110 protein-coding genes and 1 tRNA gene (1 of these 111 cut by a window edge) are annotated in these 112,855 nt (G+C 64.0%); 40 read left to right on the forward strand and 71 right to left on the reverse strand.

Annotated elements, in window-relative coordinates; translation table 11 throughout:
- Positions 1-128 precede the first annotated feature (128 nt).
- Positions 129-1,412 (reverse strand): MFS transporter, encoded by a 1,284-nt coding sequence (locus NKH78_RS03795; RefSeq protein ID WP_352882017.1) that lies wholly within the window; start codon positions 1,410-1,412, stop codon positions 129-131.
- Between the two features lie 82 nt (positions 1,413-1,494).
- Here NKH78_RS03795 and NKH78_RS03800 point away from each other — a divergent pair, with 82 nt between their 5' ends.
- Complete coding sequence (locus NKH78_RS03800; RefSeq protein ID WP_352509069.1) at positions 1,495-2,100, forward strand: TetR/AcrR family transcriptional regulator; 606 nt, start codon at positions 1,495-1,497, stop codon at positions 2,098-2,100.
- A gap of 97 nt (positions 2,101-2,197) precedes the next feature.
- Positions 2,198-2,788, forward strand: a complete 591-nt coding sequence (locus NKH78_RS03805; protein WP_352509070.1) for a hypothetical protein — start codon at positions 2,198-2,200, stop codon at positions 2,786-2,788.
- Positions 2,789-2,805: 17 nt separating this feature from the next.
- Here the strand turns inward: NKH78_RS03805 and ppa are convergent, their stop codons facing one another.
- The 6 genes from ppa to NKH78_RS03835 form a co-directional block, all read right to left on the reverse strand.
- Complete coding sequence (gene ppa, locus NKH78_RS03810) at positions 2,806-3,336, reverse strand: inorganic diphosphatase (protein WP_023721304.1); 531 nt, start codon at positions 3,334-3,336, stop codon at positions 2,806-2,808.
- Positions 3,337-3,452: 116 nt separating this feature from the next.
- On the reverse strand, positions 3,453-3,959 hold the full coding sequence (locus NKH78_RS03815) for a GNAT family N-acetyltransferase (protein ID WP_254817749.1): 507 nt from the start codon (positions 3,957-3,959) through the stop codon (positions 3,453-3,455).
- A 117-nt stretch (positions 3,960-4,076) separates the two neighbouring features.
- Positions 4,077-4,715, reverse strand: coding sequence for a TPM domain-containing protein (locus tag NKH78_RS03820; protein ID WP_352740815.1), 639 nt, complete (start codon positions 4,713-4,715; stop codon positions 4,077-4,079).
- Positions 4,716-4,725: 10 nt separating this feature from the next.
- On the reverse strand, positions 4,726-5,616 hold the full coding sequence (locus NKH78_RS03825) for a TPM domain-containing protein (protein ID WP_502899777.1): 891 nt from the start codon (positions 5,614-5,616) through the stop codon (positions 4,726-4,728).
- Between the two features lie 4 nt (positions 5,617-5,620).
- Positions 5,621-6,430, reverse strand: coding sequence for a TPM domain-containing protein (locus NKH78_RS03830; protein WP_352740817.1), 810 nt, complete (start codon positions 6,428-6,430; stop codon positions 5,621-5,623).
- A gap of 85 nt (positions 6,431-6,515) precedes the next feature.
- Positions 6,516-7,160 (reverse strand): LemA family protein, encoded by a 645-nt coding sequence (locus tag NKH78_RS03835; RefSeq protein WP_352740819.1) that lies wholly within the window; start codon positions 7,158-7,160, stop codon positions 6,516-6,518.
- 163 nt (positions 7,161-7,323) lie between these two features.
- Between NKH78_RS03835 and NKH78_RS03840 the strand changes: the two genes are divergently transcribed.
- From NKH78_RS03840 to NKH78_RS03850, 3 genes are all read left to right on the forward strand, one after another.
- Positions 7,324-7,575 carry a hypothetical protein gene (locus tag NKH78_RS03840; RefSeq protein WP_254818056.1) on the forward strand — a complete coding sequence of 84 codons (252 nt, stop codon included), beginning with the start codon at positions 7,324-7,326 and terminating at the stop codon, positions 7,573-7,575.
- An 8-nt stretch (positions 7,576-7,583) separates the two neighbouring features.
- Complete coding sequence (gene pdxY, locus NKH78_RS03845; RefSeq protein WP_352740821.1) at positions 7,584-8,468, forward strand: pyridoxal kinase PdxY; 885 nt, start codon at positions 7,584-7,586, stop codon at positions 8,466-8,468.
- Between the two features lie 92 nt (positions 8,469-8,560).
- On the forward strand, positions 8,561-9,328 hold the full coding sequence (locus tag NKH78_RS03850; protein WP_352740837.1) for a DUF429 domain-containing protein: 768 nt from the start codon (positions 8,561-8,563) through the stop codon (positions 9,326-9,328).
- Between the two features lie 11 nt (positions 9,329-9,339).
- Here the strand turns inward: NKH78_RS03850 and NKH78_RS03855 are convergent, their stop codons facing one another.
- Positions 9,340-10,542 carry an aromatic ring-hydroxylating oxygenase subunit alpha gene (locus NKH78_RS03855; RefSeq protein WP_352740823.1) on the reverse strand — a complete coding sequence of 401 codons (1,203 nt, stop codon included), beginning with the start codon at positions 10,540-10,542 and terminating at the stop codon, positions 9,340-9,342.
- A gap of 411 nt (positions 10,543-10,953) precedes the next feature.
- Here NKH78_RS03855 and NKH78_RS03860 point away from each other — a divergent pair, with 411 nt between their 5' ends.
- On the forward strand, positions 10,954-11,358 hold the full coding sequence (locus NKH78_RS03860) for a hypothetical protein (RefSeq protein WP_352740825.1): 405 nt from the start codon (positions 10,954-10,956) through the stop codon (positions 11,356-11,358).
- A gap of 88 nt (positions 11,359-11,446) precedes the next feature.
- On the opposite strand, the gene NKH78_RS03865 is transcribed toward NKH78_RS03860, so the two are convergent.
- Together NKH78_RS03865 and NKH78_RS03870 are read right to left on the reverse strand one after the other, a co-directional pair.
- Positions 11,447-13,534, reverse strand: coding sequence for a PAS domain S-box protein (locus NKH78_RS03865; RefSeq protein ID WP_254817756.1), 2,088 nt, complete (start codon positions 13,532-13,534; stop codon positions 11,447-11,449).
- 38 nt (positions 13,535-13,572) lie between these two features.
- Complete coding sequence (locus NKH78_RS03870) at positions 13,573-14,352, reverse strand: response regulator (RefSeq protein ID WP_254817757.1); 780 nt, start codon at positions 14,350-14,352, stop codon at positions 13,573-13,575.
- A 46-nt stretch (positions 14,353-14,398) separates the two neighbouring features.
- On the opposite strand from NKH78_RS03870, the gene NKH78_RS03875 reads away from it, so the two are divergent.
- Positions 14,399-15,085, forward strand: a complete 687-nt coding sequence (locus NKH78_RS03875; RefSeq protein WP_292663715.1) for a response regulator transcription factor — start codon at positions 14,399-14,401, stop codon at positions 15,083-15,085.
- A gap of 75 nt (positions 15,086-15,160) precedes the next feature.
- On the opposite strand, the gene NKH78_RS03880 is transcribed toward NKH78_RS03875, so the two are convergent.
- A complete protein-coding gene (locus tag NKH78_RS03880; protein WP_254817759.1) occupies positions 15,161-15,328 on the reverse strand; it encodes a hypothetical protein in 168 nt (55 codons plus the stop codon).
- A 600-nt stretch (positions 15,329-15,928) separates the two neighbouring features.
- On the opposite strand from NKH78_RS03880, the gene NKH78_RS03885 reads away from it, so the two are divergent.
- Positions 15,929-16,393, forward strand: a complete 465-nt coding sequence (locus NKH78_RS03885; RefSeq protein WP_254817760.1) for a L,D-transpeptidase — start codon at positions 15,929-15,931, stop codon at positions 16,391-16,393.
- Between the two features lie 90 nt (positions 16,394-16,483).
- On the opposite strand, the gene NKH78_RS03890 is transcribed toward NKH78_RS03885, so the two are convergent.
- Positions 16,484-19,567: an efflux RND transporter permease subunit gene (locus NKH78_RS03890; RefSeq protein ID WP_352740827.1), complete on the reverse strand. Its 3,084-nt coding sequence runs from the start codon at positions 19,565-19,567 to the stop codon at positions 16,484-16,486.
- Entirely contained in the window at positions 19,564-20,841 is a 1,278-nt protein-coding gene (locus NKH78_RS03895; protein WP_502899778.1) for an efflux RND transporter periplasmic adaptor subunit, read from the reverse strand. The genes NKH78_RS03890 and NKH78_RS03895 overlap by 4 nt, the downstream gene beginning before the upstream one ends.
- A 150-nt stretch (positions 20,842-20,991) precedes the next feature.
- On the opposite strand from NKH78_RS03895, the gene NKH78_RS03900 reads away from it, so the two are divergent.
- From NKH78_RS03900 to NKH78_RS03915, 4 genes are all read left to right on the forward strand, one after another.
- Positions 20,992-21,528, forward strand: a complete 537-nt coding sequence (locus NKH78_RS03900) for a TetR/AcrR family transcriptional regulator (protein ID WP_352509081.1) — start codon at positions 20,992-20,994, stop codon at positions 21,526-21,528.
- 210 nt (positions 21,529-21,738) lie between these two features.
- Positions 21,739-22,383, forward strand: a complete 645-nt coding sequence (locus NKH78_RS03905; RefSeq protein WP_352882026.1) for a carbonic anhydrase — start codon at positions 21,739-21,741, stop codon at positions 22,381-22,383.
- Positions 22,384-22,396: 13 nt separating this feature from the next.
- On the forward strand, positions 22,397-22,804 hold the full coding sequence (locus NKH78_RS03910; protein WP_352740841.1) for a nuclear transport factor 2 family protein: 408 nt from the start codon (positions 22,397-22,399) through the stop codon (positions 22,802-22,804).
- A 90-nt stretch (positions 22,805-22,894) separates the two neighbouring features.
- Positions 22,895-24,949 (forward strand): M3 family metallopeptidase, encoded by a 2,055-nt coding sequence (locus tag NKH78_RS03915; protein ID WP_352740829.1) that lies wholly within the window; start codon positions 22,895-22,897, stop codon positions 24,947-24,949.
- A 297-nt stretch (positions 24,950-25,246) separates the two neighbouring features.
- Here the strand turns inward: NKH78_RS03915 and NKH78_RS03920 are convergent, their stop codons facing one another.
- The 4 genes from NKH78_RS03920 to NKH78_RS03935 form a co-directional block, all read right to left on the reverse strand.
- A complete protein-coding gene (locus NKH78_RS03920) occupies positions 25,247-26,584 on the reverse strand; it encodes an LGFP repeat-containing protein (RefSeq protein ID WP_352740831.1) in 1,338 nt (445 codons plus the stop codon).
- Positions 26,585-26,808: 224 nt separating this feature from the next.
- Positions 26,809-30,021: an AfsR/SARP family transcriptional regulator gene (locus NKH78_RS03925; protein ID WP_352778805.1), complete on the reverse strand. Its 3,213-nt coding sequence runs from the start codon at positions 30,019-30,021 to the stop codon at positions 26,809-26,811.
- 120 nt (positions 30,022-30,141) lie between these two features.
- On the reverse strand, positions 30,142-30,600 hold the full coding sequence (locus tag NKH78_RS03930) for a hypothetical protein (protein WP_352741049.1): 459 nt from the start codon (positions 30,598-30,600) through the stop codon (positions 30,142-30,144).
- Between the two features lie 242 nt (positions 30,601-30,842).
- Positions 30,843-30,918 (reverse strand) — tRNA-Ala (locus NKH78_RS03935).
- A 165-nt stretch (positions 30,919-31,083) separates the two neighbouring features.
- Between NKH78_RS03935 and NKH78_RS03940 the strand changes: the two genes are divergently transcribed.
- Entirely contained in the window at positions 31,084-31,374 is a 291-nt protein-coding gene (locus NKH78_RS03940) for a YggT family protein (protein WP_023678162.1), read from the forward strand.
- A gap of 13 nt (positions 31,375-31,387) precedes the next feature.
- The gene (locus NKH78_RS03945) at positions 31,388-31,708 is read left to right on the forward strand and encodes a DUF167 family protein (RefSeq protein WP_352741051.1); all 321 of its coding nucleotides are present in this window, start codon (positions 31,388-31,390) and stop codon (positions 31,706-31,708) included.
- A gap of 254 nt (positions 31,709-31,962) precedes the next feature.
- Here NKH78_RS03945 and NKH78_RS03950 read toward each other — a convergent pair whose 3' ends face one another.
- From NKH78_RS03950 to NKH78_RS03980, 7 genes are all read right to left on the reverse strand, one after another.
- A complete protein-coding gene (locus NKH78_RS03950) occupies positions 31,963-32,931 on the reverse strand; it encodes an ABC transporter ATP-binding protein (protein WP_352649422.1) in 969 nt (322 codons plus the stop codon).
- On the reverse strand, positions 32,931-33,941 hold the full coding sequence (locus NKH78_RS03955; protein WP_352741061.1) for an ABC transporter ATP-binding protein: 1,011 nt from the start codon (positions 33,939-33,941) through the stop codon (positions 32,931-32,933). The genes NKH78_RS03950 and NKH78_RS03955 overlap by 1 nt, the downstream gene beginning before the upstream one ends.
- Complete coding sequence (locus NKH78_RS03960) at positions 33,938-34,855, reverse strand: dihydrodipicolinate synthase family protein (protein WP_352741055.1); 918 nt, start codon at positions 34,853-34,855, stop codon at positions 33,938-33,940. Before NKH78_RS03960 ends, NKH78_RS03955 begins: the two co-directional genes overlap by 4 nt.
- Positions 34,856-34,873: 18 nt before the next feature.
- Positions 34,874-35,776 (reverse strand): ABC transporter permease, encoded by a 903-nt coding sequence (locus tag NKH78_RS03965; RefSeq protein WP_352701285.1) that lies wholly within the window; start codon positions 35,774-35,776, stop codon positions 34,874-34,876.
- Complete coding sequence (locus tag NKH78_RS03970) at positions 35,776-36,735, reverse strand: ABC transporter permease (protein WP_352701284.1); 960 nt, start codon at positions 36,733-36,735, stop codon at positions 35,776-35,778. Before NKH78_RS03970 ends, NKH78_RS03965 begins: the two co-directional genes overlap by 1 nt.
- 65 nt (positions 36,736-36,800) lie before the next feature.
- Positions 36,801-38,381: an ABC transporter substrate-binding protein gene (locus NKH78_RS03975; RefSeq protein ID WP_352755943.1), complete on the reverse strand. Its 1,581-nt coding sequence runs from the start codon at positions 38,379-38,381 to the stop codon at positions 36,801-36,803.
- A 20-nt stretch (positions 38,382-38,401) separates the two neighbouring features.
- Positions 38,402-39,115 carry a FadR/GntR family transcriptional regulator gene (locus NKH78_RS03980; protein WP_352509090.1) on the reverse strand — a complete coding sequence of 238 codons (714 nt, stop codon included), beginning with the start codon at positions 39,113-39,115 and terminating at the stop codon, positions 38,402-38,404.
- Between the two features lie 97 nt (positions 39,116-39,212).
- Here NKH78_RS03980 and NKH78_RS03985 point away from each other — a divergent pair, with 97 nt between their 5' ends.
- The 3 genes from NKH78_RS03985 to NKH78_RS03995 are packed head-to-tail and all read left to right on the forward strand — an operon-like array spanning position 39,213 to position 42,116.
- A complete protein-coding gene (locus NKH78_RS03985; RefSeq protein ID WP_352509091.1) occupies positions 39,213-40,184 on the forward strand; it encodes a Gfo/Idh/MocA family protein in 972 nt (323 codons plus the stop codon).
- Complete coding sequence (locus NKH78_RS03990) at positions 40,181-41,176, forward strand: Gfo/Idh/MocA family protein (RefSeq protein ID WP_352509092.1); 996 nt, start codon at positions 40,181-40,183, stop codon at positions 41,174-41,176. The genes NKH78_RS03985 and NKH78_RS03990 overlap by 4 nt, the downstream gene beginning before the upstream one ends.
- Positions 41,166-42,116 carry a dihydrodipicolinate synthase family protein gene (locus NKH78_RS03995; protein ID WP_352690278.1) on the forward strand — a complete coding sequence of 317 codons (951 nt, stop codon included), beginning with the start codon at positions 41,166-41,168 and terminating at the stop codon, positions 42,114-42,116. The genes NKH78_RS03990 and NKH78_RS03995 overlap by 11 nt, the downstream gene beginning before the upstream one ends.
- 34 nt (positions 42,117-42,150) lie before the next feature.
- Here the strand turns inward: NKH78_RS03995 and NKH78_RS04000 are convergent, their stop codons facing one another.
- Together NKH78_RS04000 and NKH78_RS04005 are read right to left on the reverse strand one after the other, a co-directional pair.
- Positions 42,151-43,098 (reverse strand): LLM class flavin-dependent oxidoreductase, encoded by a 948-nt coding sequence (locus NKH78_RS04000; RefSeq protein ID WP_352509100.1) that lies wholly within the window; start codon positions 43,096-43,098, stop codon positions 42,151-42,153.
- Between the two features lie 130 nt (positions 43,099-43,228).
- Entirely contained in the window at positions 43,229-43,384 is a 156-nt protein-coding gene (locus tag NKH78_RS04005) for a hypothetical protein (RefSeq protein ID WP_023678176.1), read from the reverse strand.
- A gap of 264 nt (positions 43,385-43,648) precedes the next feature.
- Between NKH78_RS04005 and NKH78_RS04010 the strand changes: the two genes are divergently transcribed.
- Positions 43,649-44,416, forward strand: coding sequence for an SDR family NAD(P)-dependent oxidoreductase (locus NKH78_RS04010; protein ID WP_352509101.1), 768 nt, complete (start codon positions 43,649-43,651; stop codon positions 44,414-44,416).
- Positions 44,417-44,432: 16 nt separating this feature from the next.
- On the opposite strand, the gene NKH78_RS04015 is transcribed toward NKH78_RS04010, so the two are convergent.
- From NKH78_RS04015 to NKH78_RS04060, 10 genes are all read right to left on the reverse strand, one after another.
- Complete coding sequence (locus tag NKH78_RS04015; RefSeq protein WP_352509102.1) at positions 44,433-45,377, reverse strand: ABC transporter permease; 945 nt, start codon at positions 45,375-45,377, stop codon at positions 44,433-44,435.
- Positions 45,374-46,429 (reverse strand): ABC transporter permease, encoded by a 1,056-nt coding sequence (locus tag NKH78_RS04020; protein WP_352509103.1) that lies wholly within the window; start codon positions 46,427-46,429, stop codon positions 45,374-45,376. Before NKH78_RS04020 ends, NKH78_RS04015 begins: the two co-directional genes overlap by 4 nt.
- Positions 46,429-47,913 (reverse strand): ABC transporter ATP-binding protein, encoded by a 1,485-nt coding sequence (locus NKH78_RS04025; protein WP_502896211.1) that lies wholly within the window; start codon positions 47,911-47,913, stop codon positions 46,429-46,431. Before NKH78_RS04025 ends, NKH78_RS04020 begins: the two co-directional genes overlap by 1 nt.
- A 209-nt stretch (positions 47,914-48,122) precedes the next feature.
- On the reverse strand, positions 48,123-49,154 hold the full coding sequence (locus NKH78_RS04030; RefSeq protein ID WP_352509104.1) for a BMP family protein: 1,032 nt from the start codon (positions 49,152-49,154) through the stop codon (positions 48,123-48,125).
- 169 nt (positions 49,155-49,323) lie between these two features.
- Positions 49,324-50,529: a 3-oxoadipyl-CoA thiolase gene (gene pcaF, locus NKH78_RS04035; RefSeq protein ID WP_352509105.1), complete on the reverse strand. Its 1,206-nt coding sequence runs from the start codon at positions 50,527-50,529 to the stop codon at positions 49,324-49,326.
- A 175-nt stretch (positions 50,530-50,704) separates the two neighbouring features.
- A complete protein-coding gene (locus tag NKH78_RS04040) occupies positions 50,705-52,768 on the reverse strand; it encodes a 3-hydroxyacyl-CoA dehydrogenase NAD-binding domain-containing protein (RefSeq protein WP_352882041.1) in 2,064 nt (687 codons plus the stop codon).
- 120 nt (positions 52,769-52,888) lie between these two features.
- A complete protein-coding gene (locus tag NKH78_RS04045) occupies positions 52,889-53,836 on the reverse strand; it encodes an ABC transporter permease (protein ID WP_023678189.1) in 948 nt (315 codons plus the stop codon).
- A gap of 2 nt (positions 53,837-53,838) precedes the next feature.
- Positions 53,839-54,813, reverse strand: coding sequence for an ABC transporter permease (locus NKH78_RS04050; protein WP_352701269.1), 975 nt, complete (start codon positions 54,811-54,813; stop codon positions 53,839-53,841).
- Between the two features lies 1 nt (position 54,814).
- The gene (locus NKH78_RS04055) at positions 54,815-56,308 is read right to left on the reverse strand and encodes a sugar ABC transporter ATP-binding protein (RefSeq protein WP_352701422.1); all 1,494 of its coding nucleotides are present in this window, start codon (positions 56,306-56,308) and stop codon (positions 54,815-54,817) included.
- A 74-nt stretch (positions 56,309-56,382) separates the two neighbouring features.
- Complete coding sequence (locus NKH78_RS04060; protein ID WP_352882044.1) at positions 56,383-57,396, reverse strand: substrate-binding domain-containing protein; 1,014 nt, start codon at positions 57,394-57,396, stop codon at positions 56,383-56,385.
- Positions 57,397-57,614: 218 nt separating this feature from the next.
- On the opposite strand from NKH78_RS04060, the gene NKH78_RS04065 reads away from it, so the two are divergent.
- The 6 genes from NKH78_RS04065 to NKH78_RS04090 all read left to right on the forward strand — a co-directional run bounded on the left by NKH78_RS04065 (position 57,615) and on the right by NKH78_RS04090 (position 65,616).
- The gene (locus NKH78_RS04065; RefSeq protein WP_352882047.1) at positions 57,615-60,041 is read left to right on the forward strand and encodes a glucan 1,4-alpha-glucosidase; all 2,427 of its coding nucleotides are present in this window, start codon (positions 57,615-57,617) and stop codon (positions 60,039-60,041) included.
- A 14-nt stretch (positions 60,042-60,055) separates the two neighbouring features.
- Complete coding sequence (gene gnd, locus NKH78_RS04070; RefSeq protein ID WP_352882050.1) at positions 60,056-61,072, forward strand: phosphogluconate dehydrogenase (NAD(+)-dependent, decarboxylating); 1,017 nt, start codon at positions 60,056-60,058, stop codon at positions 61,070-61,072.
- 22 nt (positions 61,073-61,094) lie between these two features.
- Complete coding sequence (gene zwf, locus NKH78_RS04075; RefSeq protein WP_352740582.1) at positions 61,095-62,471, forward strand: glucose-6-phosphate dehydrogenase; 1,377 nt, start codon at positions 61,095-61,097, stop codon at positions 62,469-62,471.
- A 19-nt stretch (positions 62,472-62,490) separates the two neighbouring features.
- Positions 62,491-63,195 (forward strand): ROK family protein, encoded by a 705-nt coding sequence (locus tag NKH78_RS04080; RefSeq protein WP_352740584.1) that lies wholly within the window; start codon positions 62,491-62,493, stop codon positions 63,193-63,195.
- A gap of 164 nt (positions 63,196-63,359) precedes the next feature.
- Positions 63,360-63,824: a Ros/MucR family transcriptional regulator gene (locus tag NKH78_RS04085; RefSeq protein ID WP_352479997.1), complete on the forward strand. Its 465-nt coding sequence runs from the start codon at positions 63,360-63,362 to the stop codon at positions 63,822-63,824.
- A 550-nt stretch (positions 63,825-64,374) separates the two neighbouring features.
- The gene (locus NKH78_RS04090) at positions 64,375-65,616 is read left to right on the forward strand and encodes an MFS transporter (protein WP_352690290.1); all 1,242 of its coding nucleotides are present in this window, start codon (positions 64,375-64,377) and stop codon (positions 65,614-65,616) included.
- Here NKH78_RS04090 and NKH78_RS04095 read toward each other — a convergent pair whose 3' ends face one another.
- From NKH78_RS04095 to hemC, 6 genes are all read right to left on the reverse strand, one after another.
- Positions 65,617-66,333 (reverse strand): glutamine amidotransferase, encoded by a 717-nt coding sequence (locus tag NKH78_RS04095; protein ID WP_352690292.1) that lies wholly within the window; start codon positions 66,331-66,333, stop codon positions 65,617-65,619.
- A gap of 18 nt (positions 66,334-66,351) precedes the next feature.
- The gene (locus NKH78_RS04100; protein ID WP_352509112.1) at positions 66,352-66,831 is read right to left on the reverse strand and encodes a tellurite resistance TerB family protein; all 480 of its coding nucleotides are present in this window, start codon (positions 66,829-66,831) and stop codon (positions 66,352-66,354) included.
- A 39-nt stretch (positions 66,832-66,870) separates the two neighbouring features.
- Positions 66,871-68,487 (reverse strand): heme biosynthesis protein HemY, encoded by a 1,617-nt coding sequence (locus tag NKH78_RS04105; protein ID WP_352740586.1) that lies wholly within the window; start codon positions 68,485-68,487, stop codon positions 66,871-66,873.
- Between the two features lie 8 nt (positions 68,488-68,495).
- Positions 68,496-70,016, reverse strand: coding sequence for a COG4223 family protein (locus tag NKH78_RS04110; RefSeq protein WP_352740588.1), 1,521 nt, complete (start codon positions 70,014-70,016; stop codon positions 68,496-68,498).
- 347 nt (positions 70,017-70,363) lie between these two features.
- Positions 70,364-71,080 (reverse strand): uroporphyrinogen-III synthase, encoded by a 717-nt coding sequence (locus tag NKH78_RS04115; RefSeq protein ID WP_352740590.1) that lies wholly within the window; start codon positions 71,078-71,080, stop codon positions 70,364-70,366.
- Between the two features lies 1 nt (position 71,081).
- Positions 71,082-72,008, reverse strand: a complete 927-nt coding sequence (hemC, locus tag NKH78_RS04120; protein ID WP_352740591.1) for a hydroxymethylbilane synthase — start codon at positions 72,006-72,008, stop codon at positions 71,082-71,084.
- Between the two features lie 105 nt (positions 72,009-72,113).
- On the opposite strand from hemC, the gene tsaD reads away from it, so the two are divergent.
- From tsaD to NKH78_RS04150, 6 genes are read left to right on the forward strand one after another with little or no spacing between them, the layout of a single operon-like run.
- Positions 72,114-73,199, forward strand: coding sequence for a tRNA (adenosine(37)-N6)-threonylcarbamoyltransferase complex transferase subunit TsaD (tsaD, locus tag NKH78_RS04125; RefSeq protein ID WP_352778813.1), 1,086 nt, complete (start codon positions 72,114-72,116; stop codon positions 73,197-73,199).
- Complete coding sequence (locus NKH78_RS04130) at positions 73,196-74,206, forward strand: NAD(P)H-dependent glycerol-3-phosphate dehydrogenase (protein WP_352740593.1); 1,011 nt, start codon at positions 73,196-73,198, stop codon at positions 74,204-74,206. The genes tsaD and NKH78_RS04130 overlap by 4 nt, the downstream gene beginning before the upstream one ends.
- 27 nt (positions 74,207-74,233) lie before the next feature.
- Positions 74,234-74,530 (forward strand): YciI-like protein, encoded by a 297-nt coding sequence (locus tag NKH78_RS04135; protein WP_292663798.1) that lies wholly within the window; start codon positions 74,234-74,236, stop codon positions 74,528-74,530.
- A gap of 30 nt (positions 74,531-74,560) precedes the next feature.
- Positions 74,561-74,986 carry an EVE domain-containing protein gene (locus NKH78_RS04140; protein ID WP_254817798.1) on the forward strand — a complete coding sequence of 142 codons (426 nt, stop codon included), beginning with the start codon at positions 74,561-74,563 and terminating at the stop codon, positions 74,984-74,986.
- Positions 74,983-75,639 carry a class I SAM-dependent methyltransferase gene (locus NKH78_RS04145; protein WP_352740604.1) on the forward strand — a complete coding sequence of 219 codons (657 nt, stop codon included), beginning with the start codon at positions 74,983-74,985 and terminating at the stop codon, positions 75,637-75,639. The genes NKH78_RS04140 and NKH78_RS04145 overlap by 4 nt, the downstream gene beginning before the upstream one ends.
- 48 nt (positions 75,640-75,687) lie before the next feature.
- Complete coding sequence (locus NKH78_RS04150) at positions 75,688-76,107, forward strand: DUF1761 domain-containing protein (protein ID WP_352740594.1); 420 nt, start codon at positions 75,688-75,690, stop codon at positions 76,105-76,107.
- A gap of 3 nt (positions 76,108-76,110) precedes the next feature.
- Here NKH78_RS04150 and gcvA read toward each other — a convergent pair whose 3' ends face one another.
- Entirely contained in the window at positions 76,111-77,031 is a 921-nt protein-coding gene (gcvA, locus tag NKH78_RS04155; protein ID WP_352740596.1) for a transcriptional regulator GcvA, read from the reverse strand.
- 162 nt (positions 77,032-77,193) lie between these two features.
- Here gcvA and NKH78_RS04160 point away from each other — a divergent pair, with 162 nt between their 5' ends.
- Positions 77,194-77,433 carry a hypothetical protein gene (locus NKH78_RS04160; RefSeq protein ID WP_254817801.1) on the forward strand — a complete coding sequence of 80 codons (240 nt, stop codon included), beginning with the start codon at positions 77,194-77,196 and terminating at the stop codon, positions 77,431-77,433.
- 76 nt (positions 77,434-77,509) lie between these two features.
- On the opposite strand, the gene NKH78_RS04165 is transcribed toward NKH78_RS04160, so the two are convergent.
- Positions 77,510-78,046, reverse strand: coding sequence for a L,D-transpeptidase family protein (locus NKH78_RS04165; protein WP_352740606.1), 537 nt, complete (start codon positions 78,044-78,046; stop codon positions 77,510-77,512).
- 144 nt (positions 78,047-78,190) lie between these two features.
- Here NKH78_RS04165 and NKH78_RS04170 point away from each other — a divergent pair, with 144 nt between their 5' ends.
- Complete coding sequence (locus NKH78_RS04170) at positions 78,191-78,874, forward strand: response regulator transcription factor (RefSeq protein ID WP_254817802.1); 684 nt, start codon at positions 78,191-78,193, stop codon at positions 78,872-78,874.
- Positions 78,875-78,999: 125 nt separating this feature from the next.
- Positions 79,000-79,455, forward strand: coding sequence for a cyclic nucleotide-binding domain-containing protein (locus NKH78_RS04175; RefSeq protein ID WP_352479987.1), 456 nt, complete (start codon positions 79,000-79,002; stop codon positions 79,453-79,455).
- Positions 79,456-79,500: 45 nt separating this feature from the next.
- On the opposite strand, the gene NKH78_RS04180 is transcribed toward NKH78_RS04175, so the two are convergent.
- The 6 genes from NKH78_RS04180 to NKH78_RS04205 form a co-directional block, all read right to left on the reverse strand.
- Positions 79,501-80,394 (reverse strand): sugar phosphate isomerase/epimerase family protein, encoded by an 894-nt coding sequence (locus NKH78_RS04180; protein ID WP_352740598.1) that lies wholly within the window; start codon positions 80,392-80,394, stop codon positions 79,501-79,503.
- A 115-nt stretch (positions 80,395-80,509) separates the two neighbouring features.
- Entirely contained in the window at positions 80,510-81,448 is a 939-nt protein-coding gene (locus NKH78_RS04185; protein ID WP_254817805.1) for an ABC transporter substrate-binding protein, read from the reverse strand.
- 86 nt (positions 81,449-81,534) lie between these two features.
- On the reverse strand, positions 81,535-82,512 hold the full coding sequence (locus NKH78_RS04190; protein ID WP_502899782.1) for an ABC transporter permease subunit: 978 nt from the start codon (positions 82,510-82,512) through the stop codon (positions 81,535-81,537).
- A 20-nt stretch (positions 82,513-82,532) separates the two neighbouring features.
- On the reverse strand, positions 82,533-84,077 hold the full coding sequence (locus tag NKH78_RS04195; RefSeq protein WP_352741042.1) for a sugar ABC transporter ATP-binding protein: 1,545 nt from the start codon (positions 84,075-84,077) through the stop codon (positions 82,533-82,535).
- Complete coding sequence (locus NKH78_RS04200) at positions 84,074-85,453, reverse strand: FGGY-family carbohydrate kinase (RefSeq protein ID WP_352741041.1); 1,380 nt, start codon at positions 85,451-85,453, stop codon at positions 84,074-84,076. The genes NKH78_RS04195 and NKH78_RS04200 overlap by 4 nt, the downstream gene beginning before the upstream one ends.
- Complete coding sequence (locus tag NKH78_RS04205) at positions 85,450-86,232, reverse strand: DeoR/GlpR family DNA-binding transcription regulator (RefSeq protein ID WP_254817809.1); 783 nt, start codon at positions 86,230-86,232, stop codon at positions 85,450-85,452. The genes NKH78_RS04200 and NKH78_RS04205 overlap by 4 nt, the downstream gene beginning before the upstream one ends.
- A 226-nt stretch (positions 86,233-86,458) precedes the next feature.
- Between NKH78_RS04205 and NKH78_RS04210 the strand changes: the two genes are divergently transcribed.
- Genes NKH78_RS04210 through NKH78_RS04220 form a run of 3 tightly spaced genes read left to right on the forward strand, consistent with a single transcriptional unit; the run spans position 86,459 to position 89,638 of the window.
- Positions 86,459-87,502: a class II aldolase/adducin family protein gene (locus NKH78_RS04210; RefSeq protein ID WP_352741039.1), complete on the forward strand. Its 1,044-nt coding sequence runs from the start codon at positions 86,459-86,461 to the stop codon at positions 87,500-87,502.
- Between the two features lies 1 nt (position 87,503).
- Positions 87,504-88,790, forward strand: coding sequence for an FGGY-family carbohydrate kinase (locus NKH78_RS04215; RefSeq protein ID WP_352741037.1), 1,287 nt, complete (start codon positions 87,504-87,506; stop codon positions 88,788-88,790).
- Positions 88,787-89,638 carry a TIGR01459 family HAD-type hydrolase gene (locus NKH78_RS04220; RefSeq protein WP_352508942.1) on the forward strand — a complete coding sequence of 284 codons (852 nt, stop codon included), beginning with the start codon at positions 88,787-88,789 and terminating at the stop codon, positions 89,636-89,638. Before NKH78_RS04215 ends, NKH78_RS04220 begins: the two co-directional genes overlap by 4 nt.
- A 4-nt stretch (positions 89,639-89,642) precedes the next feature.
- Here the strand turns inward: NKH78_RS04220 and NKH78_RS04225 are convergent, their stop codons facing one another.
- The 6 genes from NKH78_RS04225 to tesB all read right to left on the reverse strand — a co-directional run bounded on the left by NKH78_RS04225 (position 89,643) and on the right by tesB (position 97,245).
- The gene (locus NKH78_RS04225) at positions 89,643-90,464 is read right to left on the reverse strand and encodes an exodeoxyribonuclease III (RefSeq protein ID WP_352882068.1); all 822 of its coding nucleotides are present in this window, start codon (positions 90,462-90,464) and stop codon (positions 89,643-89,645) included.
- Between the two features lie 134 nt (positions 90,465-90,598).
- The gene (locus NKH78_RS04230) at positions 90,599-91,282 is read right to left on the reverse strand and encodes an outer membrane lipoprotein carrier protein LolA (RefSeq protein WP_254817814.1); all 684 of its coding nucleotides are present in this window, start codon (positions 91,280-91,282) and stop codon (positions 90,599-90,601) included.
- A gap of 133 nt (positions 91,283-91,415) precedes the next feature.
- A complete protein-coding gene (locus tag NKH78_RS04235) occupies positions 91,416-94,070 on the reverse strand; it encodes an FtsK/SpoIIIE family DNA translocase (protein ID WP_352882070.1) in 2,655 nt (884 codons plus the stop codon).
- 377 nt (positions 94,071-94,447) lie between these two features.
- Positions 94,448-95,761 carry an ammonium transporter gene (locus NKH78_RS04240; RefSeq protein ID WP_352738403.1) on the reverse strand — a complete coding sequence of 438 codons (1,314 nt, stop codon included), beginning with the start codon at positions 95,759-95,761 and terminating at the stop codon, positions 94,448-94,450.
- A gap of 49 nt (positions 95,762-95,810) precedes the next feature.
- Positions 95,811-96,149, reverse strand: coding sequence for a P-II family nitrogen regulator (locus NKH78_RS04245; RefSeq protein WP_254817816.1), 339 nt, complete (start codon positions 96,147-96,149; stop codon positions 95,811-95,813).
- Positions 96,150-96,369: 220 nt separating this feature from the next.
- The gene (gene tesB, locus NKH78_RS04250; RefSeq protein ID WP_031212697.1) at positions 96,370-97,245 is read right to left on the reverse strand and encodes an acyl-CoA thioesterase II; all 876 of its coding nucleotides are present in this window, start codon (positions 97,243-97,245) and stop codon (positions 96,370-96,372) included.
- A gap of 100 nt (positions 97,246-97,345) precedes the next feature.
- Here tesB and NKH78_RS04255 point away from each other — a divergent pair, with 100 nt between their 5' ends.
- Positions 97,346-98,590, forward strand: a complete 1,245-nt coding sequence (locus tag NKH78_RS04255; RefSeq protein ID WP_352701420.1) for a ubiquinone biosynthesis hydroxylase — start codon at positions 97,346-97,348, stop codon at positions 98,588-98,590.
- A 34-nt stretch (positions 98,591-98,624) separates the two neighbouring features.
- Here the strand turns inward: NKH78_RS04255 and NKH78_RS04260 are convergent, their stop codons facing one another.
- From NKH78_RS04260 to NKH78_RS04270, 3 genes are all read right to left on the reverse strand, one after another.
- Entirely contained in the window at positions 98,625-99,152 is a 528-nt protein-coding gene (locus NKH78_RS04260) for a hypothetical protein (protein WP_352738327.1), read from the reverse strand.
- 143 nt (positions 99,153-99,295) lie between these two features.
- Positions 99,296-99,652 carry a YciI family protein gene (locus tag NKH78_RS04265; RefSeq protein ID WP_352479974.1) on the reverse strand — a complete coding sequence of 119 codons (357 nt, stop codon included), beginning with the start codon at positions 99,650-99,652 and terminating at the stop codon, positions 99,296-99,298.
- Positions 99,653-99,654: 2 nt separating this feature from the next.
- On the reverse strand, positions 99,655-99,873 hold the full coding sequence (locus tag NKH78_RS04270; protein ID WP_352738329.1) for a hypothetical protein: 219 nt from the start codon (positions 99,871-99,873) through the stop codon (positions 99,655-99,657).
- Positions 99,874-100,095: 222 nt separating this feature from the next.
- Between NKH78_RS04270 and NKH78_RS04275 the strand changes: the two genes are divergently transcribed.
- Positions 100,096-100,521, forward strand: a complete 426-nt coding sequence (locus NKH78_RS04275) for an OsmC family protein (protein ID WP_352691679.1) — start codon at positions 100,096-100,098, stop codon at positions 100,519-100,521.
- 213 nt (positions 100,522-100,734) lie between these two features.
- Here NKH78_RS04275 and NKH78_RS04280 read toward each other — a convergent pair whose 3' ends face one another.
- From NKH78_RS04280 to NKH78_RS04310, 7 genes are all read right to left on the reverse strand, one after another.
- The gene (locus tag NKH78_RS04280; RefSeq protein ID WP_352738331.1) at positions 100,735-101,376 is read right to left on the reverse strand and encodes a YceH family protein; all 642 of its coding nucleotides are present in this window, start codon (positions 101,374-101,376) and stop codon (positions 100,735-100,737) included.
- Between the two features lie 243 nt (positions 101,377-101,619).
- Complete coding sequence (locus tag NKH78_RS04285; protein WP_352701261.1) at positions 101,620-102,399, reverse strand: succinate dehydrogenase iron-sulfur subunit; 780 nt, start codon at positions 102,397-102,399, stop codon at positions 101,620-101,622.
- Positions 102,399-102,836 carry a DUF3052 family protein gene (locus NKH78_RS04290; protein WP_352508972.1) on the reverse strand — a complete coding sequence of 146 codons (438 nt, stop codon included), beginning with the start codon at positions 102,834-102,836 and terminating at the stop codon, positions 102,399-102,401. The genes NKH78_RS04285 and NKH78_RS04290 overlap by 1 nt, the downstream gene beginning before the upstream one ends.
- 2 nt (positions 102,837-102,838) lie before the next feature.
- The gene (gene sdhA / locus NKH78_RS04295; RefSeq protein ID WP_352508951.1) at positions 102,839-104,677 is read right to left on the reverse strand and encodes a succinate dehydrogenase flavoprotein subunit; all 1,839 of its coding nucleotides are present in this window, start codon (positions 104,675-104,677) and stop codon (positions 102,839-102,841) included.
- 3 nt (positions 104,678-104,680) lie between these two features.
- The gene (gene sdhD / locus NKH78_RS04300; protein ID WP_352508952.1) at positions 104,681-105,076 is read right to left on the reverse strand and encodes a succinate dehydrogenase, hydrophobic membrane anchor protein; all 396 of its coding nucleotides are present in this window, start codon (positions 105,074-105,076) and stop codon (positions 104,681-104,683) included.
- 1 nt (position 105,077) lies between these two features.
- A complete protein-coding gene (gene sdhC, locus NKH78_RS04305; protein WP_352738333.1) occupies positions 105,078-105,497 on the reverse strand; it encodes a succinate dehydrogenase, cytochrome b556 subunit in 420 nt (139 codons plus the stop codon).
- A gap of 243 nt (positions 105,498-105,740) precedes the next feature.
- Complete coding sequence (locus NKH78_RS04310) at positions 105,741-106,121, reverse strand: hypothetical protein (RefSeq protein WP_254817827.1); 381 nt, start codon at positions 106,119-106,121, stop codon at positions 105,741-105,743.
- Between the two features lie 230 nt (positions 106,122-106,351).
- Between NKH78_RS04310 and NKH78_RS04315 the strand changes: the two genes are divergently transcribed.
- Positions 106,352-106,711 carry a hypothetical protein gene (locus tag NKH78_RS04315; protein WP_352649381.1) on the forward strand — a complete coding sequence of 120 codons (360 nt, stop codon included), beginning with the start codon at positions 106,352-106,354 and terminating at the stop codon, positions 106,709-106,711.
- Here the strand turns inward: NKH78_RS04315 and NKH78_RS04320 are convergent.
- On the reverse strand, positions 106,695-107,915 hold the full coding sequence (locus NKH78_RS04320) for a GGDEF domain-containing protein (protein WP_352738336.1): 1,221 nt from the start codon (positions 107,913-107,915) through the stop codon (positions 106,695-106,697). The two genes, NKH78_RS04315 and NKH78_RS04320, sit on opposite strands and share 17 nt — an antisense overlap.
- A gap of 76 nt (positions 107,916-107,991) precedes the next feature.
- Positions 107,992-109,188, reverse strand: coding sequence for a GGDEF domain-containing protein (locus tag NKH78_RS04325; protein WP_352508956.1), 1,197 nt, complete (start codon positions 109,186-109,188; stop codon positions 107,992-107,994).
- Positions 109,189-109,348: 160 nt separating this feature from the next.
- Between NKH78_RS04325 and NKH78_RS04330 the strand changes: the two genes are divergently transcribed.
- The gene (locus NKH78_RS04330) at positions 109,349-109,660 is read left to right on the forward strand and encodes a hypothetical protein (protein ID WP_352508957.1); all 312 of its coding nucleotides are present in this window, start codon (positions 109,349-109,351) and stop codon (positions 109,658-109,660) included.
- A gap of 60 nt (positions 109,661-109,720) precedes the next feature.
- On the opposite strand, the gene leuC is transcribed toward NKH78_RS04330, so the two are convergent.
- The 3 genes from leuC to NKH78_RS04345 all read right to left on the reverse strand — a co-directional run.
- Positions 109,721-111,130, reverse strand: a complete 1,410-nt coding sequence (gene leuC / locus NKH78_RS04335; protein ID WP_352508958.1) for a 3-isopropylmalate dehydratase large subunit — start codon at positions 111,128-111,130, stop codon at positions 109,721-109,723.
- A 248-nt stretch (positions 111,131-111,378) separates the two neighbouring features.
- Positions 111,379-112,014, reverse strand: coding sequence for a class I SAM-dependent DNA methyltransferase (locus tag NKH78_RS04340; protein WP_352508959.1), 636 nt, complete (start codon positions 112,012-112,014; stop codon positions 111,379-111,381).
- Between the two features lie 52 nt (positions 112,015-112,066).
- A protein-coding gene (locus NKH78_RS04345) for an amino acid ABC transporter permease (RefSeq protein ID WP_254817833.1) crosses the window boundary here: on the reverse strand, positions 112,067-112,855 show its 3' portion. The gene runs 27 nt beyond the window's last position; 789 of the gene's 816 nt are visible here — the last part of the coding sequence; its start codon lies beyond the right edge, outside the window; its stop codon occupies positions 112,067-112,069.

The raw sequence follows: 112,855 nt of genomic DNA on the forward strand, positions 1-112,855 counted from the left end.
CGTGTCCTCGAATGGCATCCCGAACCCCCCAGCGCAAAGCGCGCCAAACTGTTCGCGATGTCCTCGCACACCTGTTCGCGATGTCCCCGGTCCAAACAGGGGGAAGATTAGCGCTCAGCCGTTGCAACTCAAGCCGCCTGCGGTTCCGGCTCGAAGGCCGGGCGGCTGGTGTTGATCAGCAGCGAGATGCAGGCGGCGGCTATTGCCGTCATACCGGCGATCAGGAAGGCAAGCTCGTAATTGCCTTGCAGCTCGCGCATGGTGCCGCCGAAGAAGGCCGCTGTCGCGGCGCCAACCTGATGGCCGGCGACGATCCAACCGAAGACGATCGGTCCGCTGCGGTCGCCGAACGCCTCGTTGGAAAGCCTCAGCGTCGGCGGCACCGTGGCGATCCAGTCCAGTCCGTAAAACACGGCGAAGATGATCAGGCTGGTTGCCGAAAAGCCGGAATAGGGCAGATAGATCAACGACAGGCCGCGGATGCCGTAATAGACGCCGAGCAGCTTGCGCGGATCGAAACGGTCGGTGAGCCAGCCCGATAGCGTCGTGCCGATCAGGTCGAAAATGCCCATCATCGACAGCAGGCCGGCAGCTTGCACTTCGCCTATGCCCATGTCGCCGCAAAAGGCGATCAGGTGCGTGCCGACCAGCCCGTTGGTGGTGAAGCCGCAGACGAAGAAAGTGGCGAACAGGTACCAGAACACACGTGTACCGGCGGCGCGGCGCAGCGTGCTCAGCGTATGCGAAAGGAAATTGCCTTGCGCGGCCGGCGGCGCCGGCGGCACGTCGTTGGCATCGGCGCCATAGCGGACCATGCCGATCGAGGCCGGGCGCTCCGGCACCAGCATATAGACCAGCGGCACCAGGCAGGCGGTGGCCACGGCAATGGCGATGGCGACCGGCTTCCAGCCGCCTGACTGGGCGAGCGAGGCGAGCAACGGCAGGAAGACCAGCAGCCCGGTGGCGCTGGACGCCGACATCAGTCCCATCACCAGGCCGCGATTGGTCTTGAACCAGCGGTTGACGATGGTTGCGCCGAGCACGGTGGCGACGGCGCCCGAGCTGACGCCGGAAAACACGCCCCAGGTGAGGAGCAGATGCCACGGCTTGGTCATCAACAGGCTGAGCGCGGTCGATCCCGACATCAAAAGCAGCGCGGCAAGCAAGGTGCGGCGCAGCCCGATCCGCTCCATCAGCGCCGCGGCAAACGGCCCGGTCAGGCCATAGAGGAAGATGCCAGTGGCAGCGGCCAGTGAGACGACGTCGCGCCGCCAGCCGAAACTGTTCTCCACCGGCAGCATCATGACTGCCGGCGCCGAACGCAGGCCCGCTGCGATCAGCAGGCAAAGGAAGATGACGGCGACCACGACGAAAGCGTAGCGCTGGCCAAACGGGCGGGATTGAGCTATCATGTTACTGACCGGTACGTTGCAGGAGCGCGAAACATACGTACCGACCGGTAACATTGTCAACCAGCTAATCGGTACACCAGACATGAAAAGCATTGAACCAACGATCAAGGCGAATGACGCACCGCCGCCTCGCGCCGCCGAACGGATTCTCCAGGTGGCGCGCGACCTGTTTTACCGGCAAGGCATCAGGGCGATCGGCGTCGACGAGATCGTGCGGCGTGCCGGCGTCACCAAGCCGAGCCTCTACCGCAGCTTTCCGTCCAAGGATGAGTTGGCCGCATCCTATCTCCGGCACTATGACCTCGAATTTTGGGAGCGCTTCGACGAGGCGGTGAATGCCCATCCCGGCGATCCGCGCGCGCAGATCCTCGCCTTCCTGACGCGTGTCGGCAAGCGTACGCAAAGGCCCGATTATCGCGGCTGCGGCATGACCAATGCCGCGGTCGAATATCCCGAACATGGCCATCCAGCCCGCGTCGTGAGCGAAGCCAACAAGCGGGAATTGCGCCGGCGCCTGCGTGCCATGGCGGCAGAGATGGGCGCCGGCGACGCCGACACGCTAGGCGACGGGCTGCTGCTCCTGATCGAGGGCGCCTATATCAGCGGCCAGCTGTTCGGTGTCGGCGGGCCGGCGCAGTCGGTCGCCCGCAACGCCGACCTTCTGATCGAGGCAAGCTTGAAGAAATAGCGTTCCGTTTACCAGATCACTGTGAGCAGCCTGAGTTCGTCTAGGCTGCTGCTAGATTTGACGGTACGCTGCGGCAGCCCGAACGGAGTTGTCCGCCATGCGCGCTCTTTTGATCCCGCTTGCCTTCGCCGGCTTCTGCAACGCCGCCCGGGCTGGCGACATATCCAGCGTCTATACCGATCTCGTCTGGGAGAAGGACTGCGTGACTTATGCCCAGGCGGAGGAAGGCGACGGCGACTGGGCCGACCTCGCCTGTTCGGGTTATGGCGGCTACCCGGTGATGGTTTCCTACGACGACGCGCGGGAATCGCTGTTCTACGGCTTTCCACCCGGCGATATGACCACGGTCTGGGAAAGCTTTTCCGGCCTCAACTCGGCTGGACCTAAAGTCGAGTGGCGGATCGAAACCAACGGCAAAACTACCATTCCGTTCGCCGTCATTCATCGTCGCTCGATCAGCGATACCGAGGGCGAGAACAAGTCGACGGAAGTGTTGATCGTCGCCAAGGTTGCCCAGCCTGACGCCCACGAAGGCTGCACGATCGGCCTTGTGCTCGCCACCGGCAATCCCGCCGCCAACGATCAGGCGCGCAAGCTTGCCGACGAGAAGGCACGCACCTTCGCCTGCGGCAAGGACAAGCGCGTAGTGATCGGCGACGCGCCCGCTTTCGGCCGCGTCGACAACTGATTATTTGCGCCCGATAATTATTTGCGCTTGGCCCGCTCGATTGCCTCGACGATCATCTTCTTGGCATAGGCCGCATCGTACCAGCCTTCGATCTTAACCCATTTGCCGGGTTCGAGATCCTTGTAGTGCTCGAAGAAATGCTGCACTTGCTGGCGGGTAATGTCAGGCAATTGCGTGTATTCGTGGACGTCCTCGTAGCGTAAGGTCAGCTTGGGCGAAGGCACCGCGATGACCTTCTCGTCCTGGCCGGCATTGTCCTCCATCACCAGCACGCCGATCGGCCGCACATTGATGACGCAGCCTGGCACCAGCGCGCGCGTGTTGCAGACCAGCACGTCGATCGGGTCGCCGTCGCCCGATAGCGTGTGTGGTACGAAACCGTAATTGCCGGGATAGCGCATCGAAGTGTGAAGGAAGCGGTCGACGAACAGCGTGCCGGCCTCTTTGTCCATCTCGTATTTGATCGGCTCGCCGCCGATCGGCACCTCGATAATGACGTTGACGTCCTCGGGCGGGTTCTTTCCGCTGGCAATCGCTTCGATCCGCATCGCTTTATCCCTCTCTCGATTGAAGATCGATAGCGGCCGATGGCGAATGGTGCAATGCGGCGAATGGTACTGGGGGGATCGTCCGAACCGAAACCGGCCGGATCATGCGCTGGCCGTCATTCCCAGACGAAAGCGACCTTCTTCAGCGCCTTCTGCTCGAAGATCTCGACGCCCTCGGCCACATCGCGGCCGCCGGCGCCGGCATAGAAGGCAAGTGCGTTCTGATTGTCTTCCAGCGCCCAAACCACCATGCCTTTCAGGCCATGGTCGGCCAGCCGTGCCCGTGCGGCTGCGAACAGCCGGCTGCCGAGCCCGATGCCTTGATATTCGGGCCGCAGGTAAAGCTCGTAGATCTCGCCCTGCTGCCTGAGCTCACGTGCTCGGTTCTTGCCGATCGTCGCGTAGCCGGCAATTTTGCCGCCGATTTCGACGACCAGGACGGTGGCGGCGCGGCGAATGGCATTTGCCCACCAATCGGCACCGCGGCGGTTGATCATCGATGTCAGTGTACGGTGCGGGATGATGCCCGAATAGGCGCCGCGCCAGGCCTCGAGATGCACGTCGGCAATGGCGGCTGCATCGCGTGGTTCGGCTTTCCTGATGTCGATGCTCAGCGTATTCATGATTGGTTAACCATAAACCCGCCGCGCCCGATTGCAAGAGTCCGGTCGGCCGCCGCGATGCTTTCACACAGCCGAACAGTGCGTCCTTGAGACGCTGGAAAACCGCTTTTAGCGAGATCAAATCTCGACCAGATGGTCGTCCAGTTCGTTGCTGTCGCCGGTCGAGACCGGAAAATGCTCGGCCAGTACCGCACCGACCGCTTCGATCGCCTTGACGAACCCGTCGGCAAGCCGATCGTCGCCGGCATGCGCCGTAAGGTCGCGGACGACACCGTCCCAGACATGCTGGCCGACACGAGAATCGATGCCGCTGTCGGCGACCACCTCGGCATAGCGCTCGGCGATCGAGACGAACACCAGCACGCCCGTGCGCGCCGTGGTGCGGTGGACGTTGCGGGCGAGGAACTGCTTCATCGCATTGGCGTGGGCGGCTTGGTAGCGCAGACGCCTCGGCACCAAATGGATGCGCAATGCGGGCAATGCCCACAACAGGATGAGCTCACTGGCAAGCGCCAGAAGCTCGGCGATGACGAAATGCGGCAAGCGGATCGACAGCCACCAGGCTTCCAGCCCGTAACCGACGGCGAGGCTGACGACGAGCATGCCGAGCATCGCCATGAAAGCGGCCGGGAAGAAATAGCCGTCGCTGGCATGCGCCACGACGCAGTAGATCTCGCCGTCGGTCTTTGCTTCGGCAGCGCGGATCGCATCGGCGATCCGCTCATGATCTTCGGGGCTGATCGGTCGTGTTGCCATGATTGATGTCTCACCAGCTTCCTGAAGAACCGCCGCCGCCGGACGAACCGCCGCCACCTGAAAACCCACCGCCCGAACTTCCGGACGACCAACCGCTGCCGGAACTTCCAGACGACCAGCCACTGCCGGACGAGGTCCCCGACGTCCAGCCAGCGCCACCGGAGGATGACGAAGCTGGCCCACGGCCGTAGCGGAACGTCATCCCCAGCCACTTGTACACGCCCGGCGACAGCTTCGTGCCGAAGATCGGCGGCAGGAATGCCATTGCCAAGCCGCCGAAGAACATCGTCGCCCACAGGACGATGAACAGCACGAAGATGGGATCGACAGGATTGTCATTCGCCGGATTGCGCTTGCCGCGGGCTTCCAGCTCTTCGGGATTGCCTTCCAGCACCATGATCATGTCATCGACGGCCTTGCTGATGCCACCAGAGAAATCGCCGGCACGGAAGGCCGGCACCATGTCGTTTTCGATGATCAGCTTGGTGTGCAGGTCGGTCAGCGTGCCTTCCAGCCCATAGCCGACCTCGATGCGCATCTTGCGGTCGTTCGGCGCCACCAGAAGCAGGACGCCGTTGTTCTCCTTCGCCTGGCCCAGTTTCCAGGCGCGGAACAGCCGGTTGGCGTAAGGCTCGATCTCCTCACCGTCGAGGCTGGGGATGGTCGCGACGACGATCTGGTCCGAACCCTTGGTCTCGAAATCGGCAAGCTTCTGCGTCAGCGCCGCCTCGGTTGCGGCATCGATGATGCCGGCATTGTCGACGACCCGTCCGGTCAGCGCCGGCAATTCGGCGGCAATAGCCGCGAAGCCGACCAGCAGCACCGCCATGGCCATAAGCGCGGTGCCGATCGTTTTGATGAAACGGCTGAATTCCACCGGGCTGATGGCGTGTCTTGTCATCTCGTCACCAACTTCCCGAGGAGCCGCCGCCACCGGACGAACCGCCGCCGCCGGAAAACCCGCCACCGCTTGAACCCGACGACCATCCCCCGCCGGAACCTCCCGACCAGCCGCCGGACGACCGCCGGTTTGGCTCGAAGGTCATGCCCAACCAGCGATAGCGGCCCGGACCGATCTTCTTGCCGAAGATCGGCGGCAGGATGGAGGCTGCGAGGCCGCCGAAAAAGATGATTGCCCAGATGGCTATGAAGATCGTGAAGAACAGATCGTCGCTGTTGAACGGCGCCTGCTGGTTGCGCTTGCCGCGCGCTTCCAGCTCTTCGGGATTGCCTTCCAGCACCATGATCATGTCATCGACGGCCTTGCTGATGCCGCCAGAGAAATCGCCGGCCCGGAAGGCCGGCACCATGTCGTTTTCGATGATCAGCTTGGTGTGCAGGTCGGTCAGCGTGCCTTCCAGCCCATAGCCGACCTCGATGCGCATCTTGCGGTCGTTCGGCGCCACCAGAAGCAGGACGCCGTTGTTCTCCTTCGCCTGCCCCAGTTTCCAGGCGCGGAACAGCCGGTTGGCGTAAGGCTCGATTTCCTCGCCGTCGAGGCTGGGGATGGTCGCGACGACGATCTGGTCCGAACCTTTGGTCTCGAAATCGGCAAGCTTCTGCGTCAGCGCCGCCTCGGTCGCGGCATCGATGATGCCGGCATTGTCGACGACCCGTCCGGTCAGCGCCGGCAATTCGGCGGCGAGAACGATGAGAGGGAGCAGGAGAAAGGTTAGAACGAAGCCAAGAAAAATCAGGGCGGCGTTTCTTCCCACCCCTCTCTGTGGGGAGATGTCCGGCAGGACAGAGGGGGGCGCGAAGGAATACAAGGCCAACAGGCCCAGGCTCAACAGGCGCCGTTCACCCGCCTTGCGTGGTGTTGGTGCCGAAATCGACCTTCGGCGGCTGCATCTTATCCTCCTCGATGGTGAAATTCGCAAACGGCTGGTTGCCGCGAAACCACAAGGTCGCCCAGATCACCGACGGGAAGGTCCTCAGCGTCAGATTGTACTCTCTCACTGCCTGGATATAGTCGCGGCGGGCGACCGTGATGCGGTTCTCGGTGCCTTCGAGTTGTGCTTGCAGCGCCAGAAAGTTCTGGTTGGCCTTGAGATCGGGGTAGTTCTCCACCACCGCCAGCAGGCGCGACAGCGCGCTGGTCAAGCCGGCCTGACTGTCCTGGAATTTCTTGAAGGCTTCCGGATTGTTCAGCGTTTCCGGCGTCACGGTCACCTGCGTCGCCTTGGCGCGCGCTTCGACCACGGCGTCGAGCGTATCCTTCTCGTGCGCGGCGTATCCCTTGACCGTATTGACAAGATTGGGGATGAGATCGGCGCGGCGCTGGTATTGATTCAACACCTCGCTCCACGCTGCCTTCGCGTTTTCCTCAGCTGTCGGGATGGTGTTGTAGCCGCAGCCCGCAAGCAGCGGCAGCATGACGGCCATGACCAGGAACGCAGCTATATTACGGAAGATTGGCGGTGAAGAAAGGCGCTGGGCAAGCATGATAAGGTCCCCTCGATAGCATTGGCAGGCGAAGCATTAGCACAATCCTTGCGTAAGAAAATGACTTCGGCCGAGAAGTGTTACTGGTTTTCTACCATTCGCCGTCGGGCCCTGTGACAGACGAGGCGAACGGGTTAAGCTCGGCATAAAACGGGACGTCACCATGGCGAAACGCCACGACAGCGACGCGGAATCGCGCCGCATCATCGAACGGGTGGCGCGCGAGACCGACCCGGGCGGCACCTCGTTCCTCGCGCGAACAGCCAGAGGTGCGCGCGACCGCGTCACCGCGGCCGATGCCGACCGGTCGGATCCGATCGAATATTGGGGCACCCGCATCGGTCGGGCAGCGGGCTTGCTTATTGCCATCGGCCTGTTGATCTGGCTCGTGCTTTTCGTCACCAGGGGCAGTTAGGAAAATCAATGAGTGCCGAGAAAACCGACGCGCCGCGCGCGGTCATCGTCGTCTCCAGCCATGTCGCACGTGGCTCGGTCGGCAACCGTGCCGCCGTCTTTGCGCTGGAGACGCTCGGCTTTCCGGTTTGGGCGGTGCCGACCGTCATTTTGCCCTGGCATCCGGGCCATGGCCGGGCCACCCGCATCGTGCCGCCGCTGGACCAGTTCAAGGCGCTGATGACCGACCTCGAGCGCGCGCCGTGGCTGGGCGAGGTCGGCGCCGTGCTGTCCGGCTATCTCGGCGAGGCTGGCCAGGCCGACGCCGTTGCTTCGCTCGTCGGCGCGGTCAAGGCGAAGACACCGGAAGCCCTCTATATCTGCGACCCGGTGATGGGCGATTCGGGCGGCCTCTACGTACCTGAGCCGACCGCCATCGCCATGCGCGACCGCCTGATGCCGATCGCCGATATCGCCACGCCCAACCGCTACGAGCTGGAATGGATGGCCGGAGCGCCGCTGCCAGACCTGAAATCGACAATGGCTGCGGCCCTGCAGGCCGGCCCACCGGCCATGCTGGTCACATCGGCGCCGGCGACGATGGCCGGCGGCACCGGCAATTTGCTGCTCACAGGCAGGGAGGCGCTGCTCGCCGAACACCGGCTCATCGACAAGCCGCCGAATGGGCTCGGCGACCTGACGGCTGCCGTTTACCTGGCGCGGATCCTGTCCGGCCAGCCGGCCGCCAAGGCTCTGCAATCGACCACTGCGGCGGTCTACGAGATCCTGGCGCGCACCGCTAAGCGCGGCGGCGACGAGTTGCAGCTCGAGACCGATGCCCAGAGCCTGTCGCACCCAATGGCGATGGTGCAGCTTCGCCATCTCCTGCATCCGGAACGGGACCGCCGGGCGTGACGCAGGCCGAAAACGCCGTGCCGCAGGATGTTGCGCCCGAGCATGTTGCGCCCGGCCATGTGGTGCCCGACGATGTCGTGCCTGAGAGCGTTGTGCCCGAGGACGTTGTGCTTGTCGGCGTCGACGGTTGCAAGGCTGGCTGGATAGCCGTCCGCCGCGATCCCGGTGCGGCACCGTCTACAGCCGTTTTCCCAAGCTTCGCGGCGTTGCTCGACCGACTGCCCGTCAATGCGATCGTGGCGGTCGACATGCCGATCGGCCTGCCCGATTTCTCGCAAAGAGGCGGTCGCGGCCCGGAGGCGCTGGTGCGGCCGCTGCTCGGGGCCCGGCAGTCCAGTGTCTTTGCCATTCCCTCCCGCGCCGCGCTCTACGCCGAGATCGAAGCTTTCACCACGGTCGATGCCTGGTACGCCGCACATCGCAAGGCAAGCGAGGTGGCCAGGACGACATCAGATCCGCCGCGCGGCGTCTCGATCCAGGCCTTCGGCATCTTCGCCAAGATCCGCGAGATCGATTCGCTGCTGATCGCGCGGCCCGAACTGCGCAGCCGCGTCTTCGAATCGCATCCGGAAGTTGCCTTCTGCAAACTGAACGGCGACCGCGCTATGCGCCTGCCCAAGAAGATCAGGGGCAACATCAATCCAGCCGGCATGGCCGAACGCCAGGCGCTGCTTGCCCAGCATGGTCATAGCGAGGATTTTCTCGACCAGACGCCGCCGCGCGGCGCGGCCGCCGACGATTTCCTCGATGCCGCGGCGATGATGGTGGTTGCCGGACGCATCGTCAGAGGCGAGGCAATGCCGTTTCCGGATCCGCCGCTCGCCGATCGTTTCGGTATTCCGGTCGCCATTTGGGCCTGAGGACCAAGGCGTCAGGAGCGTGATTTGAGCGCCTCGTTGAGTGCCCACATATCCTTCTCCTCGGGCGCGGTCTCCAATCCGAGCACGGGAATTTGCTTACGCAAATGGTCGTGGTGGGTGCGCACGCCATATTCGAGATCGGAGAGGTAAAAACCTCCGAAGGCTTCGGACAGCATGGATTCGTTGGACCATATCGAAAGCTGCACGTCCTCGGCCAGCGTGTCGCGATCGATGCGGTGGGATAGGTAGCGCGCAGCCGCCTGTTGCCTGGTCTCGTCGCGATAGCGGTAGATGCCGCCGCGCAGCAGCGTCTCACCCGTCGACAGCGGGAATTCCTGATAGAACTGCACCGATTCCGGCATGATCGACAGCACGTTGTTCGGGAAGATGCCGTAGTAGATCCAGGCCTTGCGCAGGTGCTCCGGCAGGTGCTTCGCCTCGGGTGCGAGCTTGATATATTGCGCGACGCTCCAGCGCCGTCCGGCATGCGGATTGTAAGTGGCGAACGAGCGCGACACGCCGTTGACGAACGGCTCGTCGAAATAGGTCGCACCGTAAAGATCCTGCAGCGCCGGATGTGCCATGGCGACGTGGTAGCCTTCATTGTCGACGTCGCGCACCGACTTCCAGTTGACCGGCGTATTTTGGGTCCAGATGCCCCGGGACGGCACCATCTCGACGACGCCATAATGAGCAATCTCGGCTTCGATCGGCTTCAACAGCTCGGCCACGGATGGCTGCGGCCCACCCTTGCGGAAGCGGATGAAGATGAAGCCCATCCAGATTTCGAGCTCGAGCGGCATCAAGCCGAATTCGCTCTTGTCGAGGTCGGGGAAGGAACGCGGGCGGGCAGCACCGCGCAGCGTGCCGTCGAGATTGTAGACCCAGCCATGGAAAGGGCAGACCAGCGCGTTCTTGCAAGTGCCCTGACTGTCGGCGACGACGCGACTGCCGCGGTGGCGGCACATATTGTTGAAGGCGCGTACAACGCCATCCTTGCCGCGCACGATCAGCGCCCGCTCGCCGACAACATCCATCGTCAGATAGTCGCCGGCGTTCGGCACGTCGCAGACATGGCCGGCGATCTGCCAATGATTGCGGAAGACGTGCTCTTTCTCGAGTTCGAGCAAGGCGTCGGAATGATAGCTCCAGCCCGGCAGCCCCCGCCGATCCCAATCGTTGGGAATTGCCACGTCACGCAGATGCGGGTTCATAAAGGCTCTTTATTTATTGAATGATCGTTCAATAAAAGCATATTTTCCGTTGAAATGCAATGGCTTGCAAAAATGGGGAGAATTCTTAGCGGGAAATCGAGCGGGATTTGAGAGCCGAGTCCGAATGATCGAAGCCGGGAAAATCCCGGGAATTCCGGACGTTAATCCCCTCACGCTTGTTGAGCGCCCGACGCTCCTGGGGCCTGGAAAGGCGACGTGAATCTGGTGCCGTGGGTAGCGGAAACGAGAATGCCACCTGCGCTGCAGCTACGCCTGATCGGTTGCCCAGGAATGGCTGCGGGCTTGGTTTCATGCCGGTTACACAATCGTTAATCCATCATCGTTGGCCGGTTACAAGGTGCGATTAGGTTCGTTTCAACGGAGAAAAGAAGAAGACCGAAGGAAACGACGATGCGTACGAAAATCCAGGTCACCAATACCGACCTTCGCCAGCAGGGTCCCCAACGTAACGACCGGCGCCCGAAGCTGGCGCTGCGCCAGCGCGCCAGTGATCATCCAATGGCGATGTTCATGCTGCTGGCGTCCGCCGCATTTGCCGGCATGGCGTTGACGCCGACCGTCGGTCCGGCCTTCGCCTCACTGAACCCGCCGGCCAACCTCATCGATGGCGCGACGACCACCACCAAGACGGCGCGCCTCCCGATTTCGGAGATCGATTTCGCCTGCAAGGGGCAGGCCTGGGGCGCCGAGAGCCTGGACTGCCTGCGCGTCATCGCCGCCCAGTCGGGCAAGACACGGCCGGTCCGCATGATCGCCAACGCCGCCCGGCTGGCCGATACGCCGAACGTTTTTTGATTTTTTGCGAGCGCCCTCCAGCACTCCAGTCAGGCTCCCGCCGCAATGTCGGCCGGGAGCCTTTTTCTTCCGGGAGAGATGGCGGAGTCTAGCCGCCCAGAGCGGCCTGCTCGGCAATGGCCGAGAGCACGCCGCGCACATCCAGCGTGCTGAACGGTTTTTCGAGGATTGGCGGCCGTTGCGGCGCCGGCAGCGCCTCGATCTCGCCTTTCGCGCCGATCAGATCGCCGGTGACAAGCACGAAGCGCCGCGCCAGACCCGGCAATTCGCCGAGTAGCTCGCGATAGGCGGCTATGCCGCTGGTGCCGGGCATGCGCAAATCGGAAAACACGATGTCCGGCGGGACATGGCCACTCAGCGTCGCGGCGGCCGAGACCCAGGCCGGCACGATCCGCGACTTGATACCCATCAACTCCAGAATGTCGGACAGCGACGCGGCGACATCCGGCTCATCGTCTATGATCAGCGCGTGACGCAAGCCGCTCGACCGCGACGGAGCTTCGCCGGCGGCGGCCGCGCCGGCCGCGATCGCCGGCAGCTGCACGACAAAACGCACACCTCTCGGCGAAACCTCCTCGAACCAGATATTGCCATTGTGCCGCTCGATGATCGATTTCGAGATTGACAGACCGATGCCGGTACCGACACCGACCGGCTTGGTGGTGAAATAGGATTCGAATATGCGTGAACGTATCGCTTCCGGCACGCCTGGTCCGTTGTCCTCGACCGAGAATCCGGGATTGCCGCGGTCGCTGCGAAACGTCCGGACCTTGATCCGGCGGTCGCCGGCAACGCCGGCCAAGGCATGCTGGCTGTTGATGAGGAAGTTGGCGGCTACCTGCGTCACGTGGTCGGCATCTGCCATGGCCAGCAGTGGGCCGCTGGCGAAATCGGTGTCGATGATGATGCCGCTCGACCGTGCGCCATAGGCGGTCACTTCGAGTGCGGCGCGGATCACCTGGTTGAGGTCGGTTTCTGCCTGTGCAGCCGGGTGCAGGCGGACCATCGACAGGAAGCTCTTGACGATACGGCCGCAGCGCTCGGCAGCGGCGCGCACCTTTTCGGCGCGCACCTTGGTCTGCGGATCGGCGGCGAATTCGTGCAGCAGCGTCGACTGGGCGACAACCACGGCCAGCGGATTGTTGAGCTCGTGCGAAACGCCGGCGAGCAGCGACCCCATTGCCGCCATCTTCTCGTTCTGGTGCAGTTTTTCGCGCTGGCGGTTGATTTCCTCCTCAGCCCGCAACTTGTCGCGCAGGTCGCGGATGGAGCCGAAGATCAGCTGGCGATCGGCGACCCGCATCTCGGTTGCCGTCAGCTCGATCGGGAAAACCTCGCCGGCGGCATTCTGGGTGACCGTTTCAAGCCGTTGGCCGACCATCGGCGCGCCGCGGCCCGACATGTATTCGGCGCCTGACGCATAGCCCTTGCGGTAATATTCCGGCACGACCGTATCGAGCAGGTCCTTGCCGAGGATATCGCTGCGCCGATAGCCGAACATCTTCTCGGCGGCCGGATTGAATTCGATGATCGAGCCGGTCTCGTCGATGACGATGATAGCGTCGAGCGAGGCCTGCAGCATGGTGCGGCGAATGACGTCGCTGGCATGCGCGTCGGAGGGCGACCGTTCGATGGCATCGCCGATGGCGAGTGCCACCATGTGCAGCGCCGCCTCTTCCTGGTCGGTCCATTCGCGTTCGTGGATGCAGTCGTTGACCGCCAGCGTGCCCCACAAATTGCCGTGCGAAAAGACCGACACCGACAGGAACGACTTGATGTTCTGCTTTTCGAAATCGGTCCGCAGAAAGCCTTCGAGATCGCGTGTGTGCCCGGCGAAAATCTTGCCTTGACGCTCGTCCTCCGCCAGCCGTTCCAGCAATGGGTCCGAATCGACGACCGACTGCATGATGACGGTCGGTGACGCCAGCTCGCCGCCAAACCGGGGGGCGATCCAATAAGCGGCGACCGACTGGGCGAAGCCCTGGCCAGGCAGTTCGCGCAGGCGAAACAGGATGCCGCGGTGACAATCCATGGCTTCGCAAAGCGTTTGGAGGATACCCTCCATCTCGCGCTGCCAGTCACCGGCTTCGCGCAGCCGGCGAACCACATGCACGGCCACCATCGCCGCGCCCTGCCTGGCGCCCTGCACGTCCACGCGTGTTGTTTCAGCCGTCATGATCAGCCGTCATTTCCTGGCCGCGGCTTCCTCAAGCCTTAGTTATTTTCGCCCACTGGCAGCGAGAAGATATAGCCTTCGCCGCGCACCGTGCGCAGGAATTTCGGATTGGCCGGATCCGCCTCGATCTTCTTTCTCAGCCGCATGATGCGGATGTCGACGGCGCGGGACGATTCCGGATCCTCGACGAAACCGATCGCCTCGGAGATCGCCGCCCGCGTCAACAGCCGGTTGGCGCGCGTCAGGAACACCTCCAGCACGTCGAACTCGCTCTTGGCCATGTCAATGACCGCGCCGTTGGCGCCGGTGACGAGCCTGCCGTCGAGATCGGCGTGAAAGGGTCCGAAGCTCACGGACCGGCGGCCGCCGGATGTTTCAGCCTTGGCCTTTTGTGGCTCGGTCGGCTCCGGAACGCGACGCAGCACGCTGCGCACCCTGGCCAGCACTTCGCGCAATTCGTAAGGCTTTACGATGTAGTCGTCAGCGCCGAGCTCCAGTCCGACGATGCGGTCGAGCGCAGTGCCGGCGGCCGTCGCATAGATGATGCCGATCGGCATTTTCGACCGCATCCAGCGCCCGAGCGACAGGCCGTCCTCGCCCGGCATGGCGATGTCGAGAATGGCCAGATGGAAGGACTGCACTTCCAAGAGGTCGCGCGCCGCCGCCGCACTTTCGGCCGTGGCCACATCATAGCCGCTGGCGCCCAGATACTCGGCGACCGCGTCCCTCAGGTCGGGCTCGTCCTCGACAATGACAATTCGTGCACGCACGATGCTTTCGCTCCCGCTTTCAGTGGAAAGTAGATTGGGTATAAACATGATGTCCAGCACTCTTCTTGGGTTGCCGTATGCGGGGTAGAAAAACATGGCTGCACGATCCGTTATCGCGCTTGTTTCCGTCGCTGAAGTAATTGCCACCGATCTCGCCGATCATCTCGAGCGGCGCGGTCATGACGTCCGTGCGGCGCGACAGCCGTGGGAAGCCGAATCGCTGCTTTCGGAAAAGGGTATCGATGTCGTGGTTGTCGGCGACAGCGTCAGCCAGGCGGAGGGGCGAGACCTGCTCAGGCGACATGGCGGCGAAGGTGGCCCGGATTTCATCCTGATCTGCCGCCCGGCCGATCTGGTCGACAAGGTTCTGGCGCTCGAACTCGGCGCCGCCGACGTCGTCGAAAGCCCGCTCAATGTCAGGGAGCTTGCGGCTCGCGTCGGCGGCCTTCTGGCTCGGCGCGGCAGGAGCGCCGGGGAACTGATCGTGCTGGAGAACGCGACCGTCGATCTCCGATCGGCCATTGTCATGCACCGCTCGGGAACCGAAGAACAGCTGTCCCCCGGGCAGGTGGCGCTGCTCAGGCTGTTCCTGGCCAGCCCGCGCAAGGTGCTGACGCGGGACGACATCATCGCCGCCGCGCCCGCCGAAAATGCCGAAGCGTTCGATCGGTCGATCGATTCGCGCATCGTGCGGCTGCGCCGCAAGCTCGATACCGAAACCATCACCACCATACGGGGTGCCGGTTACCGGTTCGATCCGCCGACGCAATTCGCCGATTGAAGGCAGGACAGCCACCCTTTGTCTTGAGCATCGGGTTTTCCCAAAACCGGTTTCCACTTTAGGGTCCGATGCTCTTCAGCGCACCACGAGAAGCGACGGGCCGGACGGCATGTCACCGGTCGTACTGACCTCGCCGGCATGGGCACGTTCCTTCAGCAGCACGGTGGCGAGGCCGGCAATGCCGAGCAGGCCCTGGACGTAAAGCAGGGCGGAAAGCACGGAAGCGGCGAATTTCGTTTTCATCCTGTTCGTTCCTCAAAATTGGAATTTACGGGCACTTCAGGGGAACCCCCGAAGCGCCCGCGCCGCCAGCGGAGCCCCCCGTTGCGGCGCGGGCCTTCGGTCCTCTCGGCTGCAAGTTGCCGGAGGCGCCGCGCATCCTCAACGGCCCTAAGCCGCCCCCGCCAGAGGGGCTTGAGCCGGTCGACGCGCAGGCTGGAAAGTGTCCAGATCAATCCAGGCCGTAGCGAAAACAGTGTTGGCTTCCGATCGTTCGTTGCCCGCTGTTTTCGTTAGGTCAACTTTGCCTGTTCGCTGTATCCGGATCATGCCGCCGACGCTGCGCTTTGTTGCAGCTCGGTTTCGGAGTCAGGTGAATTCCCATCAAACGAAAGGCAATCGCGTATTGGCGCCGCGGTTTGGCCGATCCGCCTAGGCAAACACGCCACCCGTCATGACGACGTCATGCAACTGCAAGCTGCTTTGCACGGACCTTTTCTGTTAACCAGGGGAAACAGAATCGAAACACAAACGAGCATCTTGCGAAATCGGCTTGAAACATGACGCCCCGATAAGCCGGTCATCAATTGGGCCGGTCCCGACCGGCAGAATAGGGGAGACATCATGTACACTGCCATTTCCGCCAAGCTCATCAACATCGCCGCCGCCGTCATCACCGGTACTGCCTTGCTTGTCAGTGCCGGCAACGGCGCAGCCCACGCCGCCGCCAACAAGATCGTCGCGCGTGTGTCGCTATCTCAGCAGACCATGGAAATTCTGGTCGACGGCCGGCCGACATTCGCCTGGAAGGTTTCGACGGGCGACAGGACGCACGTCACACCGACCGGTTCGTTCAAGCCGACCCGCATGCATGAAATTTGGTATTCGAAGAAATACGACAACGCCCCGATGCCGCATTCGGTGTTCTTCAACGGCGGCTACGCCGTACATGCGACAAGCGCCATCAAGCGCCTCGGCCAGCCGGCCTCGCATGGCTGCGTGCGTCTGCATCCGGACAACGCCGCCGATTTCTACCAGCTCGTCGAGGTCTTCGGCCCGGCCAACACCAGCATCGTCATCGTCAAGTGAGCGATGCTGCTCTTGTGTCGCTCAAAAAGGTCGGAAATCCGGCCTTTTTATTGTACAATGTTAGTACAATCTAATCTGGGTTAGTACAATCTAATCCGGCATCACCGGCATCAGCTTCGGATCCGGCTTTTCAGCGTGATGCGGCAGGTCCTTGCTGGCGATAAAGGTGTAGAACATCGGCACCACAAACAGCGTGAACATGGTTCCGACCAGGATGCCGGTGAAGATCACCAAGCCCATCGAATAGCGTGCCGCGGCACCCGCGCCGCTGGAGATGATCAGCGGCACCACGCCGAGCGCCATCGCCGCCGTCGTCATCAGGATCGGCCGCAGCCGCACCCTGGCCGACGCGATGATCGCATCGCGCCGCCGCATGCCGTGCATTTCACGGTGCTGGTTGGCGAACTCGACCAGGAGGATGCCGTGCTTGGTGATGAGGCCGATCAGCGTGATGAGGCCAACCTGGGTGTAGATATTGAGCGTGCCGAGCCCGATATTAAGCGGCACGATCGCGCCGAAGATCGAGAGTGGCACCGCCATCATGATGATCAACGGATCGCGGAAGCTTTCGAACTGCGCCGCCAGCACCAGGTAGATGACGAGCACTGCCGCCGCGAAGGCGATGATGATCGTGTAGCCCTGTTCCTTCTCCTGCCGCGATTGACCGGTATAGTCGATGAAGAAAGTGTCCGGCAGGCTCTCCTTGGCGATATCCTCGATAGCTTTCAAACCGTCGCCGGTGGTGACGCCAGGCAGCGGCAAGGCGGAAATCGTTGCGGAATTCAACTGGTTGAATTGCTCGATCGCCGCCGGCGACGCGTTGGTCGAGATCTTCACCACCGCAGAGAGCGGCACCATCTCACCCGAGACGCTGCGCACGAAATACTCCCCAAGTTTTTCGGGATTGTCGCGGAATTGCTGCGGCACCTGCGGGATGATGTCGTAGCTGTTGGATTCGCGGTCGAATTGCGCCACCTCGGCGCCACCGACCAAGAGGGTCAGCGTCCGGCCGATTTCGGCGATCGGCAGGTTGAGTGCCGCGGCGCGGTCGCGGTCGATCGTCACTGTCACTTGCGGCGCATCGTAGGACATGGAATTCTGCACGGCGAGGAAGCGACCGGAGGCCTGCGCCTTGTTCTTGATATTCTCGGCGGCCTCGTACACCTGGGAGGCCTCCCCGGTCGAGCGCACCACCATCGTGATTGGCAGGCCGCCGCCGGAGCCGGGCAGCGTCGGTGGTGCGAAGACGAAAGCCTCGACGCCTGCCACCTTGGCAAGGCGGGCAGTGATGTCTTCCTGAAGTTCCTTCGAGCTGCGCGCGCGCTCGGCCCAGTCCTTGAACGCAAAGCCGACGAAAGCGCTGTTGGTCGGGCCTTGGAACGCGACGGCGGAGAACCGTGCCCTGGTTTCGGGGATATCATTCACCAGCCCGAGAATCTGGTTCACATAGGTCTCGGTGTAGTCCGACGTCGCGTAACGCGGCGCGTTCACAATAGACAGCAAGAAGCCCTGGTCTTCTTCCGGCGCCAGTTCGCTCGCGGTCTTTGTGAACATGAAGCCGGTCGTGGCGACCAGTGCGATGACGATCATCAGCGTCACCGGGCGATATTTCAGCGAGCCGCTGACCAGCCGCTCGTAGACGTGTTCGACGCGCCCGAACGTGTTGTCGACAATGCGCTGGAAGCGGCTGTGCGACCCGGCCCTCAGGATGCGTGCCGACATCATCGGCGTGACGGTTAGGGCGACGACACCCGAAAGCACCACCGAGCCGGCAAGCGTCACCGCGAATTCGCGAAACAGTGCGCCTGTCAGGCCGCCGGTGAAGGCCAGCGGCGCGAACACCGCGGCCAGCGTTATCGTCATGGCGACGACGGCGGACGAGATCTCCCGCATGCCGTTGAAGGCCGCCTGCATCGGCGACAAGCCGTCTTCCTCCATGTGGCGGTGGATGTTTTCCACCACCACGATGGCATCGTCAACAACCAGTCCGATCGCCAGCACCATGGCCAGCAACGATAAAAGGTTGATCGAATAACCCAAAGAAAACAGCAGGAAACAGACGCCGATCAGCGACAGCGGAATGGTCACGATCGGCATCAGCACCGAGCGGAACGAGCCGAGGAAGAGCAGGATGACGACGATGACGATGGCGACCGCCTCGCCGATGGTCTTGAACACCTCCTCGATCGACGCGCTGATCTGCTCGGTCGAGTCGTAGACGATCTCGATCGTCATGCCGAGCGGCAGCGTCTCCTGGATCGTCGGCACAATCTTGTGGATCGCCGCCGCGGTGGTCAGTGGATTGGCGGCCGGCGTCGGAAAGATGGCGAGAAAGATGCCGGGCTTGCCGTTGAACGTGACCCTGGTGTCGGTGCTCGCCGCGGCGAGCTCGACGCGGGCCACGTCGCGCAGCCTCACCACATTGCCGTCTTTCGAGCGGAGCGGAAGGGCAGCGAAAGCCTCCGGCGTCTGCAGGGTCGAGCGAACCGTGATCGAGGAAGCCACATATTCGTTTTCGGTATCGCCGGGCGCCGAGAGGAAATTCGATTCGTTGATGGCGGTCAGCACTTCCGCCGCCGTCACGCCGCGCGCCGCCAGTTTGATCGGGTCGATCCAGACACGCATCGAATATTCGGCGGCGCCGAAAATCTGCACGTCGGCGACACCTTCGACCGTCGAGATACGCGGCCGCACGACACGCTCGATATATTCGGTGAGCTGTTCCGGTGTCATGTTCGGATTCTGCATCGATATGTACATCATCGCGAACTGCTGGCCGGTGCCCTTGACGATCACCGGGTCTTTGGTTTCGTCCGGCAGATCGCCGCGAACACTCTGAACCTTCGACAAGACTTCGTTCAGCGCGACGTCGGGGTCGGAGCCGAGCTTCATCTGCACCGTCACGGTGCTGGAGGACGGCCGGCTCGACGACGTGACATAATCGATGTTTTCGGTCGAAGCGACGGCACGCGCGATCGGCGCGGAAATGAACCCCTGGATCAGGTCGGCGCTGGCACCGGGATAGGCCGTGGTGATGGTGATGGCCGTTTCTTCAACCTCTGGATACTGCCGAATCGAAAGGTTGAAGATGCCCTGAAAACCCAGAAGCAGGATCATGCAGGCAAGCACGGTCGAGAGAACCGGGCGGCGGATGAAGAGGTCGGAAAAGCTCATTGCTGGGCTGCCTGCTGGTTCGCCGGCTTGCTCGGATCGATCGTGTTGTCGACGGCAACGGACATGCCGTTGGAGAGCCGGTTCTGGCCGGCCGTAACGACTTCGTCGCCGGGCTGGATGCCTTCCAGGATCTCGACCAGGCCGGCGTTGTGGCGGCCTGGCTTGACGAACACCTGAGCGAGCACGAGCTGCGGTTTCTGTTCTTCCGCTGCCGGCTTGGCTTCCGCTGCCGGTTTGGCTGGGGTAGCAGCCGGCTTTTCGTCGGGTTTTGCCACGGATGCTTCGGCCGCCGGCTTGGCAGCATCTGCAGCCGGCTTTTCTTCCGGCTTTGCCTCGAGAGCCGCGCCGTTGGCTTCGGCGGATTTGGCCGGGCGCACCACGAAGACGAAGTCGCCGTACAGGCTGGAGGTCAGCGCCGTCTGCGGCAGCGCCAGCACGTCGTTCTCCTCGGGCAGTTCGACGCGCACCTGGACGAACTGGCCCGGCGTCAGCTTGCCTTCGGGATTGCCGACCTCCGCCCTTACCGTCACCAGCCGGCTGGTCGGGTCGATCTTCGGATCGATGCCGCGAATGCTGCCGGTGAACGGCATGTCGCCGCCGCCGACGCCCAACCGCACCCTCTGTCCGATCTTCAGCTGCGGAAGCTGCTGCTCCGGCACGGTGAAATCGACACGCATCGTATCCATGTCCTGCAAGGTCACTACGGCGGTGCCGGGTGTGAGATACTGGCCAAGGTCGATTTTCGGAATACCGACAGTACCCTTGAAGGGGGCGGTCAACTGCTTTTGGTCGAGCACCGCTTGCAGCTTGTTTACCTGCGCGGCGGAGACCGATGCTGCTGCCTGCGCCGTGTCGAGCGTAGCATCGGTGCCGACCCCGCGCTTCTGCAGCTCGAGAGCGCGCATCAGCGTCGTCTGGTCGGAGGTGGCTTGCGCCTTCGACGCGACGAGGTCGGCTCGCTCGACGGCATCGTCAAGCTGCAGCAGGACGGCGTTGGCGGCGACCTTCTGATTGGCATGGAACAGGATGTCCTTGACGATGCCAGCAGTTTCGACCGTCAGGTCGACGCCGCGTACGGCACTGACAGTGCCGATCGCCTCGATGCCGGGGGTCCAGGACATCGGTTTGACAATGACTGTCGACACGGTCGTGGCCGGCGGCTTCATGGTGGCGAAGAACTGTTTGATCGCATTGTCGCGAAACAGGTTGAAGCCGACGATGCCGCCGCACACCAGCACGAGCAGAATGAAGGCGATGATGAAGCGCTTGATCACGAACAGTCCCCTCGGCCATGGCCCAGCATAACGGTCGGACGACCGGAACACATACCTGTGACTGGTCCCAATTTCAAATGACGGCGATCTTACTGTACCGTCTGGACGGTCTTGTCAATTCCGCCTAAGCTAATGAATGGGGAACGATTGATGAAGGTCCGCAGAGCAAATTCGCGCGAAAAAATTCTCGCTGCCGCCGCCGCGGTGGCGCGCGAGACGGGTCCTGGCAGCCTGTCGCTGGACGCTGTTGCCAGCCGTGCCGGCGTGTCGAAGGGTGGTCTTCTCTACAATTTCCCGACCAAGGCGAAATTGATGCAGGCGCTGGTGGAGGATTATCTCAGCGCATTCCAACAGGCGCTGGAGGCCGCCCGCAAGAACAGCGGCAGCGGCGAGAGCCCGCTCGCCGCCTATATCAGGCTCTCGGCCGAGCATGCCGAGGAGTCGAAGCCATCGGCATCCTGGATATTTTCGGCAATCGCCGAGGATCCCGACTTCCTGACGCCGATAAAATCGTTCAGGCGGCAGGTGTTCGAACGGCTGAAGGCGGAGACGCCGAACCTCAAGGCGCTGCTGGTCTGCTATCTCGCCATCGAGGGACTTCGCAGCATGAATCTGTTCGGTTCGGATATTCTTTCCGCCGACGAGCGCCGGCTGCTGATATCGACCCTGCTGGAGATCGCGGAATAGTCTAGGAATACGCCGGCCGGGTTCAGTTGCCTCGACTGTCGGGATGTGGCTGGAGCGAGGTGCCGTCCACTTGGGGCAGAGTGAGCTCCACGCTTTGGACCTACGCTCCACGCTTTCCGAAAATCGGTTCCGATTTTCGGGCCGATGCGCTAGAGCCTTTCGGGATTGACCCGAGCTGCCTTCAACCCGGAAAGGCTCCCACCGCTGCCCATGCCCCATCTTCCCAAGCATCTTCTCACCGGCTACCGCAGTTTCATGAGCGGCCGCTATCTCACCGAAAGCGGCCGTTATCGCTCGCTGGCGCGGGAGGGCCAGGCACCCGAAACGATGATCGTCGCCTGCTGCGATTCGCGGGCCGCGCCCGAAGCGATCTTCGACGCCGGGCCCGGCGAGCTGTTCGTGCTGCGCAATGTCGGCAATCTGGTGCCGCCCTATGCGCCCGACGATCAGTTCCACTCGACATCGGCAGCGCTCGAATTTGCCGTGCAGAGCCTCAAGGTCAAGAACATCGTGGTGATGGGCCACGGCCGCTGCGGCGGCATCCGCGCGGCACTCGACACCACGGCCGCACCCCTGTCGCCGGGCGATTTCATCGGCAAGTGGATGAGCCTGATCGCGCCTGCGGCCGAGACCGTATCGTCCAGCACCTTCATGACCGCGACCGAGCGCCAGACGGCGCTGGAGCGCATCTCGATCCGCTATTCCATAGCCAATCTGCGCACCTTCCCTTGTGTTTCGATCCTCGAAGGCAAGGGGCGGCTGTCGCTGCACGGTGCCTGGTTCGATATTTCGACCGGCGAGCTTTGGGTGATGAACAAGGACACAGGCGATTTCGAGCGGCCGGAGACGGAGTAGGAGACGAGGCATGATGCGAGCTCGGTTCGCGTTCGCGGCGGCGGTATTGCTGTGCTCAGCAAATATCGTCCGCGCCGACGATAGCGCGATCATAGACCGCTGGTATTCGGCACTGCTGGTCGCCGACCGCACCGAATTGTCGGACCTGCTCGCCGACAATGTCCGCATCAAGCTCGACGACCTCGGCGTCGTGCAAAGCAAGCAGGAATTCATCGCCTCGATCGCCGAGTGGCAGGGCGCCGTCGCCGGGGCCGAAATCCGCCACCGGATCGAGAAGACGGAGGGCGGCGTCACCACTGTGATCGCCTGCTATGATTTTCCCAGCAACGACATGCTGATGCAGGAGACTTTCGCGGTCGCCAACGACCAGATCAGCGCCAGTTCGCAAGCCGCGATCGCCGAAAATTGCGACGGTTACTGACGGAACCATGAACTGGGGCCGCTGTTGCGCGCAACCGGCCGACGCCTTACATCGGTGACGATCCATCTCCTCCCGCCACTCAGCGAAAGTTTGCCCATGCCATCCGCCGTCGACCTCGCCGCCCATCCGCTGACCGCATGGCAAGGGCCGCTCGGCCTGCCCGATTTCACGCGCATCGGCGATGGCGATTTTTCTCCGGTCTTCGACGCGGCCCTGAAGGCGCATGAAGCCGAGATCGAGGCGATTGCCGGCAACACCGGGACGCCGACCATCGAAAACACGCTTGCCGCGCTCGAGCTTGCCGGCGAGGCTCTCGACCATGTCTCGTCGATCTTCTGGTGCCGCGCCGGCGCCCACACCAACGAGGCGATCCAGGCGCTGGAGCGCGACATCTCGCCGAAGATGTCGCGGCACTTCTCGGCAATCTCGATGAACGAACGCCTGTTCGCCCGCATCGACCACCTGCATCAGCGCCGCGATGCTTTGAAGCTCGATGCCGAAACGCTGCGGGTCTTGGAAAAGACCTGGAAAAACTTCGTTCGCTCCGGCGCCATGCTCGACGCCGAAGGCAAGAGGCGGCTGGCCTCGATCAACGAGGAATTGTCGTCGCTCGGCACCAATTTCGGCCAGAACGTGCTTGCCGACGAGCGCGACTGGGCGTTGTTCCTCGACGAAGCCGACCTTGCCGGCCTGCCGGAATTCCTGAAGAGCTCGATGGCGGAAGCCGCCGAGATGCGCGGCCAGAAGGGCCGCTACGCCGTCACTCTGTCGCGTTCGATCTACGAGCCGTTCTCGACCTTCTCAGAACGCCGCGATCTGCGCGAGACAGCGTTCCGCGCCTTCATCATGCGTGGTCAGAATGGCGGCGCTGCCGACAACACGGAAGTGGTGCGCGAGATGCTGCGGCTGCGCGCCGAGAAGGCGAAGCTGCTCGGCTATGCTTCCTACGCCGCATTGAAGCTCGACGATACTATGGCCAAGACGCCGGAGGCGGTGCACGCGCTGCTCGATCCGGTCTGGGAAAAGGCGGTGGAAAAGGCCGCAAGCGACCAAGCCGAATTGCAGCGGCTGGCGGCCGAGGCCGGCAGCAACGAGAAATTCGCCGCCTGGGACTGGCGCTTCTATCAGGAGAAGCTGCGCGCAGAGAAATTCGCCTTCGACGAGGCCGAGCTGAAGCCGTACCTGCAGCTAGACCGCATCATCGACGCCTGTTTCGATGTGGCAACACGATTGTTCGGCATTTCTTTCGAAGAAAAGAAGGGCATTGCCACCTGGCATCCGGACGCACGTGTTTTCGTGGTGAAGAACGCCGACGGCAGCGAGCGCGGCCTGTTCCTCGCCGACTATTTCGCGCGGCCTTCGAAGCGCTCCGGCGCCTGGATGAGCGCGCTGAAATCCGGTTACAGGCTTGGCCCTGGCTCGAAGCCGGTCATCTACAACATCATGAACTTCGCCAAGCCGCCGGCCGGCGAGGCAGCCTTGCTGTCGGTCGATGAAGCCAAGACGCTGTTCCACGAATTCGGTCATGCTCTGCACGGCATGCTGACCGACGTCACTTGGCCGTCGGTCGCTGGCACCTCGGTCAGCCGCGATTTCGTCGAACTGCCTTCGCAGCTTTACGAGCACTGGCTGACGGTACCGGCGGTGCTGGAAAAACATGCGCTGCATGTCAAGACCGGCAAGCCGATGCCAAAGGCGCTGGTCGACAAGATGCTGGCGGCGCGCACCTTCGGCGCGGGCTTCGCCACGGTCGAGTTCACTGCCTCGGCGTTGGTCGACATGGCTTACCACGCCCGGCCGGATGCACCGGACCAGCCGCTTCGTTTCGAAGCCGAAACGCTGGAACGGCTTAACATGCCCGATACCATCGCCATGCGTCACCGCACCCCGCATTTCGGCCACATCTTTGCCGGCGACGGCTATTCGGCCGGCTATTATTCCTACATGTGGTCGGAAGTGCTCGATGCCGACGCCTTCGCCGCCTTCGAGGAGACGGGCGATCCGTTCAATCCAGCGCTGGCCGAGCGGCTGCGCAAGAACATCTACGCCGCTGGCGGCTCGAAGGATCCCGAAGAACTCTACACCGCCTTCCGCGGCAAGATGCCTTCACCGGAAGCAATGATGGCCAAGCGCGGACTGGTGTGATGCGTGCCCGCTCTTGTCACGGTTCTCTTCTATCCTGATTGATGTCGGCCGTCATGGCGTCGGGTTGCGCGCCGCCTGATCCGGTTCTGTCGGTCCCGGCTCGGCCTCGCTGGCTGCGGCAGTGTCGTTGAGGTGACTGCCCGCTATGCTGATCGGCCGCTGGCGCATCCGGACCGCCTTGTGACGACCGCTACGGAAATAAATCTCTCAGTCGCGAACGTCAGCCCCGCCAACGGAAGGCGGGGCTGGTAAGTTGATTGTCCCGGCAAGCTTTTTTGCCGGGGCGATTGGCCTAGACTAGGCAGGCACAAAGCCAAAATAGGCTTTGTAGGACGCCCCTTCGCCGGAAATCAGGGGCGTTTCCACTTTGAACCCAATCCCGCTGAAGGTGGTATTGTTCGTACGTGCCGCGAGCAACACCATCTGCTTTGCGGAGATGGTCACTGTCGCGCTCCCGATCCTGTCATCGCCCCAATCGAAGAGATCGCTGATGGCGCCGCCGATCGATGGCATCAAGGATCCCAGGGCCGGGCCGGCTATTGCGGCAATGATAGGTCCTGCCACCGGAATGAGGCCCAAAGCCAGCGTACCCGCCGTATGGACGCCCATCACGACCTTCTGCACTTCGTCCTTGTACTTGTTTGGATCGCCGAAATCGTTTTCCATCAGCACCGTACCGATATTGATGCCGTAGGGCTTGCCTCGATAGACCTCCATCAGGTCGGGTCTCGTATCTCCCGCATCGACGTCGCCATAGACCTGGCTGCGCTTGGTGTCGGCCATCTGCGGCGTTGTCACGCCGACGATGACATAGGGCTCGTCCGCACTCGACCCCTGATCCCAGTCGGTCTCGCCGAAGCAATGGAGGCCGGTATAGTGGACGACGACATCTCGAAGGTCGATCGCGCCGGTGTCGGGCCACCAGTATATGCCGCCGTTTTCAAACAGATTGGCACGGCCACCGTCGGCAAATTCGGTCTCGTCGGTGGTTGGGTACCCCAGATATGACTGTTCCCAGCCCAGGCTTTCCCACTTCTTGCGGATGTCACCGTACACCACGTTGGCTCCGGTGTTCGGTGTCCAGTAGATCGAGCCGGCATTGGCAAAATGGTTGTAGCGCCCGACGCCGTCGGGAGTTCCGGTTTCGTCGGTGACCGGATAGCCGAGAACCGAGCGCTCCCAGCCCATTGCTGCCCATTTGCTGCGAATTGCCCCCCAAATCGCTTGAGCACCGGTATTCGGTGTCCAGTAGATCGAAGCGGTATTGTTGTTGAAGTGATTGTATCGCCCGACGCCGTCGGGAGTTCCGGTTTCGTCCGTGCAGGGAATGCCCCACGCGAGACCGCCAAGCGCAATCCATTTCCTGTAGATGTCGCCGTGGATCTCAAAGGCGTCGTGCATGGCATCGTTGTAACAAATGCATGAGCCGTTCTTGAGATACCAGGCTTTTCCAGTCTCCTTCCTGTCGATCTCGGCGAAGCCGGCGCCTCCAAGGGAGTTGTACTTTTGCTGTATGACAGCTTCGGGCGAGAGGAGCGACCAAGGCCCGATCCTGAGCTGGTCGGAAAGTCTTGTGGCTCCAGCGCGGATGGTGCCGGCACGCACTCTCGAAGTTGCTCTGGCAGTATACGGCATGACCTTTTCCTTCCTGTGAGTGTTGGTATCGGGGGCTTCAGGCCTCCGGCGATCGGTTTTGACCGACGGGCCGAGGTTCCCAGACCGCGACTTACGGACGGCTTACAGAGTTCCGAGCTGCGCCAGAGCAATTCCAGGAAAAGTGTGGAACGGTTTTCCGTCCGGAACTGCGAAAAAATAAAGAGATAGAGCGGTTCGGCGTTTCCGTGAAACGATGAACCGGTCTAGAGAAACGGGCGCACGAGCGAACGCAGCAAAGGCGAGGGCTCGTCATCGCCGGTCGAAGCGAGCGCGCGTTCATAGCGCCGGTAATCCTCGATGGCGCCGGCGTGGTCGTTTCTGGAGAGGCTCTCCTGGATGAGCGTGCCATGGAGTTTGGCCGATTCCGGGTAGAAATCGAGCGCACGCCGGCACGCTTGGCGTGCCCGATCTGCGTTGCCTCGGCTCTGCCAGTGTTTGGCGATCCGCACGGCAAGCTCCACCAACCCGTCCCGCACCCGGTCGGCCGCGGCGTTCGACCAGGCGGGCGTCGGGCCATTCGAGAAAAGCGGGCCGACAAAGCCTTCCAGCAGCATCTCCTGCTCCTCGATTGCGCTGTCTCTTTGGCCCGACAGAACGGGTTTCAGCCGGTCTTCCCAATCCTGCAGATCGATCCAGACCTTGTCGGCAGCGAGCCGCAAACGGCCTTCTCTCAGCGTTACGAGTTCGCCTTGCCCGAGCAATTTGCGCAGACGATGCAGCGCCTGCTCCAAGGCCGCTTTGGCCTGGTCGCCGTCGAGGTCGGGCCAGAGCCAATCCTGCAGGGTTTCCACCGAACAGACCTGATCCCTCGACAGGCAGATAATGCGCAATATGTCGAGAGCGCGGGTAGGTTTGGCACCGGGCGCGACCTCGGCGCCATCGATCTCGAGGCGGAAGCCTCCCATCAAGTGTATCCTGAGCGGCCAAGGCCACTGGGCGGGGCGACCAGCGGGCGGGACCAGATATCGCGCCCGAACGACGCGGCGGCAGAGATCGACATCGATCTTTCGCTCCAGCGCATCGGCGATCAGCTCGGCTAGCAAGTCCGGCAGGTTGAGCAAGATCGCCGAGGGATTGACCTGGCGCAACGCCTCCATGAACTCAGCCAGACGACTGCCATAGGACGCGCCGCCGTTCCACTTCTGCTCCAGGGCCTGAGCGGCCAGAATGTTGAGTTCGACGCGCTGGCGAGGGCCGCCGCTCAGCCTTTCGACGATTTCCTGGAGTAGCGCAATGGCCTCCGCTGGACGCCGATCGGCCAGCAGGACCTGGTATTTGGTGACGTAATGCGGCCAGCGTTCGATCATCGGCTCATTCGCCCGCTCGATCGCATCCATGAAGGCATCGCAGTCGAGATAAGCCTTGACGAAGTCGCCGTTGCGCGTGTGCATCGCCGCGTGGCAGTCGGCGACTACAGCGACCTGGGTTGTGAACCTGCTGTCCGCGATCTCGCCCAGCCGGGAGACGAGCGCATTGAATTCCGAGAACCTGTTGTGAAGCTTCATCAGCAATTGAAGCTGATAGAGGGCGCTGAACTCGACGCCCCGTAAGGCGTGCTGCTCGCCTATCGCCGTTGCGCGTCGCAACGCATCCTCGGCCGAGGCATAGACAAAACCGCGCCGCGAATAGGGGAAGTAACGGCCGCTGGCCGAGCCAAAGGACACCAGCCACATGCCGAGCACCAGCGGCGGGATATCCGGATGTTCGAGATCGGCGGCAACGCTGTCCACGGCATTGGCAAAAATGTCGCGCTGCCCCGACGAGGTCGCGTAGTCGATGAGCGCTTCGCTTGCCAGCAGGCGCAACTCGACCGAATCCTCGATCGGCAGATGTGTCAGGCGCTGCTGGATATCATTCACCAGGCGCTTCGCGTCATGGGCGTCGAATTCGCCAGGTTCGGCGAAATCGACGGCCCGCAGGATGCCGAGCCTGACCATCATGAGTTCCTCCGGATCCAACTCCGGGAATCCCCTGGCAAGAACCTGTGAGGCTCGGCGCGTCCAATCCGCCAGCCCCTCATGCGTACGCCAGCTGGCGGTCTTGACTACGACCGCCCGCGCCACCGTCAGGCATTGGCCGCGCATGTCGGTGTTCTCGAATGCTTGCCATGCCTTGGAGAAGTGCGGTTCGGCCTTCGCATCGTCCGATGCGAAGGCGACGCCCAGCCAATAATGGACCCACCCGTCCATCTGGTCGGGGGGCAGCCTGTTGCACCATTCGACGAAGCTGGCCCTGCGCCCTTGCGAGAGAACGCCGTTAGCGCACTCCAGAATGAGCTGGCGTGCCAGCGGCCAGGCGCCCGCCTGTAACGCCAGCACGATTGCCGCGTCGGTTTTGTCTGCCTCGTGCAGGACCTTTGCTGCCTGCTCGCGCAGCCTGGAACGGTCCGCTTCCGTCACGCGCCGGTCCAGTAGGCCGGCAAGGTATTCGCGCAACAAGTCATGCAGCTGGAAGGCGGCGCCGCCCGGACCGTCGCGGGTGATCAGCAGCTGGCGATGCTGCAGCCGCACCAGCAGGCGAGCAGCCTGCGGCGAGCCCAGAAACGCATCGGCAAGCTCCGTGCTGATCTCCGGCAGAACGTTGAGCCTGATAAGCAGATCCTGGTCCTCCGGCGCGATGTCGCGCAGGAAATAACGTCCGACAATCTCCCGAAGGCCGGCGCCTCCGGCGAGGCCGGTCTGCGAAAGCGGGTAGTACATTCCGGCGTTGGCCAGCAGGAGAAGGCCCACCGCCCAGCCGCGCGCCTCCGAAATGTCGCCGACCTCGGACGGCGATTGCGAGCGGGCGGTGACGAGGTTGCGAGCCTCCGCAGGCGAAAACTCCAGCAGCGTTTGGTTGAGCACCGGCAACTGTCCCGACAGCACGAGATCGGCGACATCGCCCTCGGGCAGCATCCGCGATGTGCAGATGCAGCGGACGGTGTTGGGGCGTTCGCGCAACAGGATCGCCAGCGTCCGGCGAAAGCCTGGCGCATCGGCACGATGCAGATCGTCGAGGACCAGGATCGTGCCCGGATCAAGCCGCGAGAAATAGGTGCGGAAGAACAGCCGCGCGAAATCGTCGGAATTGTCGGCATATTCCGGACCAAACACCGGCATGCCGGCATGCGTGCCGTCGAGCGACAGCGTCAGATAGTGGAAAAGGCGCGCAACGTCCTGGTCCTCGGTGTCGACCCGATACCAGTTGTACGCCGATTCGCCTTGCTTCAGCCCGCCTTGTTCCAGCCCGCCGTGTTCCAGAAAGTCGATCACCGCGGTGGTCTTGCCGTATCCACCAGGCGCAGCCAGCCAGCATGCACCGCTGTCGAGGGCCCGCGAAAGCAGCGCCACTACGCGCGGACGGCTGACAATTCCCACTGGCCGGGGTGCCGAGAGCTTTGCTATCTCGCGCGGCGCGTCCCGGAAGGATTTATCCATTGTGAGGACTCTCGCAGCGCAGTCGCCTCGCGAAAACAGGTAATCGGTTCGCCCGCAACAACAAATCGCCGGCCGGCGTTGTGCTCGTCTGACGTGCCGTGCTCGCCGGCAAGGTCGCGGTTATCCCTTGTGCGACATGATATGCGAAACCCCGACACTCACGTCGGCGGTGTGTCTTGCCATCACTGCGTTCATTCGCATTGCAATCGTCGCATAGCCGTTTCGTTCGTGGTCGGTAACTTCCGAGGGCTTGAAGAGCCAAGGAAGGGGTGCAACCTGCGCGTCCGCGAAATTGGCCGGCAGGTTCGATGGCAACGCTTTTTTCCCTAAAGGCAGCTCTAGCCCAAGGTCGCTAAATTCCTCCTCGAGACTGGCGTGCAGATGAGAAAGCACCACATAGATCGCCAGCTTTGATCTAGTCCTTTCTGTGTTGTTTTGATTGTACTCTTGAAGAACCTCATCGAACGATGGCGATACGTCGCTTTCCGCAGCGGTGGCTCGTGTTGCAACAACACCGGCCAGGGCAGTCGCTGCCATTCCTGTAAGACCTACAAAATCACGCCTTGTCGCGCTGGTCATGGTGAATTCCCCTCGGTTTTGAAGACGGACCAAGTCTGGCAAGGACGAGGCGCAGTGGCAATAGGCCGCATACGCTACTGGTGTAGAGGGTCTTTACGTCGCCGATGTGAACCCACGCGGCAACGATAGTGCCAAGCCGGCAGAGGCCCGCGATGCATTCGCGAGCTTCATCTGAAAGACGCCGTGAATCCAAGGAGGATTTCCTTGGAATTCATCCAGGCAAAGGGTCCGAAAAAATCCGCTGGTGGAGCTGAGGAGGATCGAACTCCTGACCTCGTCATTGCGAACGACGCGCTCTCCCAGCTGAGCTACAGCCCCGTCCAGCGGATGGGGCTTTTATCGGCCGCTGCGGTTTCCTGTCAAGGCTGCGCTTGCTGCCGAAATGCCGCTCGGCCGTTCGTACGCCCTCGCCCATGCGGCAGAACGCGGCTCTTGCCGCTTTCCCCTACAGTGGCTACATGTCGGCAACAATCGGAGACCGGCATGATCGCCCTCATTCAGACCATTGTCATGGCGCTTGACCTTTACTGGTGGATCATCATCGCCTCGGCGATATTTTCCTGGCTCTACGCCTTCAACGTCGTCAACTCCCGCAACCAGTTCGTCGACACCATCAGCAACATGCTCTATCGGCTGACCGAGCCGGCGCTTCGGCCGATCCGCCGCTTCATGCCCGACCTCGGCGGCATCGACATCTCGCCGATCATCCTGCTGCTGATCCTGTTCTTCATCCGGCAGTTCCTGCTCACCACCGTGCTTTCGCTGGTCGTCTGAGCCCAGGGCGTCCATGAGTGCGCCGTTCCGCACGCGCGCCGACGGCATCGACCTGTTCGTCCGGCTGACGCCGAAAGCGGCAATGGACAGGCTCGAGGGGCCCGAAACGACCGCGGATGGGCGAAGCCATCTGAAGGCTCGCGTCCGCGCCGTGCCGGAAAACGGCGCCGCCAATCGAGCGCTGGAAAGGCTGGTCGCCAAGGCGCTTGGCGTGGCCGCTTCGGCCGTCTCGATCGTCGCCGGCGGCACCGCTCGGCTGAAGACGGTCCGTGTGCTTGGCGATCCCGCGGCGCTGGTGAAACGCATCGATACGCTGGGCACGCCCGCGCCATGATCTCGGCTCGCTAACCAACCCCGTAGAAAAAAGGCCGGGCTGCAAAGCCCGGCCAGATGTGAAGGTCGAAAACCTTCAGAGGGGAACGCGCCGGACGAATGGGAGGAAACATCCGGCGCAGCGTGCATATGGGTCGGCATCGCTGACGTTTCAATGACGGGGAACGACAATAACAGCTTGGTGAAACCAGGCGGTGGATGTCGATGAACGCCTGGGATTGGGGACCTGTTCGACCGTTGTCTGGGCAATTATTCCTAAGCGATGTCGTCGCGAATGCAGGCCTTCAGATGGCCGTCGGCTGTCGCCCTCAGTGGCGGCACGGCCGCGGCGCAAGCCTCCAGCGCGAACGGGCAACGGGTTCGGAAAACACAGCCCGACGGCGGGTTCGCCGGACTGGGAATATCGCCTTTGAGCACCTGCCGGCCTTGCCTCGCCAGCGGATCGAGCGATGGAATGGCTGACAGCAGCGCACGCGTGTAGGGATGCTGCGGTCGGGCATAAAGCTCGGCCGCCGGCGCAACCTCCATGATGCGCCCGAGATAGAGCACGATGACCGTGTCGCAGATGTACTCGACGACGGCCAGATCGTGCGAAATGAACAGCATGGTCAGGCCGAGCCGGAGCTGCAGGTCGCGCAACAAATTGATGATTTGCGCCTGGATCGAGACGTCGAGTGCCGAGACCGGCTCGTCGGCGACGATGAATTCCGGCTCGAGCGTCAGCGCCCGGGCGATGCCGATGCGCTGGCGCTGGCCGCCCGAGAATTCATGGGCGTAGCGGTCATAGGCGTCGAACGGCAACTCAACCGCGGCAAGTGCCTTCGCGGCCTTCGCCCGCCGCTCGGACCTCTTGCCAATGGCTTGAATGTCAAGGCCTTCGGTGAGGATCTGCCCTATCGTCATGCGCGGCGACAGGCTGGCGAAGGGATCCTGGAAAATATACTGCATCTTGCGACGCTGGCGGCGCAGCTGGGCGGCACCCAGCCTGGTGATATCGGTGCCGTCATAGGTGATTTGGCCGGATGTCGGCTCGATCAGACGCAGCACCGAGCGGCCGATCGTGGTCTTGCCGGAGCCGGACTCGCCGACCAGGCCAACCACCTCGCCACGCCTGACATCGAAGGAAATGTCCTCCAGCGCCCTGACCACCGGGCCACGCGAGAACGCTGTCGGCGCAAAATGCTTGGTCAGGTTTTTGACCGAAAGGAAGGGAACGTCGGCCATCAGAGCTCCTCCCAACGCAGGCAGCGGCTTTGCTGGGTCGGCGTCGCCGCAAACAAGGGCGGGACCGCGGCACGGCAGGCAGCGATAGCCATCGGGCAGCGTGGCGCGAAGGAACAGCCTTTGGGCAGCAACGCGAGCGACGGAACATTCCCGGCAATGGTCGGCAGCGGCGTGCCCGCCAGCTTCAGCGCCGTGGCCTGGCCGAGCCGCGGCACCGAGCGCATCAGCCCGGCGGTGTAGGGATGGCGCGGACGGGTGAACACTTCGCTCACCGGACCTGTTTCGACGATACGCCCGGCATACATCACCGCTACCCGGTCGGCGATTTCGGCGACGACGCCGAGATTGTGGGTGACGAACAGGATGCCCATGCCGCGCTGCGCCTGCAGCTCGGCCAAAAGATCGAGGATCTGGGCCTGGATGGTGACGTCAAGCGCGGTGGTCGGCTCGTCGGCGATCAGCAAGCCCGGATCGCAGGACAGGGCCATGGCGATGGTAGCGCGCTGGCGCATCCCGCCCGAAAGTTCGTGCGGATACTGCCGCGCCCGCCGCTTCGGATCGGGAATGCCGACCTGTTCCAGCAGCCGCACCGCGTCTGCTTCTGCCTCGCGGTGCGATTTGCCGAGATGGATGCGGATCGGTTCGGCGATCTGCTCGCCGATCGTGTAGACCGGGTTGAGGCTGGCCATCGGCTCCTGGAACACCATGCCGATCTCGTTGCCGCGTATCTTGCGCAGCGACTCGGCATCGAGGCTGGTCAGTTCGGTGAGCGTGCCGTTCTTGCGCCGCAGCGCGATCGACCCCTCGGCGATATGTCCGACCCCTTTCGGCAGCAATCCCATGATCGACAGGCTGGTGACGGACTTGCCCGATCCGGATTCGCCAACGAGCGCCACGGTCTCGCCGGAGCCGATCGTCAGGTTGACATCCCTTACCGCCGCGATGTCGCGCCCCGCAATGCGGAACACCGCGCGCAGGCCGGAAATCGACAGGATCGGCGTGGCGCTCAGCGGAGCAGCCCCACATCGCGAAGGATCATGTCGATCTTTGCGGTTTCCTCGTCGTTCAGGCTGCGCTGCGGCCGCGCCATGGTGTTCGAGGCGATGATGCCGAGGCTCTTCATCGCCGCCTTGAAGGCGCCGACGCCGGCCGAGCCGGCGCTGGTCCTGCCGAGCGAGATCCAGACGATCTCGAACAGTTTCAACAACCGCTCCTGCTCCAGGCGGGCTTCGGCAAGCTGGCCCGCCTGCGTCAGCTTCCACAGCCTGACATAACCATGCGGGTCGACATTGGCGAGGCCCGGCACGACGCCATGCGCACCCATCGCCAGCACGCTGTCGACCAGGATCTCGGAACCGGTCATGCCGAAAAAACTGGGATCGTCGGCCATGTCCTTGAGCACGTAACGCAGATTGCCGTCATCGCCGCTGGAATCCTTGATACCCGCAATGGCTCCTTCCCTGGCGAGACCGACCGTGGTCTTGCGCTCCAGCTTGACGTGCACGCAGACCGGGATGTCGTAGGCGATGACCGGAATGTCGATCGCATCTTTGATGTAGCGGAAGTGATCGCCGATCTCGGGCTGGCTGGTGCGGGTATAAAACGGCGCGGTGACGACGATGGCGTCGGCACCGGCCGATCTGGCGATGCGGGCGTGGTTGATGACGCGGTCGGTCGTCGGGTCGATAACACCGGCGAAGATCGGAACCCGGCCGTTATTGACCTTGACCGCGTGCTCGAGGATGGCCCTGCGGCCTGCCTCGTCGTGGAAGACCACCTCGCTGGTCGAGCCCAGCACGAACAACCCGTGGATGCCGCCGTCGAGCAGATTCTCGATGGTGCGCGTGAACGACGGGAAATCGACGCTGAAATCGGCATTGAGCGGGGTGACGACAGGTGGGACGACGCCGGTAAACAGGGGCATTTTGATGAACCTTCGAGGTCAGTTGAGATCGGAGCGGGGATCGAATGCATCGCGCAGGCCGTCGCCGATGAAGTTGATGGCGAGCACCGTGAGCACCAGCGCGGCGCCTGGGAACATCCATTGCCACGGATAATTTTCAAGCACGACGGTGGAGCGGGCGAGATTGAGCATGTTGCCCCAGCTGGCTTCGGGCGGCGCGATGCCGAGGCCGAGGAAGGACAGGCCAGCCTCGAGCAGGATGGCGTTGGCGATCTGCAAGGTGGCATAGACGACCAGGATATCGATGCAATTGGGCAGGCCGTGCCGGAACAGCAGATGCGGCAGCCCCGCGCCCATGCCGCGGGCGGCAACGACGAAATCGCGCTCGCGCAGTTCGAGCAGCCGGGCGCGCACCATGCGCGACAGCACCGGCCAGGAGAGCAGCGAGATCACCAGTATGGTCGGCGCGATGCCGGTGCCGGCAATCGATGCCAGCACCAGCAGGAAGATCACCGGCGGCAGCGTCATCGCCAGATCGACCAAGCGCATCACCGTGCCGTCGACGAGGCGCCCGCCAAAGCTGGCGACGGCGCCGACCAGGAAGCCTATGACGGTCGATATGGCGACCGAGCAGACGGCCACCAGCAATGAGATCCGCCCACCTTGCAGCAACCGGGCCATGACGTCACGCCCGACGCCGTCGCTACCCAGCCAATGAATGGCCGACGGCGCCTTGTTCATCGCCCTGAGGTCGATGGCGTTCGGGCCGAACGGCCACCACAAAGGATAGGTCGAAACCGCCAGCAGGATCGGGATGACGATCAAAAGCCCGGCACGCGCCGCGCGGTTTTCGAAAAAGCGGTCGAACGCGCGGCGGAGCGGCCCCTTGGTCTGCGGTAAGGCTGTCGGGTCGACCGTTGGGTCCGGCGCAGTGATTGCCATCACGCCACCTGAATGCGCGGGTCGACGACGGCATAGACGACGTCGGTCACCAGGTTGACCAGGATGACGCAAACGCCGATCACCAGCGTGGCGCCCATGATCACCGGGTAATCGCGAGTGCCAACGGCATTGACCAGAAGCAGTCCCATGCCCGGCCAATTGAACACGCTTTCCAGGAAGATGGCGCCGCCGATGGCGATGCCGACGGTCGAGCCGATCAGCGTGATGACCGGCAAGAGCGCGTTGCGGGTTGCATGCTTGATGATAACCCAGAACTCGCGCACGCCCTTGGCACGCGCCGTCCGCACGTAATCCTGGTTGAGCACTTCCAGCAGCGAAGCGCGCATGTAGCGCATGATCAGCGCGGCATGGCCGATGGACAGCAGGCAAGCGGGCAGGATGAGGTGCGCAAGCACGTCCGTCATCGAGAACGGCGCACCCGCGGTCTGCATGCCGCCGGACGGCGCCCAGCGCAGCAGCACCGAGAAAAAATAGAGGCCAAGCAGCGCCGTCAGAAAAGCCGGGCTGGAGATACCGATAAACGACAGCACCGACAGCGCGATGTCGGACGGTTCGTTACGGCGCACCGCACTGAAAATGCCGGCGGAAATGCCGAGCACGATGGCGATCGCCAGGCCCGTGCCCATCAGCAGCGCGGTCGGGCCGATGCGCTCCATGACCAGCGGCAGCACGGCGACGCCGCTGCGCTGGATCGAAAAGCCGAAGTCGCCGCCCAGCGCCGCGCGCAGCCAGGCCAGATATTGCACGGGAAGCGGCCGGTCGAGCCCAAGCCGTTCGCGCAGCCCCTCGAGATCGGAGGCGGACATCGGCACCGACGGGTTGATATAGGCGTCGATCGGATCGCCCGGCGCCAGCCGCAACAGGATGAAGATGAGGACGCTGAGCGCGACCAGCATCAGCAATCCTGTCGCGCTGCGGCGGGCAATGAAGCTCAACATGGGCTATCCGTGGCGGTGGCAGGCGGCGCCAAAGTGGTCCGCCTGCTCGCTTCGTTGCGGGGTTCTTACTGGATATCCCAGCGCTCCGGGTGAGCTGCGTAGGGGCCGCCGCCCGGCGCCGGCGTCCAGACGAAGTCACGCAGCTTGTTGGAGGCCACGCCATAGCGGTTGGCCACCCACAGCGTTGCCCAGGGCAGGTCCTTGTTCATCACCTTGCAGACCTCCTGCCAGGATTGATCGATCTTGGCCGGATCGGTCTGGCCGAGGGCGGCGTCCAATGCAGCGCTCAGATCGTCGAAATCGATGCGCATGGTGTTGAAGCCTGCCGGCGGGATCTGCGACTTGTTGAGGCCGGGGTTGAGGCTGGCCGGATTGGGGCCGTTCTGCAGGCCGGCATAGACCATCGGAAAGGCATTCCAGTCCGGCGTGCCTTGTTTGTAGACGATGCCGTTATAGGTCGGCGTATCGACGACGCGCGGCACCACGTTAATGCCGACTTCGGCCAGCATCGACTGGATGGCGGCCATCACGTTGGCCGCTTGCGGCGAGCCGTAATAGGTCAGCAGGGTGATCGGTTTGTCGCCGTTGATCTTGTCCCAGCCCGCCTCGGTCAGCAGCGCCTTGGCCTTGGCCGGATCGTAGGCATATGGTTCGAGACCCTGGGGAACGAGATGCGGCGCGACATAGCCGCAATTGGCCGGCTTGGCGGCACCGCCATAGAGGCTGTCTATAATGGCGTTGCGGTCGATCGCGTACATGATCGCCTGGCGGACACGGATATCCCTGAACAGGTCGACCTTCTGATTCAGGCCGATATAGTTGACCACGTAGGAGGCACCTTCGATCACCTTGAAATTGCTGTCGCTTTTGAAGGAGGCCGCATCGTCGGGCTCGACATAGGTGAACTGGATTTCACCGGCACGGAGCGCGGCGACGGCCGCCGCCGGTGACTCGAAATAGCGGTTGATGAGCACGTCTACCTTCGGCTTGCCGCCGCGATAATCGTCATCGGCTGCCAGCTCGACATATTGGTCGCTCACGTAGCGTTTGAACTTGAACGGGCCGGTGCCGACCGGAGTGGTCGACCACCAGGTGCTGGTCGCCAGCGCTTCCGGGGACAGGGTGGCCAGGGCATGCTCCGGCAGGATCATCAGCTGCGAGAGGATCGATAGAAACGATCCGTTCGGTTTCGATAGCTTCACCACTGCGGTGTGGTCATCCGGCGCATCGACCGAGGCGATATCGGCGAGACGGGCTGCAAACAGGCTGCCGGAGGCCTTGTTCTTGGCAAGCTCGAGCGTGAACTTGACGTCCTTCGAGGTGAACGGCTTGCCGTCGTGCCAAGTCTCGTTGACCAGGTTGAACGTATAGCTCAGCTGGTCGTCGCTGATCTTGTAGTCCTTCGCGAGGTCGCCTTCGATCTCGGTCAGCCCGGCATTGTAGATGACCAGCGGTTCAAAATAGGTGCTGAGCCAGGTGTAGCCGCCGGTCGCGACCAGCGGGTTGAAGTTCTTGGGAAAGCCGCCGGGACCGACGTCGAAGCCGCCGGCGATGGTTTTGGCGTTTTGTGCCTGGACGCTGGTCACTGGGGCAATGCTGGCGAGCAGCAGCCCTGCGATAGAGAATGCGGTGGTCCTGATGCGCATGGTTTCCTCCCTTGGCATGTTCAGGGTGTTCGGTTCTTGGCGATAACCTGCTGGATTCCTCGGTAATGGTCGTCGAGCCGCCGACGCGCCTGGTCGACGTCCTTGGCGGCGACAGCCTCGACGATCTCGTGATGGTCGCGCCATGTCGCCAGCGGCGTCGGATTATCGAGATTGGTGAAATTCGAGGCCTTGTTGAACGCCGTCCAGAAGATGTCGATCAGCGCGCTCAGCATGTGATTGTTCTGGCAGCGGAACAGCAGCTGATGGAATTGCTGGTCCTCTTCGGCGAAGCTCTCATGGCGCTCGGCACGTTGCCGCATGCGCTCGGTCAACTGGCGCAGCGCCTCGATGTCCTCGGCACTGATCATCTCGATCGTCTTGGCGATGAGGCCGGTTTCCAGCACGCGACGGATTTCGCGCAGCTCTTCGACATCGCGCAGCGAATCCTGCAAACCGTAGGCCAGGTTATCCAGCAGCGGCTTGAACGAGAACTCCTTGACGAACACGCCGATGCCGCGTCGCGTCTCCAGGATGCCGATCGATTCCAGCGCCTTGATGGCTTCCCGCACGGAGTTGCGGCCGACGCCGAGCCGCTGCGCCAGGAACGTCTCCGGCGGCAGGGGATCGCCTGCCTTGAGCTGGTTGCTTTCGATATAGGCCCTGAGGCTTTCCTGTACGGTGACGTGAAGCAGCGGCGGTCTGCTCAACGGTTCGATCGACTTCAGTTCCGCCATCCCACTGCCTTCATCATCCGCTGAAGCTTGCCCGCCGCTTGTCGTATAGCCACTTGTAGGATATCCTGCAAGCCCATAACAAACCTGCTGCCTCCGAATGAAGATTACCCTCGCCGGCTCGAGCCACTGGCACGCCGAAATACACCTCGACGCCGCACGCTTTTACGGCACGGAGATCGCCGGTATCTGGGACGAGGATCCTGGCCAAGCGCAAGCGTTCGCCGCGCACCACGACCTGCCGTTTATCGAAGATTTCAAGGAGATACTCTCCAGCCCGCCGGATGCGATCCTGTTGATGGGGCACCCTTCGATGGTGCCGGCGCGGGCACGTGCGATCATCGCGGCAAGGATACCGCTGATCCTGGAGAAGCCGGCGGCCAGCGATACGAGGGAACTGATGGCGCTGCGCGACCTTGCCAGGCAGTACCAGGCTTTCGTCGCTGTTCCCCTGCCCAACCGTTTCGGGCCGGCCGTTGCCGGCCTTGAACGGCTGCGCCGGCAAGGTCGCGCCGGCCCCGTGGCGCATTGCCAGTTCCGGCTGGTCAACGGCCCGCCGCAACGCTACATCGCCGACGGTGTCGCCTGGGTGCTCGACCCGGCGGTTGGTGGCGGGGGTGCATTGAGGAATCTCGGCATACACGGCGTCGACGCGGCACTCAGCCTCGCAACCGGCAAGCTCGGCCTGAAGACCGTTTCGATCGCGAACCGCATCCATCCCGGCCCGGTCGAGGATCACGCACTTCTGGTGCTGGAAGACGAGGCCGGCGCGCTGTTCATCGTCGAGGCCGGTTACACCTTTGCTTCGATGCGCCCCGGCGGTGACTTCGAGTGGCGCATCGTCAGTGCCAATGCCACCCTCATCGATCGTGGCGACCATGTTATCTGCGCAACGCTCGACGACGCGGCAATCGTCGATCTGCCGGTCGAACTGCCGGCAACGCGCTATCGTCTGTTCATGCGCGATACGCTTGACCGGCTGGCCAGAAAGGCGCCTCCGCCGGTGTCCATCGAAGATTATGTTGCGGCGATGTCGCTGATCGACGCCGCTTATCAAAAGGCAGGACCATGATTGGAATAGGAATTATCGGCGCCGGCGATTTCGGCGCAGGCCATGCGCGGGCAATCCGTGAGGTTGGCGGCATTCGTCTCGTCGCCGCCTCTCGAGGAAATGTCGACGCACTGCAGCAATTCACCGCTGAACATGGCGGCCGCGGCTACGCGGACTGGCGAAGGCTGCTGGACGACAAGGAGGTCGATGCGGTCCTCATTGCCAGCCCGCACCATCTCCATGCCGAAATGGCCATCGGCGCGGCAAAGGCCGGCAAGCATATCCTGCTCGAAAAACCGATGGCGCCGACGGTGGCTGCCTGCGATGCGATCAACGCCGCCGTGGCCAAGGGTGGCGTCAAGCTGATGGTCGCCCACCTCATGCATTTCGCCCTGCCCTGCATGGCGGCCAGGCAAATTCTGGAGGAAGGCGAGCTCGGCAGGCCGCTCGCCGGATCGAGCTGGATCATCAAGCTGTGGATGGAGCACAATCGCCGCGACTGGCATCTGCGCAAGGCGACCGGCGGCGGCATGCTGTTGACGGCCGGCATCCACGCGGTCGATCGCCTGGTCTGGCTGATGGATGACGATGTCGTGTCGGTGAGCGGCATGCTCGGCGCCAAGTTCCATGACCAGGAAGCAGACGATAGCGCTCTGCTCGGATTGCGCTTCGCCGGCGGCGGCATCGGCCAGGTGCAGAGCGTCGGCTATCGCACCGGCGCCACCACCTATGCCATGGATCTGGTCTGCGAGCGGGGAACGCTGCGCATCGACATGGACCGCGGCACCATGCTTGGCCGCGAGACGGTCTGGACCGAGCTGCCCGGTTCCTTTGAGCCGAACTGGATGCATAACGCGCTGGTGCGCGAATGGCGCGCGATGCGCAATGCCATTGCCGACGACACGCCGGTGCCGGTCGACGGTGCCTATGGGCGCAAGATGATCGCCATCATCGAGGCCGCCTTTGCCTCGAACGAAACCCGCCGCGAACACGAGATCGCCGGTGGACGCTGACCTCGACGACCATCTGGCCCGCTTGCCCGCACACGCACCGCGCGGCGTCTGGGGCGCGGTGCTGCTGGCCATCGACGATCGCGGAGCGATCGACTGGCAGGCGACGGAAGAGACGATCGCCCGGCTCTGCGCCTCAGGCGTCGACGGCGTCTTTTCCAATGGCACGGCCTGCGAGTTCCATTGCCAGACCGAGCCCGAATTCGACCGGCTTTGTGAGTTGGTCGCAACCATAGCCGGCCGCGCGCGCCTTCCTTTCCAGATCGGCATCAGCCAGTCCAATCCGCGCGTCGCGCTGGAGCGGCTGACGCGGGTCGCCGGACTTCGCCCGGCGGCGGTGCAGTTCACGCTGCCCGACTGGTGGCCGCCCAGCGACGACGAGGTCATGCGCTTTGCCGGCGGCCTGTGCGACGCCGCGCCTGAAACGCCGCTGGTGCTCTACAATCCGCCGCACGCCAAGCGCCACCTGACGCTCGACGGCATCGCCAGTCTGCGTGCGGCCGTGCCATCGCTGGTCGGCGCCAAGCTGCCGGGCGGCGACCCCGGCTGGTATGCCGACATGCGCCGCAAACTGGACGGATTTTCCGTCTTCGTCCCCGGCCACACGCTGGCAACAGGCTATGCTGGAGGGGCCCATGGCAGCTATTCCAACGTTGCCTGCCTCAACCCGAAGGGCGCGATGATGTGGTGGCAGATAATCCGCACCGACATGGCCGCCGCTGCCGAGGTCGAGGCCCGCATACAGGCCTTCCTCGCCGCACATGTCCTACCGTTTCGCACCCGTTACAATGTCGGTGATGCAGCACTCGATAAGGCGATGGCGGCGGCCGGCGGCTGGGCGCCGCTCGGGCCGCGACTGCTCTGGCCCTACAGCTCCGTTCCCGATCAGGAAATACCGACGCTGGTCAGGGCGGCTCACGCGGCTTTCCCGGAATGGTGGTAGACCCGTCACCAAGGCGCGGGACGACGGAGGCTCTTCAGCAGCCGGCGCGTGCTCCCTGTGTCGCGCGTGACGCAAACGCCCCCGGCTGAGGGACATCGGCCTCGCGCCGTGCCAGCGAATTGCGCAAGAGCGCGATCGCCTCGCGGCCGGCGGTCGCAATCTCGCGTGGCCTGTCGACGCCGACGATCATGAACTCCTTGATCCCCAAAGCGGCGTAAGAAAGCAGCGAAAGCGCGACCTGCGCCGGCGGCCCGGCAAGTTCGAGCGCCTTCTGGCAGGAAGCGGCCGGTTTGTCTTCCGAACGGATTCGGACCGGAAGCGCGAAACGCAGCTTGCCGGCCCGGCCGTGTTCGGCAGCAGCGCCGCGTACACGCTCCATTGACTGGCGGATTTCTGCAAGCGAGCCCGGCGCCAGCTCGAACACATCCGCATGCCTGCCCGCGACCCTGAGCGCCGTGCCCGACTGTCCGCCCATGCGGATGGTCACATCGGCACCATGCGGCCCCTTGCGCGGCACATAGCCGCCTTTGATGCTGTAAAAGGTGCCTTCATGGTCGAACGGCCTGTCGTTCGACCACAACCGCTTCAGCAGCACCAGATATTCATCGATGCGTTGCCAGACCACTGTGTGGCCGGCCGGACGTGCCTCGGCATCGTCGTCGCTCAGCGGCTCGCTGAGCATCCTGAGCGACAGCCGGCCACCGCTTCTCGCGTCGAGGGCAGCGAGTTGCCGCGCCGCCACGGTTGGTTCGATCACGCCTGCCCAATGCGTGAGCACGACCTCCAGGGACGAGGTCCGGTCCAGCGTCTGGGCGGCAAGGTCCATATTGGTCAGCAGTCCGGCCTGGTCGTCGATGACGATCTTCCGGAATCCGGCATCCTCGATCAGTGACAGCTTCGTCGCGGTCTCGACAAAGTCGTAGAAAAAGCTGGCGTTGGTGGCGTGGATCTTACCGGGAACATGCGTGAACTCGATCGGCATTGCCATCTCCTCCATCACGTTGGAATCAGGGCGCGCAAAAGCGCACCGGCATTCGGTTCATCAACTCCGGAATTTCTGCAAACGGCAGGCCGCTATCCCGAGGAAGCCTCGATGATCAGAGCCTTGACAATCAGGGGATCAGCCCCAGTACCACTGCCCCGGTGAATACAAACGCAAGGGCAAAGACGAGATAGGCGAAAGCGCCGGCGTAGGCCGGCCGCCACACCTGGTCGGAACCCAGCCTTTGGCCTTTGCGGGCAGTCTGAGCGTTCTGGCTATAGGACATATCGACCTCCGTCTCGGCGCTTAATCTATAAAATCAGTAGACTTTGTCGAGTGCTATTTTCGCGCGATCCTTAGAACAATTTTCTCCAAATGATAGACACATTAGTGCTTTTACTGCTTAGCGCTGCCTTTTGCGGCATGCCGGGGTGACGGCAGGAAACGTCAGGTCCATGTGTCTGTGGCTCCTTGGCCATCCAATGGATGAGGGATAGCATCGCTTCAGCGGAAAGCCGCGACGTCACGGCAAGGCAGCAGGGAGCATACCATGGGCACAAGACTGGCCGGCAAGGTCGCCATCATTTCGGGCGGCGCGACGGGAATGGGCGGTGCGGCCTCGGAGCTTTTCGCGGCCGAGGGCGCCAAGGTGGCGATCGTCGACCGCAACGGCGAAGCGGCGGCGGCTACCGCAGCGGTAATCAGGCAACGCGGCCATGTCGCCGAGCACTGGGTCGCCGACGTATCGGATGAGGCGCAGGTCGAAGCGGCGGTGAAGGGCGCGACGGAAAAATTCGGCCCGGTTACGGTTCTGTTAAACCACGCCGGCACCATCGTCATCAAACCCTTCCTGGAGACCACGCTGCAGGAATGGGACTGGCTGCATGCCGTCAATGTGCGTTCGATGTTCCTGATGACGCGTGCCGTGCTGCCCGGCATGATCGCCGCCGGCGGCGGTTCCATCGTCTGCACCTCGTCGATCTCGGCGGTGGCGGCGACGCCGATGGAGGTGCTTTACGACACCACCAAGGGCGCCTGCCATATGTTCGCGCGTGCCATCGCCGTCGAGTTCCGCGACCGCAACATCCGCTGCAATGCGGTCTGTCCAGGGTTCATCAGGACACCGCATGGCCTGCGCGAGGTCGCCGATCTCGACAAACTCGGCGTCGATGTCTCCGACGCGGCAATGGCGGCGCAACAAGGGCGGATCGGCGAGCCGGAAGAGGTCGCGAAGGCAGCCCTGTTCCTGGCCAGCGACGAGGCCAGCTTCGTCAACGGCGCGCATCTGTTCGTCGACAACGGCTTCACGGCGATGTGAAAAGCGGAGCGCCGCTCTACCGCTCTTCGCGCCGGAACGGCTTGAGCAGCGCCGACGGGGCCACCGCATTGCGCGACATCACCGCCATAGCGACGATGGTGAAGATGAACGGCAGCATCAGGAAGGCCTCGTAGGGGATATGGCCAAGCCCGCTCGCCTGCATGCGCAACTGCAGGGCATCGACGAAGGCAAACAGCAGTGCCGCGCCTGCCGATCGCCACGGATCCCAGCGGCCGAAAACGACGAGCGCGATTGCCACCCAGCCACGCCCCGAAACCACGCCGAAGGTGAAGGCGTTGAATTGCGCCATCGACAGGAAGGCACCGGCCAGTCCCATCAAGGCACCGCCGAGGATCACCGCCTGGAAGCGCGTAGCGATGACGCTGACGCCGGCCGAATCGGCGGCGCGCGGGTTTTCGCCGACCATGCGGACCGACAGGCCCCAGGGTGTGCGGTAGAGCACGAAGGCGGCCAGGGGAATAGACAGCATCGCCATGTAGACCAGCGAAAACTGGTTGAACACCGCCGGCCCAAGCACCGGTACGTCGGACAGGATCGGGATCGGCAGCGTCTCGAACCCCTTGATGTTCGGTGGCACCGATTGCTGGCCGAAGATCAGCCGGTAGAGGAAATAGGCAAGGCCCGACGAGAACAGCGTCACGCCGATGCCGCAGACATGCTGGCTGAGGCCGAGCGCTACCGTGAACAGCGCATGCACGGCACCCATCAGCGCCCCGGTCAGCACCGCCGCAAGCACGCCGAGCCACAGGCTGCCGCCCAGGCTCGCCGCGGTGAAGCCGGTCATTGCCGACAAAAGCATGATGCCTTCGATGCCGAGATTGAGCACCCCGGCGCGCTCGGAGAACATCTCGCCCAGCGTCGCGAAGGCCAGCGGCGTGGCGATGCGGATGATGGCGGCCAGGAAGCCGACCTGGAAGATCTGTTCCAGCACCACGCTCATTTGGCTATTCCCACGCGACGGATGCGATAGGCGGTGAACAGCAGCGCCACCAGCATGGCGAGCAGCGCAGTTCCCTGGATGACATCGCTGAGGAAGGCCGGAACGCCGGTCGCCCGCGACATCGCCTCGGCGCCGGTCATCACCGCGGCAAGGAAGATCGCCGCCGGCACCACGCCGAGCGGATTGAGCCTCGCCAGCATGGCGACGACGATGCCGGAATAGCCATAGCCCGGCGAGATGTCACTCATCACCTGGAAATGCACGCCGCCGACCTCGCCGACGCCCGCAAGGCCGGCCAATGCGCCAGACAGCAGCGCCGTCGAAATCAGCACCCGCTCGACATTGATGCCGCCATAGCGCGCGGCTTCCGGGTTCTCGCCGGTGACCCTGATGCGGAAGCCGAGCGTCGTACGCGCGACCACGAACCAGATCAGGGGTGCCGCGACCAGCGCCGCGACGACGCCGAGATGCAGCCGCGTGCCTTCGATGAGTACCGGGAAATTGGCCGTATCCTCGATCGGCGGCGAGATCGGGTAGCCGCTGAAACTGTCCTTCCATGGCCCCTCGATCAGCGCCATCAGTGCGTAGAAAATGACCGAGTTGAGCAGCAGCGAGCTGACCACGTCATCGACCCTGAATTTTACCCGCAGCGTGGCGGGGATCAGGGCGACGGCCGCGCCGGCGGCGGCACCCGCCAGCGCCATCAGCAGCATGGCGAGCGGCCCCGGCATCGGGATTGCACCGACGGCACAGCTCGCCACCGCACCAGCCAGCAATTGCCCTTCGGCGCCGATATTCCAGAATTTGGCGCGGAAGGCGACTGCCACGGCCAGTCCCGTGAAGATCATCGGGGTGGCACGCACCAGCGTTTCGGTGACGGCGTAGCTGTCGCCCAGCGACGCCGAAAACATTACGCCATAAGCCTCGACGACGCCGGCGCCGGCCAGTGCGATGAGGCCGCTGCACAGGATCAGCGTCGCGCCGATTGCGAGCAGCGGCAGCGCCAGATTGAACCAGGCGGGCGTTGAGGTGCGGGCCTCGAGACGGAACATCACGCCTCCGCTCCGGTCATCATCAACCCGAGTCTAGCGACGCTGGCGTCGGCACTGTCGAGCGTGCCGACGATGCGGCCCTCATACATCACCGCGATACGATCCGAGAGCATCAGCAACTCTTCCAGGTCCTCGCCAATGACGATGATGCCGCAGCCCTTGGCGCGCATGTCGAGGAATTTTTCGTGGATGAAGCGCGCGGCGCCGATGTCGAGGCCGCGAGTCGGCTGCGAAACGATCAGCACCTTTGGATCGAAGGCGAGTTCGCGCGCCAGAAGCGCCTTCTGCAGATTGCCGCCGGAAAGCGCCCCGGCGCGCGTCATCGGGCCGGGGCAACGTATGTCGTAGGCCTTGATCTGCGCCTCGGCGAAGGCGCGGATCGCATCCGGCTTGAGCAGGCCGTTGCGGCTGAACGCCGCCGTGCCGATGCGTGGCAGCACCATGGAATCGGCAAGCGGCAGATTGGTGACCAGCCCTGTCGTCATGCGGTCTTCCGGGATGCGGCCGAGGCCGAGCGCCTGGACTGTGCTCGGCGAGAACCGCGAAACCGCTTTGCCGGCTATGGTCATCTTCCCGGCATCGGGCGCACGCACGCCGGAGATGACCTCGGCAAGCGCGCGCTGGCCATTGCCGGAGACGCCGGCGATGCCAAGGATCTCGCCGCCACGAACCGACAGCGAAACATCGTGCAGCGCCATGCCGGAATGATGCGATGTCGAGATACCGTCGAGGGTCAGCACGGCCGCACCGGGCATCGACGGTCCTCTGGCCGGAGGCACGATCTCGTGGCCGCACATCAGCCGCGCCATCTCCGAGGACGTCGTGCTGGCCGGCGCATCGACCCGGCCGGCGACGCGCCCGTGCCTGAGCACGACGCAGCGATGCGTCAGCGCCCGCACCTCGTTGAGCTTGTGCGAGATGAAGATGATGCCGAGCCCTTGTGCCGCCATCGAGCGCAGCGCCGAAAACAGTCCGTCGACCTCTGTCGGCGCCAACACCGCTGTCGGCTCGTCGAGGATCAGCAGCCTTGCGCCGCGAAACAGCGCCTTGACGATTTCGAGCCGCTGCTGCTCGCCGACCGCCAGCGCCGAGACGGGAAGGTCCGGGTCGAGCGTCAGCCCGTGCTGGCGGCCGATCTCGGCGAGCCGCGCCAGCCCGCCGGGACGATCGATCCGGCCCGATCTGCCGGGAATACCGATCAAGAGGTTTTCCAGCACCGAAAGCCGCGATGCGAGATGGAAATGCTGGTGCACCATGCCGATGCCGGCGGCAAGCGCATCGGCCGAACTGTTGATCGTCACCGGCCGGCCCTGCACCAGGATCTCGCCGGCATCGGGCGCATAGGCGCCGAACAGCACATTCATCAGCGTCGTCTTGCCGGCACCGTTTTCGCCGAGCAGCCCGAGGATTTCACCCGGCGCGACGCTGAGATCGACGGCTTCGTTCGCCTTGACGGCGCCAAAGCTCTTGGAGATGCCGCGCATTTCGATGAGAGGGGCAGGCGTTGACAAGGCGGGATCCTGGTGGCGTTGACGCCGATATCCCTCCCCCTTGAGGGGAGGGTGCCGAGCGAAGCGAGGCGGGAGGGGTCACCTCAACTGCCTCGACCTCTGACTGAAAAAGATGGAGCGCGTCGCCGCGGACCCCACCCGGCTCTGCGGGCCACCCTCCCCACGAGGGGGAGGGCAAGCACCTAATCCGAGACCGGCGTATTCTCATCGACATCGACGCGGAAATTGCCGTCAAGGATTTCGGCCTTCTTCTTTTCGACCAAGTCCTTGACCTCGGCCGGCAGCGTCTTGTCGAACTTGTGGTAGGGCGCGAGGTAGGAGCCGCCCTTGGCCATGCGCGAGAAATCGCCGTAATCCTGCGCGGTGAAGACGCCGGCCTTGACCAGCTTGATTGCCTGCTCGACGGTCGGATACATGTCCCAGACCGGGCCGGTGATCACGGTGTCGGGGCCGAGGCTCGATTGGTCCGACATGTTGGAGATAGCGAGGATCTTCTTCTCGACCGCCGCTTCGATGACGCCAAAACGCTCGGCATAGATGACGTCGACGCCGGCGTCGATCTGGGCGACAGCAGCTTCCTTTGCCTTCGGCGGATCGAAGAACGAGCCGATGAAGGCGACCTTCTTCTTGATGTTGGGATTGACCTCCTTGGCGCCGGCAAAGAAGGCGTTGACCAGCCGGTTCACTTCCGGAATGCCCATCGCCGCGACGGCGCCGATCGTGCCCGATTTCGACATTTTTCCGGCAATCATGCCGGACAGATAGGCCGGCTCGTGGATCCAGTTGTCGAAAACCCCGAAATTCGGTTCGGCCGGCCCGGCGCCGGAGCCGAACAGGAAGGCGGTCTTCGGGAATTGCTTGGCGGTCCTGCGCGATTCGCGCTCGGCGGCGAAGGCATCGCCCAGCACCAGCTCATAGCCGCCCTGCGCATATTCGCGCATGACACGGCTGAAATCGGCGGTCTGTACCTTCTCCGACCATTTGTATTCGATGCCGAGTTCCTTCTCGGCCTTCTGCAGGGCGACATGGATCTGGTTGTCCCACGGTTCCTCGATCGGCGTGGCGAAGATCGCCGCCACTTTCAGCTTCTTGGTCTTGGCAAAGGCGCTCCTCGGCAGCATCGCCGCCGCCAGGCCGAGCGCGCCCAGCTCCAGCACGTTGCGTCGCGAAAGCCCTTCGCGTTTCGATTGGATTCTGCTCTTCCCGTTGTCCATTGCATGCCCCTCTGATTGGCGCCGTGTCGAGCCGGCTCTCTTCTCTGGAATATCGGCGAAGGAACTATGGAACGGTGCCCGGCTTTTGTCCACATGGTCAAATTTGGCCGGGCGGAACTGCTGTAAACGTTCGTGTAATCGCACCTTTAGAACGACCGGAGCTGCTTGCTCACAATCTCTCGAGCGCCACCGCGATCCCCTGGCCGACCCCGATGCACATGGTCGCGAGGCCGTAGCGGCCGCCGCGTTCGCGCAGCTCCAGCGCAGCCGTGCCCGTGATGCGCGCCCCGGACATGCCGAGCGGATGGCCGAGCGCGATGGCGCCGCCATTCGGGTTGACGTGCTCCGCATCCTCGGCAATGCCGAGTTGGCGCAGCACCGCGATGCCTTGCGAGGCGAAGGCCTCGTTGAGCTCGATGACATCGAATTGTCGCGGCTCCAGGCCGAGCCGGGCGCATAGCTTTTGCGTGGCCGGCACCGGACCAATGCCCATGATGCGCGGCGCCACGCCGGCGGTGGCACCGCCGAGAATACGGGCGATCGGCGTCAACCCGTATCTTTTCACGGCCGTTTCCGAGGCGACGATCAGCGCTGCGGCACCATCGTTAACGCCCGAGGCATTGCCGGCGGTAACCGTGCCGCCTTGCCGGAACGGCGTCGGCAACTTGGCTAACGAGTCGATCGTCGTGCCTGCTCGCGGATGCTCGTCCTTTGATACGATCACCGGATCGCCCTTGCGCTGCGCGATCGTCACCGGCGTAATTTCCTTCGCCAGCCGACCATTGGCTTGCGCGGCGATTGCCTTGTCCTGGCTGCGCACGGCAAACGCATCCTGGTCTGCGCGGGAGACAGCGAACTCTTCCGCCACGTTCTCACCGGTCTCCGGCATCGAATCGACGCCGTATTGCTTCTTCATCAGCGGATTGATGAAGCGCCAGCCGATCGTGGTGTCGTAAATCTCGGCATTGCGCGAAAAGGCGGTCTCCGCCTTCGGCATGACAAACGGAGCACGGCTCATCGATTCGACGCCGCCTGATACTATCAGCTCCGCCTCGCCGGCTTTGATGGCGCGGGCAGCAATCATCACCGCATCCATGCCCGAACCGCAGAGGCGATTGACGGTCGAGCCGGGAACCTCCTTGGGCAGGCCGGCCAGCAGCAGGGACATCCGCGCCACATTACGATTGTCCTCACCGGCCTGGTTGGCGCAGCCATAGACGACATCGTCGATGGCGGCCCAGTCGATGCCCGAATTACGCTCGACCAGCGCCTTCAAAGGGATAGCGCCGAGATCGTCGGCACGGACCGCCGACAGCGAACCGCCGAAGCGTCCAATCGGCGTGCGGATGTAGTCGCAGATATAGGCCTCGGCCATAATGCAGCCTTCCCTTTCCCGGCCCAGCCATGTTGGCCGCATTCTCCTCGAGACGAAAGCACATCTCGCCGCCGGCCGTTAGGCCAAAGACAATTTCAGCTGCCGCCTGCGGGGAGCGGCGGATCAGCCGATGCTTTCTCCACCGTCGATCACCAGCGCCTGACCGGCGTTGATACTAGCCGCCGTCCCAGGAACCGGTTTCGGCCATTTGCCTAAGCAGAGGTGCCACTCGAAAGACGTCCTTGCCGGTCTGCTGGTGCCAGTGATCCAGCCGCTGGATGATCTTGTCCACGCCTTCGAGGCTCGCCCAGAACATCGGCCCGCCTTTGCCGACCGGGAAGCCGTAGCCGTTGACCCAGACAAGGTCGATATCGGACGCCCGGGCGGCAATCTTTTCCTCGAGGATTTTGGCGCCCTCGTTGATCATCGGATAGAGCGTCCGCTCGATGATCTCCTCGGCGCCGATTGGCCGCGGTGCAATGCCGCGTTCGGCAGCTTTGTTACGGATCAGCGTCTCGACCTCGGGATCGGGCAGCGGCGTGCGCGAACCGTTCTCATAACGATAGAAGCCGCTGCCGGTCTTCTGGCCGAAATGTCCCTGTTCGCACAACGCATCGGCGATCACGGCCGACTGGCCACGCGCCTTGCGGTTGCGCCAGCCTATGTCGAGGCCGGCGAGATCGCTCATCTCGAACGGCCCCATCGGCCAGCCAAAATCGGTGAACACCTGGTCGACCTGGCTCGGCATGGCGCCTTCCAGCAGAAGCGTCTCCAGTTCCGCACCGCGCGCCGCCAGCATGCGATTGCCGACGAAGCCGTGGCAGACGCCGACAACGACCGGCACCTTGCCGATCCGCCGTGCCAGATCGACGATGGTCGCCAGCACGTCGGGCGAAGTCTTGTCGGCGCGGACGATTTCCGAAAGCTTCATGACGTTAGCCGGCGAAAAGAAATGCATGCCGAGGAGATCTTGCGGCCGCGACGTCGAACCGGCGATCTCGTTGACGTCGAGATAGGAGGTGTTGGTGGCGAGGATCGCGCCCGGTTTGGCCACCGCATCGAGCCTGCCGAAGACATCCTTCTTGACCGCCATCTCCTCGAACACGGCCTCGACGATCAGGTCGCAATCGGCGAGGTCGGCATAGTCGGTGCTGCCCCTGAACAAATCCAGCCGCTCGCGCTTGGCGTCTTCGCTCAGCGATCCGCGGATAACGGAAACGGCATAATTCTTGTCGATCGTCGTCAGTCCGCGTTGCAATGCTTCCTGCGTCGTCTCCAGCAAGGTCACGGGAAGACCGCCATTGACGAACGCCATGGCGATGCCGCCGCCCATGGTGCCGGCGCCGATGACGCCGACCCGGGCGATCTTGCGCCTGACGACATCCTTGCCGGCAATCTTTGCCGCCTCACGTTCAGCGAAGAACAGATGCCGCTGCGCGCGTGACTGGTCACCGGCGACAAGCTTGAGGAACAGGTCGCGCTCCGCCGCCAGCGCTTCGTCGAAGGGCAGCGTCAGGGCGTTGCGGACCGACTGCGCACAGGCGATCGGCGCTTCGAGGCCGCGTGCTTTTTTGGAAAACGCTGCCGCCTGCTTGTCGAAAGCCGGCAAGTCGGCCTGGTCGAGGCGATCATTGCGGTCGCGCACGGGCGTGAACGGATCGCCTTTCGCGGCCGTTTCGCTGGCGAAACTCACCGCTTTCGCGATCAGGTCGCCATCGAAGACGGCATCCACGAGGCCGTCGGCGAGCGCCTCGGCAGCACCGATCGGCGTTCCCGAAACGATCATGCTGAGTGCCTTTAGCGGACCAACCAGGCGCGGCAGGCGAACCGTGCCGCCGCCGCCCGGCAGCAGGCCGAGCTTGACTTCCGACAGGCCGAGCCTTGCCGTTCGGTCGGCAACACGGAAATGGCAGCCGAGCGCCAGTTCCAGGCCGCCGCCGAGCGCAGTGCCGTGAATAGCTGCGACCGTCGGCTTGGTAATAGTTTCCAGCACGGCGACAATAGCGCGCAATTCCGGCTGCTGCGCCGGTCTGCCGAATTCGGTGATATCGGCGCCGGCGACGAAGGTCCGCCCGGCGCAGGCGATCACGATTGCTCCGACCGACGGCTCGTCCCGCAGGGAAACGAGCGCCCGCATCAACGGCTCGCGCACATGGAAGCTCAGCGCGTTGACCGGCGGATTGTCGATGATCACCACCGCGACGTTGCCATGCCTTGTGGTGCTGACGAAATCGGACACGCAAACCTCATACAACGATGTTGGCCAATAGCGCGACGGGATTTACAGCGCTGGCATGCGGATGGGAACCACGTGTTTTGCGGGCCGGATCGTTATCCCCTCGCCGCCGGGTGCCTTGCCTTAGCGCAGCGCCTTCTGCCCACCGGCGGCGGTGATGACGCCGACGATGATCAGCCCTGTCAGCACCAGGCGGACGCCGACGCTGACGCCGAATGTGTTGAGCATGGTCAACAGCAGCACGAGAAACAGCGCCGCGCCCCAGACCCCCGGCACGTTGGCCTTGCCGCCAGCTACCGACGTGCCGCCGATGACGACGACCGCGATCGAGGCCAGCAGATACTCATTGCCGATGTCGACATTGGCGCCGCGGAAATAGCCGGCGAGCAGTGCGCCGTCGAGGCCGCCGAGCGCGCCCGACAGCGTGTAGGTGAGGAAGCGGGTGCGGCCGACATTGACGCCGGCCAGCCAGGCGGCGCGGATGTTCTGGCCGATCGCCAGCACCGAGCGTCCGTAGATCATGCGCTGCAAAACGATGCCGGCGCCGATGGTGAACAGCACGGTGAGGATCGCCAGCACCGGGATGCCGAACACCTGCCAGTTGGTGAAGTCGGCAAAGCCCGGCGGCGGCTTGATCTGCAGGCCGCGCCCATAGCTGATATCGACCGACTGGATAACGAAACTGGCCGACAGCGTCGCGATGATCGGTGGAATGCGCAGCGCCCAGATCAGCAGATAGTTGACGGCGCCGATCGCCATGCCGCAGGCAAGCGCGGCCAGCAGCCCGACCGCGATCATCGCATCGTTGCCGTCCATGACCTTCATGGCGACGGCGCTGGCAAGGCCGATGTTGGCCGGCAGCGACAGGTCGACATTGCCCGGCCCGAGCGTGATGACGAACATCTGGCCGACGCCGACAATGACGGTGAAGACCGCGAGCGACAGCGCCGCCGTGATCATGCCGCCGCCGCCATAGCCGCCGGTGAAGGCGATGGTCGCCAGCCACACCAGCAGCGCCCCGAAGAATGACCAGATCCAGGGTCTGGCGAGCAGGGTCCGCAGCGAAGCCATGCTCACCTCTCCCTGCGGCTGATCAGCACCCGCGCTGCCAGCACGATGATCAGGATGGCGCCATTGGCGGCGACCTGCCAGTCGGGCGGAATGTGCATGAAGGTCAAGAGCGGCGATGCGGCCAGAGCCAGCGTCAGCGCGCCGATGACGGCGCCGATCGGCGACACCCGGCCGCCGACGAACTCGCCGCCGCCGAGGATGACGCCGGCGATCGAAAGCAGCGTGTAGCCATTGCCGATATTGGCATCGGCCGAGGTGGTGATGCCGATCAGCGCCATGCCGGACAAAACGCCGAACAGGCCGGTCAGCGCAAACAGCGCGATCTTGGTGCGCAGCAGCGACCAGCCGGCGCGCTTGAGTGCGGCTGAATTGCCGCCCGATCCACGCAGGATGACGCCATACGAGGTGCGCATCAGGCCAAAGTGGACGACGGCCGCGATCAGCAATGCCGCGATGATCGGGAACGGAATGAAGGGTGGCTTGAAGGCCATCAGCGCCAGCAGCCAGTCCGGCGCCTTGCCGCCGGGCTTCGGCAGGATGAGGATGGCCAGGCCCTGCCAGACAAAACTCATGCCGAGCGTCACCACGATAGAGGGCAGGTTGCGCAGATGGATCAGCGCGCCGAGCAGCGCGTAGACGCCGATCGACCCGAGCAGGATGACGACGCCGAGCAGCGGCGCGTCCTTCAGCCACGTCGCCGTGACACAGCCTACGAAGCCGACAAAGGTGCCGATCGACAGATCGAGCTCATTGCCGGCGATGACGAACATCTGGGCGATCGTCGCCAGTGCGATCGGGATCGCCAGATTGAGCATCAGGCTGAAGCCGAAATAGCTGATGGCGCGCGGGTTGAGCCACGCGATGGCGATGAGCACCAGCGCCAGCGACAGTGCCGGCAGCAGGCTGCGCAGCATACGCGCCCGCCTCGTGGCGCGAGCCGAAGATCTTAGCCCACTCTCGACAGATGCCGCTGTCATCTCAGGCCGCCTCGCCGAACGACGACTGGATGATTTTTTCCTCCGTCAGTTCGTCGCGACGAAGGTTGGCGACAATCCGGCCGTTCTTGAACACATAGATATGGTCGCAATTGTCAAGCTCTTCGGTTTCGGTGGTGTACCAGAGGAAAGTGCGGCCATGGCGAGCCTCCTCGCGCACCAGGTCGTAGACTTCGAGCTTGGTTCCGATGTCGACGCCGCGCATCGGATCGTCCATCAGCACGATCTTGGCGTCGGAGCCGAGCGCCCGCGCGAACAGCGCCTTCTGCTGGTTGCCGCCGGACAGCGAGAAGATGTTGTTGTTCATGTCGGGCGTACGGATGCCGATTTTCCGCTGCCACAACTCGGCGAGCTCGGCTTCGCGCTGCGGCGAGATCAGGAGGCCGTTGCGCAATCGCGCCAGCGAACGGATGCCGATGTTCTCGGCAATCGACCACTGCGGAAAAATCCCGTCCGACTGGCGGTCGCCGGCAACCAGCGCCACCGGCGCGGTGACCTCGATGCCGGTCCTGGCGCGGGAAGCCGCCGCAAAGATAGCCAGCAAAAGATCGGTCTGCCCGTGCCCGGCAAGTCCGGCAAGGCCGATGATCTCACCGGCACGGGCGACGAGCTCGTTGCCGTCCTGCTGTCGCGCCGGCCGCGCCCGGACCCGCAGCGGACCGGGCTCCGGCTTGCCGCTCGCAATCTCTGCGGCGGCCTTCTCGCGTGCCTCCGCTCCGCCCATCGCCGTCACCAGCCTGTCGCGGTCGAATTGATCGGCCTGCCCGGCGGCGACGACCTTGCCGTCGCGCATCACGACGATGCGGTCGGCATTTCCGAGCACTTCGCCGAGCACATGCGAGATCAGGATGCAGCTCTTGCCGGCGGCTACGAAGCGGCGCACGAACGCCAGCAGCTGGCCGGCGGTATGCGCATCGAGCGAGGATGTCGGCTCGTCGAGGATGACCAGTTCGAGCGGCTCCTGCGTGACCGTGAAGGCGCGCGCCACCTCCACCATTTGCCGGCTGGTGATGGAAAGATCACCGACGATGTCGGATGCCGAGATGCTGTGGCCGGGGAATATCTCGTCCAGCTTGGCGGCGATCAGATCGGCCGCCTTGCGCCGCCAGCCGAAGCCATTAAGCGACGCGTGGTTGATCCGCGTGTTCTCGGCGACGCTGAGGTTCGGGCAGAGCGATAGTTCCTGGAAAACACAACGGATGCCGAGCTGCTGTGCGCGCGGCACCGAATAACTTGCCTCGACACCGCCGCGGACCGCGATCTGCCCGCTGTCGGGGGCAAGCGTGCCTGCCACCATATGCATGAGCGTCGATTTTCCGGCGCCGTTATGGCCGACGAGACCGACGCATTCTCCGGCACGAACGCTGAAATCGACACCGGCGAGCGCCTTGACGGCGCCGAAATGTTTTTCGGCTCCGTCCAGTCTTATGATGTCCAAACTGACGGCGCCGAAAAGCTTTTCGGCGCCGTCCGGCATGAGGATGTCTGCATTGGCCTCGGGCATCCCTCAACGATACCCGGTTATCCGTGGCGGCAACGATAGTGCCATGCTCACTTGATGTTGGCCTTGATCGCGGCGATGGCGTCTTCCTGCGTGTATTCGTGGCTGGCGACGCCGCCCTTCGGAATCTTCGGCAGCGCGGCCTCGAAATCATCCTGTGTGAAGGCAAGATAGGGAACCAGCAAGTCGTGCGGCACGTCGGTGCGGCCGTCGAGCACCTGCTGCGCCACCCAGAAGGCAAGCGTCGATACGCCGGGCGCGATCGATGCCGACCAGGTCTGGTAACCGTCCTTGTCCTTCTGCTCCTTCCACCACTGCAATTCGTCCTGGCGATTGCCCATGATGATGGTCGGGCGCGGCTTGCCGGCGGCGGCGAAAGCCTGCGCCGCGCCGTAGCCGTCACCGCCCTGGTCGACCACCCCGACAACATCCGGCAGCGACGGCAGGATCGTTGCGACGGCTTTCTGTGCCGTTGTCTGGTCCCAGTCGCCGGTCACCGAGCCGACGATCTTGAACTCGGGATGGGCAGCGACACCCTCGAGGATGCCGGCGTGGATGGCGTCGTCGATCGAAGTGCCGGCGAGACCGCGGATTTCCAGGAGATTGCCGCCCTTGGGCTGGAACTTGGCCATCTGTTCGACTTCCTGCTTGCCCATGTCCTTGAAGTCGACGACGACGCGGTAGGCGCAGGGTTCGGTGACGATGCCGTCGAACGAGACGACGACAATGCCGGCGTCGCAGGCCTGCTTGATGGCGCCGTTGAGGGCATCCGGAGACGCCGCGTTGATGACGATCGCGTCATAGCCCTGCAGGATCAGGTTCTGCACTTGCGCTGCTTGCGTCGGCACTTCCTTGTCGGCCGTCGTGAAGACGTCCGCGGCGGCGACCACCTTGTCGGCAACCGCCTTCTTGGTGACGATGGCGTAGCTGTCCAGCATCGCCTGCCGCCAGGAATTGCCGGCGTAATTGTTGGAGAAGGCGATTTTCTTGCCGCTGGTGTCGGCAAACGCGGTGCCCGAGGCGAGCATCGCCGCAAGGGCGCCCAAAACGAATATTTTCTTCATGTCATACTCCTCCCGTGAGTTGCTGTCTTACTGGTGGCTAATGGCTGACTGGTGGCTAATGGCTGATACGCTCGCAACGCTGTTTTTTATCTATTATCAGACAAATGCAGATGGGCGACAAGCTGTCAACAGCAATCCATGGCCGGCGATCAACTTGCGGTGCAATGATTGAAACGGGTTCGGCTCCTGGTCTAGGGATGGCACTGGAGACCGATTGAATGGCAGCGAACCTTGCCCCGGGTGCACCCGGCATTCCGGCGCGCTGGACCTCGAGCGCCAAGAGCGGCGTCGGCACTGCGCTCTCGCCGGCCTGCCCGATCTGGTTCACCATCAGTCACGGTATTCTCAACGAGATCTACTATCCCCGCGTCGACAGCGCCTGCACCCGCGATCTGGGGCTGATCGTCACCGGACGCGACGGCTATTTCTCGGAAGAAAAGCGCGACGCCGAGCACAGCATCGAACCGCTCGAGGACGGGGTGCCTGCCTATCGGCTGGTCAACACTGCGGCCGATGGAAGCTACCGGATCCAAAAGCGGATCATTACGGATCCGGAACGTCCTGTCGTGCTGCAGGAGATCATTTTCACGCCGCTCAAAGGCGCGGCCGCCGACTACCGCGTCTACGCGCTGCTGGCGCCGCACCTCGTCAACGCCGGCATGGGCAACACCGCCTGGATCGACGGCCATGAAGGACAGCCTGTCCTGTTTGCATCTGGACGCGGCACCTGCCTGGCGCTCGCCTCGTCGCTGCCGTGGAAGGCGTGCTCGGCCGGCTATGTCGGCGCCTCCGACGGCTGGCAGCAGCTTCGTCAAGGCGGCCGGCTCGATCCGTGCTGCCGCAGGGCCGAGGACGGCAATGTCGCGCTGACCGGCGAGATCGGCTTTTCGGCCGCGAACCCAAAAATATTGCTGGCGCTCGGCTTCGGCACGACGCCGCAACAGGCGGCGGAAACGGCTTTCGCCAGCCTGAGGCAAGGTTTTGAGCCCGCAGCCAGATCCTACGCCGAGAAATGGCGCAAATGGCAGACCGGCCTGCTGCCGCTGGACCGGCATGCGGCGTCCGGCCTCAACAGCTACCGGCTCAGCACAGCGGTACTGGCGGCACACCGGTCGTCTACCGGAGCAGCCGTGGCCAGCCTGTCGATCCCGTGGGGCTTCAACAAGGGCGACGACGATCTCGGCGGCTATCACCTGGTCTGGCCGCGCGATCTGGTCGAAACCGCCGGCGGTTTCCTCGCCGCCGGCGACCCGGCGGAAGCCTTGCGCATCCTTGGCTATCTGCGCTCGATCCAGCAGCCGGACGGGCATTGGCCGCAGAACGCCTGGCTCGACGGTTCGGCCTATTGGCCGGGCATCCAGATGGACGAATGCGCCTTCCCGCTGCTGCTCGCCGACGCGCTGCGCCGCGCCGGGCATTTGCCGCCTGCGGTACTCTCCTCCTTCATGCCGATGATCGAGCGCGCGGCCTCCTACGTCGTGCGCAACGGCCCCGTCACCGGCGAAGACCGCTGGGAAGAGGACGCCGGCTACAGCCCGTTCACGCTTGCCGTCGAGATCGCCGCATTGCTAGCGGCTGCGGACATGTTCGATGCCGTCGGCAAAACAGAGCCGGCAAACTACCTGCGCGAAACCGCCGATGTCTGGAACGATCAGATCGAGCGCTGGACCTACGTCGCCGGTAGCTCCTCGGGCGATGAAGCCGGCGTCGAGGGCTACTATGTCCGCATTGCGCCGCCCGACAAAGCCGGCGCGGCATCGCCGAAAGACGGCTACGTCCCGATCAAGAACCGCCCGCCGGCCGATACCGATCGGCCGGCCAAGGCGATCGTCAGCCCCGACGCGCTGGCGCTGGTCCGTTTCGGCCTCAGGGCGGCCGACGATCCGCGCATCCTCGACACGGTCAAGGTGATCGACGCGCAGTTGCGTTGCGAGCTGCCGCAGGGGCCGCTCTGGTACCGCTACAACGGCGACGGCTATGGTGAGCATGCGGACGGCGCGCCCTTCGATGGAACCGGCCAGGGCCGGCCCTGGCCGCTGCTGGTCGGCGAGCGCGCGCATTACGAGCTGGCGGCGGGACGCAAGGACAAAGCGGCAAGCCTGCTCGCGACGTTTGAGGGCTCCGCCGGGCCGGGCGGCCTGCTGCCGGAGCAGGTCTGGGATGGTCCAGACATGCCGGAGCGCGAATTGCGGCATGGCGGCCCCTCGGGCAGCGCCAAGCCGCTGGTTTGGGCGCATTCCGAGCACATCAAACTATTACGTTCGCTCCGCGACGGCGCCGTGTTCGACATGCCGCCACAAGGCGTCAAGCGCTATATCGAGGGCAGAACGGTGTCGCGCCTCAGGGCATGGCGCTTCAACCACAAGATCCGTACCATCCCGGCAGGCAAGGCGCTGCGCATCGAAGTTCTGGCCCGGGCGGTGGTTCATTGGAGCAGCGACAATTGGGCTACCGTCCATGACACCGGGACCGCCGCGAACCTTTTCGGCATCCATCTCGCGGAGTTGCCGGTTGCCGACGCCGCTCCGGGCAATAGCATTGTCTTCACATTCTTCTGGTCCGATGCTGGCCGTTGGGAGGATGTCGACTTTTCCGTTGGTATCGACGATGCGTCACAGCCACTAGATCATCGATCCCTCAAGTAAGGCAGGACGAGACCATGCAGATAGGAATGATGGGACTGGGCAGGATGGGCGCCAACATGGTTCGGCGCCTGCTGCGCGATGGCCACGAATGCGTCGTCTACGACATCAACCCGGCGAGCGTCGCGGCGCTTGTGAGCGCCGGCGCGGTCGGAGCCGCCTCGATGGAGGACTTCGTCGGCAAGCTGACGAAGCCGCGCAGCGCCTGGCTGATGCTGCCGGCGGCGATCACCGGCCGGATCGTCGACCAGGTGGCCGCCCTGATGGAGCCCGGCGACATCATCATCGACGGCGGCAACTCCTATTATCATGAGGCCGTCGACCACGCCGCGCGCCTGGCCTTGAAAGGCTTGAGCTATGTCGATGTCGGCACCAGCGGCGGCGTCTGGGGCCTCGAGCGCGGCTACTGCCTGATGATCGGCGGCCCTGACAGCGCGGTCCAGCATCTCGATCCGGTCTTCGCCACGCTGGCGCCCGGCGCCGACGCCGCTTCGCCCGCCCCTGGCAAGGACGCCGGAACCGCTCCCTTCGGCTATCTGCATTGCGGGCCGAGCGGCGCCGGCCATTTCGTGAAGATGGTCCATAACGGCATCGAATATGGTGTCATGGCCGCCTATGCCGAGGGCATGAACATCCTGAAGTCGGCGAATGCCGGGAAACGGCAGCGCACCGCCGACGCCGAAACCAGCCCGCTGGAAAACCCGCAATACTACCAGTTCGACATCGACATCGCCGAGGTGGCCGAGGTCTGGCGGCACGGCAGCGTCATCGGCTCATGGCTGCTCGATTTAACGGCCGGCGTGCTGAAGGCCGATTCGTCGCTGACGCAGTTCGGCGGGCGGGTTTCGGATTCCGGCGAAGGCCGCTGGACGCTGAAGGCGGCGATCGACACCGGCGTGCCGGCGCCGGTGCTGTCGTCGGCGCTGTTCGACAGGTTCTCCTCGCAAGGCGAATCCGAATTCGCCGACAAGCTTCTGTCCGCCATGCGCTATGCCTTTGGCGGTCATGTCGAAAAACCGAAGGCCGGCTCGTGACGGGCGACAGGGAGGCACGCCCATGAGCCAGGAACGGTCCGACACGCTGGTGCTTTTCGGCGCCACCGGCGATCTCGCCCACAAGAAGATCTTTCCCGCCCTCTACGCCATGGTGGCCAAGGGAACGCTGAACGAGCCGGTGATCGGCGTCGCCTTCGATCCCTGGGACCTCGCCAAGCTGCAGGCGCGCGCCCGCGACGGTATCGTCAATGCCATCGGCAGCATCGACGAGAAGATCTTTGCCAGGCTTGCCTCGCTGCTTCGCTATGTCAGCGGCGACTACCGGGCGCCTGCGACCTTCGAGAAGCTGAAGACCGCGCTGGGCAGCGCTGAGCGGCCGCTGCACTATCTGGCGGTGCCGCCGGCCATGTTCGAGGTGGTCGTCCAGGGGCTGGAGCAGTCGGGCGCCGCCCAGGGCGCGCGCCTGATGGTGGAAAAGCCGTTCGGCCACGATCTGCAATCGGCGCGCTGGCTGAACCGGGTACTGCATCTGGTCTTCGACGAGAAGTCGATCTTCCGCATCGACCATTATCTCGGCAAGGAGGCGATCCAGAACCTGCTCTATTTCCGCTTCGCCAATTCCTTCCTCGAGCCGATCTGGAACCGCAACTTCGTCGAGAGCGTGCAGATCACCATGGCCGAGGATTTCGGTGTCGAGGGCCGCGGCCGGTTCTATGACGAGGTCGGCTGCATCCGCGACGTCATCGAAAACCACCTGCTCAACATCCTCTTGCTGCTCGCCATGGAGCCGCCGGTCGGCCGTTCGGCCGACGATCTCATCGACGAGAAGGTCCAGGTGCTGCGGGCGATCCGGACGCTGACCAGGGACGATGTCGTGCGCGGCCAGTTCGACGGCTATCTCAACGAGCCGGGCGTGGCGCCGAACTCGCCGGTCGAGACCTTCGCGGCGGTGCGCTTTTTCGTCGATACCTGGCGCTGGCAAGATGTGCCGTTCTTCATCCGCGCCGGCAAATCCCTGCCGGTGCACGCCACCGAGGTCATCGTGCGGCTGAAGCGGCCGCCGCTCGACGTCTTCGATCCGATCAAACCCGGCGACTGCAATCACGTGCGCTTCCGCATCGATCCGCAAGTGGCGATCTCGATCGGAGCCCGGCGCAAGGCACCCGGCGACGACATGGTCGGCGAACAGGTCGAGCTCACCGCGCTCGACGATTCGAAGGGCGACATGCCGCCTTACGAGCGGTTGATCGGCGACGCCATGAACGGCAACGGCCAGTTGTTCACCCGCCAGGACGCCAGCGAGCTCGCCTGGCGCATCGTCGGCCCGGTGCTCGGCGACACCACTCCGCCGCCTGTCTACGCGCCAAAGACCTGGGGGCCGGCCGAAGCCATGGCTGGATTCGGGCCGCCGAACGGCTGGATCAATCCAGCGAAATGATTTCTGGGAGGCGAAAGCGATGGCCAAAGCGGTGAAGCGACCGGCACCCGACGCTGAACAGATCGTGCTTGCGATCGACATCGGCGGCTCGCACGTCAAGATCCGCACCAGCGCCGGCGCAGAGGAGCGCAAGACCGCTTCCGGACCGGAGCTGACGCCGCAGCAGATGGTCGCTGCGGTGAAGACGCTCGCCGAAGGGCTGCACTACGATGTCGTCTCGATGGGCTATCCGGGTCCCGTGCACCACAACCGGCCTTTGACCGAACCGGCCAATCTCGGCAAGGGCTGGGTCGGCTGCGATTTCGCCACTGAGTTCGGCAAGCCGGTGAAGGTCGTCAACGATGCGCTGATGCAGGCCGTCGGCAGTTATGAAGGCGGCCGCATGCTGTTCCTTGGCCTCGGCACCGGCCTGGGGGCCGCGATGATCGTCGATAACGTCGCCCAGCCGATGGAGCTTGCCCATCTTCCCTACAAGAAGCGCGGCAGTTTCGAAGACTATGTCGGCGAACGCGGGCTGCAAAAGCGCGGCAAGAAGAAATGGCGCAAATACGTCTTCGACGTCGTCGACCGGCTTCGCACCGCCATGCAGCCGGATTACGTGGTCATCGGCGGCGGCAATGTCGATGAACTCACCGACTTGCCCGCCGATTGCAGACGCGGCGACAACACACACGCCTTCGAAGGCGGATTTCGACTGTGGCGCGACAAATCCCTGATTATCTGATATTGCTGATTGTCTGATATTATCGAGCACCGGCTCAGGGTTGTTAATCCCGCGCTGCCGTTAGTATTATTATTCAAAATAATGTGTGACGTGGTGCGGCGTCATTGCATTGCGCAGATTTGCCGACTAGGAATTTCTGCGACCCCCACGGACGGAGAGATAGATTGACCGACGACAACAACAACGCTCGCAAAGACATCGACCTGCTCGAGCTGACCGCCCATATCGTCTCCGCATATGTCGAGAAGAACCGCTTGCCGGCTTCCGGCCTCGGCGATCTCATCGCCAGCGTCAGCGCTTCCATAGGTGGGCTGGGGCAACCGGCAGTGCCGGTCGCCGCGCCGCTGACGCCTGCCGTCAATCCCAAGAAATCGGTGACGCCGGACTACATCATCTGTCTCGAGGACGGCAAGAAGTTCAAATCCTTGAAGCGCCATATCGGCGTTCATTTCGGGCTGACGCCAGACGCCTACCGCGCCAAATGGGGCCTGCCGTCGGACTACCCGATGGTCGCTCCCAACTACGCGGCCTCGCGTTCGCAGCTGGCCAAGGCGATCGGCCTCGGCCGCAAAGCCGCCCCGCCCGCGCCCGTCAAGAGCCGGGGCAGGAAGGCCAAGGCGACGGCTTGATACCAAGGCGAGAGCAGGTTTGATCCTTCAGCGATACCACGTGGGCAGGCGTGGGAGCGCGCTTCGTTATCCTCAGCGAAGCGACGTCGTGGAAACCTTGGTATCCATGCTGCGACTTTCTCCGCGTGGCGAAGGTGCGGAATTTTTTGGTACCAGAGGGACAGCGCCCCCCTCTGTCCTGCCGGACATCTCCCCCTCTAGTGGGGAGATTGGCTACCTCGCCAGTCGTCTCTTTAAACGCAGGAATCGCCTTTGACGCTGGAGGTTGGCGAAAGCCGTCGGGACGTCCAATCTCCCCCCTTGAGGGGGAGATGTCCGGCAGGACAGAGGGGGGGCGCGAAGGAACTCGACCTGTGCGCCAAATAACCTCTCCACCTCCGCCGAGCGCGTTTGCCATATGCAATTAGCATGGTAGCCCGAAATTCCTTGATCCAGGCCGGATTTTTGCGCGCGCCTTGCGCCGAACTGCGCTAAAGGCTCTCTTGGCCGGACCAGCGCCCATCGTGGAAGTGCCCCGCCGGCCGACATCGCCGCCACGGGGCCTTATTCCATGACCGCAGAATCCCAAGTACCATCCGACCAGCGCTATGCCGCCTTTCGCCACCGGCCGTTCCTGAGCTATTGGGCGGCGCGCTTCCTCTCGACATTCTCCACCCAGATCGTGTCGGTGGCCGTCGGCTGGCAGATCTACGATTTGACCCGCGACCCGTTCGACCTCGGCCTTGTCGGCATCGTCCAGTTCCTGCCTTCGCTGCTGCTGGTGCTGGTCACCGGCGACGTTGCCGACCGTTTCGGGCGCCGGCTGATCATGGCGCTGGCGGTGCTGGTCGAGGCGGGCTGCGCCTTGGCCCTCCTGCTGCTGACGCTGCGCGGCCTCTCCGGGCCGATGCCGGTCTTCATCGTGCTCGCCATGTTCGGCATTGCGCGCGCCTTCTTCGGGCCGGCCTCGTCATCGCTGTTCGCCAATCTGGTGCCGCCTGAGGATTTCGCCAACGCCATCGCCTGGAACTCGTCCGCCTGGCAGACGGCAACCATCGTCGGGCCGGTCGCCGGCGGCCTGCTCTATGGGCTTTCGGCCGAAGCTGCCTACACCACAGCGGCCGTGCTGATGCTCATTGCCGCCGTGCTGATCTTCACCATCCCGAAGCCTGCCCAGCGCAGCAGGACCGACAGGCCGACGGTACAGACCCTGTTCGCCGGCTTCGGCTATATCTGGAGCGAAAAGATCGTGCTCGGCGCGATTTCGCTCGACCTGTTCGCGGTGCTCCTGTCCGGCGCCTCGGCGCTGCTGCCGGTCTACGCGCGCGATATCCTCGAACTCGGCCCGTGGGGGCTCGGCCTGTTGCGCTCGGCGCCCGGCGTCGGCGCCATCTGCGTCGCCATCTGGCTGGCCGGACACCCGATCCGCAACCATGCCGGCCTTGTCATGCTTGGCTTCGTTGCGCTGTTCGGCGCGTTCACCGTCCTGTTCGGCCTCTCGACCATCACCTGGCTGTCGATCGCTGCTCTCGCCTTGCTCGGCGCCACCGACATGTTCAGCGTCTATATCCGCGAGACGCTGATCCAGCTGTGGACGCCGGACGACGTTCGCGGCCGCGTCAACGCCGTCAACCAGGTGTTTGTCGGCGCCTCGAATGAGCTCGGCGAATTCCGCGCCGGCACCATGGCCGCGCTGATCGGCACGGTTCCGGCCGTGGTGGTCGGCGGTGTCGGGGCGATCGCTGTCGCCGGGCTATGGGCGGTGCTGTTCCCGCAACTGCGCAAGGTGCGTCATCTCAAGGGGCGAAACTGATTACCGCAGCGCCGGCTTGCCGAAAATCATCGGCAGGAACTCGCTGAGCCAGCGCTTGAGGTGCATGTCCCAGATCAGCCGGCCGCCGAGATGGTCGCGGCCGGGCTGTGCGCCGGGCAGTTCGAAGCGGTGCGCGCCGCGCACCACCCAGCGCTGCATCATCGCCCGGGTCAATTCGCCATGGAACTGGATGCCCCAGGCATTGTCGCCATAGCGGAAGGCCTGGTTGGGATAGGTTTCGGCCGTCGCCAAAAGCGTCGCGTCCTTCGGCAGCGAAAAGCCCTCGCGATGGAATTGATAGACCATTTCCGGCCAATGCATCAGCCTGCTGCCCGCTTCGGTCGCCTTAAGCGGATACCAGCCGATTTCGACGAGGCCCTCACCGTGGCCCTCGACCCTGCCGCCAAGATGCTTGACCAGCATTTGCGCGCCGAGGCAGATGCCAAGCAGCGGCCGGTTCTCGTTGAGCGGAATTTTAAGCCAGTCGGTCTCGCGGCGGACGAACTCGTCGCCGTCATTGGCGCTCATCGGGCCGCCGAACACCACCGCGCCGGCATGTCCATCCAGCGTCTGCGGTAAGGCCTCGCCGAGCGGCGGTCGGCGGATGTCGAGGTCGAAGCCTTCCTCGATAAGCATATGGCCGACCCGTCCGGGGCTCGAATGCTCCTGATGCAGCACGATCAGGATCTTTGGTCTCGGGCTTGGCTTGGGCGGCATTGGAAGGCTGGACCCTGTCTATTCGTCGCTTGACGTTCCGGCAGCACCAGGAGCCGCGGCGGCCGCCTTGAGGCGCGCCTCGACACGGTCGCGACGTTCGACGCCGATCAGCTCGGCGACCCGCCAGACGGTATTGTCCTCGAGTTCGTGCAGCTCGCCATCGGCATAGACGATCTCCCACATCAGACCGATGAAGGCCTTTCGCGCCTCGGCGTCGAGATGGCGCTTGAGCACGCTGGTGAAGGCGTAGAGGTCGATCGCCTCATTGTCGGCCCGCTCGCCGGCAGCCGCCAACGCGTCGAGTTCGTCGCCGCTGATCGAGTAGCTTTCCGCCAGCACCTTCTTGAACCGCTCCCATTCGGTATCCTGGCGCACCCCGTCGGCGTTCATCACGTGGAAAAGCAGGGCGGACGCGGCAACGCGCGGATCGTCGGCGCTGGGGCTGGCGCCACCACCGGACGGCAGATCCCTTAGAAACGACAAAACGCGTTCGAACATTAAATCATTCCCAATAAGCCCGGGTCCACTCGACCCTGATCAGAACAAACGAAACCGGCGCGTCGATTTGTCCGCCGCGTCGTCGGGATCGACGCCGGGATCGTCGGGCAGCCGCGTCAGCTCCTGCGCCGGCTCGACGGCTTCGGCATCTTCCGGCACTTGGGCAAACGCCGCCGCGGTGATTGGTGTCACATGATCCTCGGCGGCACGGTTTTCGGTCCTCACTTCGGTCGCTGTGCCCGGTGTCTCGGCAGCAACGGCTGTGTGCTCGATCGCCTCGGCTGTTTCCTGTACCGGTTTGGCTGGAGCCGCGATGGCCGGCATCGGTCCCTCCGGAGTCTCTTCATGGCTGTCGATCAACTGGCCGAGCCGCTCCATCGGCGCCCGCCATTCGAATGCGTCGAGCCTGCCGGTGATCGGCGATACCGGAGCCCAGCGTTCGGAGACGACGCCGTCGGCGACCCAGGCCGGGTCGCGCGGCGCTCTCACCGCCTTCGACAGCAACTGCCGCACCTTGCCCTGGTCACCGCTCTCGGCCTCCTCGATGTCGGCCAGCAGCAGATAGGCGCCTTCGCGGCGATCCATGCGGATGGCGGCTTCCGCCTCGCGGCGGGCGGTTGCAAAATCCTGCGCATCGAGCGCGGCGCGCGCCACGGCCAGCGAGGACTCGGCATGATTCTTCTTCAGCTCCTGCAGCTTCTTTGCCCGGTTCAGCCGGTCGAGCACGGCATCGCCCGGCCTGGCATGGACATAGAGCTCCGCGATCTCCGGGTGCGGCTCGGCCTTCCACGCCGCCTCGAGGATTTTCGAGCCTTTGCGCACGTCGTTCTGCCGAAACAGCAATTTCGCCGCGACGACCGCCGCCGGTGCGAAATCCGGCCGCAGCCGGTTGGCTTCGAGCGCCGCTGCCCTTGCAGCATTGGCATCGCTGTCGATCAGCGCCTGCGCCTTGGCAGTCAGCAGCACGGCGCGACGCCGGTTGGCCGCATCGCGCTCGATCTGCCGGGTCGACTTCTGGGCATCGACCAGTTTCAGCGCGCCATCCCAGTCGCCACGCCCGGTCAGGTCTTCCAACGTCGATTCGGCCGCCCAGGCCAGTTGCGGCGCTACCGCCGCGGCCCGGCCGGCATAGTCGCGGGCTGCGTTGCGGTCGCCGAGCCGCTCGGCCTCGAGATAAAGCCCGCGCAGGCCGAGCAGCCGCATTTCGGGATCGTCGAGCATGGTCTCGAACTTTTCGCGGGCGCCTTCATGGTCGCCTTCGAGCAGCGAGGCCTGCGCGTCGAGCAGCTGGATCAGCGGCTCCTGGTCGGAGCGGATCAGCTTTGCCGCTTCCTTGGTCTTCTTGCGGGCGAGCGCGCCGTCACCGGCGCCAGCGGCGATCATCCCGGTCGACAGCGCCTGATAGCCGCGGTCGCGGCGACGCACGCGGAAATAGCGCGAGATCGTATAGGGACTGTTCCACAGCGCCTTGACCAGCCACCAGACGATCATCACCGCGGCAACCACGGCAACGACCGCCACCGCCGCGACCATCAGGCTGACCTGGTATTGATAGCCGTTGAAGGTAACGAGCATTTCACCCGGCCGGTCGGCCAGCCAGGCGAAGCCGAGCCCGAGCGCAAAGACGACGGCAAGGAATGCGAGGATGCGGATCATTGGGTTCCTCACGCCTTCATCGCGCCGGCGATGAGCGAATCGATCTGTGTCTCGACCTCCATCCGCGCTTTCAGTTTCCCGGCAAAGTCGGCGCCGGCGGCCTTGGCCGCCTCAGGCAGGGCTTCGTATTCACTGAGCGCCTTGGCGTAGTCACCCTGATTGACCGCGACCTCCATACGGGCAACGGTTTCCGGGACGCCGGTGCCTTCGACGGCGCCGATCGGCCTGACCTTGACCAGCGATTCGGCGCTCGACAGCAGCTTTTGCAGGATGCCGGCATTCTGGTCGACAGGCATTGCGGCAGCGACCATGGCGTTGGCGGCGGCGTCCGCTTCGGCGGCAATCTCGGCCCGCGTCGGCACCCCCTTTTCGGCATAGGCGCGCAGCGTCGCGATCTCGGGCGCATCCGGTGAGATCGCGGCAAAGGTTTCGAGTTCGGCTGCGAACGGCGCACCTCGGTCGAGCGCAGCCTTGAGCGCCGAGGCGGCAATGGCCAGCGCGATCTTCGGCTGCGAAGCCTGTGCATCGACCTTGCCCGAGAGCTGGGAAACCGACTGTTCCAGGGCCGCAAGCCGGCCTTCCTGCGCCTTTGCCGTTTCGCCGGCTGACTTCACCAAGGCGTCGAGCGCGGCCAGCCTTTCGTTGAGCGGGCCGAGATCGACCGGCGCCGTGCCGCCGGCCTTGCCGAGGGCCGCGACCGCCTGCTCGATCTGCCGGACCTTGTCGCCAAGTGCCGCCAGCCCGGCATTGTCGCCGGCGCCGCCTTGTTCGACCGTCGACTTCAACGCCGCGACGTCCGCCCTGACCTGGTCCAGCGCCGACGACAGCCCGTCCACCTTGGCCGAGGCGTCATTGTTGGCGTCGGCCTGTCTGAGGTCCGCGACCTCGCGTTTCAGCGAAACGATCTCGCCATTGACCGCGTCGAGCGACACGCCGCCCGACCCCGGCGCACCGAGCAGGCCGGCAAATTGCAGCCCGCCGGCGGCGGCGAGCGCGATGACGCCGCCGACAATACCGGCGGCGATGCCGCTGATGCCGCTCCGCTTCGGCTGCGCTGCCATATGGTCGTCCCTCGCCTCAGCTGTCTTCTCGCCGGAGCCTGGGATCCCCGGTTCGTTGGCCCCGGTTGGGCTGGATGCATCTTCGAAACTGTAGTCGGAAGCCGTGGAGCGCCCGGCCGGCGCATCCGAACCGGCGGGATAAGAGGTTTCCGTTTCCCTGGTAGGATCGGCGCCGGCGTCCGCCGGCTCTTGCGTGCCGGCCGGCGCGGCTGCGTCGGCATGTTCCCACGGCTCGAGATCGGTCTGGTCGGCATGCACCGGCTCTTCAGGCGGCTCGGGCTGCGAGGCGTTCGCCGCTTCCTCGGCTTTCGCCTCGTCGGTTTGCGCCCCCGCTGACTCTGCACTGTCTGGCTGCTGTTTGCCGGCCTCCTGTTCGGCGGCGACTCGCGAGACGGCGCCGGGCTCGAGCTCGATGGTCACCGGCTCACGGCGGCTCTTGGAATGCCGCATCTTCGGCGTCTTGACCATGCTCGGGCTCCGCAAAATTCGCTTCGGATGGTTTGAAGGGTCTAGCACATCACCAAGCGGTGAAAAGGGGCGGCGTGATGACGCCACGGCTTTGGAATTCAGTTTTGGCAAAACGCCGCAGCGATTTTGGGACACGGCATGCGGGACCAGAAATGAAAAACCCGCCTCGGCGGCGGGTCGTTGGCGCGAATCAGCACCTAAGTGATTTTCTAGCATAGCTGCCGGCACAAAGCAAGAACAAAATGTGCCCGAGCGCAATCGCCTCAGCTTGGTGCTGCCCGCGAAGCTGCGGAATAGTGAGGATGCCAGCAGGAGGTATGCCAACGTCCGAAACAGGCAGATGGCTGTCAGCGCGACGCCTGCAAAAGCCCCAGCAAGGCATCCTCGCTGGGCTCAGGCGCAATCCGGATCCTTTCGCCGGCGACCTCGCCTAGGGCCGCGGCAATACGTCCCGACAAGGCGAGAAGGCGTGCATCTTCAAAAACACCGCGCAGCGCCGGACGGCTAGCCAGGGCCTGCATCGCCGTGGCCGCCTTGGCCGAATAGAGCAGCACCGCCTCGACCGGCCGGGCGGACAGGCGCGCAAGAACGGCCTCGTTGGAATAATCCAGCGCAAAAGTGTCGTAGGTCTCGACGGCGCGGACATGAACGCCCGACGCAAACAGCCGCTCCTCGAAGTCCGGAAAGCGCACCCGCCCGCAGAGATAGACGATGGTCTGCCCCGCGTAACCGCCAGCGAGCGCATCGGCCAGCGCCTTGGCATTGCCCGGGCCTTCGCCGACGGACAGAAACCCGGCCCTGCGGGCGGCTTCCGCCGTCTTCCTGCCGACAGCCTGGCACGGCAAGCGCGCGAGCGCGGCAATGACCTCTTTCGGCGCATGGCGAACCGCATTGGCGCTGGTGACCGCGACCGCCGCGGCGGCGTCAGCGAGCGCGCCGGCGTCGACCGGCAGCGCCGCCGTTTCGGTCAGCGGCAGCAGGATCGGCTGAAAGCCGGCATCCGCGAGCCGGCGCGCCGTGCGCGAGGCGCCCGGTTCGGGCCTCGTCACCAGGACGCGGAGCATGTCAGGTCCAGCCGTCGAAGAATGTTTCGCCGGCCTTGGCCCGAACGATCGCGGCGGCTTCCGCGCCGATGCCGGCAGCCTGTTGCGCCGGCCCTTCCAGCCTGACCTCATGCGACTGCGTGCCATCGGGCGAGATGATCAGCCCGGCAAAGGAAACCGTTCCGCCCGATATCGTCGCATGGCCGGCGATCGGTGTGCGGCAGGAGCCGTCGAGCGCCGCCAGGAAGGCGCGCTCGCAGGCCAGCGCCACGCCGGTCGGCCCGTCGTGGATCGCCGCCAGCATCTGTTCCACATCGCGGTCGCCGATGCGGCTTTCGATGCAGATCGCGCCTTGCCCCGGCGCCGGCGGAAAGACGTCGAGCGGCATCAGGTCGGTGACGACGTCCTCGAGCCCGAGCCGCTTCAGCCCGGCATAGGCGAGGATGGTGCCGTCGGCGATGCCGTCGTCGAGCTTGCGCAGCCGCGTCTGCACATTGCCGCGAAACATCACCACTTCGACGTCCGGCCGCATCCGCCGGATCAGCGCCTGGCGCCGCAGCGACGACGAACCGACCTTGGCGCCTTGCGGCAGGCCGGCAATCGTTCGCGCCGCCTTGCCGATGAAGGCGTCGCGCGCGTCCTCGCGCGGCAGGTAGGCGGACAGTTCCAGCCCCTCGGGCAACAGCGTCGGCATGTCCTTCGACGAATGCACGGCGATGTCGATGCGGCGCGCCAGCAGCGCCTCCTCGATCTCCTTGGTGAACAGGCCCTTGCCGCCGGCTTCCGACAGCGGCCGGTCCTGGATGCGGTCGCCGCTGGTCGAGATGACGACCACCTCGAAAGCTTCCGCCGGCATACCGTGCGCGGCCATCAGCCGCGCCTGCGTTTCATGCGCCTGCGCCAGTGCCAGCGGGCTGCCGCGTGTTCCGATTTTCAAGGTTGTTTGCATGACGCGCCGTCCGTGATAACCCCCGGCAGATCGAGGCGGTTTTTCCGGGTTTTCTCCTATCGGGGAAAGGCCGATTGCACAATCATCGAGGACAGCGACGAATTGATCCGCGTTCTGGGCATCGAGACGAGTTGCGACGAGACCGCCGCCAGCGTGGTGGCGCTGGACGGTCGCAGCACGCCGCAAATCCTGTCGAACATTGTGCTCAGCCAGATCGAGGAGCATGCTGCTTTCGGCGGCGTCGTGCCGGAGATTGCCGCGCGCGCCCATGTCGAGGCGCTCGACGGCATCATCGAGGCAGCGCTGGCCGATTCCGGCGTCGACCTCGCCGACATCGATGCGATTGCCGCCACAGCCGGTCCCGGTCTTGTCGGCGGGCTGATCGTCGGCCTGATGACGGCAAAAGCAATCGCCGCAGCAGCCAAAAAACCGCTGATCGCCATTAACCATCTCGAAGGCCACGCGCTGACGGCCAGATTGACCGATGGGCTCGACTTTCCCTACCTCTTGCTGCTGGTCTCCGGCGGCCATACCCAGATCGTCGCCGTGCGCGGCGTCGGCGACTACCAGCGCTGGGCGACGACCATCGATGACGCGCTTGGCGAGGCCTTCGACAAGACGGCCAAGATGCTCGGCCTGCCCTATCCGGGCGGACCGAATGTCGAGAAGGCGGCGGCAAATGGCGATTCGGCGCGTTTTGCGTTTCCGCGCCCGATGAAGGGCTCGGCACAGCCAGATTTTTCCTTCTCCGGTCTCAAGACCGCGGTCCGCCAGGCGGCAACGGCGATTGCCCCGCTGAGCGACCAGGACGTCGCCGATATCTGCGCCTCCTTCCAGGCGGCGGTCGCGGATGCGCTGGGCGACCGTGTTGCGCGGGCGCTGACCAGGTTCCGTCAGCAATTCCCGGACAAGGCCGAGCCTGCGCTGGTTGTTGCCGGCGGCGTCGCCGCCAATCGGACGATCAAGGCGACATTGCAGGGCCTGTGCAAGCAGGTCGGGTTCAGCTTCGTCGCGCCGCCGCTTAACCTCTGCACCGATAATGCGGCGATGATCGCCTGGGCCGGCATCGAGCGCCTGCGCGCCGGGATATCAGGCGAAAACGCCGCCGATTTCGTGCCGCGCTCGCGGTGGCCGCTGGACAGCATCTCCGCTCCGATGGTCGGCTCGGGCCGGCGTGGGGCCAAGGCATGACCGCCAGCGAGCACAAGGCGCCAAGCGGTTGGCGCGTCGCCGTGCTCGGCGGCGGCGCCTGGGGCACGGCGCTGGCGCTGGCCATGCTGCGCGCCGGTCATTTCGTCCGCCTCTATGCGCGCGACCCGGAGACCGTCGCGGCGATCGAGCGTGGCGAAAATCCGCGCTATCTGCCGGGCATCGCGCTCCAGGCCGGCATCGTGGCGACGAGCGACATCGTGGCCGCCCTCGACGGCGTCGACTGCGTTCTGGCGGTGGCGCCGGCACAGTCGTTACGGGTTATGCTGACGGCCGCGTCCAGCCATACGCCGAAAGGCGTCCCGCTGGTCCTCTGCGCCAAGGGCATCGAGCGCGACACCGGCGCGCTGCTGTCGTCCATTGCCGAGCGTATCCTGCCGGCAAATCCGGTCGCCGCTTTGTCGGGCCCAAGCTTTGCCACCGACGTCGCCAGGGGCCTGCCGACGGCCGTCGTGGTCGCCGCCCGCGACGAGGCTCTGGCCACCGACCTCGCCGCCCGCTTTTCGGCGGAAAACCTGCGCTGTTATTCGAGCGACGACCTGATCGGCGTCGAGATCGGCGGCGCGCTGAAGAACGTCTTTGCCATTGCCGCGGGTGCCGTCACCGGCGCCGGGCTCGGTGCCAGCGCCCAGGCGGCGATGGTGACGCGCGGTTTCGTCGAATTGCGCCGCATCGGCGCCGCCTTTGGCGCCAAGCCGGAGACGCTGATGGGGCTTTCCGGCCTCGGCGACCTGCTGCTCACCTGCTCGTCCGCGCAGTCGCGCAATTTCGCTTATGGGCTGGCGCTGGGGCAAGGCAAGCCGCTTGCCGGCTTGCCTTTGGCGGAAGGCGTGCCGACGGCGGCAATCGCCGCCCGCATCGCCGGCGAGCGCCGGATCGACGCGCCGATCATTGCCGCCGTCGCCGCCATACTGGACGGCACCATAACCATAGACCAGGCTGTATCGGCATTGATGACACGGCCGCTCAAGACCGAAACCGACATGTAATTCCCAATGATTGCGGAGATGGAAAAGATGCTGTTTGCGCTGATTTGCAAGGACAAGCCAGGAAGCCTGCAGGTGCGGCTCGATACGCGGCCCAAGCACCTTGCCTTCCTGGAAGGGCTGAACGGCGACAAGAAATTGGCCTTCGCCGGCCCGTTCCTCGACGCCGACGGCAAGCCGAACGGCACTCTCGCCGTCGTCGAGGCGCCAGATCTGGCTGCGGCAAAAGCCCTGTCGGCGGCCGATCCCTATACCAAGGCAGGGCTGTTCGAAAGCGTCGAAATCCGGCAGTGGAACTGGAGCTTCAACAAGCCGGCGGACATCTGATCGCGGCGGCACCTGAGGAGGAGCAACACAATGAACTACTGGCTGTTCAAATCCGAACCTTCGGTCTTCTCCTTCGAGGACCTCAAGGCCAAGGGCAAGGCCGGCACGCAATGGGACGGCGTGCGCAATTATGCGGCGCGCAACAACATGAAGGCGATGCAGATCGGCGATCTCGGCTTCTTCTACCATTCCAATGACGGGCTCGACATCGTCGGCATCGCCGAAGTCTGCGCTCTGGCCCATCAGGACAGCACCACCGACGACCCCCGCTGGGAGTGCGTCGATATCCGCGCCTTCAAGGACATGCCGAAGCCGGTGACGCTGGAGCAGGCCAAGGCCAATCCACAGCTGGCCGACATGGCGCTGGTGCGGCTCGGGCGGCTGTCCGTGCAGCCGGTGACGCCGGCCGAATGGCAAGAGGTTTGCCGCATGGGCGGCCTGACGCCGGCGCCATGACGGCGCTGACGCCGGACAGCGCCAGGAAATTCATCCTCGACAACACGGCGCTGATGGCGCCGCCGCATGTGCCGGAGGTCCGCCTGCACCTGGCCGACGAGGCACATGGATTATGGCAGCGGACCGAGGACGAGCTGACCGAAATCGGCCTGCCGCCACCCTTCTGGGCTTTCGCTTGGGCCGGCGGCCAGGGCCTTGCCCGCTACATCCTCGACAATCCGGCGGCGGTGCGCGGCAGGCGCGTGCTCGACTTCGCCTCAGGCTCCGGCCTTGTCGCTATTGCAGCAGTGAAGGCCGGCGCTGCCGAGGTGATCGCCGCCGATATCGACCCGTTCTGCGCGACCGCGATCCGCCTCAATGCCGAGGCCAATGGGACCGAGATCGAATTCCTCGCCGGCGATCCCATCGGCAGCGATGCCGGGTGGGACGTCGTGCTGGCCGGCGATGTCTTCTACGACAAGTCCTTTGCCGACGGGCTGATGCCGTGGTTCGCCCGGCTGAGGGCGCGCGGCGCCGACATTCTCGTCGGCGATCCCGGCCGCTCCTATCTGCCGAAGACCGGGCTGGAGCCGCTTGCCGTCTACGAAGTGGCGATGACCCGCGCGCTGGAAGACGCCGAGATCAAGCGCACCACCGTCTGGCGTCTTGCTTGACGGCATCGCCGAACAGGCGTTCCATCGCGCAATCGACCGGAGGGAACCATGGATTTTTCGGCAATCAACTGGCTGGCGGTAATCGTCGCCGCCGTCCTGGCGTGGTTGTTCGGCGCCGCCTGGTACATGGGTTTGAGCAAGCCGTGGCTGAAGGCCGCCAAGCTTGATCCGACGACGATGAGCAAATCGATGCTGCCCTTCGTCGTCTCCTTCGTCGCGGAGATCGTGATGGCGCTGGTCATGTCGCTGATCATCGGCGCGGTGACCGGCGGCGAACCGAGCCTGCTTGCCGGGGTGATCTTCGGCTTCGTTCTCTGGCTGGGGTTCGTCGCCACGACGCTTTCGGTCAACCATCGCTACGAAGGTTTCGGCTGGGATCTGACGCTCATCGATGTTGGTCACTGGCTTGGCGTGCTGCTTCTCATCGGCGCGGTGATCGGCTGGTTCGGCGCGGCGGCGACCGGCTGACCGTCAGGTCGGCGTCTTGGCGACTTCCTCGAGGAGCCAATCGCGAAAGGCGACGATGCGCGGATCATTCGCCGCCGTTTCGGGATAGACCAGGAAATAGGCGAATTCGGGCGCGACCTTGATGCCGAGTTCGAACGGCCGGATCAGCCGGCCTTCCGAAAGGTCGTTTGCCACCATGGCGAAATCGGCGAGCGCAACCGCGTTGCCGTCGAGCGCGGCCTGGACGGCATCGGTCGAATTGCCGAACACGATGGTCCGGCTGTCGTCGAAATCGTCGACGCCCGCCGCCGCCATCCACATGCTCCAGTTCGGCCAGGTGACGCCCTGGCGCGACCACTCGATATGCGCCAGCGTATGATGAAACAGGTCCCGCGGCTCCTTCAGGGGCGGCCCGGCCCGCAACAGGGCCGGGCTGCAGACCGGAATGATAACGTTTTCGAACAGCCGGTGCGAGCGAAGCCCCTGATATTTGCCGGTGCCGAAACGGATGCCGAGATCGACGTCGTCGCGATCGAAGTCGCGCACCTCGTAGCTGATGTCGAAACGCAGCTCGATCGCCGGATGCTGCTTGCGAAAATCGTCGACGCGCCGCATCAGCCACTTCGTCGCGAATTGCGCATCGAGGGTGACCTTCAGCAGCGCCGATCCGCGTGCCGTCTTCTGCGCCCGTGAGACGGCCCGGCCAAGCAGGTCGAGCGCATCGGTCGAAGCTTCGAACAGCACCGCACCCGCCTCGGTCAGCCGGATCGTGCGGCTGGTGCGTGTGAACAGCACGATGCCGAGCTGATCCTCGATTTCCTTGATCTGATGGCTGACCGCTGCCGGCGTCAGGCCGAGCTCGTCGGCGGCGCGGGTGAAATTGAGATGCCGGGCCGCTGCCTCCAGCGTCCGCAGCGCACGGGTTCCAGGCAGCAGGCGCGCCATCAGTGCCAGACGAGGAGAGTTCGGTCGAGCATTCCAATTCTCAAACAAAACTTGAAGATGCAGAAAAAACTACTCGTTTCCCGTTTTGATTTCAATCGGTCATGATCTGGTCATCGAAGAAACATCAAACCGGATTTGATGTCCGGAGAAGCGGATTGCACCATGTCTGACATCACCTTGCGCCCTGTTACCCTCCGCCCGGCCTGGCTGCGCGCCGTGCTTGACTGGTTTCGCTACGCAAAAATCGCGGTCAATCTTCCCTACGAGAATGTCGAGGATCTCTCTGATCGCCAGCTGCGCGACATCGGCGGCGAACGCAAGGACATCGCACGCGCCATGGACCGCGAACTTGGCCGGCTCGGCCTTCTCGACACGGGTTGGCAGCTGCCGAGGAAGCGCTAGGACGGTGTAGTGAGTAGTGAAGCTAAGCGGCGGGTCCGCGAATATCCTTCCCGACCAATTCGCTCACTATTCTCCCCTACCTTACCACCCTTATCACCGTCCGTTCCGACAGCAGCGGCAGCAGCCGCGCCATGGTGCGAGCCGTTACCGCGACGCAGCCTTGCGTCGGCGTAAAGCCGGGGCGCGCCAGGTGGAAGAAGATGGCGCTGCCGCGCCCGCGCCGCCGCGGCACAATGTTCCAGTCCAGCACCAGGCAGGCGTCATAGAGATCGTCGGTGCGCAGCATCCGCTCATGGCTGACGCCATAGGGGATTTTGACCGGGCGGTTGTAGTTGCGGTCCCCAGGCACTTCGCACCAGCCGAGGTCGCGGCCAATCGGCGTCATCGCGAGCCGCGTCCGGCGGCCGCCGGCAAAACGGTCGCCGCGAAAATATCCCGACAATATCCGCATCGAGGCAAGCGGCGTGGCGCCGTCGCCCTCGCGCTTGGCCGCCGAGATGCCGCCATGCCCCAGCGCACATGGAAACACCAGTTTGCCGGCCTGCAGAAAGCCTTGGCTGGCATGGCCTGGGCGCGCGCGCACGGTGAGCACGGCGAGCCCTTTCGGCAAAATTGCGCCGACTGCATTGCGATCGTGTTTTTTCTTGTATGATCGTGCCACGGAACAAATCACTGTGAACGGCTGTTGTGCCGGTCAGCTTCCGCATAAACAGGCTGCGGTCAACTGAAATCTCTTTTCAAAACAACGGATTGATCCATGACTTCACGCACCATTCTGATCGTCGACGACGATGACGACCTGCGCGGCACCCTTGTCGAGCAATTGTCGCTTTATGAGGAATTCGATGTCCTGCAGGAAGCGACCGCCGCCAAAGGCATCGCCACGGCGCGCGGCGGGCTTATCGACCTGCTCATCATGGATGTCGGCCTGCCCGACATGGATGGCCGCGAGGCGGTAAAGATATTGCGCAAGGGCGGCTACAAGGCGCCGATCATCATGCTGACCGGCCACGACACCGATTCCGACACCATCCTTGGCCTCGAGGCCGGCGCCAACGACTATGTGACGAAGCCGTTCCGCTTTGCCGTGCTGCTGGCCCGCATCCGCGCCCAGCTGCGCCAGCACGAACAGAGCGAGGACGCCACTTTCTCGGTCGGCCCCTACACGTTCAAGCCCAGCCAGAAGCTTCTGATCGACCCGCGCGGCGCCAAGGTGCGGCTGACCGAAAAGGAAGCCTCGATCATCAAATATCTCTACCGCGCCGACCAGAAGGTGGTGACCCGCGACGTGCTGCTGGAGGAAGTCTGGGGCTACAATTCCGGCGTCACCACCCACACCCTGGAAACGCATGTCTACCGGCTGCGCCAGAAGATCGAGCGCGATCCTTCCAACGCGGAAATTCTCGTGACAGAAAGCGGCGGCTACAAGCTGGTTCCTTAAACATTTCATTATTCAAATAAGCGATCCGGGCGGGGCGCTTTTCGGGTACGGTCCTGAGGCTGGAGGTGGTTTTGGATCGGCCTCGTAGGGGAGGAGTCGGACTGACGGTTCGGGGACGTAGCTAGATGGCGCTGGATGACGACATCCGCATCCTGTCCACCGTGAGGCTCTTCGAGGGCTTTACGCAGGAACAACTGCGTCTGCTCGCCTTCGGCGCCGAAACCACCAGGTTGCAAGCCGACCACAAGCTTTACCGCGAGGATGACGCGGCCGATTGCGCCTATATCGTGATCAGCGGCCGCATCGTCCTCTACCGCGAGCACGACGGCGAGCGCATCCCGATCGGCACCGCCGGCCCCGGCACCATGCTCAGCGAACTGGCGCTGATCGCCGATACCAACCGGCTGACCAGCGCCTCTGCCGAAATCGATTCGGAAGTGCTGCGGCTCAGCCGCAAGATGTTCCGCCGCATCCTTGAGGAATACCCGGAGCTGGCGGTTCACCTGCACCAGCGCATCTCGGAGGATTTCCTGGCGATGATCCGCCGCATCGAGGAACTTGGGCCGCGTTTTGCCGGCTAATACAGCGCCTCTGGTCTAACCAGATCGGTTTCGGAACGCGAGTTCTCAAGGCCGGTGCGTTGCGGAAACAAGCTCGGCCTTGCGCCGCGCCGTCTCCAGTCCGAGCGCAATGAAACGGCGCGCATGTTTGGCCAGCTCCATATTGTCGGTCCACAGATTGCGCCAGATGGCGGTTTTCCGCGACAGGTTCTCATCGACGATTTCCGACGAGAAGGATTCGAAGCTGAGGTCGTCGCTGTAGCCGATGGCGGTCAGCGCGTCGAATATCGCGGCAAAATCGATATTGCCGGTGCCGAGGAAGCCGCGATGGCTCTCACCGATATGGACATAGCCGATCTTGCTTGCGGCGTTGCGAATGGCCAAGCCGACATCGGCCTCCTCGATGTTCATATGGAAGCTGTCGAGATGCAGGAAGATGTTGTCGGAGCCGCTGTCCGCGATGAAGGCCATGCCTTGCGCGGCGGTGTTGAGCAGGTTGCTTTCGAAGCGGTTGACGATCTCGAGGTTGAGGCTGACGCCAGCTGATTTTGCTGTCTCGGCCACCTCGGCAAGCGTGCCGGCGCTGCGCTTCCACTGGTCGCGCGTCGGCGCCTCGCTCTGCAATCCATGGCTGGTGCTGAGGATGCCAGCAACCTTCTGGCCGCCAAGATCGCGGGTCAGCGCGATCGTACGTCTCAGGATTTCGACTCCGCGCGCGGCAATCGTTTTGTTGGCGCTCGAAATATCGCCGTCGGCCGGCAGTCCGATGCTGATCGCGACGCCGAGGCCGAGATCGCGGATCCGCTTGGCCAAGCCGTCAATGTCGACATTGGCGGGGTCGAGATAGGAGAATTCGATCAGGTCGAAGCCGGCCTCCCTGGTGTTGGCCAGCGTCCGCTCGAGGTCGCCCTGCGCCGAGCTCGCCGACCAGACGAATGAGTGGATTCCGATGCGCGACATGATTGTCTCCGGTCATTCCAGGAGTAGCGGACCCAAGACCAACTCGGTTTTTGCAAATCAATACTCCCAAAAAATGGGGCGGCCGGCCACCCCGGCCCCACCAGGCTTGGGAGGCTTAGCGAGCTGCGGTCCAGCCCTTGTAATCCTTCAAATTGTCGGCCGTGATCAGCTTCGGGTCGAGCAGTACCGTCGGCTCGGCCGGCTTCTTGCCGGCAAGCAGGTCAGCCGCCATCGTCAGCGACTGGCCGGCCATCACATAGGGATCCTGCGAGGCCGAGGCTTTGATCATCGACGTGCCGGAAGCGAGTTCCTTCTCGATATCGGGCGCGCCGTCGACCGCGGTGAAGATGAACTCCGAGCGGTTGAGCTGCTTGGCCGCAAGCTGGGCGCCGATCGCCGTCGGATCGTTGATGGCGAAGACCGCGTCGATCTTGTCGAAACGGGTCAGCAGCGACTGGAACACTTTCAAGCCGCCGTCACGTGAGCCTTCGGCGTTCTGGTCGTCGGAAAGGATCTTGATGTCGGGGTGTTTTGCCAGCACGTCCTTGCAGCCCTTGACCCGCTCCAGGATCGATGACGAGGCCGGGCCGTTGAGGATGACGTAGTCGCCCTTGCCGCCGGTATGATCGACCAGATACTGGCACGCCTCTTCGCCGGCCTTGACGTTGTTGGTCATCACGGTGACGTCGGCGCCCGGCGCCGAAACGTCGAAGGCGGCAACGACGATGCCGGCCGCCTGTGCCTTCTTGACCGCCGGCGCGATCGCTTTGGCATCGACGGCGTTGAGCATGATGACGTCGACGCCGGCGGCGATGAAGGAATCGACCTGCGAAACCTGCTTGTTGAGGTCGTAGTCGGCCGATACCGAGGTCACCTGCACATTCGGATTGATCTTCTTGGCCGCGTCCTCGATGCCCTTGATGGTGGCGACGAAGAACGGATTGCCGAGCAGGCCGACCGAGATGCCGACCTTGTTCAGGTCCTTGGCCGATGCCGGCGCGATGACGGCGGCCGCAAAGGCTACGCCGCAGAGCAGTTTAGCGATGGTCTTCATTGTTTTATTTTCCTCCTGATGCCCCGCGCCTCTCACGGTGCGTTACACATGAAACCGGCTCGTTGGATGCCGGCGACTAAGGGCCATCACGTTCTTGCTCCTGCCTGGAGCCGGTAACGGTCGAGGGCGACCGCCACGATGATGACCAATCCCTTGATGATGTACTGCCAGATGTCCGAAACGCCGGCGAGGATGAGCCCGTTGGACAGCACGGCGATGATCAGGCCGCCGATCAGCGTGCCCCAGATCGAGCCGACGCCGCCGACGAAACTGGTGCCGCCGAGGATGACCGCGGCAATGGCGTCGAGTTCGTAGGACTGGCCGAGCTGCAGCCCGTTGGCGGCATAGAGCCGGGCCGCCGACATAGCGCCGCCAAGCCCGGCCAGAAGGCCGGAAACGCCATAGACGAAGAGCAGCACCAGCGGCACTTTGATGCCGGTCAGCCTGGCGGCCTCGGCGTTACCACCGACGGCGTAGATCCAGGTGCCGAGCACGGTGCGCTTGAGCACCAGCCAGGACAGCACCACCACCGCCAGCGCGATGATTACCAGCCACGGAATGGCGAACAGCGAACCGTTGCCGATGAAGTCGAACGGCAGGTCCGCGTTGAACACCGTAGTGTCCTGGCCAAGCAGGCGGGCGACGCCGCGCACGGCGGTCAGCGACCCCAGCGTGACGATGAAAGGCGGCAGCTTGATATAGGCGATCAGCAGCCCGTTGATGATGCCGAAGCCGAGCCCGACGAGAATGGCCGCCGGCACGCCCAGCAGTCCCCAATCGGGCACCAGCGACACCATCACCGCCACCATCGCCGAGGCGGCAAGGATCGAGCCGACGGACAGGTCGATGCCGCCGGTCAGGATGACGAAGGTCATGCCGGCTGCCAGCACGATGTTGATCGACGATTGCTGCATGACGATCAGCAGATTGGTTTGGGTGAAAAAGCGCGGGTTGATGAACTGGAAGCCGACCGCCAGCAGAATCAGGATCGGCAGCATGCCGAGTGCGGCGATGGCGGTGCGCCACCTCGTACTTCTGCCGATCGCCCGGTCGTCCGCTTTCATCGTGTCGGCCACCTTGTCGGTCATCGCTGAGCCGCTCCCGTTGCAAGTTCAATGATCGCTTCCTGCCGCAGCGGCTCGCCTTCCGAGGCCGTCACCTCGCCGGCAATGGTGCCGTCGCGCATCACCAGCACGCGGTCGGCGATGCCGATCACCTCCGGCAGTTCGCTGGAGATCATCAGGATGGCGATGCCTTTCTTGGCCAGGTTGTCGATCAGCCGGTAGATTTCCGACTTCGCCCCGACATCGACGCCGCGGGTCGGCTCGTCGAGGATGACGACCTGCGGCTCGGTTTCCAGCAGGCGGCCGAGCAGCACCTTCTGCTGGTTGCCGCCCGACAGCGAGCCGGCATTGGCCTGCACCGAGCTGGTGCGGATGGAGAGGTCTGACACCGCCTTGGCGGCGCGCTTTTCGGCAGCCGCGAAGTCGCGGAGACCGCCGGCCTTCGCGTCCTTTGCCAGCACGCCCATGCTGATGTTGTCGGAGATCGACATGTCGAGAAACAGGCCAAGTTGCTTGCGGTCCTCGGTCAGGTAGGCGATGCCGGCATCGAGCGCCTCGCTCGGCGAACCGATGGATATCGGTTTGCCGCCGAGCTCCAGCGTGCCCGAGATGTGCCTGTCGGCGCCGAAGATCAGCCGTGCCAGTTCGGTCCGGCCCGAGCCGACCAGGCCGGCCAGTGCCAGCACCTCGCCTTTGTGGAGGTCGAAGGAACAATTCTTTATGAGATTGCCGTCCGACATGCCGCGCACCGACAGCGCGACGGCGCGCTTGCTGTCCGGCGGGCGATGATCCTTCTTGTAGAAGGTCGACAGATCGCGCCCGACCATCATCGATACCAGGCGCGAGGCGTTCAGGTCGGCGCGGTCGAGCGTGCCGACATAGCCGCTGTCGCGCAGCACGCTGACGCGGTCGGCGAGCTGGTAGACCTCTTCCATGCGGTGGCTGATGTAGATGATGGCGATGCCTTGCGACTTCAGCGTCGCGATCACCTCGAACAGCCGGTCGGTCTCACGCGAGGTCAGCGACGTGGTTGGCTCGTCCATGACGATGATGCGCGCATTGGTCGACAGCGCCCGGGCGATTTCCACCAGCTGGCGCTCGCCGAGCGACAGGCTGGTGACCGGGGTGCGCGCCGAAAAGGCCACGCCGAGCCGCGCGATGATCTCGCTGGCGCGCCGGTTGCACTGCTCGCGGTCGACGATGCCGAACCGTCTTGGCTCGTTGCCGAGGAAGATGTTCTGCGCCACCGACAGATTGGGCGCCAGCGACAGCTCCTGATAGATTACCGCAATGCCGGCGGCGCGCGCCTTGATCGGGTCGCCGGTGGCGGCCGGTACGCCGTCGATCAGGATTTCGCCGCCGGGGTCCGGGCGGTAGGCGCCGGACAGCACCTTCATCAGCGTCGACTTGCCGGCACCGTTCTCGCCCATCAACGCGTGCAGCTCGCCGGCGTGAATGGTCAGCGACACATCATGCAAGGCGCGGATCGCCCCGAACGTCTTCGAGATGTGGCGCATCTCCAGCAACGGCCGGCGCACCGTCTCGATCCGGGCGGCGGCGCTCATCGTGCACCTCCCGAGGCTGCCCTGGCCACGCCCCGGTCGGCGGCAAGGCCGCGCCAGTCGTTGCGGTAGCCGGCAAGGCCGCTGAAGCTTGCCGCGTGCACCGCCTCCGGCGCCTCGGTGGCAAACTCGCGTCCGACGCTTTCAAAGGCAAGTGCGGCAGCACCGGTGGCGCTGCCCTCCAGCGTTGCGCCCTGCAGGAAGGCCTGCCCGGGCCGCAATTGCGCCAGCAGCGCGGCAAGCAGCCCGCCATTGTTCAGGCCGCCATCGACGATCACCGTATTGTCCGAATGGATCAGCTCGAGGCACAGATCAAGCATCAGCGCGACGTAGAGCAGCGCCACGGCCGCGCGTTCCTCGGCATTGGGCGTACGCCCGACCAGTTCGCCTCGGCGGTGCGGCATCGGGCCGCCGGGCGCGAAGCTCGGCAGCGCCATGATGCCGGCGTCGATCACCCGTTGTACCGATGACGGAGCAATTGCGCCCTGCCAGCCGGCGCTGATCGTGGCGAATTCGCGGCCGCCCATGAAGCGGATGGTCGGCACCGGGCCGCCGTCGACATCGACATTGACCAGCATGTCGCGCTCGCCATCGAGTGCATCGAGCGGACAGTCCGGATTGAGCACGACCACCCAGGTGCCGGTCGAGACCACGGTCACCGGCCCGAGCTGCTGTCGGCGGTAGGCATGGAGCGCAGCATTGCTGTCATGGACGCCGTTGTGGACGGCGACCGGCTTGGCGGCCCGGCTGAAGCGCTGCTCGCCGATCACCGCGCCGGCACGCTCGAAGGCGGGCATCTGGCCGCGCCAGCCCTCGGCATCGACCAGCGAGCTGAAATCGCGTTTGCGCGGCGCCCATAGATGCGAATGGCAGCCTAGATAGGAGACCTCCGACACCGGCCGGCCGCCAAATCGCCAGCTCCAATATTGGGGGTAGCCGAGGATCGACGTCGCTGTGGCGAAGGCACCGGGCTCCACCTCCTTCAGCCACAACATGTGGCGGCCGTAGTTGAAGCCAAGCGGCAGGCGCGGCGAAAAGGTCTCGGCAAAATCCGGAATGCGGCGGTCGATCTGCGCGGCGATTTCAGCTGGCGGTTCCTGCTCGTAATCGAGGATCGGATGCGTCAGCGCGGCTTCGTCGACCAACGCGAAGGTGCAGCCATGGCCGGATACCATCAGCCCTTCCACGCCATGCGTGTCGACGGCGTCATCGATGGCGCGAGCCGCCCAGTCGTGCAGCGTTGCCTCGTCGAGCACGCTGAAGCCGCCTTTGCGGATCCAGCTCGGCTGGGTGCGGCGCTCGTCGAGGATCTGTCCGTGCTGGCCGAAGACGAACAGCTTCGAATTGGTCTTGCCGAAATCGAGGACCGCGATGTTCACTGGGCGCCTCCCGAGGAAGCGGCGATCCTCACCGTGACGCCGGCATCTTCGAGCATGCGGGCATCTGTCTCGGACAGGCCGTCATCGGTGACCAGCGTGCCGATCCGCGACAGCGGCAGCGCCACATTGCGCGCGTGGATCGACAGTTTTCGGCTGTCGGCCAGCACGACGATCTGGTCGGCGCAGAGGCTGAGCTCGACGATCGAGCGGACCAGCAGCGGGTGCGATTCCAGAAGGCCTTCCTGGCCGATGCCTTGCGCGCCGAGAAAAAACTTCGAGGCGTAGAACGGCACCGTCTGCGTCAGCGAATGGATGATGCCCGGCTCGCGGTGCAGGTCGCCGCCGGCAACGGTCAGACTGCAATGGCCGTGATCGCTGAGATAGGCCGCGAGCGGCATCGAGTTGGTGTAAAGCCGGATATTGCGGTCGGCGAGCTTGACGCCGAGATGGAAGCAGGTCGAACCGCCATGCACGATGACCGCGTCGCCGTCGCGCACCATGGTGGCGGCGAGAGCGGCGATCTGCCGCTTGGCCTCGACGGCGAGGTCGCGGTTCTCGTCATAGGGCCTGGCATAGGCGACGCCGGCTTGCGAAGCGCCATCGAGCGCCGAGATGCCGCCATAGACCTTGCGCGCTTCGCCGGCCTCATCGATCTTGTCGATGTCGCGCCGCACCGTCGCCGCCGACACGCCAAGCCGCTCCTGCAGCTCGCGCACCGATGCGAAAGGCCGGTCCCGCAAAAGCTCGACGATCTGACGCTGGCGGCCGGAGTCGCTCAACCCTTACCTCCCAATGCGCTTGCCTCCCAAGCCACTGCACGGCATGCCATTTAGCACGGCAATTGGTGCAACTTACTCAACGGCCCTCGGATTGCAAGTCTGATTTGACGCGATAACATCACTGTTGACGTAACTTACTCGCATCTGCGATACCAGCGTCGGTCTTCGTCCCGGCGGCAGGACGTCCAAAGCCGTGGCCACGCGGCCGGTTTGTGGAGGAATTTCGATGACGATCAGTGCGGATGCGCAGGAATTGGCAGCGCTGCGGTCGCTCTCCGCCGAGATCGGCAGCGACCCGCATCTGACCCAGGCCGCCGGCGGCAACACCTCGCTAAAAGCCGGTGACACGCTCTGGATCAAGGCCTCCGGCACCTGGCTGAAGGACGCGCTCACCGCGGACATCATGGTGCCGGTCAGCATCCCGCCATTGCTCTACGCCATCGAACGACGCGACCCGACCGCCGAACAGCCACAGGCCTTCACTGTCGGCGCCCTCAATCCGCGCGGCTTGCGCCCGTCGATCGAGACCACCGTACATGCGCTGATGCCGCAGCGCATCGTTCTGCATGTCCACTGCGTCGAGACCATTTCGCTGGCCGTGCAGGCCGACTGCGAGGCCGAGGCCGCCAGGCGGCTCGACGGCCACCAATGGGCGTATGTTCCCTATCGCCGGCCGGGGCTGCCGCTCGCCCAGGGCATCGCCGAGCGCCTGCGGCCAGGCGTGGATATCCTGATCCTCGGCAATCACGGCCTGGTCGTTGCTGCCGACACCGTCGCTGAGGCAGGCATGCTGCTGCGCCGCGTAACCCGGCTGTTGGCACGGCCGCCGCGCCAGGTGGCTGAGCCGGACACCGCGGCATTGATGGCGCGCGCCGGCGACAGCGACTACAGATTGCCGGCGGATGTCGAGGCGCACGCGGTGGCGATCGACCCCGAAAGCTGCCGCATGGCTTCGGGTGGCAGCCTCTACCCCGACCACGTCATCTTTCTCGGCAAGGGCTCGGTCGTGGCGAGGCCGGGCGAGGGTGTGAAGCGCGTCATCGAGCGCTGCGGCGCCGCACCCGTGGCGATGCTGTTTTCCGGCCTCGGCGTGCTGATGCGCGGCGACGCGGGCGCCGGTGCCGACGCCATGCAGCGCTGCCTCGCCGACGTGACCGCGCGGGTCGATGTCGCGGCGAAGCTTAATTATCTGACAGCGGCAGAGAATGACGAACTGATCAACTGGGACGCCGAAAAATATCGCCAGAAACTCAATGCCGGAGGCAGCTGACATGCCGCGTTCGTCTGGCCCGCTTGCCATCGGCATCGACATCGGCACATCCGGCGCGCGCGCCGTCGCCATGCGCCCGGACCTTTCCATTGCCGCGCATTCCGCTATTGCCCTCGAGCGATTTGGGCCGAACGGCCGCGACCCCGCCATCTGGTGGGAGGCGGTCGGCGCGACGCTGGCGGAACTGCTCAAATGTATCGATCGCGCGGCAGTGCGCTCGATCGCCGTCGACGGTACGTCGGGCACGCTGCTGCCGGTCGACGGCGCCGGGCGGCCGCTGGCCGAACCGCTGATGTACAACGACAAGGTCGCTGACGACACCATTCTGAGTGAAATAGCCGGCGCGGCACCGGCAACGAGCGCTGCACTTGGGGCGACGTCCGGTCTCGCCAAGGCGCTGTCTTTCCAGCACCTGCCCGGCGTCGCCGCTGTGCTGCACCAGGCCGACTGGATCGCCGGACAGTTCTCCGGCCGCTTCGATGGCAGCGACGAAAACAACGCATTGAAAACCGGCTACGATGTCGAAACCCGCCGCTGGCCCGACTGGATCGCGGCCACCGGAATGCGCATGGAATTGCTGCCTGGCGTCGTGCGGCCGGGCGATGTCACGGGCACGCTCACCGCCAGCGCCGCGAAAATGTTCGGCCTGCCGCGTGATGTGGTCGTGGTCGCCGGCACCACCGATGGCTGTGCGTCGTTCCTGGCAACCGGTGCGACGGCGGCGGGCGACGGCGTCACTGCGCTCGGCTCATCGCTGATCATCAAGATTCTCTCCGACCGGCCGATCTCGGCGCCGCAATTCGGCATCTACAGCCATCGGCTGGGTGACACCTATCTGGCGGGCGGCGCCTCGAACTCCGGCGGCAAGGTTCTGGCCCAGCATTTCCCCGTCGCCCGCATTGTCGAACTCAGCAAAAAAATCGACCCGGCGACCGAGACCGGTCTCGACTATTACCCGCTGCCGGCGCCGGGCGAACGCTTCCCCATAGCCGATCCGGCCTTGCCGCCGCGCCTCGAGCCGCGGCCCGCCGACGACGCCGATTATTTGAAAGCGATGCTTGAGGGTATTGCGGCGATCGAAGCGCTCGGCTATCGCCGGCTTGCCGAACTCGGCGCACCCCGGCTGACATCGGTCAGGAGCGTCGGCGGCGGAGCGGCCAATCCGGCCTGGACGGCAATCCGGCAGCGCAAGCTTGGCGTCGCTCTCGTGCCGGCTCTTTCGGAGGAGGCCGCCGCCGGCACGGCGCGGCTGGCGCTGATGGGCGCTAGCGCAGCGGGGCTTTTATGACGGCCAAGGCAATTCAACACCTCGACGGCATCGCCGCGCTGGCCGAGCGCTATCAGGTATTCCTGCTCGACCAATTTGGTGTGCTGCACGACGGCACCAGCGCCTATCCAGGCGCTGTCGAGGCCTTGTCGGCACTCAAGCACACCGGCAAGACCATCGTGCTGATCTCGAATTCCGGCAAGCGGGCGCAACCCAATGAGCGCCGCCTGCTGAAGCTCGGCTTCGAACCGGGAAGCTGGGATCACTTTGTCTCCTCCGGCGAGGTGGCGTGGCGCTCCTTCCATCAAATGGCGGCATCCGGAGCCCTGCGCCCGCAGACAAAATGCCTGCTGATCCGCCGCGACAATGACCGTTCGGCTGTCGACGGCCTGCCCTTCGTCCTGGCCAAGGACGGCGACGATGCAGAACTGGTGCTGATTTCCGCCAGCGAGGGCGATCGCTACGACCTCGACCATTATCGCCGGCTTCTTGGTCCGGCGGCGGCGCGCCGGGTGCCATGCTTCTGCACCAATCCCGACAAGATCATGCTGACTGCCGTCGGTCCTCGCTTCGGCGCCGGCCGGCTCGCCGATCTCTATGAGAGCCTCGGCGGCAGCGTGGCGCGCATCGGCAAGCCCAATCCGCAGATATTCGAGGCAGCGCTGGCACTGGCGGGTCACCCGGAGCGCGACAGCGTGGTCTGCGTCGGCGACAGCGTCGAGCACGACATCGCCGGCGGCAACGGCGTCGGCGTCGCGACGACGCTGGTCCTGTCGGGCATATTGGCGGGGGCGCCTGATCTGGACGACGTTTTCGCCGCGCTCAACGCCCGTCCCGACTACATCGCGGATAGCTTCAGGTTTCGTTGAGTTGTTAAGGCGAGACAAAGCTATCGAGGTTGAAACGCCCGATCACCGGCACGTGGTCCGAGGGCCGTTCCCAGCCGCGTGCCAGCCGCAGGATTTCATAGCCGGCAAAATGCGGCACCAGGTTTGGCGACGACCAGATATGGTCGAGGCGGCGGCCACGATTTGAGGCCTGCCAATCCTGGGCGCGATAGCTCCACCAGGTGTAGAGTTTCTCCTCATAGGGCACATTGAGCCGCATCAGGTCGACCCAGTCGCCGGAGAGCCGCATCGCCTCGAAATTTTCCGTCTCGACCGGCGTATGGCTGACGACATTGAGGAGCTGCTTGTGCGACCAGACATCGTGCTCGAGCGGCGCGATGTTGAGGTCGCCGACCAGGATCGAGCCGGAGTGCTCGTCATGCTCGGCCCGCACGGCGTTCATCTCGGCAACGAAATCGAGCTTGTGTTTGAACTTTCGGTTGACGGCCGGGTCGGGCTCATCGCCGCCGGCCGGAACGTAGAAATTGTGCAGCAGGATCGTTTTGCCGCCGGCCTTGACGGTGACCGACAGATGCCGGCTGTCGTCGATCTCGCAGAAGCGGCGCTTTTCGACCACCTCGATCGGACGGCGCGCGATGGTCGCAACGCCGTGATAGCCCTTCTGGCCATGGAAGGCGATGTGCTCGTAGCCGAGCTTGCGGAACGCCTTCTCCGGAAACAATTCGTCCGGAACCTTGGTTTCCTGCAGGCAGAGCACGTCCGGCGCCTGCTCGACCTGCAGGCGCTCGACGATTGGCATGCGCAGTCGAACGGAGTTGATGTTCCAGGTAGCGACGGAAAACGGCATGTGGGGTTCCGGACAACGCAAGATCCGCCGGATGGCTCCGACGGAAGTCAATCGCGGAAACTACTGCCAGCCGCGCACCGCAAAAACAAGCCGCCCGCACCAACGCGGAAAAGCCATCCCGCAGCAGTAGAAAGTTACCGCGTCTTGGTGTTCAGCTCGCGGTTCGCCGTATAATCGATGGCGAAGGTGTCGGGGGCGAAGCTGACGCCCTCCTTGGTGTTGAAGATCATCACCGTTGTGTCCTTGCCCTGCGCATCGGTGATGGTCCACTGCCGCAATTCATAGGATTTCGGATCGAACATCATGGTGATCTTCGAATTGCCGAACACCGATTTGTCGGCAAGCTGGATGGTGGTGAGATCGTTTTCTTCCTTGACGCTTCTGACGCGCCCGCCCGACAGATCGATCTTGTCGTCGAGCAGCAGCTTCAGCGGCGTCTTCGACAGCGGATAGAGGTCGGAGGTCCGCAGTTTCTTGTTGAGGATGACCACCGACTTGCCGTCGGAAATCACCCTGAAATTCGAGGCGCCGTCATAATTGAAGCGGATCTTGCCCGGCCGTTCCAGAAAGAACTTGCCGCCGGTCTGCTCGCCCTTGGGCCCGAACTGCACGAACTCGCCGCTCATCGATTTGACCGAGGAGAAATGATCGGCGATCTTCTGCGCCGTCGCCGGAACCGCTGCTTGCGCCGACGCCAGCAGCTGGAAGCCGGGCACGACATTGGCGGCCGCCGCACCGGCCAGGACCAGACCGAGGCCGAGCACCTGCCGGCGGGTTGGGGCAAAATCCCTTTTTGGGGCGAGAGTTGCGTTTTTCATGCCGGTCACCATCATCTGATTGCTTGCTCGTTATATTGGTCTGGCCCCCCAGTTGGGCTTAAGTTTGGCGGGCCGCACGGCGCTCATCGTTGCAACGCGCCAAAAGGTTCAAAGTTGCCGGCGCGGATGCGCTCTAGAACTTGTCGTCCTCCGTCGGCACCAGGATTTCGCGTTTTCCGGCATGGTTGGCCGGGCCGACAATGCCTTCCTTCTCCATCTTCTCAATGATCGAGGCGGCGCGGTTGTAGCCGATGCCGAGCCGGCGCTGGATGTAGCTGGTCGAGGCCTTGCCGTCGCGCAGCACCACCGCAACCGCCTGGTCGTAGGGATCGTCGGAATCCTCGAAATTGCCGCCGTCGCCGCCGCCACTGCCTTTGCCCGTCGGCTCGTCGTCATCCTTGTCGTCGTCCTCGGTGATAGCGTCGAGATATTCCGGCACGCCCTGCAGCTTCAGATGCGCGACGATCTTCTCCACCTCGTCGTCGGAGACGAAGGGACCGTGCACGCGCTGGATGCGGCCGCCGCCGGCCATGTAGAGCATGTCGCCCATGCCGAGCAGCTGTTCGGCGCCCTGCTCGCCCAGGATGGTGCGGCTGTCAATCTTCGATGTCACCTGGAACGAGATACGGGTCGGGAAATTCGCCTTGATGGTGCCGGTGATGACGTCGACCGACGGCCGCTGCGTTGCCATAATGACATGGATGCCGGCGGCGCGCGCCATCTGCGCCAGGCGCTGCACCGCGCCTTCGATGTCCTTGCCGGCGACCATCATCAAATCGGCCATCTCGTCGATGATGACGACGATGTAGGGCATCGGCTCGAGGTCGAGGTTCTCCGTCTCGTAGATCGCTTCGCCGGTCTGGCGGTCGAAGCCGGTCTGCACGGTGCGGGAGATCCTTTCGCCCTTTTTCTCGGCCTGCTGCACGCGCGCGTTGAAACCGTCGATGTTGCGCACGCCCACCTTCGACATCTTGCGGTAGCGGTCCTCCATCTCGCGCACGGTCCATTTCAGCGCCACCACCGCCTTCTTCGGATCGGTGACCACCGGCGTCAGAAGATGCGGAATGCCGTCATAGACCGAGAGTTCCAGCATCTTTGGATCGATCATGATCAGCCGGCAGTCCTGCGGCGTCAGCCGATAGAGCAGCGACAGGATCATGGTGTTGATGGCGACGGACTTGCCCGAGCCGGTGGTGCCGGCGACCAGCACGTGCGGCATTTTGGCGATGTCGACGATCACCGCCTCGCCATTGATGGTCTTGCCCAGCGCCAGCGCCAGCTTGGCCTTGGTGGTCTCGAAATCGCGGCTGGCCATGATCTCGCGCAGATAGACGGTCTCGCGCCTGGCGTTCGGCAATTCGATGCCGATGGCATTGCGGCCCGGCACCACGGCGACACGGCAGGCGATGGCGCTCATCGAGCGGGCGATGTCGTCGGACAGGCCGATGACCCGCGACGATTTGATGCCCGGCGCGGGTTCCAGCTCGTAGAGCGTGACGACCGGACCCGGACGCACATGGATGATTTCGCCCTTGACGCCGAAATCCTCCAGCACGCCCTCGAGCAGGCGGGCGTTCTGCTCCAGCGCGTCCTTGGACAGGCTTGCGTCGCGCACCACGTTCTTCGGTTCCGACAGGAAATGCAGCGACGGCATCTCGAATTTCTCCGAGCCGATCAGCGACGCCTGCGCCTCGCGCTGGACGCGGGCGCCTGGTGCCGGCCGCGGCGCCGGCGCCTCGACGCGCGTCGCCGCGTCGGAGCGGAAGTTCTGCACCTTTGCCGTCGGCGCGGCGCGGCGCTGGCCGGCCGGCTCGGGCGCGAAATCCATGTCGTCATTGTCGTCGTTATCGAAGACGTCGGCATCGTCGGGGTCGATCGAGGCACTGCGGTCGTTGACCATGGCGGCGAAGAATTCCGGCTCGACGCGGGCGCGCCCGCCCGGGCTCATCCGCGCCTCGGCGAACTCGGCCGATTCGACCCGTTCGGCCGCCCGTCGCCAGGCGCTGGGGCGCGGTTCCATCTCCGGTTCGAAATCGTCGCGCTCGCGCCGGCGCGCGGCGCGGCGGCGCAGATAGGCCCGCAGCGACAGCCACCAGTGGGTGATGGCGCCAAGTGCCAATATGCCTTCGTCGCCCTCGTCCTCGTCATTGTCGAAAAGCAGGTCGTCCTGCGGATCGGGCACGGCAGGCTGTTCGAGGACGGCAAAGCCGTTCTTGCGCGAAATCAGCGCCGAGCCATACAAGAATACCCACAGCGCCGGCGCTGCCAGGAGCACGGCGAGCACGCTGGCGACGAGGCCGGTCGGATAGCCGCCGATGATGAGGCCTGGGATATTGAGCACCATATCGCCGAATACGCCGCCGAGGCCGGTCGGCAGCGGCCAGGTCTTGGGCGGCACCACGCAGCCGGCGATTGCCGCGCCAAGCAGCGAAAACCCGAACCAGGCGAGCGCCCGTTTCGGCAGGCTGTCGACGCCGCGCGCGGTAAACAGCAGAAATCCCCAGATCACCGCCGGCACCAACGCCGCAACGGCGGCAAGCCCGAAGAACTGCATGGCGATGTCGGAAAAGACGGCGCCCGCATAACCCATTGCATTGGTGACGATATTATCGGTGGCGTGCGAAAAGCTCGGATCGGCGACGTTCCAGGTGGCAAGGGCGGCGACGCCGAAGCCAACCAGAGCAAACAGCCCGGCACCGACCAGCCGCCCGACCTGGCGCCTTGCGAACGCCCGGATGCCGTGCCCCGTATCGGCCAGCGCAAGCGGTGCTGAAGCCCCTGAACGCATGCTCTTCCTCGTCTGTCGTTGCCCGGCCGGGCGCGGACGCGCAACACGGCAGATTCGGCTGTCAGACTAGCGGCGGGAAGGTTAAGGGCGCATTAACCATGGGCAATCTGCGTCTCAGGGACGGGCGCAAGATGTCATGCCTGACGTCCCATTCGAACATGACGACCGCCACCACAGTTCGGAGCCGCTGCGGCCGATGTTTCACGCCGCCGGCGGATCGAGCACCTTGATCAAGCGACCGCGATCGAGCCATCACGGCCATCCGTGCGCAAAAAAGAGGCCCGGAAGGTTTCCGGGCCTCAAGGCGTGAGTCCTTTCGGGAGCGTCACGACGGGATCTTCCCGGCACCGGCAGAACGCCGATGCCGGCCAATGCCTTTACGCCACCACTTCGCCGTGCTGGCTGATGTCGAGGCCTTCGACCTCTTCCTGGGTGGAAGGACGCAGGCCGACCAGCGCCTTGACGATGTAGAGGATCACGAAGCTCGCGATCGCCGTCCACAGGATGGTGAAGACGATACCGTAGAGCTGCTTGCCGACAGAGGCGCCCGAGCCGAGGCTGTTGATCGCCGGATCGGCGAGCACGCCGGTCAGCAATGCACCGATGATGCCGCCGATGCCGTGCACGCCGAATGCATCGAGCGAGTCGTCATAGCCGAACGCGTGCTTGAGCTTGACGGCCGAGACGTAGCACAGCACGCCGGCGACGATGCCGACGATGAAGGCGCCGGTCGGGTTGACGAAGCCGGAAGCCGGCGTCACCGCGACCAGGCCAGCGACGGCGCCCGAGATGATGCCGAGAACGCTCGGCTTCTTGGCGACGATCCATTCGGCGAACATCCAGGCGAGCGCCGCAGCGGCAGCGGCAACCTGGGTGTTCAGCATCGCGGCACCGGCAAGGCCGTCGGCGGCCAGTTCCGAACCGGCGTTGAAGCCGAACCAGCCGACCCACAGCAGCGAAGCACCGATTACGGAGTAGACGAGGTTGTGCGGCGCCATGTTGGTGGTGCCGTAGCCTTCACGCTTGCCGAGAACCAGCGCGCAGACCAGGCCGGCAACACCGGCATTGATATGAACGACAGTGCCGCCGGCGAAATCGAGAACGCCGGCTGTGCCGAGGAAGCCGCCGCCCCACACCCAGTGCGCGATCGGGGCATAGACCACCAGCAGCCACGCCCCCATGAAGATGAGCAGCGCCGAGAACTTCATGCGTTCGGCGAAGGCGCCGGCAATCAGCGCCGGCGTGATGATGGCGAAGGTCATCTGGAACATCGAGAAGACGAACTCAGGGATGTTCGCCACGCCCGGCAGCCACAGCGACGAGGTGGTGATGCCGTTGTGGAAGAACTTCGAGAAGCCGCCGAGATAGGCATTCATGCCGCCGCCATCCGAGAAAGCCAGCGAATAGCCGAACATGAACCACAGCACTGTCACCAGGCAGGTGATGGCAAAGCTCTGCATAATCGTGGCGAGCACGTTCTTCTTGCGCACCATGCCGCCATAAAACAGCGCCAGGCCCGGTATGGTCATCATCAGCACCAGCGCCGTCGAGGTCAGCATCCAGGCGGTGTTGCCGGTGTCGAGCGCGGGCGCTGGGGCAGCCGGTGCCGCTTCCTGCGCGAACGCAGCAACCGTGCCCAGTGCAGCGAGAGCGAGCGAGCCCAAAACGGCCGCGCGTCCCGTTATCTTCAAGGTGGAAGGAATATTCATTGAACTCTCCATTGGAATACGTATCGGCGGCTCAAAGCGCGTCGGTGTCTGTTTCGCCGGTGCGAATGCGCACCGCCTGGTCGATGCCGAAAACGAAGATCTTGCCGTCGCCGATCTGGCCGGTCTTGGCCGCGGCGGTGATGGCTTCGACCGCCCTGTCGACCATGTCGACAGCGACCGCGACTTCGATCTTGATCTTCGGCAGGAAGCTGACCGCGTATTCCGCCCCGCGATAGATTTCCGTGTGCCCCTTCTGGCGTCCGTAGCCTTTTACTTCGGTGACGGTCAGGCCCTGGATGCCGACCGCGGTGAGCGCCTCGCGCACCTCGTCGAGCTTGAACGGCTTTATGATTGCCATCACGATCTTCATAAGGTTTCACCCTTTGCTGTTGCGGGTCCCCGCGTTTTGCACGACTTCGCCGATCCCCATGAGAGCCGGAGAGTGCCCGCTAGGATTCAAGCTCCGTGCCAATTGCCGAAGCAGGGTGTTAAGCTGTTGTTAAACAACGAAATCGGGAAGGTTTGCCGGCTGCCTGTTCACAGTCGCGGCAGTGCATATGATTAAAAAATAGGCAAATTTCGAAAAATGCCTACTCCGCAGGCGGTCGCTTTAGCCGGATGAGTCCTTCTTGGGCAACCGAGGCGATCAACGTGCCGTCGCGCGCAAACAGCGAGCCGCGGGTAAAGCCTCGCGATCCTTGCGTCGACGGGCTGTCTTGCGTGTACAGCATCCAGTCGTCGAGTGGATGGCTGCGATGGAACCACATGGCGTGGTCGAGGCTCGCCGCCTGGATATCGCGATCGAAAATGGCGCGGCCATGGGCAAAGGTCGAGGTGTCGAGCAGCGTCATGTCGGAGAGGTAAGCGAGCACAGCCGCCTGCGTGGCGCGATCGGCCGGCACCGGACCGGTGGTGCGGATCCAGATGTTCTGCTTCGGCTCGAGCTTTTCCCGGCTGGTATAATGCTTCAGCATCACCGGCTTCATCTCGATCGGCCGGTCGCGCTCCCAATAGCGCTTGATGCCGTCGGGCACCGCTTCGCCAAACTTGCCCAGCAATTCGCGCTGCGACAGCAACGTGTCGGGCGCCGGCACGTCCTGCGGCATCGGCACCTGATGTTCCAGGCCGACCTCATCCTGCTGGAACGAGGCTTCCAGCGAAAAGATCGCCTGGCCGTGCTGGATCGCGACGACGCGGCGCGTGGTGAAGGAGCCGCCGTCACGGATGCGGTCGACCTCGTAGATGATCGGCACCTTGGTGTCGCCCGGCCGCATGAAATAGCCATGCAGCGAATGCACATGGCGCTCGGGCTCGACCGTTCGCTGCGCGGCGACCAGCGCCTGGGCGATGGTCTGGCCGCCGAAGATGCGCTGCCAGTCGAGCTTGGGGCTGCGACCACGATACAGGTTGTGTTCCAGCTGCTCGAGGTCGAGAATGCCGAGAAGCTCGTCCATGGCTGCCGTCATCTTGACCTCGCCGCAAAATTACCATGGCGGTTTCCGACAGGAACGGCGGGCAGTCAAGGGCGGAAAGCCCGGCGACGGTCAGGCTGCGAAAGGAATTGCCATGGTGGACAGCAAGAATTCGCTCGACGTTCTTGTCGCCGGCGCCGGCTATGTCGGCCTGGCCGCCGCCGTATCGCTGAAGCAGGCGCGGCCGAGCCTTGCCGTTGCCGTCGTCGATGCAGCACCCGCCGGGGTCTGGCGGAAGGACGGCCGCGCCTCGGCGATTGCCGCCGCCGCGTGCCGCATGCTCGACCAGCTCGGCGTCTGGAACGAGATCGCGCCGGAGGCGCAGGCGATCACCGAAATGATCGTCACTGATTCGCGCACATCCGATCCGGTCCGCCCGGTGTTCCTCACTTTCGATGGCGAGGTCGCGCCCGGCGAACCCTTCGCGCATATGGTCGCCAACAAGGATTTGAACGGCGCCTTGCGCCGGCGCGCCGAACAACTCGGCATCGGCATCATCGAAGGCGTCGCCGTCAGCGCCTTCGACATCAACGGCGCCGGCATAACCGTGCATCTTGCCGACGGCGCGACGCTGAAGGCGCGGCTGCTGGTTGCCGCCGACGGCGTCAATTCGAAGCTGCGCGACATGGCCGGCATCAAGACGGTGAAATGGGAGTATGGCCAGTCCGGCATCGTCTGCACGGTGGCGCATGAGCGGCCGCACAACGGCCGCGCCGAAGAGCATTTCCTTCCCGCAGGCCCGTTTGCCACGCTGCCGCTCAAGCCGGGCAAGGACGGCACCAACCGCTCGTCGATCGTCTGGGTCGAACGGTCGCAGGATGCCGACAAGCTGGTCAGTGGCGACACCCTGGTCCTGGAATATGAGCTCGAGCAGCGCTTTGGCCTGAAACTCGGCGAAATCCATATCGCCGACAAGCCGCGTGCCTGGCCGCTTGGGCTGATCATTGCGCGCGCCTTCGTCGCGCCGCGCATCGCCTTGGCCGGCGACGCCGCCCACGGCATCCACCCGATCGCCGGCCAGGGTCTGAATCTCGGCTTCAAAGACGTGGCGGCGCTGGCCGAAGTGGTGGTTGAGGCCGACCGGCTCGGCCAGGACATCGGCGCGCTGGACGTGCTTGAGCGCTACCAGCAATGGCGGCGTTTCGACACGGTGCAGATGGGCATCACCACCGATGTGCTGAACCGGCTGTTTTCCAACGATTTCGGCCCGCTGCGCACTTTGCGCGACATCGGCCTCGGCCTTGTCGAGCGCATGCCGCGGCTGAAGGGGTTCTTCATCCGCCAGGCGTCGGGTCTGTCCGGCGACACGCCGAAACTGTTGAAGGGCGAGGCGATTTAGGCCCGGCAAGCGCGCGCGTTTTACTGGCGTTCGGTCAGTTGACCTCAAAGCCTAGCTTCTGGCGCAGCCGGAGCATGCGCTGGTCGGGAATCGGCAGGTTTTGTCCACCAGCTTCCGCCGCACGGCTGACCATTCGCAGCAGATCGTTCCTTTCAGCTGCGTCGAGCCGTTCGCGCAGGAACGGTGCCAGCTTGTCGATGACGACCGCGGCGTCGTCGATTTGCGATGCCGCCCATTTGGCGTAGATCACGGCTTCATCGGTCTGCTTTTTGTCGGCGATCTCCGAGATCGCCGATCGAATGGCGGCTTCGCGTTGCGGCAGCACAGGACCATGCTCGGAAACAATCGCGGTGATCAGCGTCGCGGCGGCGACGACCGGATCGTCGATCGCCGTCAGCGGCGAGAGCGCCGCCTGCGTGCGCAGCTTCTTGCGGCGGATATTGCCCTGGACGCGGCCAACGACGTCGGCAACCTCACGCGCCGCGTCGTTCATGATCTTCAGCCGGTACCACCAGAACGCCGCTGCCCCCAGCAGGCCGATTGCAGCAATCAATATATGCATACCCCAAGATCCCCAATCTCGGGCGACGATAGAAGAAGTATTGCTTCGCTTCAACACGCAAAAGTTGCATCGATCGAAGAAAACGAAAGCCTGCGCCAGTCATCGGCCGCCATCACTTTGCCAAGGATCTTATCGGGACATCCCTACGACCCCGGTACGTTGTAGATCGCCCGCACCTCGATCGTGCCGATTTCGGCCAGCGGGATTCCGCCGGCGATCTCCAGCGCCTCGTCGAGATCCCCGGCCTCGATCATGACGAAACCGAGCAGCTGCTCCTTGGTCTCGGCGAAGGGGCCGTCAGTGACCAGCCGCTTGCCCTGGCGCCGGCGCACGGTCTTCGATGTCTTCACCGATTGCAGCGCCTGCGCGATGATCAGGCGGCCGCTTTGCGCCACCGACCTGTCATAGGCCAGCGAATCGGCGTCGAGCTTGGCCAGCCTCGCAGGCGTCATTGCGTAGAGATCTTTTTCTTCACCATAGACCAGGCAAACGTATCTCATCTTTACCTCCATTCCTGGGTTGGACCGTAGGGCGAGGCGACGGACACGTCAGCTGGGCCTTTGGCCGCTGCATAGTCGAGAAAGGACACCGTAATGCCGATGATGGCAATCGCCGCAAGCAGTCGGCCGAAGCCGGAAGGCCGCAGGCGCGACCAGTCGGCTTGTTGTTCACCGGCCATGTGGCTGGTGCTTGTCCAGTGAGCAGAAAACAGATTGTTCATGTGGTCCTCCATCCGGCCACCAATTCCATGGCCGCCCGCAGGACGGCCGGGACAGATGGAAGTCGACATTTTTGCACGCGTATTTTTTCGAATTTTTTTCGCTCGAACATGGTGTGTCACGCTGCCGCCGATACGAAAGCGTGGGTGGCCTTCGCTCCGGCGCGCGCTATAGTCGACCGGACGCCGACTACGGGCTCAATCACGACAATCAAGGAGGAATTGATGGACCGCACCGCCAACGCCGTTTGGAAAGGCAGTTTCAAGGAAGGCAAAGGCACGCTCGATACCCAGAGCGGGACGCTGAAAGGCACGCCCTATTCTGCCAAGATGCGTTTCGAGGACGAGAGCGGCAAATCCGGCACCAACCCGGAAGAGCTGATCGCCGCCGCCCATGCCGGCTGCTTTGCCATGCAACTTTCGCATCTTCTTGCCGAGAACGGCACTCCGGCTACCGAGCTCGACGCCAAGGCCGTGGTGACACTGGTCCCCGGCACCGGTATCACCGGCAGCGCGATCACGCTGATCGGCAAGGTACCGGGCATCGATGCCGCCAAATTCCAGGAACTAGCCGAAAAAGCCAAGGGCGGATGCCCGGTCTCGAAGGCGCTCGGCGCCATCAAGGTGTCGCTCGACGCCAGGCTCGGGTGAGCCGCCAAACGAACGTCGGCGATCCTTCGCGCCCCCCTCTGCCCTGCCGGGCATCTCCCCCTCAAGGGGGGAGATTGGCAGTTTTGGCGACGGCTCTCGTCCTTCAACCTTGGTGATTGGCGAAAGTGGAGATGACAGCGCAATCTCCCCCCTTGAGGGGGAGATGCCCGGCAGGGCAGAGGGGGGCGCGAAGGATCGCCGACGTTCGAGTGACTATGTAGTGCCTTCGCCGGTCAGCGCATCCAGGCGGGCGCGCAATGCCGCGACCTCCTCCTCGAGGGCCTGTACGCGCGTCTCCAGATCCGAGGCCGGCGAGGACGATTGCAAGGGCGCTGCTGCAGTCGACAGCTGCACCGGCCCGCTGAGCAGATGGACATAGCGATCCTCGCGCTGGCCTGGGCCGCGATCGATCTGCTGCACCAGTGGCGGCCTTCGGCCGATCAGCAGATCGAGATTGCCGCGAAGCTCGTCGATCGACGGCAACCGCGCCAGGCGCTCGCTTCGCGCCAGCAATTCATAGGCCGTCTGCGGGCCGCGCAGCAACAACAGGCCGAGCAGCGCGATCTGCGCCGAGGTCAGGGAAAAGCGCTGTGCCACGACATGCTCATAGCGCTCGACGCGCGACGCGAACACCTGCCTGACGAGGCCCTTCTGCTCGAGCTGGCCAAGCGCCCTTCTGACTTCGCCAACCTCGACCGACATTACCGGCTCGCGCGCCGTTTTCTGGTTGGCCGCCGCATGTGCTGCATTGAGCGTCAGCGGATAGACGTCCGGCGTCAGTTCCTTCTTCTCGATCAGGCAGCCGAGGACGCGCGCTTCGATGGGAGAGAGGATGGGAAGGTCGGAGTCGGTCATTGGATCGGCTATCCTTCTGAGGCCGGAGGGACAGCACCCCCCTCTGTCCTGCCGGACATCTCCCCCGCAAGGGGGGAGATCGGCAGCTTCAACGGTGTGCGTCCATTCTTGCAATGGTGGAGATTAGCGAAAGCCAAGATGACGGCCAATCTCCCCCCTTGCGGGGGAGATGTCCGGCAGGACAGAGGGGGGCGCGAAGGATCGCTACGGACGAGACGATCTCGGCTGCAACCCGCCCGCCCCCTATACCCGTCGCTCCACCATCATCTTCTTGATCTCGGCGATCGCCTTGGCCGGGTTGAGCCCCTTGGGGCAGGTCTGGGCGCAGTTCATGATCGTGTGGCAGCGATAGAGCCGGAACGGGTCTTCGAGATTGTCGAGCCGCTCGCCCGTCGCCTCGTCCCTGGAATCGATCAGCCAGCGATAGGCCTGCAGCAGCGTCGCCGGGCCGAGATAGCGATCGCCGTTCCACCAGTAGCTCGGGCAGGAGGTCGAGCAGCAGGCGCACAATATGCACTCGTAGAGCCCGTCGAGCTTTTCGCGGTCCTCATGGCTTTGCAGCCATTCCTTGGCCGGCTCGGGCGACACCGTCTTCAACCACGGCTCGATCGAGGCATGCTGGGCGTAGAAATTGGTGAGGTCGGGCACCAGGTCCTTGACCACTTGCATGTGCGGCAGCGGATAGACCTTGATCGCGCCGGCAATGTCGTCGCAGCCCTTGGTGCAGGCCAGCGTGTTCGACCCATCGATGTTCATGGCGCAGGAGCCGCAAATGCCTTCGCGGCAGGAGCGGCGCAGCGTCAGCGTCGGGTCGATCTTGTTCTTGATCCAGAGCAGCGCGTCGAGCACCATCGGCCCGCAATCGTCCATGTCGACGAAATACGTATCCATGCGCGGGTTCTCGTCATCGTCGGGCGACCAGCGGTAGATGCGGTATTCGCGCAGATTGGTCGCACCCTCCGGCTTCGGCCAGGTTTTTCCGGCCATTATCTTCGAGTTTTTCGGAAGCGTGAGTTCGACCATTACCTCAGGTCCTTTCGGATGACGAGCTTCAGCCCGGACCAGATCTCGTTCACGGCGGCGACCTTGACGTCGACGAGGTCGAGCTTCAGCGCCTCTGTGCGGATAATGTCCTCGGTGACGTCGGTCGGCACTTTCGATGCCTTCTTTGGCCATGACACCCAGACCATGCCGTCCCGCTTGATCGCCGCTTCGATGTCGCCAAGACGGTCCTCGATCTCGACACGCTGCCGGGTGAAAGCGTGCACGGCATCGTATTTCTCATGAACGCCCGAAATCGCCGACCAGTTGGCCAGCCGGTCGAGCTCGGCAAAGTCCACGGCTTCGGCAAGGTCGTCCAGCTCGGCCGGCAAGGCGACGAAGGCGGCAATCATCCCGTCCTTCAGGCCGAGCTTGGCTGGAAGGGGCGTGCCGGAATATCCAGCTGTCGCCAGCGCCATCTTCAATACACTCTCGCCTTCGGCGCAATCTTGGCCGGATTGATGCCGCCGTCTGCCTCCTTGAGCAGCGTCTCGGTGTGCACCGGCCGGTAGCTGAGCGCCACCTCGCCGGCCTCGTTGAGCCGGGCCAGCGTATGCTTGCGCCAGTTGGCGTCGTCGCGGGCCGAAAAGTCCTCCCGCGCGTGCGCGCCGCGGCTTTCCTTGCGCGCCTCGGCGCCGTAGACGGTGGTGATGGCGTTGGCCATCAGATTTTCCAGCTCCAGCGTCTCGACCAGGTCGGAGTTCCAGATCATCGAGCGGTCGAACACCTTGACGTCCTTGAGCTCGCCCCAAAGCTGCGAAATGCGCCTGCAGCCGCTTTCCAGCGATTCCTGGGTGCGGAACACCGCCGCGTCCTCCTGCATCGCCTTCTGCATCTTTTCGCGCAAAACCGCTGTCGGCGTCGAGCCGTTGGCGTGACGCAGCCGGTCGAAGCGGTCCATGATCTTTTCGACGGCGGCCTCGTTGGGCGAAGGGATCGCCGATGTCCGGTCGATCACCTGGCCGGCCCGGATCGCCGCCGCACGGCCGAACACCACCAGGTCGATCAGCGAGTTCGAGCCCAGCCGGTTGGCGCCGTGCACCGAGGCGCAGCCGGCCTCGCCGACCGCCATCAGCCCGGGCGACACCTGGTCCGGGTTCAAGGCAGTAGGGTTGAGCACTTCGCCCCAGTAATTGGTCGGCACGCCGCCCATATTGTAATGGACCGTCGGCAGCACCGGGATCGGCTCCTTGGTCAGGTCGACGCCGGCAAAGATCTTTGCCGATTCCGAAATACCCGGGAGCCTCTCGTGCAGAACGGCCGGGTCGAGATGGTCGAGATGCAGGAAGATGTGATCCTTCTTCGGGCCGACGCCGCGGCCCTCCCTGATCTCCAGCGTCATACAGCGCGAGACCACGTCGCGCGAAGCCAGATCCTTGGCTGACGGCGCGTAGCGTTCCATGAAGCGCTCGCCCTCGGAATTGACGAGATAGCCGCCCTCGCCGCGCGCGCCCTCGGTGATCAGGCAGCCGGCGCCGTAGATGCCGGTCGGGTGGAACTGCACGAACTCCATGTCCTGCAGCGGCAGCCCTGCGCGTGCGGCCATGCCGCCGCCATCGCCGGTGCAGGTATGCGCCGAGGTGGCCGAGAAATAGGCGCGGCCATAGCCGCCGGTCGCCAGCACCACCATTTTCGCCGAAAAGCGGTGGATGGTGCCGTCGTCGAGGTTCCAGGCGACGACGCCGGTGCAGGTGCCGTCCGGCTCCATGATCAGGTCGAGCGCGAAATACTCGATGAAGAACTGCGCATTGTGCTTCAGCGACTGGCCGTAGAGCGTGTGCAGCATGGCGTGGCCGGTGCGGTCGGCGGCCGCGCAGGTGCGCTGCACCGGCGGCCCCCCGCCGAAATTCATCATCATGCCGCCGAACGGCCGCTGGTAGATTTTCCCGTCCTCGGTGCGGCTGAAGGGGACGCCGTAATGCTCGAGCTCGTAGACCGCCGCCGGCGCTTCGCGCACCATGTATTCCTGCGCGTCGGTGTCGCCCAGCCAATCCGAGCCTTTGACGGTGTCGAAGAGATGCCACTGCCAGTTGTCGGGACCCATATTGGCGAGCGAGGCGGCAATGCCGCCCTGTGCCGCCACCGTATGCGAGCGCGTCGGGAACACCTTGGTGATGCAGGCGGTGCGCAGGCCCTGCTCGGCCATGCCGAGCGTGGCCCGCAGGCCGGCGCCGCCGGCACCGACGACCACGACGTCGAATTTGTGGTCGACATAGCTATAGGCGGAAGCCGTGTTGGCGTTCTTCGCGTCCTTGGCCAAAACTCAGCCTCCAAATGCCAGTTTAAGCAGGGCGAAGACCGAAGCGACGCCGACGACTACGGGAAAGAATGTGTTGAGGGCGAGCAGCGCCAGCCTGGCGCCTTCGCCATGCACATAGTCTTCGATGATTGCCTGCATGCCGAGCCGCATGTGGTAGAGCACCGACAGCAGCACCAGCGCCAGCACCAGTGCCACGAACGGATTGGCAAGTGCGGCGCGCACCTCGATATAGCTGGCGCCGTTGAGTGCGATCAGGAAGCCGACGAAGAACAGGACCAGCGGGATGTTGGAGATCGCCGTCAGCCGCTGGCGCCAGAAATGGCCGGTGCCCTCGCGGGCGGAACCGAGGCCGCGGACCTTGGCCAGCGGCGTGCGCATGTCGGTGTTTTTGCCGCTCATGTCAGGCTCCCCGCGCCAGGTAGCCGGCGATCCAGATCAGCAGCGTCAGCATGACCGAGCCGGCCAGCGTCGCCCAGGCGATCCTCGACGCGGTATCCTTTTCCAGCCCTGCCCCAGTGTCCCAGATCAGATGGCGCACACCGCCCAGCATGTGGTGCATCAGCGCCCAGCTGTAGCCGAACAGCACCAGCCGTCCCAGCCACGAGCCGAAGGCCCAGTTGACGGCATTGAAGGTCGCCTCCGAACTCGCCGCCGCCATCAGCCACAGCGCGACCAGCAGCGTGCCGAAATAGAGCGCCCCGCCGGTGATGCGGTGGACGATCGACATCGTCATGGTGATCGGCGGCCGATAGACGGTCAGGTGCGGCGAAAGCGGCCGTTCACGTCTGGCAAATTCGCGGGTGGCTGGTGACTTGCTCATGGCTCCCCCAGTTCGGCGTCTCTGGAGCCTCAGGTGGGAATGCGGCATTGCCGCTTCCGGTTGCGACTTCGGACAGCCGGTTTCTAATGCTCTTTTTGCACCGCGTCAAAGCCGGAAAACCGTTTCGAAAACGTAATTTAGTCTGATGAAAGCGGCGTTTTCAGCTTCAATCGATTAGGACTGTCGCCTTGAGCCGGCACAATGTCGCTGCACTGCAAAATATGGCTGCCACAAAGGGGCGGATCAGCGCTTGCAGGCCAGCGGTGAGGCACCGCCCTTCATCACCAGCGCGTCACGCCCGTCGATCACGATTGCGTCATGCGCCTCGCCGTAACGGCTGGTCTGATTGGCCGGTGAAGCCGGCAGCTCGGCACTGGTGCCGTCCTGGCCGAGCACGCGCACCGACGTGCCCAGGTTCTCGATGGTCATCACGCTACCGTCGGCGCAGTTGTAAGTAGCAATGCGCGGCTGCGGTGCCGTCGGTTCGCTGGCGGCGGGAGCAAGCGACACGGAAGCGGCGGCCGTATTGCCAAGCTTGGGCGCGCTGGTCTGCGGCGCGCAGGCGGCGGCCGCCAGTAGCGGCGGAATGGCCAGCGCCACCCGAAACCTGCGGTGTAATCTCATGCTGCTTTCCCCCGCGCATCGAGCCCCCGGATTTTCATGCTTTTTGAGTCGCGCCCGATGCCGGCGATCGTGGGAACAAGGCATGGCCGAATGATGGCCGGTGGGCGATCGGGTATTAACCATATTTTCCAGGACCTCGCCCCGGCTGCGGTTGCCCTCTTAACAAAGGTTAATAAAAGGTTAATTTCTGATTCGAGGAGGCTTGCCTCTCAGCAATGGAGCAGCACGCCATGCATTCGAATTCAGCAGGACCGCGCCTTCCCTGGTTCCTATTGGCGGCGCTCGCCGTCGGCGTCGTCGCACCGGCATTCGCCGGGACGCGCCATCATGACCGCGTCTATGCCGATTCCTTCGGCAATCTCGTCATCGACAGCGCCGCCGGCTACAAGCGTATCCTCGTTGGCGAGGGCAAGCTGGCCAAGGAGTTGTCCGACTACACCGGCGCCGGCCAGCCCGACGTGATCTACGAAAACGAATCGGACGATGTCCGCGGCGGCGACTGCTACAGGCCACCGGTTTTCGTCAAGGGCCGCAGCTATATGTATGGTCTCTCCGACGGCGAGATGCCGGAGCTCAGCCCCTGCCGCTGACGGCCACGCCGCCCTTGGTTGACGGCGCCGGCAGGGCAACAGCCGGCCCCACCGAGACACGCACGCAATCGCGGCCGCTGCCCTTCGCCTGATAAAGCGCTTTGTCGGCGCGCCGCAGCAGGTCGGAAAAGCTTTCGCCCGGACCAAGCTCTGCAACGCCGAAGCTGGCGCTGCAGCGGTGATTTGCGGGCAGGCAGTCGATCGGCGTGGAACCGAAGGCGCTGCGCGTGCCCTCGGCAAAGAGCCGGGCGGCGGCTAGATTGGTCCCCGGCAGGAAAATAGCGAATTCCTCGCCGCCGATGCGTCCGGCGACATGATGGTCGGCCGCGGCATCGCGGAGGAAACCGGCAAAGGCCTCGATGACCCGATCGCCCGACGCGTGGCCGTAAGTATCGTTGATGCGCTTGAAATGGTCGAGATCGGCAATGACCAGTGCCGCTGGAACGGCGCGCCGCATGGCGTCGCGCAGTGCGATCTCGGCATGGCGCTCGAAGCCGCCACGGTTGAGCAGCCGCGAAAGCGTGTCGGTTTCCGATTTCGACGTCACCTCGGCGAGCACGTCGCGGACCAGGATAGCCAATGTCACCAGCGCAAGCGCCAGGCCGAACACGGTGCCGACAGACTGCGACACCAACGCATAGCTGGTCTGCGCATAAGATTGCGGGTTGGCGCCCCAGCCCCCAAGCGCATGGGCGATGAAGGGTTTGCTGGCGAATTGCAAGGTGCTGGCCGCCAGGACAGCCATCAGCATATAGTCGAGCCGCTCGCGTCTTTGCCTGGACGACAAGACGATCGCCAGCCCGGTGAATTGCATGGCCGCATAGGGAAGCTGGTAGGCCGCCATTCGCACAAAGGATTGGCGTGGCAGATCCTGGACGAAGTAGACCGCGAGGGTGGCGAAGACCAGGAAGAGCAGCATCGGCGGCCAAGGCGGCGAAACGCGGTATTTATGGGCAAGCCCGCCATTGAAGGCGATGGTAGCAGCAAGGAAAGCGGCAAAGGCGGCGACAACTACGGGGCGCGCATTGTCGAAGGCAGGAATGCTGAACTCGATCGCGAAATAAGCCATGCCGAGCACATAGCCGAACGCCAGCCAGCGCGCCGACACCCGGCCGGCGTCATAGACCGCGATCGTCATGAAGGCCGCCGCCAGCAGCCCGGCAACGAACAGGTTGATCAGCAGGATGAAATTAGCGCTGCCCATGGCGTTTTGGCACTCCCCCCGAACAGCAGATCACCAACGGGCGAAAAAGACGTTAATTCGAAGCCGCCGCTGACGCTCAGCCAGCACTGGTCCGATTGGGAAGGACGACCGTTTCAGGCCGCTGATGGGACAGGCACACGCTGTCGCGGCCATTCCTTTTGGCTTTGTAGAGCGCTTCGTCGGCGCGGCGCATCAGCGGGTCCAGCCCTTCGTGGCTGGTGCGGGCGGCCACGCCGAAGCTCGCGGTCACTCTTGTCTCGGGCGGAAGCCCGTCGATTCGGCCCGCCGAATAGAGCGTGCGAATGGTTTCGGCATACAGTCTTGCCGCGCCAAGGTCGCTGAGCGGCAACAGCACGGCGAACTCTTCGCCGCCGACGCGGCCGGCAACGCCGCGCGCACCTGCAGCCGACAGAAGCTTGGCGGCGAAATCGACGATGACGCGATCGCCGGCCGCGTGGCCATGCTGATCGTTGAGTGCCTTGAAATGATCGAGATCGGCCAGCACCAGCGTAACCGGCAATCGCGCCGTGGCACAGTGCTGCAGCACCAGCGTGGCGCGCTCCTCGAAGCCGCGGCGGTTGAGCAGGCCCGACAGCGGGTCTGTCAGGGTTTCGGTCTTCAGGGCCTTCGTCACATCGAGCGCGGCGGCGCCAAACAGGCAAAGTGCAATAAGCAGCGACAGCAATGCATGCGACAGCAGCGCCGTCGTCCAATAGGAGGAGGTGTAAAGCCCTTCATAGCTGGTGAACGGCCCATGCGCGATGACGACGGCAAGGGTCCGCGCCAGGAAGTTCATGCCGGAAAGCAGCGACAGTACGAACAGGACCATTTCTGTCGGGCCGTTGTTGCGCACTGCGCGCAACTCGGCGGCAACAACCAGGCTGATGCCGCCGAAGCTGAAATTGATGGCAAGGATGCGCCAGGTGAGATCCGGCCGGGCAAAAAGAAACCACGAGAACGCGGCCAGTCCGCCGCAGGCCAGAATGCCGACCGCCGTGTAAGGCACGCGCCGCCCATAGCGCGCAATGACCGCGCCGGCGAGACAGCAAGTGGCAAAGGTGAAGCACAGGATCGAGATGAGCTTGGTGGGCGCCATACCGACAGGCAGCGTGAAATACTGGAGCAGGAAGCCTGCGGCCGAGGCCGAGTAGCCCGCCGCCAGCACGGCCAGATAGGGACGGTGACGCTGATAGAACCACAGCACGAGAAATGCAGTGCCGAGTGTGAGGGCGATGCCTGGATTGAGCAGCGCTATGAGCAGGCCGGTGTCCAAGCGCTGAAATTTCCCCTCGCTTCCCTCAGGAGACGTTAGAGCGGAAGCCCAAACAAGCGGTTAAGCGAAAGCGAATATACGACAGGTGCGTCGACGCAGCCGCTGGGCGGAACCGCGAACGGCGAGCGGCGTTTCACGACGGCAACCAGGAGACGCTCCGATGGCCGACACGATCATGCTGACCGATCACGATGCAATTCGCTCTTGGGCGGCGGCGCGCGCCGGCTTTCCGGCGATCGTCGACGTGTCGCCCGAAGCCGGAACGCAGCCCATGCTGAGGCTGGTCTTCGGCCAGCATGCCTATCAGGACCAGGATGAGCCCGAACGTCCGGTCAATGCCGGCGGCTATGAACTGGTCGAATGGGATGAATGGTTCAAACTCTTCGACGAGCGCCAACTGGCGCTGGTCGTTGCAAAGGACCAACCCGGCCGACGTGAGGGATTTCACGAATTCGTCAGGCGGCCCGGCTGAAGAATGCCCGAACCGCATTGCGGCTCGGGCACTCTCATATCCGACTGGGCGCGCCCTGCGCTATTTCCACTCGCGGATGTCGACGAAATGGCCGGCAATTGCCGCCGCCGCCGCCATTGCCGGCGACACCAGATGGGTGCGGCCCTTGAAGCCCTGGCGCCCTTCGAAATTGCGGTTCGAGGTCGAGGCGCAGCGCTCATGCGGCTTCAGCCGGTCGTCGTTCATGGCAAGGCACATCGAGCAGCCCGGCTCGCGCCAGTCGAAGCCGGCCGCGACAAAGATCTTGTCGAGGCCTTCGGCCTCGGCCTGTTCCTTGACCAGGCCGGAGCCCGGCACGATCATCGCGCTGACCCGCGGATTGACCTTCTTGCCTTCGATCACCTTGGCGGCGGCGCGCAGATCCTCGATGCGGCCATTGGTGCAGGAGCCGATGAAGACGCGGTCAAGTTCGATATCGGTGATCTTGGTGCCCGGTATCAGGCCCATATAGTCGAGTGCACGCTGCTTGGACGTGCGCTTGTTCTCATCAGTGATGTCGTCTGGGTTCGGCACGATGCCTTGAACCGAGACAACGTCTTCGGGCGAGGAGCCCCAGGAGACGATCGGCGGCAGCTTTGCCGCGTCGAGCACGACGACCTTGTCGAAATGCGCGCCTTCGTCGGACTGCAGCGTCTTCCAATAGGCGAGCGCGGCATCCCAGGCTTCGCCCTTGGGGGCGCGCGGCTTGTCCTTGACATAGGCGAAGGTGGTCTCGTCCGGCGCGATCAGGCCGGCGCGCGCGCCGGCTTCGATCGACATGTTGCAGATCGTCATCCGACCTTCCATCGACAGCGCACGGATTGCCTCGCCGGCATATTCGATGACATAGCCGGTGCCCCCGGCTGTGCCGATCTCGCCGATGATGGCGAGGATGATGTCCTTGGCGGTGACGCCTTCCGGCAGTGCGCCGTCGACGCGCACCAGCATGTTCTTGGCCTTGCGCTGGATCAGCGTCTGCGTCGCCAGCACATGCTCGACTTCCGAGGTGCCGATGCCGTGCGCCAGCGCCCCGAACGCGCCATGCGTCGAGGTGTGGCTGTCGCCGCAGACGATGGTCATGCCGGGCAGCGTGAAGCCCTGCTCGGGACCGATGATGTGGACGATGCCCTGGCGGATATCCTTCTCGGAATAATATTCGATACCGAAATCCTTGGCGTTTTTGGCCAGCGCCTCGACCTGGATGCGGCTTTCCTCGTTCTTGATGCCGAACTTTCGCTCGGGCGAAGTCGACACGTTGTGGTCGACGACAGCCAGCGTCTTTTCCGGATGCCGAACCTTGCGGCCGGTAATGCGCAGGCCTTCGAAAGCCTGCGGGCTGGTGACTTCGTGGACGAGGTGGCGGTCGATATAGAGCAGGCAGGTGCCGTCGTCCTGGCGGTCGACGACATGGTCGTCGAAAATCTTGTCGTAGAGGGTGCGCGGTGCGCTCATGTGCGTAAATCCGTCGATTTAAAAAGGGAAAGGGACGCCGGTCGGCCGGCGAAACAGCCTGGCGAGTCCGCCCTAGCGAAGTCGGCTGGTCAGCGCCCCGCAGACGCGCGCGGAAAATCGCGACGGCAGGCGTTTCCTGTCCTGCAGCACGAAACCTTTATAGGCCGGATCGCCAAAAAGCTCTTCCATGGCGCTGCTCATATCAATGTTTTGGCTTTTCAGCAATCGCGTCTGCCTTCGCAGGCGCTTCACAGCACCTCGAACACGAAGGTTTTCACCAGCGCGTCGGGCTCGGCGATCGCGTAGCAGCGGAACCATGGGCTCTCCTCGACCGGCCGCCATTTTTTCGCCTGCTCCAGTTCGCCAAACACGGCCTTGAACCCGCTGCTTTCAAACACCTGGTCACGGACCGTAAAGATGGCGTGGCCGCCCTTCCGGGTGATGCGCACCAGCTCATGCAGGCCCGACGCCGGCGCGTGGCTGATGGTGAACACGCCGGTCGAGAAAAAGGCCCGGAAATAGCCGTCCGGCCAGGGCAATGGCCCGCCGAGTATCGCCTGTTTCAGCTCGCTGTAGGCCTGCCGGCCGCCGGCGATTTTCAGCATGTCCTGCGACAGGTCGAGGCCGGCAACGTCGTGGTAGCCTAGCGCCTTGAGCGACGGCCCCGACAGGCCGGTGCCGCAGCCGGCGTCGAGCAGCGGTCCTTCGCCCGGCGGCACGTAGCGCGCCACCCAGGCGGTGATCAGGAACGGCAGGAGATAGCCGAGCGCCGCGGTTTCGCCGTCATAGGTCGCGGCCCATTGCGCATAGGCCTTGGCGAGCGCCTCAGGCGTGTCGGCCGTGTAGACCGCTTCAAGCGCCGCATTGGCCTTGTCGATGATCATGGGTCCTCCCCGGTCGCGTCCGCTCGATGGTAGCGCCGTTTTCGCCTGCCTTCTATTCCCCATGCTGGTGGCGCAGCCGCTTCTCCAGCGCCCGCATGGCCAGCGACAGGCCGACGGTCAGGATGAGATAGATATAGGCGACGATCGAATAGGTTTCGAAGAAGCGGAACGAGCCGGCGGCGTAGATCTTGCCCATCTGGGTGATGTCGGCGACGCCGAGCACCGAGACCAGCGAGGAATCCTTGACCATGGCGACGAAATCATTGCCGAGCGGCGGCAGGATGGTGCGGATCGCCTGCGGAAAGACGACCAGCCGGAAGCGCTGCGTGCGCGTCAGCCCGAGCGCCTTCGCCGCCTCGATCTGGCCCTTCTCGACCGCCTGGATGCCGGCGCGGAACACCTCCGAGATGAAGGCGGAATAGCCGATGGTCAGCGCCATGACGGCGCGCCATAAAAGCGAGACGTCGCGTACCAGCAGCTCACCGAAGAGGCCGGCGCTTTGCAGCGGCGCCGTCAGCGCGTTCCACGCTGCGACGAAGGCCGGCGCGCCGGCAAAGGCGATCCAGAACAACAGCACCAGCATCGGTACGCCGCGGATGATCTCGACGTAGAAGCGGGCGATCTGGCTGAGCCAGCGTGAGCCCGACAGGCCCATCAGAGCGACGCCGAGCCCGATCGCGCAAGCCAGCGCGAAGGCGACCACGGTGACGAAGATGGTGACGCCGATGCCCTTGGCGACGGTTGCGAAGACCTGGGCATAGAGGTCGCTGGCAACGATGAAGACGGCGGCGGCCAAGGCGATCGCCACGGCCACGGCAAGCCACCACGGGAAGTCGGATTT

Source organism: Mesorhizobium sp. M0910 (assembly GCF_040319465.1).
GTDB lineage: Bacteria > Pseudomonadota > Alphaproteobacteria > Rhizobiales > Rhizobiaceae > Mesorhizobium.

Bases quoted from the DNA above. Each gene is read 5' to 3' on its own strand.
- NKH78_RS03910 (WP_352740841.1), top strand. From the start codon at position 22,397: ATGCGAGCTCGGTTCGCGTTCGCGGCGGCGGTATTGCTGTGCTCAGCA.
- NKH78_RS04005 (WP_023678176.1), bottom strand. From the start codon at position 43,384: ATGTCCTATAGCCAGAACGCTCAGACTGCCCGCAAAGGCCAAAGGCTG.
- NKH78_RS04215 (WP_352741037.1), top strand. From the start codon at position 87,504: ATGCCGCGTTCGTCTGGCCCGCTTGCCATCGGCATCGACATCGGCACA.
- NKH78_RS04170 (WP_254817802.1), top strand. From the start codon at position 78,191: ATGACTTCACGCACCATTCTGATCGTCGACGACGATGACGACCTGCGC.
- NKH78_RS03795 (WP_352882017.1), bottom strand. From the start codon at position 1,412: ATGATAGCTCAATCCCGCCCGTTTGGCCAGCGCTACGCTTTCGTCGTG.
- NKH78_RS04225 (WP_352882068.1), bottom strand. From the start codon at position 90,464: ATGCCGTTTTCCGTCGCTACCTGGAACATCAACTCCGTTCGACTGCGC.
- NKH78_RS04135 (WP_292663798.1), top strand. From the start codon at position 74,234: ATGCTGTTTGCGCTGATTTGCAAGGACAAGCCAGGAAGCCTGCAGGTG.
- NKH78_RS03900 (WP_352509081.1), top strand. From the start codon at position 20,992: ATGAAGGTCCGCAGAGCAAATTCGCGCGAAAAAATTCTCGCTGCCGCC.
- NKH78_RS03975 (WP_352755943.1), bottom strand. From the start codon at position 38,381: ATGCGCATCAGGACCACCGCATTCTCTATCGCAGGGCTGCTGCTCGCC.
- NKH78_RS03930 (WP_352741049.1), bottom strand. From the start codon at position 30,600: ATGACCAGCGCGACAAGGCGTGATTTTGTAGGTCTTACAGGAATGGCA.
- NKH78_RS03860 (WP_352740825.1), top strand. From the start codon at position 10,954: ATGCGTACGAAAATCCAGGTCACCAATACCGACCTTCGCCAGCAGGGT.
- NKH78_RS04145 (WP_352740604.1), top strand. From the start codon at position 74,983: ATGACGGCGCTGACGCCGGACAGCGCCAGGAAATTCATCCTCGACAAC.
- NKH78_RS04290 (WP_352508972.1), bottom strand. From the start codon at position 102,836: ATGGCGCTGGCGACAGCTGGATATTCCGGCACGCCCCTTCCAGCCAAG.
- NKH78_RS04065 (WP_352882047.1), top strand. From the start codon at position 57,615: ATGGCAGCGAACCTTGCCCCGGGTGCACCCGGCATTCCGGCGCGCTGG.
- NKH78_RS04280 (WP_352738331.1), bottom strand. From the start codon at position 101,376: ATGACCGACTCCGACCTTCCCATCCTCTCTCCCATCGAAGCGCGCGTC.
- NKH78_RS03875 (WP_292663715.1), top strand. From the start codon at position 14,399: ATGGCTGCACGATCCGTTATCGCGCTTGTTTCCGTCGCTGAAGTAATT.
- NKH78_RS03855 (WP_352740823.1), bottom strand. From the start codon at position 10,542: ATGAACCCGCATCTGCGTGACGTGGCAATTCCCAACGATTGGGATCGG.
- NKH78_RS03905 (WP_352882026.1), top strand. From the start codon at position 21,739: ATGCCCCATCTTCCCAAGCATCTTCTCACCGGCTACCGCAGTTTCATG.
- NKH78_RS03880 (WP_254817759.1), bottom strand. From the start codon at position 15,328: ATGAAAACGAAATTCGCCGCTTCCGTGCTTTCCGCCCTGCTTTACGTC.
- NKH78_RS03925 (WP_352778805.1), bottom strand. From the start codon at position 30,021: ATGGATAAATCCTTCCGGGACGCGCCGCGCGAGATAGCAAAGCTCTCG.
- NKH78_RS04180 (WP_352740598.1), bottom strand. From the start codon at position 80,394: ATGTCGCGCATCGGAATCCACTCATTCGTCTGGTCGGCGAGCTCGGCG.
- NKH78_RS03920 (WP_352740831.1), bottom strand. From the start codon at position 26,584: ATGCCGTATACTGCCAGAGCAACTTCGAGAGTGCGTGCCGGCACCATC.
- NKH78_RS04175 (WP_352479987.1), top strand. From the start codon at position 79,000: ATGGCGCTGGATGACGACATCCGCATCCTGTCCACCGTGAGGCTCTTC.
- NKH78_RS04045 (WP_023678189.1), bottom strand. From the start codon at position 53,836: ATGGCTTCGCTGCGGACCCTGCTCGCCAGACCCTGGATCTGGTCATTC.
- tesB (WP_031212697.1), bottom strand. From the start codon at position 97,245: ATGACGGCAGCCATGGACGAGCTTCTCGGCATTCTCGACCTCGAGCAG.
- NKH78_RS04340 (WP_352508959.1), bottom strand. From the start codon at position 112,014: ATGATCATCGACAAGGCCAATGCGGCGCTTGAAGCGGTCTACACGGCC.
- NKH78_RS04220 (WP_352508942.1), top strand. From the start codon at position 88,787: ATGACGGCCAAGGCAATTCAACACCTCGACGGCATCGCCGCGCTGGCC.
- ppa (WP_023721304.1), bottom strand. From the start codon at position 3,336: ATGCGGATCGAAGCGATTGCCAGCGGAAAGAACCCGCCCGAGGACGTC.
- NKH78_RS03965 (WP_352701285.1), bottom strand. From the start codon at position 35,776: ATGGCAATCACTGCGCCGGACCCAACGGTCGACCCGACAGCCTTACCG.
- pdxY (WP_352740821.1), top strand. From the start codon at position 7,584: ATGAGTGCCGAGAAAACCGACGCGCCGCGCGCGGTCATCGTCGTCTCC.
- sdhD (WP_352508952.1), bottom strand. From the start codon at position 105,076: ATGAGCGGCAAAAACACCGACATGCGCACGCCGCTGGCCAAGGTCCGC.
- NKH78_RS04210 (WP_352741039.1), top strand. From the start codon at position 86,459: ATGACGATCAGTGCGGATGCGCAGGAATTGGCAGCGCTGCGGTCGCTC.
- NKH78_RS03980 (WP_352509090.1), bottom strand. From the start codon at position 39,115: ATGGCGGAACTGAAGTCGATCGAACCGTTGAGCAGACCGCCGCTGCTT.
- NKH78_RS04310 (WP_254817827.1), bottom strand. From the start codon at position 106,121: ATGAGATTACACCGCAGGTTTCGGGTGGCGCTGGCCATTCCGCCGCTA.
- NKH78_RS03945 (WP_352741051.1), top strand. From the start codon at position 31,388: ATGAGTGCGCCGTTCCGCACGCGCGCCGACGGCATCGACCTGTTCGTC.
- NKH78_RS04050 (WP_352701269.1), bottom strand. From the start codon at position 54,813: ATGACAGCGGCATCTGTCGAGAGTGGGCTAAGATCTTCGGCTCGCGCC.
- NKH78_RS04320 (WP_352738336.1), bottom strand. From the start codon at position 107,915: ATGGGCAGCGCTAATTTCATCCTGCTGATCAACCTGTTCGTTGCCGGG.
- NKH78_RS04260 (WP_352738327.1), bottom strand. From the start codon at position 99,152: ATGCATATATTGATTGCTGCAATCGGCCTGCTGGGGGCAGCGGCGTTC.
- NKH78_RS04115 (WP_352740590.1), bottom strand. From the start codon at position 71,080: ATGCTCCGCGTCCTGGTGACGAGGCCCGAACCGGGCGCCTCGCGCACG.
- hemC (WP_352740591.1), bottom strand. From the start codon at position 72,008: ATGCAAACAACCTTGAAAATCGGAACACGCGGCAGCCCGCTGGCACTG.
- NKH78_RS04100 (WP_352509112.1), bottom strand. From the start codon at position 66,831: ATGTTCGAACGCGTTTTGTCGTTTCTAAGGGATCTGCCGTCCGGTGGT.
- NKH78_RS04150 (WP_352740594.1), top strand. From the start codon at position 75,688: ATGGATTTTTCGGCAATCAACTGGCTGGCGGTAATCGTCGCCGCCGTC.
- NKH78_RS03890 (WP_352740827.1), bottom strand. From the start codon at position 19,567: ATGAGCTTTTCCGACCTCTTCATCCGCCGCCCGGTTCTCTCGACCGTG.
- NKH78_RS04080 (WP_352740584.1), top strand. From the start codon at position 62,491: ATGGCCAAAGCGGTGAAGCGACCGGCACCCGACGCTGAACAGATCGTG.
- NKH78_RS04195 (WP_352741042.1), bottom strand. From the start codon at position 84,077: ATGAGCGCCGCCGCCCGGATCGAGACGGTGCGCCGGCCGTTGCTGGAG.
- NKH78_RS04060 (WP_352882044.1), bottom strand. From the start codon at position 57,396: ATGAAGAAAATATTCGTTTTGGGCGCCCTTGCGGCGATGCTCGCCTCG.
- NKH78_RS03950 (WP_352649422.1), bottom strand. From the start codon at position 32,931: ATGGCCGACGTTCCCTTCCTTTCGGTCAAAAACCTGACCAAGCATTTT.
- NKH78_RS03840 (WP_254818056.1), top strand. From the start codon at position 7,324: ATGGCGAAACGCCACGACAGCGACGCGGAATCGCGCCGCATCATCGAA.
- NKH78_RS03940 (WP_023678162.1), top strand. From the start codon at position 31,084: ATGATCGCCCTCATTCAGACCATTGTCATGGCGCTTGACCTTTACTGG.
- NKH78_RS04000 (WP_352509100.1), bottom strand. From the start codon at position 43,098: ATGCCGATCGAGTTCACGCATGTTCCCGGTAAGATCCACGCCACCAAC.
- NKH78_RS04095 (WP_352690292.1), bottom strand. From the start codon at position 66,333: ATGCCGCCCAAGCCAAGCCCGAGACCAAAGATCCTGATCGTGCTGCAT.
- NKH78_RS04090 (WP_352690290.1), top strand. From the start codon at position 64,375: ATGACCGCAGAATCCCAAGTACCATCCGACCAGCGCTATGCCGCCTTT.
- NKH78_RS04055 (WP_352701422.1), bottom strand. From the start codon at position 56,308: ATGCCGGACGGCGCCGAAAAGCTTTTCGGCGCCGTCAGTTTGGACATC.
- NKH78_RS04025 (WP_502896211.1), bottom strand. From the start codon at position 47,913: ATGCGCGGCATCTCCAAGAGCTTTGGCGCCGTCAAGGCGAACGAAGCC.
- NKH78_RS04330 (WP_352508957.1), top strand. From the start codon at position 109,349: ATGGCCGACACGATCATGCTGACCGATCACGATGCAATTCGCTCTTGG.
- NKH78_RS04245 (WP_254817816.1), bottom strand. From the start codon at position 96,149: ATGAAGATCGTGATGGCAATCATAAAGCCGTTCAAGCTCGACGAGGTG.
- gnd (WP_352882050.1), top strand. From the start codon at position 60,056: ATGCAGATAGGAATGATGGGACTGGGCAGGATGGGCGCCAACATGGTT.
- NKH78_RS03815 (WP_254817749.1), bottom strand. From the start codon at position 3,959: ATGAATACGCTGAGCATCGACATCAGGAAAGCCGAACCACGCGATGCA.
- NKH78_RS04140 (WP_254817798.1), top strand. From the start codon at position 74,561: ATGAACTACTGGCTGTTCAAATCCGAACCTTCGGTCTTCTCCTTCGAG.
- NKH78_RS04015 (WP_352509102.1), bottom strand. From the start codon at position 45,377: ATGAGCGTGGTGCTGGAACAGATCTTCCAGGTCGGCTTCCTGGCCGCC.
- NKH78_RS04265 (WP_352479974.1), bottom strand. From the start codon at position 99,652: ATGAGATACGTTTGCCTGGTCTATGGTGAAGAAAAAGATCTCTACGCA.
- NKH78_RS04020 (WP_352509103.1), bottom strand. From the start codon at position 46,429: ATGTTCCGTCTCGAGGCCCGCACCTCAACGCCCGCCTGGTTCAATCTG.
- NKH78_RS04105 (WP_352740586.1), bottom strand. From the start codon at position 68,487: ATGATCCGCATCCTCGCATTCCTTGCCGTCGTCTTTGCGCTCGGGCTC.
- gcvA (WP_352740596.1), bottom strand. From the start codon at position 77,031: ATGGCGCGCCTGCTGCCTGGAACCCGTGCGCTGCGGACGCTGGAGGCA.
- sdhC (WP_352738333.1), bottom strand. From the start codon at position 105,497: ATGAGCAAGTCACCAGCCACCCGCGAATTTGCCAGACGTGAACGGCCG.
- NKH78_RS04030 (WP_352509104.1), bottom strand. From the start codon at position 49,154: ATGGACAACGGGAAGAGCAGAATCCAATCGAAACGCGAAGGGCTTTCG.
- NKH78_RS04110 (WP_352740588.1), bottom strand. From the start codon at position 70,016: ATGGTCAAGACGCCGAAGATGCGGCATTCCAAGAGCCGCCGTGAGCCG.
- NKH78_RS03825 (WP_502899777.1), bottom strand. From the start codon at position 5,616: ATGACAAGACACGCCATCAGCCCGGTGGAATTCAGCCGTTTCATCAAA.
- NKH78_RS04285 (WP_352701261.1), bottom strand. From the start codon at position 102,399: ATGGTCGAACTCACGCTTCCGAAAAACTCGAAGATAATGGCCGGAAAA.
- NKH78_RS03805 (WP_352509070.1), top strand. From the start codon at position 2,198: ATGCGCGCTCTTTTGATCCCGCTTGCCTTCGCCGGCTTCTGCAACGCC.
- NKH78_RS03870 (WP_254817757.1), bottom strand. From the start codon at position 14,352: ATGTTTATACCCAATCTACTTTCCACTGAAAGCGGGAGCGAAAGCATC.
- NKH78_RS04185 (WP_254817805.1), bottom strand. From the start codon at position 81,448: ATGAAGACCATCGCTAAACTGCTCTGCGGCGTAGCCTTTGCGGCCGCC.
- NKH78_RS04230 (WP_254817814.1), bottom strand. From the start codon at position 91,282: ATGAAAAACGCAACTCTCGCCCCAAAAAGGGATTTTGCCCCAACCCGC.
- NKH78_RS03885 (WP_254817760.1), top strand. From the start codon at position 15,929: ATGTACACTGCCATTTCCGCCAAGCTCATCAACATCGCCGCCGCCGTC.
- NKH78_RS04255 (WP_352701420.1), top strand. From the start codon at position 97,346: ATGGTGGACAGCAAGAATTCGCTCGACGTTCTTGTCGCCGGCGCCGGC.
- leuC (WP_352508958.1), bottom strand. From the start codon at position 111,130: ATGAGCGCACCGCGCACCCTCTACGACAAGATTTTCGACGACCATGTC.
- NKH78_RS03970 (WP_352701284.1), bottom strand. From the start codon at position 36,735: ATGTTGAGCTTCATTGCCCGCCGCAGCGCGACAGGATTGCTGATGCTG.
- NKH78_RS03960 (WP_352741055.1), bottom strand. From the start codon at position 34,855: ATGCCCCTGTTTACCGGCGTCGTCCCACCTGTCGTCACCCCGCTCAAT.
- pcaF (WP_352509105.1), bottom strand. From the start codon at position 50,529: ATGGCCGAGGCCTATATCTGCGACTACATCCGCACGCCGATTGGACGC.
- NKH78_RS04235 (WP_352882070.1), bottom strand. From the start codon at position 94,070: ATGCGTTCAGGGGCTTCAGCACCGCTTGCGCTGGCCGATACGGGGCAC.
- NKH78_RS03820 (WP_352740815.1), bottom strand. From the start codon at position 4,715: ATGGCAACACGACCGATCAGCCCCGAAGATCATGAGCGGATCGCCGAT.
- NKH78_RS03985 (WP_352509091.1), top strand. From the start codon at position 39,213: ATGAAGATTACCCTCGCCGGCTCGAGCCACTGGCACGCCGAAATACAC.
- NKH78_RS03835 (WP_352740819.1), bottom strand. From the start codon at position 7,160: ATGCTTGCCCAGCGCCTTTCTTCACCGCCAATCTTCCGTAATATAGCT.
- NKH78_RS03990 (WP_352509092.1), top strand. From the start codon at position 40,181: ATGATTGGAATAGGAATTATCGGCGCCGGCGATTTCGGCGCAGGCCAT.
- NKH78_RS04270 (WP_352738329.1), bottom strand. From the start codon at position 99,873: ATGAACAATCTGTTTTCTGCTCACTGGACAAGCACCAGCCACATGGCC.
- NKH78_RS03800 (WP_352509069.1), top strand. From the start codon at position 1,495: ATGAAAAGCATTGAACCAACGATCAAGGCGAATGACGCACCGCCGCCT.
- zwf (WP_352740582.1), top strand. From the start codon at position 61,095: ATGAGCCAGGAACGGTCCGACACGCTGGTGCTTTTCGGCGCCACCGGC.
- NKH78_RS04010 (WP_352509101.1), top strand. From the start codon at position 43,649: ATGGGCACAAGACTGGCCGGCAAGGTCGCCATCATTTCGGGCGGCGCG.
- NKH78_RS04160 (WP_254817801.1), top strand. From the start codon at position 77,194: ATGTCTGACATCACCTTGCGCCCTGTTACCCTCCGCCCGGCCTGGCTG.
- NKH78_RS03865 (WP_254817756.1), bottom strand. From the start codon at position 13,534: ATGACGGCTGAAACAACACGCGTGGACGTGCAGGGCGCCAGGCAGGGC.
- NKH78_RS04190 (WP_502899782.1), bottom strand. From the start codon at position 82,512: ATGAAAGCGGACGACCGGGCGATCGGCAGAAGTACGAGGTGGCGCACC.
- NKH78_RS04130 (WP_352740593.1), top strand. From the start codon at position 73,196: ATGACCGCCAGCGAGCACAAGGCGCCAAGCGGTTGGCGCGTCGCCGTG.
- NKH78_RS04315 (WP_352649381.1), top strand. From the start codon at position 106,352: ATGCATTCGAATTCAGCAGGACCGCGCCTTCCCTGGTTCCTATTGGCG.
- NKH78_RS04275 (WP_352691679.1), top strand. From the start codon at position 100,096: ATGGACCGCACCGCCAACGCCGTTTGGAAAGGCAGTTTCAAGGAAGGC.